This is a genomic window from Salinibacterium sp. NK8237, assembly GCF_015864955.1.
Taxonomy (GTDB): domain Bacteria; phylum Actinomycetota; class Actinomycetes; order Actinomycetales; family Microbacteriaceae; genus Rhodoglobus.
Genome location: NZ_JADYWE010000001.1, coordinates 340289 through 455631 on the forward strand (window position 1 = coordinate 340289; position 115343 = coordinate 455631).

Genomic DNA, 115343 nt, shown 5'->3' on the forward strand with positions numbered 1-115343 from the left:
GACCAAGAAGAGCCAGGCCTGAGCCAGAGCGAGCCGCAGAGACGAGATCACGGCGGGGACTACGGCCGGCAACTGCACGAGGCTCAGCAACGCCGGACCTGAGTAGCCGTAGCTGCGTCCCAGCTCCACTAGATGAGCATCCACATGCCGAAGGGCCGGGGCAACCGTTGTATAGACCGGAAAGAACGCTCCAATAGCGACGAGAGCGACTTTCGAGTCTTCATTGAGACCGAGGTAGAGGCCGAGTAGCGGCACCCATGCCAAGGACGGCACGGCGCGCAGTGCGCCCAGAGTCGGTGCGAAGAGTTCGGATGCCCGTGCCGAGAGGCCCACAATCGAGGCGAGCGCCAGTCCGACAATCGCCCCAATTCCGAACCCGAGCAGTACGCGCTGCGTGGAGATCGCGATGTGTTGGTACAGCACTCCGCGCTCGTAGAGATCGACTCCCGCGGCCCATACGCTTAGCGGCGTCGGGAGCCGATAGCTCGGCACCAAGCCTGATGTCGCGATCGCTTGCCAGAGAACGATCACGGCGATGGGAATCACTGCGCCGAGGATGGTGGCCCGCACCCAACGGCGTCGCGGCCGTGGTAGCGCCGACGCGACGGGAACCGGGGCACCCGTCGCGTCGTCGACCAGAGGCCTCTCGAGCACCGGCGTTCCGCTACTCAGTGACACGACTCGGGTCCGCAGCGTCTACGTATGTTGTGTCGAAGAGCGACGCAAGAGCGTCGTCGATTTGCGACTGCTCCGCAACAGCACCAGAGTCAACAAAGATCGGACCGATCACGTTGAGCACATCGAGCTGCTTCTGGCCTGGGGCCGGGTCGATGGCGAGATTGGTGCGTTCCAGCAGCACCGAGTTGGCGATGGGGAGATCGATACCGGCGACATCCGCAAAGATAGCGGCGGCGTCATCCGGGCTATCGGCGGCCCACTGACGCGCCTTCTCGTACGCATCAACGACAAGCTGCGCGAGGTCAGGCGATGTCTCGAGAAAGCTCTCCGTAGCGTTGAGGAAGCCATAGCTATTGAAGTCAGGATTGTCGTACACGATTCGCGAACCTGCGTTCACGACCGATGCACTCATGAGTGGATCGAGCCCGGCCCACGCATCAACCGTGCCCGCTTCGAGCGCGGTCTTTCCGTCAGCGTGCTGAAGCTGAGTGATCGTGACCTCCTCAAGTTCGATACCGGCTTCCGCGAGAGTCTGGAGCAGGAAGAAGTAGGGGTCGGTGCCCGCATTGGCCGCGATGTTCTTGCCGCGAAGGTCATCTGCCGACTGAATGTCTGAATCGGCGGCAACGACAATTGCTGACCAGTTGGGCTGCGAGTAGACATCAATCGTCTTGATCGGCGAACCATTGGCACGGGCCAGAAGCGCTGCGGAACCTGCCGTCGATCCCACGTCAAGCGAACCGGAGCGAAGCGCATCGTTAGCCGCAGCGGAGCCGGATGACTGAATCCAGGTGACTTCAACGTCATCACCGAGAGTCTCTTCTAGCCAGCCCTCTTCTTTGATGATGAGGCTGAGCGGGTTGTAGGTCGCGAAGTCGACCGTGAGGTGGTCACTGCTCCAGCCAGCGGTGGTGTCAGGGGCATCGGGTGAGAGCGACGAGCCTTCACCTTCGACGCAGCCCGAGACGCCAAGAGCGAGAACAAGAACACCAGCGGCAACGGAAGCGATACGAGAACGGGGAGACATAGTTTCCTTCAGACAGAGAAATGAGAATGGATGACGGGGAAAGTTCAGTGGTACTAGCGAGCTGAGAGATGGTGAGTGGGAACGCCAAGACCTTCGAGCAGCTCAGCGCGCAGTTCGGCAAGATCTCCACTTCCCCGGTCACGAGGGCGTAGGCCCGGCACGACGACGGTGGAACGGATGCTGGCGTGCGCAGCGCTTTCCGTGGGGTCAATCGCGCCGAGCAGAATCACGCGGTCGGCGAGATATAGGGCCTCATCGACATCGTGAGTGACGATGACGATCGTCGCGGGCTCTGCAGCGTGGAGATCGAGCAGTAGGTCCTGCATCGAGAGGCGGGTAAGAGCGTCGAGTGCGCCAAATGGTTCGTCGAGTAGGAGAACACCAGGGCGACGCGCCAACGCTCTCGCGAGGGACACACGCTGGGCCATGCCACCAGAAATCTCTCGCGGACGAAGATGGGCCGATGACGAGAGCTTCACCAGCTCCAGCAGTTCGGCAACGCGGTCTCGGTCAGCGCTGGTGCGCTTTCCCCGTGGCAGGCCGACTTCGACGTTACGGGTGATCGAACGCCACGGCAGAAGGCGAGGTTCTTGGAACGCGATTGCGGAGCGGGCATCCAGTCCAGTGACGGGAACGCCACCGATACCGATGGAGCCACCGGTCGGACTGTCCAAGCCACCGATGTGCCGCAGCAGCGTCGACTTGCCACAGCCGGAGGGCCCGATCAGCGCAACAATCTCGCCGGCAGCGATCTCGAGTGAGAGCTCGTTCAAAACAGCGCGGTCACCAAAGCGGCGCGACAGCTCACGAATGGAGACAGGCAGCGCATCGGCTGGGGTGCTGGAGCGAAGGGACGAAGAACTCATCCCTGAACGCTAGGACCGCGGGGATGCCGTGGCCAGCGCGGTCGTAACGTAGCGTCACGCACGGGCGTAACGCTACGTCACATAAGGCGAACTATTCGGTGCTGGCCGCGATGCGACCAAGCAAACCATTGATGAATCCGGCGGAGTCTTCGGTCGAGTGCACTTTGGCAGATTCGACGGCTTCAGAGATTGCGACGCCGGTCGGAACCTCATCGTTGTACATGATTTCCCAGAGACCAATGCGGAGCAAAGCGCGATCGACCGCAGGCATGCGGTTCAAAGGCCAGCCCTGCGAATAGGTCTCGATGAGTTCATCGATTTCTTCGCCGTGCTCGGTGATTCCGACCACGATGTCTTGAGCGTACGCCCACGCCGTAGCGCGAGCCGGTTCACTCATCGCGCGGGAAGATTCGGCCGCGAGAGCTGCGTTGATGCTCTCGCCGCGAACATCCGCGCCGTACATGACGTCAAGCGCGCGCTTACGCGCCTTGCTGCGGGCCCCCATTTAGTCGTTCACGCGACCGAGGTAGCTGCCATCACGAGTGTCGACCTTGACGCGGGTGCCCTGTTCAACGAACAGCGGAACCTGAATCTGGTAACCGGTCTCCACGGTGGCGGGCTTGCTGCCACCGGTGGAACGGTCGCCCTGAAGGCCAGGCTCGGTGTACGTGATTTCGAGAACAACGGATGCCGGAAGCTCTACATAGAGCGGCTCGCCGTTGTGCAACGCGATAACGACGTTCTGGTTTTCGAGCATAAAGTTTGCAGCATCGCCAACAGCGGTCTCGCTCAGAGTGATCTGGTCGTAGTCGCTCGTGTTCATGAACACGAAGTTTTCGAGATCCTTGTACAGGTACTGGAACTCGGAACGGTCAACGGTTTCGGTTTCAATCTTGGCGCCAGCGTTGAAGGTGCGGTCTACGGTTTTGCCCGAGCGCACGTTCTTCACCTTGGTGCGAACAAACGCACCGCCCTTGCCGGGCTTAACGTGTTGGAACTCGATAACGGTCCACAAGCCACCGTCCATATTGAGAACGACGCCGTTCCTGATGTCAGCGGTAGAGGCCATGCGTAAATCCGTTTCTGTTAACGAGTAAAAGCGCGATTAAGTCGACAAGCGACAAAAACCAACATTCGAGTCTAACTGAGTCGTCGAGCAACCGCGTCGAGGGCAAGAATATAGGAGTCGAAACCGAATCCAGCGATGACGCCGGTGGCAACGCCCGAGATGACGCTGGTGTGGCGGAATTCTTCCCGCGCGTGCGGGTTAGTGATGTGCACTTCGACCAAGGACAACCCCGCACCCGATACCTGGGCCGCAGCATCCCGAAGAGCGTAGGAGTAGTGCGTGAAGGCCGCCGGGTTCATGATGACGGGGGCGCCAGCATCCACAGCTTCATGCAACCACGAAATCAGTTCGGTCTCGCTGTCGGTCTGACGAAAATCGAGAACAATGGATGCCGCGTTGGGCAACGTCTGCACGTGAGCCTCGAGCTCGGCGCTCAAGTCGACGAGAGTTCCTCCGCCATAGACATCGGGTTCTCTGCTGCCAAGACGGCCGAGATTAGGGCCGTTGAGCACGAATACTGTAGTCACCGCTCCACTCTAGCGAGGGAGCCCCGCTAGACCCCTACTTCTTGATACGCGGAGTACAGCATGGCTTCGTCTGGTCCATTGAGCATCGACGTGTGGCCGACCGAATCGAGCACGACAAATCGGATCATGCCTGCGCGGGCCTTCTTGTCGCGCTGCATCGTGGCGAGCAACGTATTCCAGCGGCCGAGAGGGTAATCAATGGGAAGACTCAGCGACTGCAGGATGCTGCGGTGACGATCAACCACATCTGAGCTCAACGAACCCGCGAGATGCGCGAGCTCGGCAGCAAACACCATTCCGACCGACACTGCGGCACCGTGGCGCCAGCGGTAGCGTTCGGCGTGCTCGATCGCGTGCCCAAGAGTGTGGCCGTAATTCAGCGTCTCGCGCAGACCCTTCTCCATAAAGTCTTCGCCAACAACGCGGGCCTTAAGCCCGATCGACAGTTCAACGACACGACGGAACGACTCCGAATGCGGATCGGTCACCGCATCCACGTCGGCTTCGATCAGGTCGAGGATCTCTGGCTCACCGATAAAACCGCACTTCACGATCTCTGCGAAGCCAGCCAGAACCTCGTTACGAGGGAGGTCATCAAGCACATCGAGGTCAGCCACGACCGCGCTCGGCGCGTAGAACGCACCAACGAGGTTTTTGCCCTCAGCGGTGTTAATCCCCGTCTTGCCACCCACGGCAGCATCAACCATTCCCGCAACGCTCGTCGGGCACTGAATAAGCTTCACGCCGCGCAACCACGTCGCCGCGACAAAGCCCGCGAGGTCTGTTGATGCCCCGCCGCCGAAGCCGATGACGGCATCCGTGCGCGTGAAATCGGTCTGGCCCATGATCTGCCAGCAGAATGCGGCGACTTCGATTCGCTTCGCATCTTCGGCATCCGGAACCTCAGCGAGAAGCACTTCATAGTTTTCCGACAGCGAGTCGCGCAGGGCATTCGCTCGCGCGCCCAGCGTCGCCGGGTGGATGATGAGCACCTTCGCGACGCGCGGGCCGAGCTGTTCCGCAAGTTTCGGCAACAAACCGCGGCCGACGAGAACGTCGTAAGGATTGGTCCCGGCGACCGGGATGATCGTAGTTTCGGTCATTGCTGTTGGGTTCCCAACCAGTCGGCGATTTCGCGCGCGACTTTTTCCATTGGCTTGAGTGAGGTATCGATCGTGAGCGACGACAACTCGTCGTAAATGGGGCGACGAGCTTCGACGAGTTTCTCCCACTCGTCCGCGTTCTTAACCAGGGGCCGCTTGCTGCCAGCGATACGAAGTCGAGCGGCAGCCTTTGACATGGTCAATTGCACAACGCGGTGCGATGCGAGGTCGGCCTGGGTGTCGAGGTTGAGCACTGCTCCCCCGCCCAGAGTGACAACAGCGGGTTCAAGTAGAGCGTTGGCGACTGCTTCGCGCTCTCGCTCCCGAAAATACTCTTCCCCGAATTCGGCGAATAATTCCGGGATGGGACCGTGGGATGCGACGACCACTTTGTCAGTGTCGATCAGTGGAGCATCCAGAATCTTCGCCAGCTTCTTGCCAGCCCGCGTCTTTCCGGCGCCCGGTGCACCGATGATGACTACGAGCGCACCACCGTCATTCAGCACGTGACGCCCGTGTGGTGTTGAGCGGCTCCGGGATCGCGGCAAGGTACGAGTCGAGGTTGCGTTTGGTCTCGCCTAGCGAATCGCCTCCGAACTTCTCAAGCACTGAGTTCGCGAGCGTCAAGGCGACCATGGCTTCGGCAACCACTCCAGCGGCGGGCACGGCACACACGTCGGAGCGTTGGTGGTGCGCGACAGCAGCCTCACCGGTGGCGATATCGACCGTGCGCAATGCCCGGGGCACGGTTGAAATGGGCTTCATCGCGGCGCGCACCCGCAAGACGGTGCCGGTGGTCATGCCCCCCTCGATGCCGCCGGCGCGGTCGCTGAGGCGCGAGATGCCATCGTCATCCTGCACAAGTTCGTCATGAGCGACAGAACCGCGACGACCAGCGGTCTCAAAGCCATCCCCAACTTCGACGCCCTTGATGGCTTGAATTCCCATGAGCGCGGCAGAGAGTTGCGCATCGAGCCGGCGATCCCAATGCGTGTACGAGCCGAGCCCGGGCGGAAGACCATAAGCGAGAACTTCGACTACTCCCCCGAGGGTGTCGCCGTCTTCATGGGCCTGGTCAACTTCGGCAACCATGCGCTCAGACGTCTCACGGTCGAAACAGCGCAGCAGATCAGCATCGAGCGCCGCGACGTCGTCCGGCGACGGAAGCGCGCTGCCCTCAGGAGACCTAACAGTGCCGATAGAAAGCGTGTGGCTCACCAACCGGATGCCGAGCCCACCCAGGAAGGCGCGAGCGATCGCTCCAAGCGCCACCCGAGCTGCAGTCTCGCGGGCGCTAGCGCGCTCAAGCACATTGCGGGACTCGGCGAAGTCGTATTTCTGCATACCGACGAGGTCGGCGTGGCCAGGGCGAGGGCGCGTGAGTGCGGCACCGCGGCCCTTCGGCAGAGTTTCGGGATCGACAGGAACGGGGCTCATCACGTCGACCCAGCGAGGCCACTCGGTGTTACCGATTCGCAGCGCGATGGGGCTACCCATCGTGGCGCCAAAGCGGATCCCACCGCTCAGCGTCAATTCATCCTGCTCGAACTTCATACGCGCGCCGCGGCCGTAACCGAGCGTACGACGCACAAGATCCGCCTGAATCTGCTCAGGAGAAATGGGGACGCCCGACGGCATCCCCTCAAGGATCGCGACCAATTCTGGGCCGTGAGATTCACCGGCCGTTAACCATCGAAGCATGCGTCAATCCTCCCACATGCGCGGGTGACACTTTCGCGCTATCCGCTACGAGTGGATGTGACCATCAGGGGGTTCGATAGCCGTACGCATCGCGTCGATCGCGTCCGCTTCGTGGGGCAGCGGCACGTCTGCGGTGCCTGCCGCAAAGATCCGCACTTGCGCAATCGCCTGATTGATTAAGAGATCGTGGCCAGAAATGACCCTGCCATCCACTTCATACCAGCTCTGTGCGACATCGCTCGGCCACGGATCGTAGGCCACATCGAAAAGCACTGCGCCTCGGCGCACGCTTTCAGCGAAGGTTAGGTCCATTGCGCCGCCGGGAACGGTCGTCATAATCACGTCCGGAGTGGCAGCAGCTGTCATAGCTTCCTTCCACTGACGCAATGTCAGAGTCGCCCCGAGAGACTCGCCAAGCTTTTTCAGTGGCTCCGCCTTCGAAGGGGTGCGCGCAAAAATCTCAATACTCTGAGCGCCCATTCGAATGGATGCCACGAGAAGTGAGGCTGCAGTGGCCCCTGCTCCCAAGATCCACACGGACTCGAGGTTCGAAAGGCCCGCGTCGAGAAAGCTGCGCATTGCGCCCTCGACATCCGTGTTGTAGCCCCAAAGGTGCCCCTCGCTGACTACGACGGTGTTCGCTCCGCCGACGAGCTCCACAAGCGGGTCAGCCCAATCAAGCAGTGGCACGACGTCACGTTTGAGCGGCATCGTGAGCGAGAGTCCCCGCCAACGACGGTCAAGTGCACCCAGAAATGCGGGAAGCGACTCCCCTGTTAATTCAACGGCGTCATACTCCCAGTCAAAACCGAGAGTCTCGTAAGCTGCACGATGGATCGTAGGGCTCAACGAATGAGCAATCGGCGAACCGAGTACCGCGAGCTTGGAACGATCGGATGTTTCAGCCGGCATCTTAGGACTCTCTAGCAATAGCTTGCATTCTCATCACTTGCGGCACACCAGTCGCGCAACTGTTGCGCCGCCGCTTCGTGGTCGTCGACATTGGTCGTGAATACTGTTTCGCCCGTCGCCAGGTTGATCGGCACGAAGAATAGCCAGTCACCGTCTGCAGGGTTAATCGCAGCGTCAATCGCCAGTTCACCTGGCAAACCGATAGGGCCGACCGGTAGTCCGGGGTTCGCATAGGTGTTGTACGGGTTGCTCGCATCCGCACGTTCGGCATCCGTCGTCCATACCGTGTGCAGATTGCCTGTGCCGTACGCGACAGTGGCATCAGATTGCAGCAGCATGTCCTGATCGAGCCGGTTATAGAACACACGCGAAATCTTGTAGAAGTCGTCGGTGTTCGGACCTGCTTCTCGTTGCACGAGTGCTGCCATAGTCAGAATGCGGTATCGGTCCTCTTCCGCGACGCCAGCGGCATCCAATTTCTCGTACATCGTGTTGACCATCAGGTCGAGCAGGGCGTAGGGATCCTGGCCGCCGTCGAGCTCATAGGTCGCGGGGAATAGATACCCCTCGAGACTCACGGCTTCCGCGGGAAGCCCGAAGTGTTCGAGGTCCTCGGATGCCGCTTGCAGATCTGCTAACGCAATACCGGTCGTCTCAGAAATGATCTCCAGCGCGTTGGGCAGCGTCGTGCCCTCGGTGATGAGAAGCCTGTCCGTCACAATGTTTTCGGAATCGAGGAGCGCGTCGAGAGCAGATTGCGCACTCATCTCTTTTTGGAGCGAGTAGTTTCCGGGAAAGAATGCCGGGTCGGTTTCTTGCGCCAAGAGCAGATCATAGAAAGCATCAAAGCTCATGGTGACTCCGGCGACGTTCAGGCTTCGCGCGATGTCAGAGCCGATATCACCCGAGTTGACCGTGACGATAACCTCTTCGCCATTGCCGGTGCCTTCAAAGTCATTGGCGATTTCCCAGCCAAGAACTTCGCGAATCTGGTCTTCGTAATTGACCCAAGCGTACGCCACGGCTCCAGCGCCGAGGAGCGCAATAATGAGCAACGGCAAGCCGACGATGAGACCCCAGCGACGCTTCTTACGATGTGGCTCGTCACTCGCGGCATCGCCGAGCTGACCCGCCGCAGCGCCAGTTGCGCCACCATTCTCGCCGCCCGAATCTGCCGTTCCTGCCGTAAGTTCTTCGAACGTTGCAAAAGCGTCAGCTTCACGTGCTGCTTGAGTCACTGCGGGAATATGCGGATCGTTACCAGGTCGGGCAGCTGCAGCCTCTTGGGCCGCGCGTGCCTCTCGGCGCGTCATCGGCTTACCGCTGGCGACGGGTGGAGGTGCTCCTGCAGCAGCACTCGCGGCGTCAGTCTCGTCGGGATGGGCAACAGGCTCCGTCGCGTCAGTTGAGCGATCGGTCCCGTGTGCAGCCGCGTCCCGGGCTGACTTGGGCGCACTGTCGACGGGTTGCTCGCCGAAAATGTCTTCCCAGTTCGGTTCGTCAGCCATAATTTAGGGTCCTTGCGTCGGGTCCACGAGCTCTCCGGGCGGACGGGCCGCCGAGCGCTCGAAGTCGAGGGCATGTTGCAAAATTATAACGGCGGCAACCTGATCGACCACCGACCGTGAGTTCTTTGTCGTGCGACCGGATGCACGCAAAGCAGACTGCGCCGACATCGTCGTCATTCTTTCGTCCACTAACCGGACAGGCAGCGAAGATCGATCAGCAAGTTGTTGAGCAAACTCTCGCGCATCCCCCGTAGAGGCGGTATCTCGCCCCGACAGCGCAATGGGAAGCCCAACAACGAACTCAACCGCCTCATACTCCTCTGCAAGCGCGAGAATTCGCTTCACGCTCTTTTTGGCTCGTTGAACCGTCTCAACCGGAGTGGCCAGCATCCCGTGCGGGTCGCTACGCGCGACGCCGACACGGACCTTGCCGACGTCGACACCAATTCGGGTTCCCGCACGCATCCGTTACGCCGAGAGTCTCGACACAATGAGTGCGAGAGCGTCCGGTATGGCGGCGGTGTTCGCACCGCCACCTTGCGCGATATCTGGCTTTCCGCCACCGCCACCGCCGAGCACACCGGCGGCAGCCTTGGCAAGCTCGCCCGCCTTGAAACCGTGCGCCCGAGAGGCGTCATTGGTTGCGATGATCACGGCAGGCTTCTCGCCAATGGTTGCCGCGAGAGCAACGACTGCCGCTTCGGCGCCCAAACGTTCGCGCACCGACTGAACGAGACCGCGGAGGTCATCGGTGGAAGCCAACTCCCCAACGTTCTCGACGACCGCCGTGACGGATCCCACAACTTGAGCCGTTTCGACAAGAGCAGGAACGCGCTGTGAAAGCTGACCGGCCTCGAGCTGGGCAATCTTGCGCTCAGCAGCCTTCAGGTTTGCCAGCAACTCAGAGATGCGGTCAGGAAGCTGTTCGCGTGGCGTTTTCAGATTGGTGGTCAGCTCCGACACGATTGCCCGCTCGGTCGCAAAGTTACGGAAAGCGTTGAGACCAACGAGGGATTCAATTCGACGGTTAGCCGAACCAACAGACGACTCCCCCACAAGCGAGATCACACCGATTTCGGATGAGCGTGCCACGTGGGTTCCTGCACAGAGCTCGAGCGACCATGGGCCGCCAATCTCCACAACCCGCACGGTGTCGCCGTACTTCTCACCGAAAAGCGCCATCGCACCGAGATCCTTGGCATCATCCAGCGCCATGATGCGCGTCGACACTTCGAGATTGTCGCGCACAGCAGTGTTTGCGACCTCTTCGATCTCGGTCTTTGTCTCAGCAGAAAGAGCTTGCGACCACGAGAAGTCGAGGCGCATATAGCCAGCTTTATTGTACGAACCAGACTGATGCGCATCGTTGCCCAAAATCTGGCGGAGAGCCGCGTGGATCACGTGGGTCGCCGAGTGAGCCTGAGTCGCCCCGCGACGCCACTCAGCGTCGACGAGCGCGGTAGCCGGATCTCCGACGCCGACCTCGCCGGAAGTGACGGTGACCTTGTGACTAATCAGGCCTTTGACCGGGCGCTGTACGTCAAGGACGTCAAGGCTGAAACTCGCGCCGACAATGGTGCCAGCATCCGCTTCTTGGCCACCGGACTCGGCGTAGAGCGAAGTCTCCGCGAGAATAACTTCGGCAGTTTGCCCTGTCGTGGCTCGGTTCACCGAGACGCCGTCAACGATGATGCCAATGACACTGGACTCAGTTTCGAGGTTGTCGTAGCCAGTGAACGTTGTTTCACCGTGAGCACGGAATGCACCGTAGACGGAGAGATCTGCGAGGAACTGTTTCTTCGATCCGGCATCAGCTTTTGCACGGTCGCGCTGCTGTTTCATGAGCGTATCGAAAGCATCGCGATTGACGCTCAACCCCGCTTCAGCAGCCATCTCCAGAGTGAGGTCGATGGGGAATCCGAAGGTGTCATGCAACAAGAATGCTGTGTCGCTCGGCAGCTCAGTCGCGCCTGACTTCTTCGTGTTCTCTACTGCAGTGTCGAGAATTGTGGTGCCGCTCGCGAGGGTGCGCATGAAGACGTCTTCTTCGGCGAGCACGATGCGCGAGATACGGTCGTAGTCTTTTTCCACTTCAGGGTAGGCAGCCTTCATCGCATCGCGGGATGCCGGGAACAGCTCTGCGAACGTGGTTCCTTCGACGCCCAAGAGTCGCATTGCGCGCACGGTACGACGGAGCAAACGACGCAGCACATAGCCGCGGCCTTCGTTGCCGGGGGTCACGCCATCCGAGATCAGCATGAGGCTCGAACGCACGTGGTCAGCGACTACACGCAGTCGAACATCGGCCTCGTGGTCGGCACCGTAAGTGCGACCGGCTAGCTCCGCTGCCTTGTCGAGCACAGGACGAACCTGGTCGATTTCATACATGTTTTCGACGCCCTGCTTGAGGAACGCGACGCGCTCGAGCCCCATGCCGGTGTCGATGTTCTGCTTCGGAAGCTCACCAAGGATCGAGAAGTCTTTGCCCTTACCCTCGCCCCGCAAGTACTGCATGAAGACGAGGTTCCAGATTTCGACGTAACGGTCATCGTCTGTGGCGGGGCCACCATCTGCACCATAAGCGGGGCCGCGGTCGAAGAAAATCTCTGAGCACGGTCCAGCCGGCCCCGGCTGCCCCGTCGACCAGTAGTTGCTGTCCATGCCGAGTCGCTGGATGCGCTCATCCGGCAGCCCTGCGGTCTCTTTCCAGAACGCAACAGCGTCGTCGTCATCTTCGTACACGGTGACCCAGAGGTCGTCAGGTCGGAAACCGAGTCCGCCCTCATCCTCTGGCAGCGTCAGGAATTCCCATGCAAATTGAATGGCTTCTTTTTTGAAGTAGTCGCCAAACGAGAAGTTTCCATTCATCTGGAAGAACGTGCCGTGACGGGGAGTCTTGCCGACCTCTTCGATGTCGAGGGTACGGATGCACTTCTGCACGCTTGTGGCGCGGTCATACGGAGCCGGAACCAGACCGGTCAGATACGGAACGAACGGAACCATGCCGGCGACAGTGAAGAGCAGCGTCGGGTCATCGCTGACAAGCGAGGCGGAAGGAACGATCGTGTGGCCACGCTCACCAAAATAGGTCAGCCAACGTTTCTGGATTTCTGCGGTTTGCATGGGGATCCCCGGGAACTCAATGATGCGGCCCGAGGGCCCTGATGGTCTTACTTAGAACGCTGAGAGAAGTCAGCTACTGCTTCTTCGACATCCGCTACGGCGTCACGAAGCTCTGCTTCACGTTCGCGATAGCCATCGACAACAGCACTAGTGAACTCACGAGCTTTGCTGTCAACGTCGGAAAAGAACTGCTTTCCCTCTGGCGTTTTTGCGACTTGGTGTGCTGCCACGAACCCAACGGCAATTCCAACGACGAAAAGGACTGCGCCTTTCATGATTTCTCCTTCAGATTGGGGTAACACGAACCGTATTAGCTTAGGCGGTTTCGATGCCTCAGCGACGGCGCTTAGGGCGAAGGCTCAGCACAGCGGCCCGAACTCCGGCGCTGAAACCTGCGATCTTAATCAACGGACCGCCAACGGTCGCCGCGCCAAGGGCGACGAGGGCAGAAATGTTGCCCGTCGTCTCTTCCACATTGCGAGTGATGGCATCCACGCGCGCGATTTGCCGGTTAGTTTCCGAAATCGTTGTTGTGGCCTCGGTCAACATCGGATCGAGATTATCGCTCACCCCACGGATGGCGGTGCTGGTTTCGTCAAAGACCTTCCCCAGCTTGAGAAGAGGGACAGCAAGCAATGCCACCAGCACTGCGAACACTCCGGCCGCAATGAGCCCTGCGATATCTCCACCAGTCATGGTTACTCCCGTCAATCTGAAGAAAAGGTACAAGTACACGGTATTCGACAATTGTGCCGAACTCCGCCGTAAACCAAGAAAGGGCCGGAGCAAAAGCTCCGGCCCTTTCTTTCACTAGTTAGCGTGCTGCGTAGTACTCAACAACGAGCTGAACTTCACAGGTCACGGGAACTTCGGCGCGCTTGGGGCGACGTACGAGACGTGCCTGCAGCTTGTCGATTTCAACTTCGAGGTAACCAGGAGTCTTAGGAAGAACATCCACGTGTCCGCCAGCTGCGGCGACCTGGAAGATCTCCATGCCTTCGCTGCGAGCCTTGACGTGCATGAGCTGTCCCGGCTTGACGCGGAACGAGGGACGGTCGACGAGCTGGCCGTCAACCAAGATGTGGCGGTGAACGATCATCTGACGAGCCTGTGCGGTCGTGCGAGCAATTGCCGAACGAACGAGCAGAGCGTCGAGACGCATTTCGAGCTGCTCAACCAAGTTCTCACCGGTCAGGCCAGCGGTCTTGCGGGCTTCCTCGAACTGAATCTTCAGCTGAGCTTCACGGATGCCGTACTGGGCACGCAGACGCTGCTTCTCGCGAAGACGAACAGCATAGTCACTGTCCTGCTTGCGCTTGGTGCGGCCGTGCTCACCGGGAGCATAGGGGCGCTTTTCGAGGTACTTGGCAGCCTTCGGCGTGAGGGCAATGCCCAACGCGCGCGACAGGCGAGTCTTGCTACGGGTACGTGACTTAGTAGACACAGGATCCTTTTCGATTGATTCAAGTAAGAACAATCTGGCGATCACTCGCACGCGAACGCGCGTACACAACACACCAGACGAAGTAGAGGGATGACCCTAGGGAACCCGGTCGGCTACAGACCTGTGTTCCGCGATATTCGATTTCATTGCAGCCGCGCGCCGAAACCGTATCGTTGGGACGTGTAACTCTATCACGTCAGTCCCCCGTGAACCACGACTCGCCACACCGAGCCAGAGCGCGAGTTGAGGCAGCTATTCGCCGCGAATAATCTCTCGCAGTTTCGCGAGTCGGGCAGACACCTCGCGCTCGTTGCCGTTGTTCGTTGGAGTGTAATACTCGGTGCCTTTCAAAACATCGGGCAGGTACTCCTGCTTCACCACTCCAAACTCTGAGTCGTGAGAATAGCGATAGCCCTTTCCATGGCCCAACCGCTTGGCACCCGGGTAGTGGGCATCGCGCAGTGGCTTAGGCACCCGGCCAATCTTGCCTGCACGCACATCGGCGATTGCAGCATCCAAAGCGGTATAGGCAGCATTCGATTTGGGAGCCGTCGCCAGATAGACAACAGCTTCTGCCAGCGGGATGCGACCTTCGGGCATTCCGATGAGCTGCACCGCATCAGCGGCCGCTACGGCAATCACGAGCGCTTGAGGGTCGGCGACGCCCACATCTTCTGCGGCGCTAATAATCACGCGCCGCGCAATGAAGCGGGGATCCTCCCCCGCTTCGATCATGCGCGCCAAGTAATGGAGTGCGGCATCGACATCGGAACCACGCACAGACTTAATGAAGGCGCTGATCACGTCGTAATGCTCATCACCGTTTCTGTCGTAGCGCAATAGGGCTCGATCAACAGCATTCGCTACGTGTTCTGCCGTCACGACCGCGGGACTTGCTGCGTCTTCATCATTCGACGCAGAAACTGCGGAAGCTTCAAGCGCGGTGAGCACCCGCCGAGCATCTCCCGACGACAAGCGGATGAGTAGTGCGCGCGCTTCAGGCTCGAGCACAACCGCATCCCGAAGCCCTCGGGGATCAGAAACGGCGCGATCAACCAAATCCCCCAGATCGTCGTCGTCGAGTTGATTGAGAGTCAGCAATAGGGACCGCGACAACAGCGGTGAGATCACGGAGAATGACGGGTTCTCTGTTGTCGCCGCGATCAGAATGACCCAGCCGTTTTCTACCCCAGGGAGCAACGCGTCCTGCTGCGCCTTAGTGAAACGGTGAATCTCATCAAGGAAGAGAACAGTAGATACACCATAGAGATCGCGAGCAGTGAGCGCCTCCTCCATGGTTTGACGCACATCTTTTACACCGGCGGTGACCGCAGAAAGCTCCACAAACTTGCGCTGAGAACCCCGCGCAATCGCCTTCGCGATAGTGGTCTTTCCCGTGCCGGGAGGCCCCCACAAAATAATGGATGCTGAACCATGACTGCCGTCAGCATCGTTCGCGAGGCTCATCAGCGGCGATCCGCGCTGCAGCAAATGCTTCTGACCGACGATCTCGTCGAGAGTCAGCGGCCGCATGCGCACCGCGAGGGGTGTTGCTCCGCTGTGCAGAGTTGCGGAAGCATTCATAACTCAATCGTAATCGCCAGCACTGACCGTCTGCACAGCGCACCTATCATTACGTGCCAGCGTCGTGGCGTTTGGTTGAGATTCCCGCGAGACCGTAAGGTTCATTGTGGCGTTCCTACGACAGCGGCGACGTCCGCGATTCTTCAAGGAGTAATGGTGGCATCCAGCAAGAGGCATTCACGCGAGCAACGAGACGCGCGGGAACGACTGCGCCTGTACACCGCGCGTGCATCCGTGCACGAGCAAACTGTCGCTCGCCGGAAGCGTGACAACGTTCTTGCAGTGGGTGTCGGACTCGTCATCATCGCGTTGGTGTCCACCGCTCAAGTCTTTTATTTCTCGGCCGGCCCGGGAACTCCCGAGCCAGCACCGTCGTTTACCGAAGAGCCTGAAGCCACCGATTCTGGCAACGTCGGGGATGTTCCCGATCCGGCTCTCGCCGAAGCTCGCACGTGGACTGGCGAACTCACCCTCAACGATGTCGCGCTCGGTATCGAGCTCGATGGTGCGGCTGCGCCGCAAGCCGTGGCGTCGCTCGTGGACTCCGCGGCATCCGACTATTACGTAGGCACTACCTGTCACCGTTTGGTCGTCACTGACAGCGCGGGACTGATCCAGTGCGGTTCGCTCGACGGCACCGGCGCGAGTGACCCCGACTATTCCTATGGCCCCATTGAGAACTCAGGCGTCGGCGGTTTCTACCCCGCCGGCTCGATCGCCATGGCACGAACCGGCGACGACGCTTTCTCAAACGGCCGTCAGTTCTTCATCGTCTTTGACGATGCGATCATTCCTGATGACACGGTCGGCGGCTACAGCATCGTCGGTCAAGTCACCTCTGGACTCGAGGATCTCCAGTCGGAGATCGTCGCAGGCGGCATCGTTGACGATGCCCAAGATGGAGCCCCGGTGACTGCCACAAGCATCACCGGCTTCACGATCCAGTAACAGCGTCAGCGACCGTGAGCGCGGTTGTTCTAAGCTTGGGTAACCCGGCAGCGACTTCCGGCATAAGCAGCAAGGTGAAGTAATTGGCTACAGAGAACCAGAACGAGTGGGGCCGCGTCGACGAGACAGGCACCGTTTTCGTCCGTGAGGCAGAAGGCGAACGCGCCGTCGGCCAATACCCCGACGGAACTCCCGAAGAGGCTTTGGCCTACTTCAGCCGCAAATATCAGGAGCTTGCCGGGCAGGTTACGTTGCTTGAGCAACGCGTCAAGAACGGCGCTCCCGCCTCTGACGTTGCCAAGGCCGTCGCCACGCTCGATGAGTCAATTGCCACCGCAAACGCCGTGGGTGACCTCGCAGCGCTGCTCACACGCGTGCAGGCGCTTGGCGGCTCCGTGACTAAGCTCACTGAACAGCAAAGCGAAGAAGCGAAAGCCGCACTCACGGAGGCAATTGCTGCCCGTAGTGCGCTCGTTGTTGAGGCCGAGACGCTCGCTGCTGCCGATCCGGCCAAAGCACAGTGGAAGCAAGTCACCGCGCAAATGGACGATATTTTTACACGCTGGAAGGCTCATCAAGCTGACGGTCCTCGTTTACCCAAGAACGAAGCGAATGAGTTGTGGAAGCGATTCCGCGCTGCACGAAGCACGATCGACACCCATCGTCGCGCGTTTTTTGCCGAGTTAGATTCCGTTCACAAGAAGGCTCGCGCTGACAAGCAAGCTCTCGTCGACGAAGCAGAGTCTCTCGCCGCACAGGGCGCCGACGGCATCCATACGTACCGCCGACTTCTCGACAGCTGGAAGGCCGCCGGTCGCGCAGGAAAGAAGTTTGACGACGCCTTGTGGGCTAAGTTCAAGCAGGCAGGCGACGTTCTCTACGCCGCCAAGTCAGAGGTTGACGCTCAAGACAACGTGGAGTTCACCGCAAACTGGGAGCTGAAGAAAACGCTGCTCGAGGAAGCTGAGCCGCTGCTGAAGGCGACAGATCGCGTGCAAGCAAAGAAGACTCTGCTCTCGATCCAAAAGCGCTGGGACGAGATTGGCAAGGTGCCCCGCGACAAGATCAAGACTGCCGAAGAGCGTCTCCGCAAGGTTGAGGCCGCTGTTCGCAAGCTCGACGAGGATCACTGGCACAAGAACAACCCCGAGCGTCAGGAACGGTCAGAGGGCTTCTTGGGTCAACTCAACGAAGCGATCGCCAAGCTTGAGGCAGAACTCGCCGAAGCCCAAGCGACCGGCAATGCGAAGAAGATTGCGGCAGCACAAGACGCACTCGATGCTCGCAAGGCATGGTTGGGCGCCCTCAAGTAGCGTGTTCTCCACAGGCAACTAGTTCTCCACTAAAGCGCAACTGCAGCCATCGTGCGGCCACCAACGGCCGCACGATAGAGGCATGACACCACGACTCCCCCCAGTACTCAGTGCAATCGACTTACCGTTGGTGGAACTTCAATGTGCTGCTCTCGACGGCGAATTATTCGCTCTCGACCAGTGCTTCTGTTCCATAGATGAATTCGACACCATTCATTTACGTGCCCGCGCACTCGGCGTGATCTTGGACGCTCGAATTATTGCGGAACGGATGACTGCAGCCTGGGTGTGGGGCGCCGCTCTCAATCCCCCTAGCCGTCATCAATTGTGCGTCGCTATCGGCGCCCGCACCCGACCTCACGCAAGTTTGAATGCGCTTCTTCGCGAAGTCGTGATCGGTGATGACGACATCGACACCGTGTCGGGCGTGAGCGTGACATCGCGGCTGCGCACTGTTCTCGACCTGGCTCGATTTAGTGAGCCATTCGGCGTCAGAGAGCAGTCGGCCGTCAGAGTCTTGATGGACGAAGGCGCTCTCGACTATGAGCACTGCGTCAGTGCGCTTACTTCACGCCGCAATCTGCCGCAGAAGCGGGTTGCCCTCGAACGCTTAGCCGCGCTTCAGACCCCCGTTCCACTCGCGTGTGTCAGCTAGCCGCTATTGACTCGGTACACGTCGTAGACGGCATCTACGCGACGCACAGCATTGAGCACACGATCAAGATGAGTGGTGTCGCCCATTTCGAAAACAAACTTGCTGATCGCAAGACGCGCGGTCGACGTATTCACTGTCGCTGAGAGAATGTTTACATGGGTCTCACTGAGCACCTTGGTGATGTCAGAGAGTAGCCCGGCACGGTCAAGCGCCTCAACCTGAATTTGAACGAGGAACAAGCTCTTGGATGTCGGAGCCCACTCCACTTCGATCATGCGCTCAGGCTCATCTAGGAGTGACTGCACGTTTTTACAATCGGCACGATGGACCGAGACGCCGGCACCGCGGGTGACAAAACCTACCACCTCATCGCCCGGAACAGGCGTGCAACAACGCGCTAGCTTAACGAGAATGTCGGGGGCGCCACGAACCAGAATTCCAGAATCTGAATGCTTATACGGGCGCAGTTTGCCTGCGGCCGGGAAAGTGAGTTCTCCGTCATCTTCTTCGGTGCCAGCGCTAAGCGAGCCGACGAGCTTCTCGATAACTGACTGTGTGGAGATGTGGCCTTCGCCGACCGCCGCGTAGAGAGCAGAAACATCTTCGTAGCGCATGTTCGCAGCAAGTTCTGCAAACGACTCTTGACTCATGAGCTTCTGAAGAGGCATGTTCTGTTTGCGCATCGCGCGAGCGATGGCATCTTTGCCTTGCTCAATAGCTTCGTCGCGACGTTCCTTCGTGAACCACGCACGAATCTTATTGCGAGCACGCGTGCTCTTTACAAATCCCAGCCAATCCTGGCTCGGCGCAGCATCCGGACTCTTTGACGTGAATACTTCAACCGAGTCTCCGCTGTTGAGCTCGGTTTCTAGCGGCACCAATCTGCCGTTGACCTTAGCGCCCATGGTGCGGTGGCCAATTTCGGTGTGCACCGCGTAGGCAAAGTCAACAGGTGTAGCACCAGCGGGAAGGCCGATTACCTTGCCCTGAGGCGTGAAGACGTATACCTCCTTGGCACCAATTTCGAAACGAAGCGATTCAAGGAACTCGCTTGGATCGGATGTTTCCGCCTGCCAGTCTGTGATGTGCGCTAACCACGCCATATCGTTGTCCGCGGGTCCAGACTCGATAGCCTTGCCGGCAGCGCGGTCTTTGTACTTCCAATGAGCAGCAACACCAAACTCTGCTCGATGATGCATCTCACTGGTGCGAATTTGAATCTCGACCGCCCGGCCGTCCGGGCCAATCACTGTCGTATGAAGCGACTGGTACAGATTGAACTTTGGCGTCGCTATGTAATCCTTGAAGCGACCAGGAATCGGGTTCCATCGAGCGTGAATTGATCCGAGCACCGCATAGCAATCGCGCACCGAGTTTACGAGCACTCGGATACCGACCAGGTCATAGATCTCGTCGAATTCGCGACCGCGCAGAATCATCTTCTGGTAGATCGAGTAATACTGCTTGGGCCTACCAGCAACTGTGCCCTTGATGCGCGATGTTCTGAGGTCGTCTTTTACAGCCGCGATGACCTGCTTGACGAACTCGTCCCGCTGCGGTGTTCGCTTCGAAACTAGGCTTTCGATCTCGACATAAATTTTCGGATGCAACACAGCGAACGAGAGATCTTCGAGCTCTGTCTTCATCGCCTGAATACCAAGCCGGTGCGCGAGTGGCGCATAAATCTCGAGAGTCTCTTGCGCCTTGCGCGAGGCAGACTCTCGAGGCACAAACCCCCATGTGCGTGCGTTATGGAGGCGGTCTGCGAGCTTAATCACGAGAACGCGGATGTCTTTCGACATCGCGACGATCATCTTACGAACCGTCTCAGCTTGTGCGCTATCGCCGTACTTAACTTTGTCTAGCTTGGTGACTCCGTCGACGAGCATGGCGATTTCATCGCCAAACTCGAGACGAAGTTCGTCAAGCGAATAAGAAGTGTCTTCTACTGTGTCGTGAAGAAGGGCGGCAGCAATAGTCTTCTCGCCAATGCCGAGCTCAGCAAGGATCTGGGCAACGGCGATCGGGTGAGTGATGTAAGGCTCACCGCTCTTACGCTTCTGGCCGTCGTGCGCCCTAAATGCAGCGGCGTAGGCCCGCTCGATGAGAGCAAGATTGGCCTTCGGGTGACTTGCCTTGACCGTTCGCAGAAGTTTCTCGACTGAACCCGCTGGTTGTGCACGGGAGAAGAGTCGAGGAAGGAGCGCGCGAAACGACGCTGATGACTGCTGCGAATCACTCATCCCGCTACCTCCTAGATCGATTCTAGGACGCGTTCGACACCGCGAAGTTCACGAGCGCAACGAACCACTGCTGTTCCTTGCGAACGAATAACCACACGTTCGTGCACGGTAGCTACTTGCTGCCCTTGTCTGCAGCACGCGCAGCAGTGAGGCGCTTGGTGCGGCTGAGGATGGCTGGCTCGTTCTGACGGAACTGCGCATACAACGGAGCGGCGATGAAAATCGTCGAGTAAGTGCCGACGATAATGCCGATGAACAGCGCGAGGGCGATGTCACGCAGCGTTCCTGCACCCAGCACATACGCGCCGATGAACAAGATGGCACCGACAGGCAGAGCAGCCACTACACCCGTGTTGATGGAACGCACAAGAGTCTGATTTACCGCGAGATTCACCGATTCAGCGAACGTACGTCGAGACTCAGAGCCGTCTTCTGAAGTGTTCTCTCGGATCTTGTCGAACACCACGACGGTGTCATAGAGAGAGAAGCCGAGGATTGTAAGGAACCCGATCACTGCCGAGGGGGTTATTTCGAATCCAAAGACTCCATACACACCAGCGGTAATGACGATGTCATGGAGAAGCGCGATCATTGCTGCTATCGACATCTTCCAGGTACGGAAGTACATCGCCATCATGATCGCAGCGAGAGCGATGAATACGATCAGTGCGCGAAGGGCGGAGCTCGTAATATCTGCGCCCCAGGAAGGTCCAACGAACGACGCGGCAACCGTATCGTTCTCGACGTTGAAGGCACCCGCAAGTGCATCACGCACCGCGTTCGACTCATCAGTCTCTAACTGCTCCGTCTGGATGCGAAGCGAGCTCGTGCCAATGACCGTGACCTTGGGGTCAGCGTCCGCGACTACATCGATGACCGTGTCTGTCGCCAACGTCTGCGCTTCAGCGTTGGTATCTGGGTCTGAAAGTTGCTCGACCGAGTCGATCTGGAACTGCGATCCGCCGGTGAATTCGATGCCGAAGACATAGCCGCCACGCAGCGCCGGCACCACGATGGATACCGCGAGCAAAACTGCGGCGAGTGTGTACCAGACCTTGCGGCGGCCGATGAAGTTGATCGATACATCACCGGTGTAGAGATCGTTGCCGAACTTGGAGAAGCTAGCCATCAGGAGTCCTTTCCATCTGAGCTGGCATCAGGGGCAGTGCCCGCCAGGTCAGCAGCTTTTCGTTCAGCAATGGTCTGTCGACGCGCAGCTTCGCGGCTGGCGCCCGTTTTGTTCTTAGACACAGCCGGAGTGCGGAATTGTGCTCGGCCGCGATAGATCGCGCCGAGTGCGTTGGGGTCGAGCCCGCTAAAGCGGTGACCACTAGAGAAGAACCGGGTTGTCGCGAGTAGTTGAAGAACGGGGTGAGTAAACAACACCACAACAAGTACGTCGATGACCGTCGTGATTCCCAAAGTCAAGGCGAATCCTCGAACGTTGCCTACAGCAAGCACAAAGAGAACGACCGCGGAAAGAAGGTTGACAGCCTTGGCCGCAAAGATCGTGCGAAGCGCACGCTTCCAGCCAGCCTCTACCGCTCCGGTCAGCGAACGACCATCGCGAAGCTCATCTCGGATTCGCTCGAAGTAAACGATGAAGGAGTCCGCGGTGAAACCGATAGCCACGATAAGACCAGCAACGCCTGCGAGCGAGAGGCGGTAGCCGTGACGCCACGATAGGTAGGCGATGACCAAGTACGTGAGTACTCCAGCAACGATGAGCGACGCTACCGTTACCAGACCAAGAAGTCGGTATTGGAAGAGCGAGTAGATGACAACGAGAAGGAGACCGATGAGTCCGGCGATCAAACCCGAGTTCAATTGGTTGCTGCCCAACGTCGCAGAGATGTTTTCACTACTCTGAACTTCGAAACCAATCGGCAATGCACCGAACTTCAGCTGGTCAGCGAGAATCTCTGCGGTTTCTTGGGTGAAGGTTCCCGAAATCTGTGGATTTCCGCCGGTGATGATGCCCTGAGTAGTCGGGGCTGAAATTACCTGACCGTCGAGGACGATTCCGAAGCGGTTGCGCGGGTCGGTCTCATCGAAGGAAAAGAGGCGTGTGGTCATTTCTGCCATGCCCGCAGTGCCTTCATCATCGAACGTAAGGAATACACCCCATTGACCGGTGCTGACTCCCGACGAACTCGTGATGAGCCCGCTGGTGGCATCAGTGATCGTGCTTCCTTCAACCTCTACCGGGCCAAGAATGTATTTGTAAAGCCCGTCTGAGTCGCACGTGATGAGAGGTTCCGCTGCGGGGGCGACACTGAAATTATCCAGGGAAGCGCAATCGAAGTTCGTGAACTCGTCGAAAAGTGCGTCGGTAACCCAGTTGAGGTCACTGCCGTCAGTCGGCACTGCTGTTGGCGTTGTCGCGAGCGTGGGTTCCGGAGTCGCAGTAGCAGTCTCACCATCGGTCGCAGCCGTATCGGTGGGCTCAGGCGTCTCCGTTGCCGTCGCGGTCGGCGCTACATCTGTATACAGCAAAGGACGAAACTCGAGCTTCGCGGAGGACTGAATACGGTTGAGCGTCTCTTCGTCGGGAACGCCCGGGATCGAGACCACGATGTTGGCGGCACCTTGAGTAGTAACCTCGGCCTCGGCTACACCACTAGCGTCTACTCGATCGCGAATGATCGACACAGCCTGGGTAAGTTGCTCCGAGGTGACGGTCTGGCCACTCTCGAGTTGAGGAGCTAGAACGATTTGCGTTCCACCCTCAAGGTCAAGCGCTAGTTTCGGGGCCCACGACGCCGAGCCGAACATGGAGCCAGCACCGATCAAAACGGTGAGCGCCACCGTGAGTGCTGTGAGCCAGACGATGGCTCGCCACGCGTTTTTCACAGGGGTTGTTCTTGCCACCTATTTGACTCAGCTTTCTTGACAGAGCAGTGCAGGATCGCACGCCGTTGGACAGTCATCCCCGGGGAGGACGACTCTCAACACTAATGGGTTACGCGTACTCGTTTTACTATTTGGACGACTTGTCGTCCTTGGAGTCGGAAAGCTCGCCAAATTCTGGATCAGTCTCGGAGACAGCAGCTTCGCCAGCGGCTTCGCGCTCTGCCGCTTCACGATTCGCAATTTCCATCGCTTCTTCGACCGAGCGAGGAGCGCCATCTTCAACGGCGTCTTCAGCGACGACCTTCGCGAGAGTCTGGCTGTGAACCTTAACGATGACGCCCTTGCTGATTTCGATCTCAGCTTCGTTCTTGACGGTATCCATCGTGATGAGGGTTCCGAAAAGGCCAAAGTTGGTCATAACCTCAACGCCAGGAACCATCTGCTCGCGCAGTTCTTCCATCTGCGCTTTGCGCTTACGGCTGTTGCGGAACATGAAGAAGATGAGCACGCCGAGAATGGCGAGCATCGCAATAGAAAGAGGATCCATGAGGTACCTTTCGGTGGTCTGTGGGCCTGGCGCTCAAGCTGATGCGCGTGTTAAGCCAGTAAAACTATAGTTCATCACTGAACAGCGACGAATTCCTGTCAGCCATTCCAAAATGTTCCCATGCCGCGCGCGTTGCCACTCGGCCCCGCGGGGTGCGAGACAGCAACCCGATCCGCACGAGGAACGGTTCGACAACGGACTCTACTGTCTCGGCTTCTTCACCAACCGAAACGGCAAGGGTACTGAGCCCGACTGGTCCCCCGTCGAACCGACTAAGCACCGTGTGCATCACGGCGCGGTCAAGGCGATCGAGGCCACGCTCGTCGACGTCGTACAGCTCAAGAGCCGCACGCACCGCATCCGTGCTGGCGGGAATGCCATTGACGAGCGCATAGTCGCGCACCCGACGAAGCAAGCGATTGGCGATACGAGGAGTGCCCCGACAGCGGCCGGCAATCTCCGCGATCGCTTCTTTATCGATATCGAGTTCCAACATCGTCGCGGCTCGAGCCAACACTCGCTCAAGTTCCCCTTCATCGTAGAACTCAAGATGCGCCGTAAACCCGAATCGGTCGCGCAGAGGATTCGGGAGAAGACCAGAACGAGTAGTCGCGCCGACCAAGGTGAACGGCGCGATATCGAGCGGGATGGATGTCGCTCCTGCTCCCTTGCCCACCATGATGTCAATGCGGAAATCTTCCATCGCAAGGTAAAGCATCTCTTCTGCAGAGCGAGCCATGCGATGAATCTCGTCAATAAAGAGCACTTCGCCGGGAAGCAGCGACGACAACACCGCCGCTAGATCGCCAGCATGCTGAATAGCGGGGCCGCTCGACATACGCAGCGGGCGGTCGCTCTCATGGGCGACGATCATCGCCAACGTGGTCTTGCCGAGACCAGGAGGGCCTGCAAGAAGAATGTGGTCTGCGGTGCGATTCTGCATCGCCGCCGCGCGCAAGAGCAACTGAAGTTGCCCGCGAACCTTCGTCTGCCCGACAAACTCGTCAAGAGACTTGGGGCGCAACGCACCCTCGAAAGCAAGCTCAGCATCCGACTCGACGCCTGAAGTGACGACGTCGTCGTTATCCAGCATTAGAGACCAGCCTTACCTGTCTGCGAACCAACGAGCAGCAGTGCCCGACGAAGAATCGCCTGCACATCGCTCTGCTCCGACTCGTCGGCATCCTGAACGGCACCTTCCGCTGCGGGTTGCGCAAGTTTCTCTGCCCAGCCCAAACCTTGGAGCGCCAATGACACTTGTTCGGACACAGAGGTGGAACGCGGCGCGGCAGCAGCGGGTCGGCGTGCGGACACGATGAGCTTGCCTGCCAAGTTCAACACGATGAGCTTGGCGGTCTTGGGCCCGATACCCGACACTTTGCGGAATGCGGAGTCGTTTTCTTCAGCAACCGCGCGCGCCACATCGTCGGGGGCCAACGCCGCCAGCACGCCCATCGCGCTCTTGGGCCCCACACCGGTGACACCACGCAACAAGTTGAATACCTCGAGCTCGTCAGTCGTGCGAAAACCATAGAGGGCTAAATCGTCTTCTCGCACGATTAACGCTGTGTTGAGTTGGGCTTCAGCGCCCACCCGCACGGACAAGGCGTGTTCGGGAGTTACGCTCACGCTCAGGCCGACTCCCCCGACCTCAACAACTAGCGAAGTTCCGACCGCGGCGAGAACGGTGCCACGAAGGGAAGAAATCATAGGTTCAGCCTACGAGCACCCGCTGACTTCTCTGCTGACCGCCACGCCTCCTGAGCGGGGGTGAGCCCGGTTGAGCGTGCAGACTGCTGCCCTGCGCTTCCTGCGGGGCGGCCAGAAGCAACAGGGGCTGGCGTGAAACCAGGCCCGCTCTTCCACGCACCGCAGATCGCAAGCGCACAAGCATCAGCAGCATCCGCTGGTTTCGGCGCTTCGGCAAGGCCGAGCACTCGCGCCACCATGCTGCCCACTTGCTTCTTCTCTGCGCCGCCGTAGCCCGTAATTGCAAGCTTCACTTCAGTGGGCGTATGAAGTGTCACCGGAATGCCGTGACGTGCAGCGACATACATCGCGACGCCACTGGCCTGGGCCGTGCCCATCACCGTGCTCACATTGTTTTGGGCGAAGACTCGCTCAAGCGCGAGCTGCTGTGGAGCGAACTCGGCAATGATGGCGTCAATACCGTCACCAATCTCGCGCAACCGCTCTTCCAATGCCATTGCTGGCGGAGTGCGGACTACACCGACGTACACCAAAGTCGCACGACGATTGGGCGCAACATCGACCACACCGATACCGCACCGCGTGAGCCCGGGATCGATCCCGATCACACGCAGCGTCATCGACTAGTCCTCGTCAAGCTCGGCTTGAACCTCAGGCGTGATGTCAAAGTTGGAGTAGATGTTCTGAACGTCGTCGGACTCTTCAAGCGCATCGATCAGCTTGAAAACCTTGCGGGCAGTATCGGCGTCGACTTCGACCTTGACGTTCGGAACGAACTCGGCTTCCGAGGCGTCATAGTCGATACCAGCCTCTTGAAGCGCATTACGCGACTCAACCAGGTGGGCTGTATCGGTGATGACCTCGAAGCCTTCGCCGTGGTTCATGACTTCTTCAGCACCAGCGTCGAGCACTGCCATGAGTATGTCGTCTTCGGTGACGCCCTCAGTCTTGGTGATCGAGATGACGCCCTTGCGTTCAAAGTTGTACGCAACGCTGCCGGGATCGGCCAACGAGCCACCGTTGCGACTCATGATCGTGCGAACATCGGCTGCCGCGCGGTTCTTGTTGTCGGTAAGACATTCAACCAGGAGAGCAACACCGTTGGGACCGTAGCCCTCGTACATGATGTTGAGGTACTCGATGGCGTCGCCAAGCTGGCCGGAGCCACGCTTGACCGCACGATCGATGTTGTCGTTGGGAACCGACGTCTTTTTCGCCTTTTGAATGGCGTCGACAAGAGTCGGGTTGCCCGCAAGGTCTGCTCCGCCGATCTTGGCGGCGACCTCAATATTCTTGATCAATTTCGCGAATGACTTCGCGCGGCGAGAATCAGTAATCGCCTTCTTGTGCTTGGTAGTTGCCCATTTAGAATGCCCTGACATGACGGCTATTCTATCTGGCCTCGCGACGCCTCGCGTACGCGAATCCCCGCCCTAAGCCCGATCGACTCTCGTGCGCACGCCAAGCTCGCTCAATTGAAGTTGGGCTAGCAGCGCAACGGTCGTGGTATTTCCTGCGCGCCACTCGGCAGCCGGGTTGGGGGACACCTGAGACAAAGCAGTCAAATTCTGCGAGGAGAGCGCCCGAAGGGCAAGCAAATCAGCGCCACCCGGCGTGGCGGGCAGCTTCTTTGCTTCAGCCGCTCGCACCGCGAATCGCACCCGAGGCAGCAGCCACACCAGCACGATCAAGACGATGGGAACCACACCGATAAATACTCCAACTAGCGTCGCCGCAGCCAGAACGGTTTCCTGCTGGCTCTGGCCTGCGGCTTCCAGCGCAGCCCCGGCATCACTCGCCCCGTCAAAAGGGGTACGGATGCCCGCCCCGATCAAGGGGACAGCACCGAGGGTGTCCCCCAGTTCCACCATCGTCGAACGAAAACCGGCGCCGGCATCCTGCATCTGAACACCGAGCTGCTGGAACGCTGCGATGAGCTGGTACACCCACATCGCAATCGCAATCCACACAGCTATGAAAGCGAGCGAGAGCACGTCGATCGTGATCTGGCGCGCTCTGCGGGCGGGGTGATCTGCATACAGTTGCATTCCCCCATGATGCAGGAACTATCCCTTGGCACGCACCCGAGAAACAAAGTATTCGTGAAAACGCGTATCGCCCGTGATCTCGGGATGAAAGGACGTTCCGAGAAGGTTTCCCTGCTCAACAGCCACAATCCTGCCGTCGTCAAGCGTGGCGATTGCTCGGGCGCTCGCGCCGACGGATTCGACAACAGGAGCCCGGATGAAGATCGCGTGCACGGGCACGTCGCCCAACTCTGGAACGCGGATGTCTGTCTCGAAGGAGTCGGTCTGTGACCCGAACGCATTCCGGCGCACCACAACATCCAGTCCGCCGAAGGATTGTTGTCCCTCAATCGAGTCGAGCACGGTGTCAGCGAGCATGATCAAGCCAGCGCACGTGCCGTAGACAGGAAGCCCCCCGGCAATCGCTTCTCGAATCGGCTCGAAAAGCCCATAGAGGCGACTGAGTTTGTCGATCACACTCGACTCTCCGCCGGGAATGATGAGCCCAGCGATGTGCTCGAGCTGTTGAGGGGTTTTCACCGCAATGGCGGCTTCTCCCAACTGCTCGAGCACATTCAGGTGTTCACGAAAATCACCCTGGAGCGCAAGCACTCCGATCGGGCGCTGACCGACCGACTGGCTACCAGCCACGCTCAGAGAGACGGTGAGGCGCAGCAAGATCAGACACGTTGATGCCAACCATGGCCTCACCGAGTCCACGCGAAGCTGCGGCGATCACGCTCGGGTCATCGAAGAAGGTTGTCGCCTTCACGATGGCTGCTGCGCGCTGCGCCGGGTTGCCCGACTTGAAGATTCCGGAACCGACGAAAACTCCATCAGCACCAAGCTGCATCATGAGCGCAGCGTCGGCAGGAGTCGCAACTCCGCCAGCAGTGAAGAGAACGACGGGAAGCTTTCCGGTCTCCGCAATTTCGCGCACGAGCTCATAGGGAGCCTGAAGTTCTTTTGCCGCAACATACAGTTCGTCGGCAGACTTCGAACGCAATGCGTTAATCTGACCCTTGATGGTGCGGATGTGCTTGGTCGCCTCAGAAACGTCACCGGTGCCCGCTTCGCCCTTCGAACGAATCATCGCAGCACCCTCGGTGATGCGACGAAGCGCCTCCCCCAAGTTGGTTGCGCCACACACGAAGGGAACGTCAAAGTTCCACTTATCGATGTGGTTGACGTAGTCGGCGGGGCTCAGCACTTCGGACTCGTCGATGTAGTCGACTTTGAGCGCCTGAAGAACCTGCGCTTCAACGAAGTGGCCGATTCGGGCCTTGGCCATAACGGGAATCGACACCGCGTCGATTATGCCGTCGATAAGGTCGGGGTCGCTCATGCGAGCTACTCCACCCTGCGAACGAATATCAGCGGGCACACGCTCAAGGGCCATGACAGCAACTGCGCCGGCATCCTCCGCAATCTTTGCCTGCTCAGCGTTGACGACATCCATGATGACGCCGCCCTTGAGCATTTCTGCCAATCCACGCTTGACGCGGCTCGTACCCGATTCGTTCGATGAAGTGTTCTCGCTCATAGCTTCAACGCTAAGACCGAAGGCCTCGAAAGAATGCAGCCAATTTGAACTCAGTGGTTCGTCGGCCAGGCCTTCGCTAGTTCTTCGCGGACCTCGCCGAGTAAGCGAGGAATGGCCTTGGTGCCGGCCACGATCGGGAAGAAATTCGAATCCGTTGCCCAGCGAGGAACAACATGCTGATGAAGGTGATTGGCAATGCCAGCGCCCGCTAGCGCGCCCTGATTCATTCCTATGTTGAAACCATGCGCTTTCGATGTCTCGCGGAGCACTCGCATCGCCGTTTGAGTAAGCGACGCGATCTCTGCAGTCTCCTCGTCCGTCGCCTCGTCATAGAGCGGCACATGACGATAAGGGCACACCAAGAGGTGGCCGCTGTTATACGGGAAGAGATTCAACAGAACGAACGCGTGCTTGCCGCGCGCGACGATGAGAGCTTTCTCGTCATCCAAAGTCGGCGCAACACAGAAAGGACAGTCATCCTTGTCAGGCTGCGACTGGTCCGTGATGTAGGCGATACGGTGCGGTGTCCAGAGTCGCTGAAAGGCATCCGGGACCGCGGCGAAGTCAGCACTCCACTCCCCCGCAGGCAACTCCGAGCCGTCGTAGTCGCGCACGAACTAAACCTGCGCTCGAGTAGCGATCGCCTCGGTGATGCGTGTCACAGCATCCGCAATCGGGATGCCGTTCTCCTGAGATCCATCGCGGAAACGGAAGCTCACCGAACCGGCAGCTTGATCCTGTTCTCCAGCAATGAGCTGGAACGGGATCTTCGACTTCGTGTGAGTTCGGATCTTCTTCTGCATCCGCTCACTCGAGTCGTCTAGCTCGGCGCGAACGCCAAGCGCCTTGAGCTGATCGATAACGCCGCCCAAGTACTCTTCATACGCTTCAGCAACCGGGATGCCAACAACCTGAACCGGCGACAGCCAGACGGGAAACGCACCGGCATAGTGCTCGGTGAGCACCCCAAAGAACCGCTCGATTGAACCGAACAGCGCACGGTGAATCATCACGGGACGCTGGCGTGAACCGTCTGCGGCCGTGTATTCGAGCTCGAAACGCTCCGGAAGGTTGAAGTCGAGCTGCACCGTGGACATCTGCCACGTGCGACCAATAGCGTCTCGCGCCTGAACGGAGATCTTGGGGCCGTAGAACGCCGCCCCACCCGGGTCAGGAACGAGTTCAAGACCTGTTTCTGCAGCGACTTCAGCGAGAGTCTCGGTTGCTTCTTCCCATACGTCGTCGTCGCCAACATACTTCTCAGGGTTCTTCGTCGAGAGCTCAAGATAGAAGTCCGTGAGACCGTAATCACGCAAAAGTGAGAGCACGAAGTTGAGGGTGTTAGTCAACTCCTGCTTCATCCCCTCTTTCGTGGTGAAGAGGTGCGCATCGTCTTGAGTCAAGCCGCGAACACGCGTGAGGCCGTGAATAACACCAGACTTTTCATTGCGGTACACGGTGCCGAACTCAAAGAGGCGCATCGGCAGGTCGCGGTACGAGCGACCGCTCGACTTGTAGATCAGGATGTGCATCGGGCAGTTCATGGGCTTGAGGTAGTAGTCGGCACCCTGGCGAGTAATTTCGCCCTCTTCGTTGCGCCCCTCATCGAGGTGCATCGGTGGGAACATGCCGTCCTTGTACCAACCCAAGTGACCGGACGTCTCAAACAGCGCCGCCTTGGTGATGTGGGGCGTGTTGACGAACGAGTAGCCCTCCTGCAAGTGACGCCGGCGCGAGTAGTCCTCCATCTCGTGACGGATTATTCCGCCCTTGGGGTGGAATACGGCAAGTCCAGAACCGATTTCGTCCGGGAAAGAGAACAGGTCTAGCTCAGCACCAAGCTTGCGGTGATCGCGCTTGAGCGCTTCCTCTTGACGAGCCTGGTACTCACGAAGCTCGTCTTTGGTCGGCCATGCCGTGCCATAGACGCGTTGAAGCTGCTTGTTCTTTTCTGAACCGCGCCAATAGGCGGCGGCGGTGCGCGTCAGTGACCACCCGTTTCCGATCATTCGCGTGTTCGGAAGGTGTGGGCCGCGGCAGAGATCTTTCCAATAAACTTCGCCGGTCTTGCCATCGACGTTGTCGTAAATGGTCAGCTCGGCGCCTCCGACCTCCACAGATTCGTTATCGGCATCAGCGTCGCCTTCGGCAACCGCGCCCTTGAGGCCGATGAGCTCGAGCTTGTATGGCTCGTTGGCCAACTCTTCACGGGCCTCAGCCTCGGTAACAACGCGACGCTGAAAGCGCTGACCCTGGCGGATGATGCGATCCATCGCCTTGGTGATTGCTTTAAGATCTTCGGGCGTAAATGGCTCTTCGACATCAAAATCGTAGTAGAAACCGTCAGTCACCGGCGGGCCGATACCCAGCTTCGCCGCAGGATTGATCGTCTGAACAGCCTGCGCTGCGACGTGTGCCGCTGAATGGCGAAGGATATTGAGCCCGTCAGGCGAGTCAATAGTGACTGCCTCAACCTCATCCGTGTCTATCACCGTCGAGGCGAGATCTTTCAGCTCACCGTTGACGCGCATGGCGACGACGTTGCGGTCGGTAAATAGGTCGAATCCAGTCTTACTCACACAACAACTTTAGCGGCGTTAAGCCATCCTCGGTGCCGCAGCCGGAGCGCGGGTCACAAAATCTGAGAAGCCCACGCAGCAAGCGCTGTACTTGTCAGAGCCGCCGCCCAGGCAATTACGAACTGGAGCACTGACACAAGGTCGATAAGAGTTGTCGTCTTGCGACTTCGTGCTGTCGGGATAAGTGCAATCGCCATGAGCGTCATGGTGATGAATGTGTTTCCGGTTGATCCTTCGGGAAGCAGGCCGAGCGCGAAGCCAAGGATGATCGCAACGAACACGAGAGACGAGATGATGATTGCTCCCGGACGGCGCACAATGATTGCGATCAGCCAAGCACTGACGACGGGAGCGATGACCCACATACCTTCAAACGTGGTCAAGAAGGTAAGCGCGACGACGAGCCGATCACCGAACTCCGCGAACGCTGTTCGCATTGCACTCGAAAAGGGGCTCCCGAGAAAGACGGCGTTCAGCACGATGAGAGACAACAGCGCTGCGGCCGCCGGGTACAGGATGACGAGAGCGTTTGCGCGCCTCACGCCTTTTTCTTGAGAGCGTCGGTGAGTCAAAAATGGCGCGGAAACAGCGGCTGCGGTGACATATACCAGAGCCGTAATATCCGTGAGCACTGCGACCATAAAGTAGAGCCCGACGCGGAAGCCCGACTCAGTATTTCCCCACGCTACGAAGCGCACTATGTGCGAGAGCCCGAGCCCGAACAAGAGCAAACCCAAGAACGCCGCGAAGTTTTGGGTGGCGTTATAGAAGAACAACGGATTCAAGGCAAGCGCCGACATCAGAATGATTATCGTCGACCGTGGAAAGCGTCGCTGCACCATAATCTCGATAATCTTCTGCAGAAAGATTCCAGCGCTAATCGCGCCAAGCAGCGACAGAGTGAGCGAACCACCGGGCGCAAATGCAGCCAAAAGCGTGCTGATGGGCGGAAAAATTTCGCCTAACCAGATCGCATCAGCTCTATCCCACGGTATTTCAGCGGCACGCTCGACCAGCCTGATATTAGGAGAGGTAGTGACGCCAAGCAGGTGAACAACGATCGCAAACACGACGAATGGCAGTGCGAACAGTGCACGAAGCAGCCACCGTCGCGGGCGCCGTCGCGGCCACTGATCAAGTCGAGTGCGAGGGGGCCTCGTCGCTATACGAAGTGGTCGCGTGGCTGGAGCGTGATCAGTCATGATTTGTTTGGTTCGTCAAGCCATGCTCCGTCTTCTCCCAGTAGTGCGGTTTCGTAATGAGTTGCCACAACGCTTTGTACGACGCGACGGAGTGCAGAATCCAGTACAACGGGTTCAGCAACGCCCACGGAACTAGAGCAAAGGTGCCCCGCTTATACGGTCCCATCATCGAGAGGTACACCATGATGGAACTGCCGATAATGAAGTTGAGAAAACAAATCCACAACAACCAGTACGGGAAAAATTGCCCCACGAATTCTGGTGGTAGCGCTAAAGATAGGACCGTAAGAACGTAGAACGGCAACACGCCCAGGAAAGTCGCCGGGGTTCCCGCTATCAGGAGCACGAAGCTGCTGAACCGCCAGAATCCAATTTCTCGCATGAGCGCCGCTGGCCTTCGTGCATGCACGAGCGTCGTCTGCATGTAGCCCTTGATCCAGCGGCTGCGCTGACGAACAAAGTTAGGAATCGAAGTGTTGGCTTCTTCCATCGTCGCGGAGTTCACTACGCCAACCCGATATCCCAAAGCACTCGCGCGGATGCCCAAGTCGGCATCCTCCGTCACGTTATAGGGGTCCCAACCCCCCAGGCCTTTGAGCGCCTCAGTTCTAAAGTGATTCGAGGTGCCGCCCAACGGAATGGGCAAGTCAAGCGAATCCAGCCCCGCAAGCATGTAGTCGAACCAGTAGCCGTATTCGAGCGAAAACATCCGAGTAAGGACATTTTCGCGGGAGTTGAAGTAGTTGAGCGCAGCTTGCACGCACACAGTCTTCTCCCCGCCGCGTTGGAACGAAATATAGGACTTCTTGAGTTGGTCAGGCTCTGGCGTATCTTCGGCATCGTAGATCACCAAATAGTCACCGGTTGCAAAAAACAGGCCGACATTGCATGCGCGTGGTTTGGTTTGAGGATGGCCCGCCGGAATCGTGATCACATGAAAATGATCTGGTGGAGAGCTCGCATCAAAAGCATCTCGAGTTTCATGGTCGGACTCTTCGATCAAAACGAATACTTCTAGGCGGTTGGTCGGCCAATCGATACTGCCAAGGTTTTTGACGAGTTGCGCGACGATGTTTGCTTCTTTGAACACAGGAACGAGAACTGTGTAGCGAGGCAGCAGGCCGTCATCGAGTTCAGCGACCTCGCGGTCAGAAACGCGTTCGACAAGGTCGAATCGAGCACCGCGAAGCGAAATAAAGAATTTGAAAGCGGTGCCAGCTAAAAACACCAAGCTGGTCAACGTGATGAGAGCGATAACCGTTTCGACAGGCCACAGAATGAGACAAATTATCGCCACAATGGCGAGCAACAAAAGTCCCACTTTTTGACCGCGAGAGGCAACTGTTCTCGCGGAAAGCACCGGATTTCGGTTCCAAAGATCATTCGCCGCTTGATCGGCGATCTCTGGCCCAAACACATCCAGAATAGTATGCCAAATTTGTGCGGAGGTCGCAGCCACAAAAACCACGTCGCACCCGAGCGCAGTTCTGATTCGATCGCTGCGATCCTCATCGGGGACCCGCGCAGTAGCGACAACTGCACGACCATCGGGCAACTGTTTGAGGGGCATCCAATTTTCGGCAATGTACAGCTGTCCACCCCATTGCCGAGCAAAGTCGCTGTCAACTTCATCCATAGAAGCCCGCTCGAGTTTCCACACGCGCGAGATTACATCGACCAACGTTTCACTGTCCAAGTGACCGCGACTGGCGAGCGTTTGGTCGATGTGAGCACCGGAGCGCGCTTTGACCTCGCGCGCCTCTTGAATCTGGCTTCGAGTCGCCAGCCCTTCGTCGAGCAGGAGCTGCACAAATGCTTCACTCTGCCGCGATGGTCCCCCATTTTTCCCCATGAGCCCATCGTGGCGCATTCTGTTGAAGCATGAGGGTGCCACGCTGACACGATAAGGTGTGGAGTGCCGTTAAAAGCAGAAGCCCCGGCGAACCGGGGCTTCATCTGTGAGCGATACTGGGATCGAACCAGCGACCTCTTCCGTGTCAGGGAAGCGCGCTACCGCTGCGCCAATCGCTCATGCTATTTAGTTACGTAAAACAATCATTACGAGGTGGAGACGGGATTTGAACCCGCGTATACGGCTTTGCAGGCCGCTGCCTCGCCTCTCGGCCACTCCACCGCACATGGAAAGTGCCAGCGAGGCTGACACTTCCCACTTGAGCGGATGACGAGATTCGAACTCGCGACCCTAACCTTGGCAAGGTTATGCGCTACCACTGCGCCACATCCGCATTTACAAGCTATTCGGTTACCCGTTTTCGCGTGCTAGATGACTGTATACGAAGAGTGCGCGAACTTCCAATTCGGTTGCGAGCGTGTCGTGAAGATATGCGAAGATTGCTCTGCAGGGCGATTGGCGCAGTTGGTAGCGCGCTTCCTTCACACGGAAGAGGTCATCGGTTCGAGTCCGGTATCGCCCACCGAAATATGTTCCATTGGGGCAGCTCAGAAGCCTGTTTCTCTGGGCTACTTGGCCCCATCGGCCCAGTAGCCTTGGTTCATGGCCATTCATTCGCCGCGACGCGCTTCGAGCATCCGGGAGTTTTTTATTGGTGCAGGTTTTTTATTTCGAGGTTTCCGAATCTGGATTACGGCACCGCGCCTCATGCTGCTCGGCATGGTCCCGGCAGCAATCGTTGGCGTCTTAGCTCTTACGGTTCTCATAACTCTGTTTGCGAACATCCAAGCGGTTGCTTCTTTCGTGACGCCATTTGCCAACGATTGGGGTGAATTGGCGCGAGCCGCGACCCAGTTTGCCGCGGGTGTGGCAGTGGTTCTTGCCAGCATCCTGCTCGTCATGAATACCTATACGACTGTGACGCTGATGGTCGGAGATTCTTTCTATCGCAAGATATCGGGGCACGTGGATGCGATCAATGGTTCTCCCCCGCCTCCAGAACCGCTCGGGTTCTGGAGTGACTTCAGGCGCGGTCTCGGCGAAGGGCTACGCGTGCTTCTCCCTACGGTTGGGTTGGCCATTCTTGTGCTTCTTCTCGGCTTCATTCCGGTGGTGGGCAGCATTGTGGCGGCGACCGCAGGCGCGCTGCTCGGTGGATGGCTCCTCGTGGTCGAGTTGGGCAATATCCCATTTGAGGCGCGCGGGATGCATCTCACTACTCGACGACAGGCTCTTCGCGGTTCACGCGCACGGTCGGTGGGGTTTGGCGCTGCAACGTACCTGGTGTTTCTCGTACCGCTGGGAGCGGTCTTCGCGATGCCTGCCGCACTTGCTGGCGCGACACTCTTGACTCGTTCAGTTCTGGGAGAGGACACGCGGCCTGTGGACGCCTCGGCGGTGCCCAATCCTGCCTAGGAGCCACCAGAAGATTGACGACGCCACAAAGGCATAGCCGGCGGTAGCGACGACACTCAGGAGCTGCTGTTGAAAAATGTAGGTCTGACCGGTGAACAAGAACCCAGAACCGGTTGCAAGCACGCCGAGTGAGACAACTCCGATACTGCCACCCATGAGATGAGCGTTCACGAGAAATCGAAGTTGATTTCCGAGAGGGGACCCTTTTCGAACCGTGAAGGCGCAGGCAACTACGCCGGCGATCACACCAGCAACGGCCGCAGAAACGGGCGTGAAAAGCGGCGCACCGGCAGTGACGGCGATTAGGCCGCTTACGCCACCTCCAGCCAGCGATTTCAATCCCACAGCGCCATGATTGATTAGTTGCACAGCTATCCAGCCGAAAACCCCGAAAACCGCACTAACGGCGCCGTTAACGATGATGAGACTCACGACATCATCCAGAGCGAACTCGGCGCCGACGAGCCATAACAGCCAGGACAAGATAACCCCCACGAGTGCGAAGAGCGCGACTGGCACCGGCACCGTCATTCGTGCGCCTCGAATGAGTGAGTGACGTTCGACGACCAGAACCGCAAGCATGCTGGCCCCAACCGCGACGCTCATCACAAGGGCACCGCCGTGGTCGATGGGATTGAGGCCCAGAGGCGTCGTCGTGCCAAAGGGCTCAAACGTTCGCACCGAGATGGGTACGTACACGCTTACAGCCCAGAGGCAGCTGTAAACGATGCTTCGAACGAGCGAGGCACCTGAGCTACGGGATACGAGTGTGACGAGAAAACAACACACGGCGCCCAAAGTTGCTAGCGAAGGCATCATTACGAGCCGGATACTCAAGCCTGCTGCTGGGACTACCAGCGCCCACGCGAGAATTCCCGGGATCGCGCACGCGAGTGACTCGAGAAACACACGCCGCCAACCGACAGCAGGCAGTGTGCTTGCGTAAAGCACGACTAGCGAGAAAAACAGCACAACGAGTGCAACAACGCCGATCGATGCCGCCGCTAAATCTCCCACCACAGCTAGCCTTCCCAGCCCGACGCGTAACGCTCAAATTCTGCCAGTACTGCCAAGAACTCCGAGTGCTAGGCGAGTACTGCGAAGCGTACTAGGCGTTGTTCGAGGTGAGGGCGATTAGGCGCGAAACTGCTCGGAGATACTTCTTGCTGTATCCGCCGTTGAGCATGTCTTCGGGGAAAACTGCATCCAGCGCAGTTCCCTCGGCGTACACCGGGATCTGGGCGTCGTAGAGACGATCGACGAAGGCCACGAAACGTAACGCATCCGTCTGGTTGGTGAACTCGTGTACCCCCGTCAGCGCAATCGCGTCAATGCCCTCAATCAACTTGACGTAGCGCGAAGGATGCACGCCAGCCAAGTGCTTCAGCACGCCATCGAACGAGTCCAGAGTGACAACGCCGGGTAGCGCAGAAATTGCCGCGGCCGCGTCGTCGACCGCGATGGCATGCGCGCCAGTATCGCGTCGGCGATAGTCGAGGCCGTCAATTCGGATCGTCTCAAACTTGGCAGCCAGAGAGTCGATTTCACGCAAAAAGTCTTGGGCGGCAAACCTGCCCTCGCCCAGTGCATTCGGAGGAGTGTTGGATGTTGCGGCGATTTTGGTTCCCGATGCCACTAGTTCCGAGAGCAGCCGAGAAATGAGACGGGTATCACCTGGATCGTCTAGTTCGAACTCGTCGATGCACACGAGCGACGCACCCTTGAGTAGCTCTACCGCCGGCGCATAGCCGACCGCGCCGACCAGCGCCGTATATTCGATGAAGGTTCCGAAGTATTTGCGACCAGCCATCTGATGCCACAGCGCGGCAAGCAAGTGAGTCTTGCCCACGCCGAATCCACCATCGAGATATACGCCCGGCTTTGCCACCGGCGCCTTCTTTCGCGAAAAAAGTTTCGCCTTCTGTGCACCGGTCAGAAAGTGCCGCATCGCTGCCACGGCAGCCCCCTGTGACGGGTAGTCCCGGTCGGGACGATACGACTCCAAAGTCGCACCGGTGAACTGGCGCGGTGGCACAAGTTCGGAGAGCATCTGCGCTCCGGTCAACGACGGGATACGATCGACTAGACGCTCAGGAGTCGTAGGCGCAGTAGCGCTCATTCTCGGCCTCGGTTATTTTTCGCAGTCTTACGGCAACGCGGTGTAATCAGCGGCGAATGCGTAATTTCTTGGGCAAGGGACCCATCAAGCTTAGTTTGAAGCCCACCCCAGTTTTTCCACCCACAATCGGAGGTAGCTATGACTATCGAATACGACCAAGCCCCCCAATTCGCTGAGTTCTCGCACCCGGAACGATTGGTCACTGCAGACTGGCTTGAAGAACGACTCGGCAAGCCCGGTCTCGTTGTAGTGGAATCTGACGAAGACGTGCTGCTCTATGAAACCGGTCACATTCGCACCGCCGTCAAAATCGACTGGCACACGGACCTCAACGACCCCGTCACTCGCGACTACATCAATGGCGAAGAATTTGCCGAGCTCATGTCGCGCAGTGGCATTGCTCGGGACACCACGGTCGTCATTTATGGCGACAAGACCAACTGGTGGGCAGCCTACGCACTGTGGGTATTCACCCTGTTTGGCCACGAAGATGTACGACTCTTGGATGGCGGCCGCGCCAAGTGGGAAGCGGATGGTCGCGAGTACACGCTCGAGGTCCCCACTCCGACGCCCACCGAGTACCCGATCATTGAGCGCGACGATTCCGTGATTCGTGCATTCCGCGACGACGTGCTCGCCCACTTGGGAAACCCACTGATCGATGTCCGCTCTCCCGAGGAGTACAGCGGAGAACGCACAAGCGCTCCTGCCTACCCTGAGGAAGGCGCTCTGCGTGCCGGTCACATCCCGAGCGCACAGAGCGTGCCGTGGTCAAAGGCCGTTGCAGAAGATGGAACTTTCCGCCCTCTCGATGAACTCAACGCGATCTACCGTGATGGCGCCGGGCTCAAGGATGGCGACCAAGTAGTGGCCTACTGCCGCATCGGTGAACGTTCCAGCCACACTTGGTTCGTGCTGAACTACTTGATGGGCTTCAAAAACGTGCGCAACTACGACGGATCATGGACCGAGTGGGGTTCCTTGGTCGCTGTTCCGATCACGGTGGGCACTGAACCCGGTGACGTCCCATCCCGTTAGACTGAAGTGGTGAGTGAGCAGCAGATCCCTACCCAGTTGGCCGAAATTCGTGACGACTTTCTGGAGCTTGAGTTGAGGGATCGGTTGCAACTTTTGCTTGAGTTCGCTAACGAGCTCCCTGAGCTGCCTGAGAGGTACCGGGACCACCCCGATCTCTTTGAGCGGGTTGAGGAATGCCAGTCCCCCGTCTTCATCTTTATTGAAGTCGAGAACGACATCGTTCATATGTACGCGACGGCGCCACCGGAAGCACCGACTACTCGTGGCTTCGCGTCGATCTTGGCGCAAGGATTGTCCGGGCTCAGCAGCAAAGACGTATTGGAACTCTCCGACGATTACCCCCAATCGCTGGGTCTCGCTAAGGCTGTGAGCCCACTGCGGCTGCGCGGAATGACGGGCATGCTGGCGCGGGCGAAACGACAGATCCGCCTGAAGAGCGTCGTCTAGACCATCTCTATCGATTCTCGAGAGCCGCCGGTGGTTGCTCGACGTTCCGCCATTCGTGAGTTTTAGGCGACGTCGGATTCTTCAGTGACAGCATCCGTGCTCAATTGGAGCGAAAGCCACGTGCGGATCGCTAAGAGCCACCGTTCGCTGTCGTAGTTCCACAGTCTTGTGTGGCCTGCGGTGTCAAATTCTTCGTAAGTGACGATGTCGGGCCGAGCTTCGGCTAGCGCTCGCGAGGGCTCAACCGGAACATACCCGTCGTCTTCGCTGTGCATGAGCAGAATGGGGCGGTCTAGTTCTTCAGCACGATCGACAAAGTTGAGGGTGTCGAAGTCGAGCGGGTTTGCCGTGCCCACGAGGAGTTGAGCTTGGTCGCTCCCCAGCACTGCCACCGCAGCCCGAGGAATCAGCGACGGGATTCGATTCAAATCACCGTGCAGCTTGATCGTTGGCCCCCATGCAATAACCGGAGAGTCAAGTACTAGCCCGATAATCATGTGGCGGTAGCGAGAGCGGATCAGCGTGTGAAGCGCGGTTGCTCCGCCCATCGACCATCCCATGAGAATAATCCGCTCGGCACCAGCAGATCGGGCGTACGCGATCGCCGCTTCAACATCGCGATATTCGGTAGAACCCAATCCATAGCGCCCGTCCAGCGAATCCGGCGCCTCAGTGTCGTTGCGGTACGAAATCGACAGAGAAGTGACTCCGGCATCGTAAAACTCGCCAAGCGCCCGAACCGTTTCGGGGCGCTGCACACCTCGACCGTGAATGTGGATGGCCCACGTCGTGCTCGGAGAAGGTGCGGGAATGAGCCAGGCCGGCGCGAATCCCAGCTCTGTCTGAATCTGCACCTCAGAGAACTCAAGCCCCAGTCCGGCCGGCGTCAGATAAAACCATCCGCTCGTGCGCGCGTTATCTCCGGGATGCGGAACACCGGTTTCAACGTCGATAAGCTCCCGCGCAACCCACTGCGCTCCTTGGGAAACCACGGGCCCAATGCGGGCGAAGCCCGTTTCGTCGGCAAACCACAGGCTGAAGCGCCCTGGTGCTCGGCTCTCTTCCGCTGACGACAACACAATCGTCGACTCCCCCACGGCAAGAATCCGCAGGTTGCTGTCGGCTCGTCCGGGAGGAGTCACCACCCGACGCGCGACCAAGACCGAGAGCACCGCCCCCGCCACGACCCCGAGAGCGGCGATAGCGGCCGCACCGATCGCGACTCCGCCAGCGACTCCGGCAACAATGCGCAAGCGATCCCGTGCCCGCATATCAAAACCTCCGTCTCGTAGCCGCCCTAGCGCGGCGTGCCTCACTAGCGATCGTTCTCGTAAAGCCTAATCTTCAGTCGTGCCCGATTCGCCAGCTGGACCAACACCACCCGCGGCATTTGCTTCAGCGGTTGAGTCGCTTCGTGCTGCGACTTTGCGCCCTGAGCTCGCGATTACCGAGATTTCCGCGCCAACGCAGATCGCTCCCTGGTCTTTTGCTCTTGCTGCGGATGTTACGCCTTCCCGCCATGGTGAAGACTCCGATCTCGGCACCGGCCGGTTCGTACTTCTGTATGACCCCGCGCCTCCCGAGGCGTGGGACGGCGAATTTCGCATCATCTGTTTCGCTCAAGCTCCGTTAGAACCGGAAATCGGTGTCGACCAGTTCCTCAGCGAAGTCACGTGGTCGTGGCTCGTTGATGCGCTCGACAGTCGAAACGCACAGTACGACCAAGTATCGGGAACAGCGACCCGCATTCTGTCCACCGGATTTGGCGAACTCGAGTCCCAACCGGATGGCGCACAAATCGAACTTCGAGCGTCATGGAGCCCCCAAGACCTCGATATTGCCGCACATGTGGAAGGCTGGAGCGAGTTAGTCTGCATGCTTGCCGGACTTCCTCCCACAAATGAAGGAGTCACTATGTTGTCGGCCCGTAGAGCTGGGCGTGAGTAGCGCCACCGACAGTGCAGCCCCTGAGGGCGAGTCGCACGCTACCCAAGCCCCTCATGTTCCCGTTGACGTCATTGACGATCGGGACGAATATCTTGCCGCCGTGGCAGCCATTGCTGCCGGTCACGGCCCCATCGGAATCGATGCTGAACGAGCGAGCGGTTACCGCTACTCTCAGCGCGCGTACCTCATCCAGATTTTCCGCCGCGGTGCTGGTACCTTCCTCTTCGATCCCCCTGCCATTGGTGACTTCAGTGAACTGAACGACGTCATTGCAGAGGAAGAGTGGATTCTGCACGCGGCCACGCAAGACCTCACCTGCTTGCGTGAAGTTGGCCTCCACCCGACGCGCTTGTTCGACACCGAACTGGGTGCACGCATCGCTGGCCTCCCCCGCGTGGGACTCGGCACTGTCGTTGAACATCTGTTGGGCATCCATCTGGCGAAAGAGCATTCGTCAGCGGATTGGTCTACCCGGCCTCTTCCTCAGTCGTGGCTCGTCTATGCCGCCCTCGATGTTGAATTGCTCGTCGATCTCCGCGAAGCGCTCGGCGAAGTTCTGGAAGGCGATGGCAAGGGCGACATTGCTCGTCAAGAGTTCGAGTCAGTTCTTGCTCGTGATTTAAGCCATGTGCGCGCCGAGCCGTGGCGCCGCCTCAGCGGGGTTCATTCAATTCGCGGCGGCAAGAACTTGGCTGTGGCACGCGAGCTGTGGCTTGCCCGGGATGCATACGCTCAAGAAGTCGACACCGCCCCAGGACGGCTCGTGCCCGACGGTGCCCTGTTGGCTGCCGCCAAGCTATTGCCCGAATCAAAGCGCGAATTGTCTAGCCTTCGAGAATTCAGCGGTCGCGCAAGCCGCACGCAGATTGATCGTTGGTGGCAGGCCATTTTGGCCGGGCTGGCATCTACTGACGTTCCCGCGTCGCGAGTAGCCAGCGACACGCTTCCGCCACCGCGGGTGTGGTCGGACAAGAATCCCGCAGCGGATCGTCGCCTCAAGGCTGCTCGCGCCCTCATGGCGGAGTTCTCCGAAGAGATGTCTATCCCGATCGAGAACCTACTGACGCCTGATCACTTGCGGCGTGTGGCGTGGAATCCCCCCGCAGAAATCACGCTCGAAAGCATCTCAGAGGCTCTAACAACGCTCGGTGCTCGCGAGTGGCAACTTGACGTATCTGCACAGTCAATCGCCGAAGCCTTTGTCGAAGCCAACCAAACGCCTGAGGACTCGGACGACACCAAGTCGTAGGAACAATCAAAGGATTCCCCACGCTAATCTCCCCCGCCTAGGATCAGTTCTACATCCAAGGATTTAGTGGAGGCATTGTGGCCAAGGAAACTGAGATTGTATTCGTAGATGGAGTCCGTACTCCGTTTGGACGTGCAGGCGAGAAGGGCATGTTCTGGAACACCAGAGCCGATGACCTCGTCGTCAAGGCGATGATCGGCGTGCTGGAACGGAATCCCCAGATCCCCAAGGATCGCTTCGACGAAGTAGCAATTGCGGCAACAACTCAGACCGGAGATCAAGGCCTCACGATCGGTCGCAGCGCTGCTTTGCTGGCTGGACTGCCCACGTCTGTTCCCGGCTATGCGATCGACCGCATGTGTGCCGGCGCTATGACGGCCGTCACGAATGTGGCTGGCGGAATCGCGTTCGGTGCGTACGACCTCGCCATCGCTGGAGGCGTTGAGCACATGGGCCATCACCCGATGGGTTCGGGTGTCGACCCCAACCCCCGCTTCCTGTCTGAGAAGCTCGTTGATCCCGAAGCCCTCAACATGGGCAACACGGCAGAGAAACTGCACGATCGTTTCCCGCAGCTCACCAAGGAACGCTCCGACGCATTCGCACTGCGCAGCCAGCAGCGAGCCAACGCGGCGTACGAAGCCAACAACATCCAGCCCGACCTCATCTCGGTAGCGACCAAGAGCGAAGCTGGCTGGGGATTGGCGACCCGCGACGAGGGCCTGCGCCCCGAAACAACTCTTGAGGGCCTCGCAGCACTCAAGACGCCCTTCCGTTCACACGGACGCATCACCGCCGGCAACGCGTCCGGCCTGAACGACGGTGCAACCGCCAGCATCATCGCCAGCGGGGATGCCGCACGCGAGTTCGGCTTGAAGCCCAAGATGCGCATGGTGAGTTTCGCCTACGCCGGCGTGGAACCAGAGATCATGGGAATCGGCCCGATCCCTTCAACAGAGAAGGCGCTCCGCAAGGCTGGCTTAACGATCAACGACATCGGCCTTTTCGAACTCAACGAAGCTTTCGCGGTTCAGGTGTTGTCGCTGCTCGATCACTTCGGAATTGACGACGAAGATCCTCGTGTCAACCAGTGGGGCGGCGCTATTGCCATGGGCCACCCCCTCGCGTCGTCAGGTGTTCGCCTGATGATCCAGCTTGCCGCCCAATTCGAGCAGCACCCTGAAGTGCAGTTCGGCCTCACCGCGATGTGCGTTGGTCTCGGCCAGGGCGGATCCGTCATTTGGGAAAACCCGAACTACAAGGGAGCAAAGTAGCCATGACCGAACAGTTTGCACGTCTTTCGGGTCTCGCCAAAGACGAGGTAATTACTCACTCCTTCGTTCGTGATGTGCCGCTCTCCGCTGGCCGTACGCTCGCCCTCATCACTCTCGACAACGGCAAAGACCACACCCGCCCGAATACGCTCGGCCCGGCAACTCTGCTTGAGTTTGCAAAGGTGCTCGACGAGCAAAAGGAACGCGCCGCTGCTGGCGAAATCCACGGTGTCGCCGTCACAGGCAAGCCCTTCATTTTCGCAGCCGGCGCTGATCTCTCGAAGGTCAGCGAGATCCCCGACCGCGAGACCGGCAAGCAGATGGCTCAGTTGGGCCACTGGGCGCTCGGTAAGCTCAGCGAGCTTGGCGTGCCGTCATTCGTGTTTGTCAACGGACTGGCACTGGGTGGTGGCGTTGAGATTCCTCTCAACGCCGACTACCGCACCATCGATAGCTCGGTTCCCGCCTTTGCTCTTCCTGAGGTCTTCCTCGGCCTGATCCCCGGCTGGGGTGGCGCCTGGTTGCTTCCTAACCTGATTGGCATCGAGAACGCGCTCAAGGTTGTTATTGAGAACCCGCTGAAGAATAACCGGATGCTCAAGGGTCCTGAGGCTTTTGAACTTGGGATCGCGGACGCCATGTTTGGCCCCGCGAATTTCCTTGAAGACTCGATTCGCTGGGCCGACGGAGTCATCGCCGGCACCACGAAGGTTAAGCGCAAGAACGAGCCGGGCAAGATCGAACGCACGGTGAAGTGGGATGTCGCTATCGGCATCGCCGACAAGATGCTGGCTAACCGCATCGGCCGCGTTGCTAAGTCTCCCTACGCTGCTCTCGCGCTGCTCAAGGCCGCCAAGAACACCGACAAGAAGACGGGTTTCGAAGCAGAAGATAACGCTCTTGCCGACATGATCTCGGGCGACCAGTTCCAGGCGAGCATCTACGCGTTCAACCTGGTGCAGAAGCGTGCCAAGCGTCCAGCGGGAGCACCTGAGAAGGAGCTCGCTCGCCCCGTCACCAAGGTCGGCGTCATCGGCGCAGGCCTCATGGCTCGCCAGTTTGCGTTGCTGTTTGTCCGTCGTCTGCAGGTTCCGGTGGTCATCACGGACCTCGACCAGACCGCGACGGATGCCGGCGTCGCCGCGATCCACGCAGAGATCGACAAGCTGCATGAGAAGGGTCGTCTCTCATCCGACGACACCAACCGTCTCAAGGCACTCGTCACGGGCACGACCAACAAAGCTGACTTCGCTGACTGCGACTGGGTCATCGAAGCTATCTACGAAGAGCTCGGCGCCAAGCAGGCCGTCTTCGCTGAGGTTGAACAATTCATCTCTGACGAAACAATTCTGGCCACGAATACCTCTTCGCTGTCGGTAGAGCAGATCGGCGTCAAGCTCAAGCATCCTGAACGGGTTGTGGGCTTCCACTTCTTCAACCCGGTGGCCGTAATGCCGCTGATTGAGGTTGTGAAGACGCCGCACACGAACGACGAGACGCTCGCAACTGCCATGGTTACGGCGAAGAACCTGCGCAAGAACGCTGTCATCACCACTGACACCCCTGGTTTCGTCGTGAACCGTATCCTCGCCAAGGTTCTCGGTGAAGCCATGCACGCTGTTGACACCGGAACCCCGTTTGAAGTTGTTGAAGAATCGACTCGTCCCTTCGGCCTGCCGATGACGCCGTTCGAGCTGCTCGAGTTGGTTGGCCTCAAGGTCGGAGCGCACGTGCTCGATACTCATCACGCGGCGTTCCCAGAGCGTTTCTTCGAGAGCAAGAACCTGCACAAGCTCGCCGAGCTCGGGTTCATTTTCGACCGCGACAGCAAGGGCAAGTCGAAGGGCGTCTCTAAGAAGGCCATCGATATCGTCAAGGGCGGAACCTCACCGATGACGGCCGAGGAACTTCAGATTCGGATCGAAGATGGTCTGGCCGATGAGATTCATCGGATGCTCGAAGACGGCGTAGTTGCCGCAGCCGAAGACATCGACCTGTGTCTCATCCTCGGTGCGGGATACCCGTTCCAAATGGGTGGTGTCACGCCGTACCTCGATCGCGCTGGCGCGTCGGAGCGAGCTTTCGGCAGCACGTTCCACAACCCGCCCATCCGCGGAGTTCAATAAGTCCACGCCGCTAGTCGGCACACGCCAAAGGCCCGGTTCAGAGAAACTCTGAGCCGGGCCTTTGGCGTTTAAAAGTTGCGCTCGAGAGCGCTCGCTAGAATCGCGGATGCATTGAGGCTGTGGACTAGCCGCGCTCAGCAGGCAAGCGAAACTCTTCAGAATCCTGCTGAGCGAGCGGGCGCGCGACGGGGATCTTGCTTCCCAATACTTGCGCGACCACATCGCGAGCGATGTGTTGAGGAGTCAAACCGACCTGATTGAGAATGTAGTCGCGGCTGCCGTGGTCGAGGAAACTGTCGGGCAGTCCCAATTCGTTCACAGCGGTATCCACGCCGCTAGCGCGCATGTCTTGTCGGATGCGCGTGCCAATCCCGCCCACGCGCACACCGTCCTCGATCGTGATCACGATGCGGTGATCAGCAGCAAAATCAATGACGCTCTTCGGAACCGGAACGACCCAACGTGGGTCAATCACAGTGGCACCAATGCCTTGAGCTGCCAAGAGCTCGGCAACTTGCAGTCCAGTCTTAGCCATTGATCCGACCGTAACGATGAGAACATCGCGCTGATCGTCTTCCCGCAACACATCGACACCGTCGTCCGTGCGGCGCACGGCGTCGTATTCGGTGCCGACGGTGCCCTTAGCGAAGCGAACGACCGTGGGTGCATCGTCAACCGCTACGGCCTCCCCCAGCTCCTCACGGAGGCGCGCAGCATCGCGGGGCGCAGCAATACGGATGTTGGGCACAACCTGAAGGAGCGCGAGGTCCCACATGCCATGATGGCTAGCGCCGTCTGGGCCAGTCACCCCTGCGCGGTCGAGCACGAAAGTAACCCCTGCGCGATGGAGTGCGACATCCATCAAAACCTGATCAAATGCCCGGTTCATGAAGGTGGCGTAGAGCGCGACTACGGGATGCAAGCCACCGAACGCGAGTCCGGCCGCCGACGTGACCGCGTGCTGCTCGGCTATACCGACGTCGTGAACGCGCTTCGGATACTTCTCTGCGAAACGGTGAAGTCCGGTTGGCCTCAGCATCGCAGCGGTGATACCGACGAGACGAGGATTCTCATCCGCAAGCTTCACGATCTCCTCGGAGAACACTGACGTCCACGATTCCGCGCCGCTGGGTTCAATCGGTTCGCCCGTTGCGGGATCAATCTGCCCCACCGCGTGGAACTGATCGGCGACATCCATGAGGGCGGGCTCATAGCCGCGACCCTTCTCGGTAATAGCGTGCACAATCACGGGTGCACCGTATGACTTCGCCTGTTGCAGAGCCTCGGTGAGGGCACCGATATCGTGACCGTGAACCGGGCCCAAGTACTTAATGTCGAGGTTCGAGTACAGTGCCTCGTTGTTGCTGAAACGGGAGAGGAAACCATGGGTCCCACCACGGATGCCGCGGTACAGCGCGCGACCTGGCCCGCCGAATGCGCCGAAGAAACGCTCGCTTGAGCCGTGGAGCGAACGATAGGAGCGGCGCGTACGCACGCTGTTGAGGAAGTGCGCCATTCCGCCGATAGTTGGCGCGTATGAGCGACCGTTGTCGTTGACGACGATCACCAGATTGCGACTATTGTCGTCGCTGATGTTGTTGAGCGCCTCCCACGTCATTCCGCCCGTGAGAGCACCATCGCCCACAACGGCGACCACATGCCGGTCACTCTGCCCCGTCATCTCGAAGGCGCGAGAAATGCCGTCAGCCCACGAGAGCGAACTCGACGCGTGCGAGCTTTCGACGATGTCGTGTTCTGACTCAGAGCGCTGCGGATACCCCGCGAGGCCCCCTTGCGATCGAAGTTTCGCGAAGTCCTTGCGGCCGGTCAAAATTTTATGAACATAGCTCTGATGTCCTGTATCGAATACCACAGCATCCCGCGGTGAATCGAATACGCGGTGGATGGCGGTCGTGAGCTCAACGACGCCAAGATTCGGGCCCAAATGTCCGCCAGTGCGCGAGACATTCTCGATCAAAAACTCACGAATCTCTTGGGCTAGTTGGGTTAGTTGCGCCGTGGAGAGACCGTCAAGATCCCGGGGACCGTTGATTCCCTCGAGTAAATTCATGCCTTCAGTCTAGGCTTCTTCTTTCCTGTTTTGAACAAATGTGCGTGAGGTTCTGAGCCGACCCACAGCGTCTCTAGGACGCACGAAAGGCGCGCGGCGAGAGCAATGCTCCCTGCCGCGCGCCCTCGGCGCATGCGCCAGTTAGACCAGCGAACGCAATACGTACTGAAGGATGCCACCGTTGCGGTAGTAGTCAGCTTCACCGGGAGTATCGATGCGAAGCTTCGCATCGAACTCGATCGTCGCCTTGCCCTCGGGCGAGTGAGCGGTCGGTTCGGCCACTACATGCAGAGTGCCCGGGATGCGGTCGTCGTTGAGCTCTTCGACGCCCGAGATGCTGATGCTCTCGGTACCGTCAAGTCCCAATGATTCCCAGCTCTGACCTTCAGGGAACTGCAGCGGCAGAACGCCCATTCCGATGAGGTTCGAGCGGTGAATACGCTCGAAGCTCTCGCAAATTACGGCCTTGACACCGAGCAGGCTTGTTCCCTTGGCTGCCCAGTCACGCGACGAACCCGAGCCGTACTCTTTGCCACCAAGAACGACGAGCGGAGTTTCCTCGGCTGCATAGTTCTGAGCTGCGTCGTAGATGAACGACTGCTCAGCATCCGGCGTGGTGAAGTCACGAGTGTAACCACCCTCAACGCCATCGAGAAGCTGGTTGCGAAGACGGATGTTGGCGAAAGTTCCGCGAATCATCACTTCGTGGTTTCCCCGACGCGAACCGTAGGAGTTGAAGTCCTTGCGGTCGATGCCGTGCTCCGCGAGGTAGATACCAGCGGGGCTGTCACCCTTGATCGAACCAGCGGGGCTAATGTGGTCTGTCGTGACCGAGTCACCCAGCTTGGCGAGAACGCGAGCACCCGTGATGGAGCTGACCGGAGTGATCTCCATGGTCATTCCCTCGAAGTACGGGGGCTTGCGCACGTAGGTCGACTTGTCATCCCACTCGAAAGTGGAACCAGTCGGTGTCGGAAGGTTCTGCCAGCGCTCGTCACCGTCAAAGACACCCGCATACTCGTGGGTGAACATTTCACGGTCAATCGACGAATCAATCGTCGCCTGAACCTCGGCGGCGTCTGGCCAGATGTCCTTCAGGAAGACGTCGTTACCTGCCTGGTCTTGGCCAAGTGCGTCGTTGTCGAAGTCGAAGTTCATTGTTCCGGCAAGGGCGTAAGCGATAACCAGGGGCGGGCTCGCGAGGTAGTTCATCTTCACGTCGGGGTTGATACGACCCTCGAAGTTACGGTTACCCGAGAGCACTGCAGTGACGGCGAGATCGTTCTCATTGATCGCGGTGGAGATTTCATCTTCCAAAGGACCAGAGTTGCCGATACAGGTAGTGCAGCCATAGCCGACTGTGTAGAAACCAAGCGCTTCAAGCGACTCGTCGAGGCCCGACTTCTCGTAGTAGTCCGTAACTACTTTGGAACCGGGAGCGAGTGTGGTCTTGACCCACGGCTTCGACTTGAGTCCCTTTGCGGCCGCGTTGCGAGCCAAGAGGCCAGCAGCAAGCATCACTGAAGGGTTAGAAGTGTTCGTGCACGACGTGATTGCAGCAATCGCAACGGAACCGTGGTCGATCGTGAACGACTCTCCGCCGTCGACATTCACCGAGGTCGGCTGCGAGACCGTCAGCGGTGGGTGACTCGCGTGGATTGTCGAGGGCATGTGTGCCCAGTCCTCGTCCTGCGGAGTAGTTCCGCTGGGGTCGGATGCGGGGAAGGATCCCTCAACGGCTGCGTCAACCTTGGTGTGATCCGTTGCCGCATAGTTGTTGAGATCGATTTCGAACTGGCTCTTCGCCTTGGTGAGCTCGATGCGGTCCTGCGGGCGCTTCGGTCCAGCGATCGACGGAACGACGGTACCGAGATCCATTTCGATGTATTCGCTGTAGTTGGGCTCGATGCTCGGGTCGTGCCAGAGCTTCTGAAGCTTTGCGTACGCTTCGACGAGTTCGACCTGCTCTTCGCTGCGGCCGGTGAGGCGCAGGTAGTCAAGGGTCACGTCGTCGATGGGGAACATCGCGGCAGTAGAACCGAACTCGGGGCTCATGTTTCCGATAGTTGCACGGTTGGCGAGCGGCACTGCGCCGACTCCCTCACCGTAGAACTCAACGAACTTGCCGACGACGCCGTGCTGGCGCAACATTTGCGTGATCGTAAGCACAACGTCGGTCGCAGTGACGCCGGCGGGGATCGTGCCGTTGAGCTTGAAACCGACGACCTTAGGGATGAGCATCGAAACGGGCTGGCCGAGCATTGCTGCCTCGGCTTCGATTCCGCCGACGCCCCATCCGAGCACTCCGAGGCCGTTGACCATCGTGGTGTGTGAGTCGGTGCCGACGAGAGTGTCCGGGAATGCCCGAGTCTTGCCGTCAACTTCACGCGTGTAGGTGACCCGCGCAAGGTGCTCAATGTTGACCTGGTGAACGATTCCGGTTCCGGGAGGGACAACCTTGAAGTCGTCGAACGCGCTCTGGCCCCAACGAAGGAACTGGTAGCGCTCGCCATTGCGCTCGTACTCAAGCTCAACGTTGCGCTCAAGCGCATTGTCCGAACCGAAGAGGTCGGCGATGACCGAGTGATCAATCACGAGCTCTGCAGGCGCGAGCGGGTTGATCTTGGTGGGGTCTCCCCCGAGTTCAGCAACGGCCTCACGCATCGTGGCGAGGTCAACGATGCACGGAACGCCAGTGAAGTCCTGCATGACAACGCGTGCCGGTGTGAACTGGATCTCGGTGTCGGGGTCTGCGCTGGGCACCCACGATCCGAGGGACTCGATTTGCGACTTCGTGACGTTCTTTCCGTCTTCTGTACGCAACAGGTTCTCGAGCAGAACCTTGAGGCTAAACGGTAGCTTTTCGTATCCCGCTACCTTGTCGATACGGAACACTTCATAGTCGGACGAACCGACTGTGAGGGTGTCTTTCGACCCAAAACTATTGACTGTCGACACTGTCATCTCCCTTGCTACGGTTCTTCAATCCTTGCGCGGAGCGTGCGCTGCATCCAGCAAGGCAAGCCTAAGGCTGAATCGCAAAAAACGCGCTGCGATCGCGGCCAAAAGTATCTTGACGTCGAGATAAATATACACCATCGTCATCCGGCCGCCTCGACGCCACGGCGATGACGAAGAACTACTTGGACGCCGTGTGGCCGTAAGCGGTGCGCATAAGAAGCCAGGTAACCCACAACACTCCCGCATAAAGCGGAACACCGAGCAAGAGCTTCATCGTTGCTAACGCTTGAGTTGCCTCGGCGAAGTAGAGCGGAAGCTCAATTCCCAGTCGCACGGAAAACAGGCCAGCCCACAGCACGGTGGCAATCAAGGCAACACGGAACTTCGCCTTGTCTTCTCGCCAATCAGCTGCAGTCGGCACCAGCAAAGCCGCGATAAGACCAACCAGCGGGCGGCGCGCAATAACACTCACCACAATCGCAACGAGGAAGACAGCGTTGATCACGAAACCGAGCAGGAAGTTGTCTTCAGCGCGGCCAGTAACAAGCGCAAGGCCCGCAGAGAGAGCGACACCAACGACGCCGACCAGCGCAGAGGACACTGGAGTTCTCGTCGCGAGTCGAACAGCCACGAAGCCCAACGCAACGATTACGGGTGCCACGACAGATGCGACCAGTTCTTGAGTGATCGTGAAGATCACCAAGAACGCGAGCCCGGGCAGAATGGACTCAACCAAGCCGCGCACACCACCCATCGCCGCCAGTAGAGCGCCCGACGTTGGAGCCTCCCCTGGGGCAACATGACCTACGGCCGAACGACGCGCTGCGGCCGCGAGTGCTTCGCGAACTGTCGGATCCGCGGTCACCTGATCATCATCAGATTCGCTCGACGGCCCGTCGACTGAACTCACGCCTGAGATTCCTTCTCGCCCGTTGCCGGCATGTGCAACGGGATGAGGTCGCGAGGGGGCATCGGCGTCGTGCCGCGAATGACGACGATCGAGCGGAATAGATCCTCGATCTTGGTAGCTGCTTCCTGGCTCGTCAGAGCTTCACCGGCGATTACTCCCCGCAGGAACCAGCGCGGACCGTCTACTCCAACGAACCGGGCGATGCGCTTCTCGCCGGGCTTGCCAGCGACAGGAATCTCGGCAAAAACCTCAGGACCAAACGGGCCATCTGAGACCTTCGTTGTGCCGCCCTGCGTGTGAACTTGGTCAATGATCTGCTGACGAATCTCGTGCCAAAGCCCGCTCGACCGCGGGGCCGCAAAGGGTTGGATCTGAAGCGTCGAACCGGCGTAGTCAAGTCCAACCGCAACAACGCGCTTGCTAGCTTCCTCAACTTCTAGTCGCAAGTGCAACTCTTGACGCGGAAGAATCTTCACTCCACCGAGGTCAACGTAGGGGCGAACGGCATTTGCCTCGCTCTCGTCGAGAGGACCATCGGTCGCGCGGTTCTCCGGTGCCGACTTCGGGTGATCCTGCGGCTGATCGGATTCAGTAGTGTCGCTCACGAAGTGGCTCCTTGTTGTGTTGATTCTGCGCGGTATCCCGTCGAACCGAAGCCCGACTCACCACGATGACTTCCAGGAAGGGTAGAAACGGGAATGAATCTAGCCCGAGAAACGGGCATAACGATCATTTGCGCGATCCTATCGCCCGGGGCGATCTCAAAAGTGGATGAACTATCAGTGTTCAACAACGTAACGCGGATTTCGCCTCGGTAGCCAGCATCCACAGTTCCCGGGCTATTGACGACAGTGATGCCGTGGCGGGCTGCAAGACCACTGCGAGGCACCACGAACGCCACGTAGCCGTCGGGCAGAGCGATCGTCACCCCCGTTGCGACGGTGTCTCGTTGGCCGGGCGCGAGGGTGTAACTGCCTGCCGAATACAGGTCAGCCCCAGCGTCACCCGGATGCGCGTATACAGGCGTCTGGCCTGCTGAGATGAGCACCTCTACGTTGTCAATCACGAGTCGAGGCTAGTGCAGATACGCCGTCGGCCCGAAACGCCCGACGCAAAATCAGTGTGTAATGGATGAGTGACTTACTACCGTGAACGCTTGTGGCCCACAGCGTGGCTTTACATCAGCACCGCACTCATCATTCCGGCGAGCATTTTGGTGTTCCTGCCGATCAATATTTTTGTGGGATACATCACCGCAGCAGTGCTCTATATCGGGATCGTGCTGTTCCTGCTGTGGTCTGCACCGACGATCTCGGTAGACGACAAAGAACTTCGTGCAGGAAGCGCTCGACTGCCGATCGCCATTATCGGCGAAGTGACGAGCTACAACGGGGATGAAGCGACTCTCGAACGCGGGCAGCGACTGGATGCGCGTGCCTGGCTGATGATCCGAGGATGGGTCTCGCCAGTTGTCAAACTTGAGGTACTCGATGAGAGCGACCCGACACCGTATTGGTTGTTGTCGAGTCGCACTCCCGAATTGCTTGCTGGAGCGATCGCGCAGTCTAGGCTGCGCACTCCAGGCAAATAGCGCCCAGCTTGGTTGTGTGGTCCACCTGCGAGCGGTGCTTCACGAGGAAGCAGCTCACGCAAGTGAATTCGTCCGCCTGAGGAGGCAGAACGACCACATCGAGGTCCAGGTCAGAAAGGTCTGCGCCGGCGAGCTCAAAGTTCGCCGGGTTGTCTGAATCGTCGACGTCAACCGAGCCCGACATTTTGTCAGGAACACGCTCTTTAAGAGCCTCGATCGACTCAGAGTCGTCGTCGGTCTTACGAGGTGCGTCGTAGTCGGTGGCCATGCCCATCCACTTCTGTTTTACGTTGAATCACCGGAATCGGCGGGCACAGTCTCCATGAAAGCGAAGCGAATTGCAAACCGCCGATTCTGCATCACTGTGCAGCGCCTGTGATAACTGTTCACTGAGGCGTGTTATTCCCAAGAAAACCACCCAATGCGTGCGACCCTAAAGGGAATCGTCAGGGCTGGAGAAGTTCACTATGGAAGACCTTCGGGTAATCGAAGTACAAGACGGTGCGCTGATCGTGTCGAGCACCGATGGAACACGTTTCCGTCTCGCCGTTGACAACGTTTTGCAATCCCGTCTGCGACAGAGTCGCGCCCAAACCGGCAGCGGCCCCAAGCTTGCTCCGCGAGAGATTCAGGCACATATCCGGGCTGGAATGTCAGCTCAGGATGTTGCAAGTCTCACGGGCGCTGACATCGACTACATCGAGCGATTCGAAGGGCCGGTCGTCGCCGAACGCGAGTTTGTTGTGAAGTCTGCGCTCAGCGTCCCGGTGCATGTCGCTGGCGAAACCGACTCGCTGACGTCGTCACGCACGTTCGGATCAGCCATTCGCGAACGCCTTGTTGACCTCAATGCGGCCGACGAACGCTGGGCTAGCTGGAAAGATCCTGAGAATGGTTGGATCGTCAAGCTTTCATTTAGCTCTAACAGCATCGATCACGACGCGCGTTGGAAATACGACCCTAAGCGTCAATCGCTTGCGCCCCTCAACAACGAGGCGAAGACCCTCTCCCAGCAGGGCGAATCCACCGGTGCTCTTATTCCTCGACTTCGAGCGGTGTCGCCAGCAGAAGGGGCTCAGGATGCGGCGCGCTTCGACAGCGGCGCGTTCGACGTAGACGAACTCCATGACGAGCCTTCTCCGATCACGCCAGCTGAGCTTCCCGTGATGCGCGACCGCAGCGCCGATGTCGGCGTCGGCAACCAGACCGCCGATTTGCTCGATGCACTGCGCCGTCGCCGCGGCGAACGTGAACCAGCGAATTTCACGGCAGCCGAAGAAGAATCCGGGTCCACGAGTGATCCTGAGCCCTCAATGCGCTTGCTCAATCCTCCCGCTGCGGAACAGCGCCGCGACGCGCCGGCACCGCCACAAACGACCGCGCCGCAGCCGACTGCAAAGTCACGTCGGCGTCGCGTCGCTATGCCGAGCTGGGACGACATCGTTTTCGGCACGAAGCCCGACGAAGACCCCGCCTAGCGAGCGAAAGCACCAAACTTCAATAACGGAACGCGAAGCTCCTCGTCGGACCACGATCCGTGTTGTCCGACCATCTTCCTGCCAGAGTTATTGCTAACACGGGAGTCGTAATAAGCGACGCCTTTACGTGCGGCAACGACAATGTCGCCAATGCGCGCAGCCACCTCAGGGGCAACCTCTCCGAACCAACCAGCGGCAATAGCGTCCTCTCGACTCGTGACCCACGCACGCTGCCCCTCCGCGTGTTGCCAACGATCGAGCACAGCTGCCCGCTCTGTGAGGGTGAGTGCTGACGAAAGATGAAGCTGGAGGCAGCGCGGCTCTCCCGCGATATGCGCGATTCCCTCAAGCAGCTCTGGCGCGGTGTCGAAAAGGATGTGCGACTCGTGGGGGACGTCGATCATGCCGTGATCGGCAGTGACCAAAAGTCCCTGATCGGCGGCAAGATCCCTCACTGCGCTGGCGAGCGCAGAGTCGAGAGACTCGAGCGCGTGCGTCCACTGCGTCGATTGCCAACCATTGGCATGCCCCGCCATGTCAAGCTCTGGAGCATAGACGTAGGTTAGCGACGGTTCCGTGCTCGAATGACCGACCGCCACGGCTACACGAAGCCGCTCCGCAAGCGAGCCCGCAGCGACGTATCGGGCGCCGCGCAACACCGCCTGAGTGAAACCGGAGTCGCGATAGCGGGCTGCACCTACGGCCACCGCAGTGAAACCGCGTTCGGTAGCGCGTTCGAAGATCGTTGGAACCCGCTGCCAGGTCAACGGATCTATACGAGAATCCCATCCGGATAGCTGATTGAGAACGCGATCATTGAGCGGATCGAGAACGCTGTAGCCCACCAGCCCGTGCTGCCCTGCTCGTGCGCCCGTCGTCAGGCTCGCGATGGCAACTGCCGTCGTAGTGGGAAAACCCGACTGAATAATGGAGTTCTTGGAGAAGGCTCCGGCCAAAGTTCTGGCATGCCCCAATCGCGCCTTAAGGTTGTGGGCCCCGAGTCCGTCAACGAGCAAAACGATGGCGTGACGAACGGGAGGCAAGCTCAGTCGATTCTCCTCGCCCGCAATTGCCTGAAAGGAACTTGACAACACATCGGTTAGGTTCGCTGAGTCTGGGTTGAGCGCCGGTAACATTAGGGCAATCCTATGGCTACTCCCACTAAACCCACCCCAGACTCCCCTGCCGGCGAACGCATTGAAGACATCGATGTCACGACCGAGATGCAGGGCTCATTTTTGGAGTACGCGTACTCCGTCATCTATTCGCGCGCACTCCCCGATGCCCGCGACGGCCTAAAACCCGTTCAACGTCGCATTCTTTACCAGATGAGCGAAATGGGACTGCGGCCCGAAAAGGGTCACGTCAAGTCTTCGCGCGTGGTCGGCGACGTTATGGGAAAGCTTCACCCCCACGGTGATGCCTCCATTTACGACGCCATGGTGCGCCTGACTCAGAGTTTCATCCTGCGGGTGCCGCTCATCGACGGCCACGGCAACTTTGGTTCGCTGGATGACGGCCCGGCAGCACCGCGATACACCGAAGCGCGCCTGCAGGCGTCCGCGATCGCGATGACGGACGATCTCGATGAAGACGTTGTCGACTTCGTGCCGAACTACGACAATTCCACAACCCAGCCCGAGGTCCTTCCTGCGGCCTTCCCGAATCTTTTGGTGAATGGCGCGAGCGGTATCGCTGTCGGCATGGCCACCAACATGGCTCCGCACAACCTCGTCGAGGTCGTGGGGGCAGCGCGGCACCTGCTGGCTCACCCCGACGCAACGCTCGAAGAACTCATGCAGTTCGTGCCCGGCCCCGACCTCCCCACCGGCGGCAGAATCATCGGCCTCAGCGGCGTGAAAGACGCCTACGCTAATGGCCGTGGTGCCTTCAAGACCCGCGCCACTGTGGCGGTGGAGTCGATCACGGCCCGCAAGATGGGTCTCGTGGTCACCGAGTTGCCATACTTGGTCGGCCCCGAACGCGTTATTGAGAAAATCAAAGACGGCGTCAACAACAAGAAGATCGTTGGCATCTCTGACGTTACTGACCTCACCGACCGAAATCACGGGCTGCGTCTCGTTATCGGCATCAAAACCGGCTTCAGCCCGGATGCTGTGCTCGAGCAGCTTTACCGTTTGACTCCGCTCGAAGATAACTTCAGCATTAACGCCGTGACGCTCGTCGACGGTCGCCCTCAGACCCTCGGCCTGAAGGCGCTCCTAGAGGTCTTCTTGAAGCACCGTTTGCAGGTCGTCACGCGTCGCAGCAAGTTCCGTCTTGCTCGTCACCTCGAACGCCTGCACTTGGTTGAAGGCTTGCTCATTGCAATCGTTGACATCGACGAAGTCATACAGGTCATTCGCCAGAGTGACGACAGCGATCAGGCTCGCACGCGCCTGCGCGAAGTCTTTGATCTGAGCGAATTGCAAGCCGAGTACATTCTCGAGCTGCGCCTGCGCCGCCTCACCAAATTCAGCCGCATTGAGCTGGAAGCCGAGGCAGAGAAGCTTCGGGCCGAGATCGCTCGACTTCAGGCCTTGCTCGCCGATGACACTCTCATCCGAGCACTCGTCGGAAACGAACTCGACGCCGTGGCGGAGAAATTTGGAACCCCGCGACGCACGCTGCTGACAGAAGCTCCTGCCTCCATCGCCACAACATCACGTGCAGCTGCGCGCAAGAACCAGCCTGTGCTTGAGATCGCCGACGAGCCGTGCCTGGTGCTGCTCTCGACAACGGGACGAATCATTCGCGTCGGAATCAGCGAGGGCGACACCGTTTTGGCCGGGTCGCGTCGATCGAAGCACGACGCTATCCGTTCGCGCGTGACAACGACAAGCCGCACTGAGATCGGTGCGATCACCAACCGCGGCCGACTCATCCGCTTTACTGCAATAGACCTGCCCAACGTGCCGACGAGTTCTGTTCAGCTCGGTGCCGGCGCCAAGATTAGCGAGTACTTAACACTCGACAAGAAAGAGCGTGTGTTGGCGATTGTGTCGCTTGAGAGTGACCAGCCCATTGCTCTCGCTACCCGCCAAGGAACCGTCAAACGCGTCACACCGGGCGTCTGGCCGTCAAAACCGGACTTCGAGATTATCTCACTCAAGCCGGGAGACGAACTCGTGGGTGCGGCTCACAGCGCCGACGACGCAGAACTAACGTTTGTCACCTCCGACACCCAGCTGCTGCACTTTGCGGCCTCAGCTGTGCGCCCACAGGGGCTCAGCGCGGGCGGCATGGCTGGTGTGCGGGTCAACGCTGGTGCCGAAGTGATCTTCTTCGACGCACTGGATGCGGACTCTGAAAACGTCGCTGTCACGATCTCGGGCTCGAGCGTCACCATCCCGGGCACAGATCCTGGTCGGGTGAAGCTCAGCGAGTTTTCTCAGTTCCCGGCCAAGGGTCGCGGCACAGGTGGAGTTCGCGCCCATTCGCTGCTCAAGGGCGAAGACGTACTCACTCTCGCCTGGGTTGGCGCTGTGCCAGCAACGGCCGTCGGACTGGATGGTGCCGTGCGCCAACTCCCGACCGAACGCACCAAGCGAGACGGCTCGGGTATACCGCTCGACAGCGTCATCGGATCCATCGGCACTACGCCGTAGGATCGCGGCTCTTAGCGGCACCGAACACAGCCGCACAGCCGAGAGGGCTGCCACCCGATTGATTCAGATGGCAGCCCTCACGCTGCTTCATCCGTCCTCGGCGCCTCGGCGTCGACGACGCCCCGCATCCGCTTGGCCGCTAAATGTCGATGCGGTCGCGGTCGAGACCCTGACCCTGAATGATGAACTCCTTGCGCGGCGCAACCTCGTTGCCCATCAGCAGTTCGAACACTGTTCCGGCGCTTTCGGCATCCGAAATATTCACGCGGCGGAGTACACGGTTGTTGCGATCCATTGTGGTGGTTGCCAATTGGTCAGCGTCCATCTCTCCGAGGCCCTTGTAGCGCTGGATCGGATCTTGATAGCGCTTGCCCGACTTCTTGAGCCCGGCAAGCACGCCGTTGAGTTCCTTTTCGGAATAGGTGTAAATAGTCTCGTTGGGCTTCGAGCCAGGGTTCATGACGACGACCCGATGCAACGGTGGCACTGCGGCATATACACGGCCGTCACGAATCATGTCAGGCATGTACCGGAAGAAGAGCGTGAGCAGCAACGTGCGGATATGGGCACCGTCGACGTCAGCATCAGCCATGATGATGACCTTGCCGTACCGTGCTGTCGACAAATCGAAACTACGCCCTGAACCGGCGCCGATGACTTGGATGATCGACGCGCACTCCGCATTTGACAGCATGTCGCTGATGGATGCCTTCTGAACGTTGAGGATCTTGCCTCGAATCGGCAAAAGAGCTTGGTACTCGCTATCGCGGCCGAGCTTTGCCGTACCGAGAGCCGAGTCTCCCTCGACGATGAACAATTCGCTGTTCGCCACGTCGTTGGAGCGGCAATCGACCAGCTTCGCGGGAAGGCTCGAACTTTCGAGTGCGTTCTTGCGACGCTGCGTTTCCTTGTGAGCACGGGCAGAAATCCGCGACTTCATTTCGGCGACGACCTTGTCGAGCACGAGCGCCGCTTGCGACTTGTCATCGCGTTTGGTTGACGTGAAGCGCTCCGAGAGCGCGGTCGCTACGACCTTGGCCACAATCGCACGCACCGCTGGCGTCCCCAAGATCTCCTTGGTCTGACCCTCGAATTGAGGCTCCGGAACGCGAACGGTCAGCACAACCGTGAGGCCCGCAAGCACATCGTCCTTGTCCAGCTTGTCGTTACCCAGCTTCAGTCGGCGCGAGTTCTTCTCTGTCTCAGCGCGCAGGAACTTGAGCAGGCTTTGTTCGAACCCTGCGAGGTGCGTTCCGCCCTTGGGCGTGGCAATAATGTTGACGAAGCTTTTGACCACGGTGTCGTAGCCGGTGCCCCAACGCAGTGCAACATCCACGACACAGTCGCGGGAAACCTCGGTGGAAACCATGTGGCCGTTGTCTTGCAGTACCGGAACGCTCTCAGTGAATCCGCCGGATCCGGTGAGGCGCCAAATGTCGGTGATGGGCGGATCGACGGCCAGGTGCTCGACGAACTCAGAGATACCACCCTCAAAGGCGAACGATTCGTGGCGCGGCTCATCGCCACGCTCGTCCGTCACGTTCAGCGTGAGGTTGGGCACCAAGAACGCGGTCTGACGCAGACGGTCAATAAGCCCGTCGGATTGAAAACTCGCACCCTTGGTGAAGATTTGGCGGTCAGCCCAATACCGAACACGTGTACCGGTGCGCTCCTTGGGCACCTTGCCGATTACGCGCAGTTCACTGCCCGACACGTACGGGCTGAAGGGAGCATCCGGAGTCGGCTCCCCCTTATCGGCGAAAGTTCCTGGCTCGCCGCGATGAAAGGACATCGCGTATGTTTTGCCGTTGCGGTCAACCTCGACGTCGAGACGCTCCGAGAGCGCGTTTACAACTGAAGCTCCTACGCCGTGGAGTCCACCCGACGCGGCATAGGATCCCGAGCCAAACTTTCCACCCGCGTGTAGCTTGGTGAACACCACTTCGACTCCGGTGAGACCCGTCTTGGGCTCGACATCGACGGGGATGCCACGGGCCTTGTCGCGAACCTCGACGCTCTCGTCGGCGTGCAGGATGACACTGATCTCCGAACCGTGCCCGTCAAGCGCCTCATCAACCGAGTTGTCGATGATCTCCCACAGGCAATGCATGAGCCCGCGAGAGTCGGTAGAACCGATGTACATACCCGGACGTTTACGAACGGCTTCAAGCCCTTCGAGTACGGACAGGTGACGGGCTGAGTAGTCAGAGCTCGCCATAGTGATCTCCTAGGGTTTGACGACGGAAGGCCATCTTCTAGAGTACGTTCTCCGCCTGACATTGCTGCTCACCGACACCCGCAGCCCCGCGTACACCGCCAGCAGTCAACCGCGCTACGCGCTGAGCGAAATGCCCGCAATGTAGGAAGAATCTTCAGGCACCCATGCTTGTATAGGCGTACGGAATAACAACCGCAAGCAAGAAGGAGTAGGCCATGTCAAACATTGCAACCGAAGACACCCCAGTCGATGAGATGGACTACACCCTCACGGCGGCTGACCGCTGTGACAGTTGTGGCGCGCAGGCATACATTCGCGCGACCCTCGCCAGTGGCGATCTTCTCTTTTGCGCCCACCACGGCGCCAAATTCAAAGACAAGCTGTTCCCGACAGCGATCAAGTGGCACGACGAGTCCAGCCGTCTGAATGCATAACGTAGCGTTGAGCATCATCGGATAGTTTGCTCGCCGCCGACACGTGTGTCGGTATGACCTTCGTAGGAGAACTGTGAAGCGCATCCGGCACTACGTGTCGCGACTTATCTCGCTCGACGTATCAAACATGCTCGCCGTCGCGCGAGCAATCAGTAAACGCAGTGGTACGCCCGTGATTGCGATCCTGCTCGACATGGTGTGGTGTTCCCTTGTCTACCAAGCGGGCTATCTCGACTATGAAGAGTTCGAGTTCAACGTTCTCAGTCGTGCTGAACGCCGCACATGGATTACGAGCGGCAACGCCAATTCCATCGTTGTGAAGTACAACCAGCGCGAGTACCGCGAACGTTTCTACGATAAACCGACGTTCAACACCACTTTCGACAAATGGCTCGGTCGAGCTTGGCTCGACTTGAGAATCGCTTCCGAAGCCGACTTCGTCGAGTTCGTCGCGCACCATGACCCCATCATGGTGAAGGTTGTCGACAGTATGAGCGGCGCCGGCATCGAAAAGCACGACGGCGACGATCTCGCTGACGCGCATGCCCTGTACCGAGAGCTCATGGACAAGCGCCAGTTCCTGGTCGAAGCGTTTCTCAAGCAGCACCCCGGGATGTCTGCACTCTGCCCCACCAGCGTGAACTCGTTGCGGATGATCACCTTTTTCGATGGCACCGACGTGCACGTGATGGAAGCCGTGCTGCGAATGGGCAATGGCGCCGACGTTGACAACTATGGTCGTGGTGGAATGTACACCGTGCTCGACGAAAAGACCGGAATTGCGAACTACGGCGCCTTCGACAAATACGCCAACACTTTCACGGTGCACCCACAGACCGGCACTCCGATCGTCGGGTTTCAGGTTCCGCTATACGACGAGGCGCTTGCCATGCTCGACACGGTCAGCCGCATCATCCCAGAAATCCCCTATGTCGGATGGGACGTCGCGATTACGCCAAACGGGCCGGCGATCATCGAGGGCAACTACAACACGGGCGTCTTTCAGATGAAGCCAAGCCTCACTGGAATCAAGACAGGCCTGTTGCCCAAGTTCCGCGAAGTCATCGACTTCTAGGGCACTAATCCCCCGGCCAGCTCACCTTGCGGTGGCTGGCTGGTGCCGAAGCGTTGCTAAGCCCGACGGATGACGCCAAGCGGTGTACTTTGGTGATCTTGCCCCAGAGGGTTGTCTTTCAATACTTTCAGCGCGAGCTCGCTGGTGGCCTTGTTTGACGTCGACCCCAGAATGTTGCCGCCGAAGTCGTTAATGTCGACAACGAGAACCTCAATGTCGTGGCCGAGTGCGGTCTTGATATCCTGAGCCACGCCGTCTGGACGGGCCGGGCCGAGCACGACGTGCGAGTTATACGGCGGAATCGTGTTCTTCGTCGGACCATCGATCGCACGAGCCTTGGGCCCGGCAATGCGATAGAAGTCGCCACGGCGCCCCACAAGCTTCGTCACCGCTGCGACAGCAGCAGCGAACAGGATGCGCGGCGTACCGCACTCCCGCAACGCCATCTCCATCGTTTCGGGCATGCCCAAACCGATGCCGTGCGACGTCTTCGTGACGTACTTCGAAAGGAACGTGGCAAGCTTGCGCGGCTCCACCTCAGAGATCGGGTATGCCCGCCCCTGAGTGATTCCTACAATCTTTTCGGTCACAAAGAGAAGATCGCCATCCTGCACGACATCCGCTGCGTACTCCGACACGACCTGAACGATGTCGTCTTCACGAACCACCAACCGAGTCTTGATGGGAAGCCGTTCATAGACGGCTCCATCAACCTCGACGGTGAGACTCTTTCCCGTGTTCGCTTCAGCACCCATTGTTGGCCTATTCGAGGTAGTCGCGTAGTGACTGCGAGCGTGACGGGTGGCGCAATTTAGCCATCGTCTTGGACTCGATCTGACGGATGCGTTCGCGAGTTACCCCGAACGTGTCACCGATCTGGTCGAGAGTTTTCGGCATTCCGTCACCGAGACCGAAGCGCATGCGGATAACTCCGGCTTCGCGCTCCGAGAGGGAATCGAGGAGGCTCTCAAGCTGCTTCTGCAGCATCGTGAAGCCCACAGCATCCGCTGGTACTACTGCTTCAGTGTCTTCGATGAGGTCACCGAATTCGCTGTCACCATCTTCACCAAGCGGCGTGTGAAGCGAAATGGGTTCGCGGCCATACTTCTGAACTTCGACGACCTTTTCAGGCGTCATGTCGAGTTCGCGTGACAGCTCTTCAGGAGTAGGTTCGCGACCGAGGTCCTGAAGCATCTGGCGCTGAACACGAGCGAGCTTGTTAATGACCTCGACCATGTGCACAGGGATACGAATCGTGCGAGCCTGGTCGGCCATTGCGCGGGTGATAGCCTGACGGATCCACCACGTTGCGTAGGTAGAGAACTTGAAGCCCTTGGTGTAGTCGAATTTCTCGACTGCACGGATCAGGCCCAGGTTGCCCTCTTGAATGAGGTCGAGAAATTGCATGCCGCGACCGGTGTAACGCTTTGCAAGCGATACAACAAGGCGGAGGTTAGCGCCGAGCAAGTGGCTCTTGGCGCGCTGACCGTCTTTTGCTACCCACTGGAGCTCGCGACCGAGGGTCGAACGCACTTCGCCGGGGGCCATCTGGGAGAGCTTGTCTTCAGCAAACAGACCGGCTTCGATACGCATGGCGAGCTCAACTTCTTGAGCAGCGTTGAGCAGCGCGACCTTACCGATTTGCTTCAGGTAGTCCTTGACCGGGTCAGCCGTAGCGCCCGTGATGGCCGCTGAGTAGACAGGAACTTCGTCTTCATCGTCGACGAGCGAGAGCACGAGCGCGCCTGTAGGCAATGCTTCGTCTTTGCTCGTTGACTTTTCTTCCTGCTCGTCTTCGGCTTTCGACTCTTCGCCGTCTGCTTCAACAATCTCGGCGGCTGCTGCCGCAGCCGCCTTCTTGGTCCTAGTCGCTGGCTTTTTTGCGGCCGGCTTCTTGGCAGCCGACGCAGCGGCAGTCGACTTCGTCGTCGTAGCCTTCTTAGCCGTTGCCTTGGTAGTTGTGCTCGCGGCGCCTTCAGCGTCGGTCGCTACTTCTTCGACTGCAGCGGCAGCTTTACTGCTCGTGCCAGCCTTGGCAGCTGCTTTAGCAGGAGCCTTCTTTGCTGCGGGTGCGGACTCTGCAGCCTTCGTTCGGGTCGCCATCTGAACACCTTTCTGAGGTTTTCGGGCAGTACTAAGACCCATGTCAAGTCTCTGTCTGTCTCACCGCATGGCAAAACAGATCTAGAAACAAGACCGGGTCTTACTCCTATTATGCCACGCTTTTCTCATGCTTCGCACCATGAGGGCGAACGCGCATCGTCAGCGCGGTAAGCCGCACTTCGGGACGCGAGGCTTCCACACAACCGCGGTTACTACAAAGGAAGATCAGACGTGCCGTCGGCGTCGCCAGCTCTCTTGATAGCGAGGAACTTCTGCAACTCCGCGGCAATTTCGTCTGCCGAGGGCAATTCGCCGGCTTCGTCGGTCAACGGCGACCGCATGGGGTTTTCCTCCATGTAGTTGTCGTGACGCTCTTCCAGCGTTCCTACGAGGCGAGCTAGTTCTTGATTGCTCTCAACTTGCCCATCGATCTTCGCCACGAATTCCCGACCTTCTTCGCGAAGACGGTCAGTGGGGAAGATAAGCCCGGTTGCGGCGCTCACACTCTCGAGTGCGGTGACAGCAGCAGTAGGCCATTCGGTATCAGCGAGGTAATGCGGAATCAGGAGGACGAAACCCGCAACAGGATGCTCGAGCTCCTGCAAACGGTACTCGATCACGTGCATTGCGTTGGCAGGCACCTGGGTGTGTGGCTTCCAGACGGAGAGCGAGTCGATGAGTTCCGATCGATTTCCGCTCACGGTCACTCCGATGCTGCGAGTGTGCGGCACCGGCATCGGGATGGAGCTGAGCCACGTTGTCGACTTGACCTCGAGCTTCGAGATGAGCCTCAAGACTGCCGCCGAGAAGCGTTCCCATTGGAAATCAGGTTCGTACCCCGTGAGAAGCAAGAAAGGTTGCCCCAACTCGTCTTTGGCCAGATAGAGCGCAAGCTTTGCGGGTCGGTAGTCGCTCAAGTGATCCTGATCGAAATAGATCATAGGACGACGTGCTCGGTAATCCAGAAGAGCGTCATTGTCGAAGGATGCGACGACGGTGCGCTCAAGAGTATCGAGGAGGTATTGGCTTACTTGACTGACGGCACCACCAGCATCCGCAAATCCCGTGAGTCCCGCTACAAGAGGGAGACCGCGCGGTACCCCAGCAACATCGGTGGCGATGTCATATAAACCGGCTGGATCTCGCATGCCCCCACTCTAATCGCGCCTGTCGAGGCATCCCCCTGTTTCGGCTCCACAACGTCAAGCTCCTAGCGAACACGACGGCGGATGCTGGTTATCATGAGGACATGACCGTTGCTACGTTGCACTTGTCCACCGCGCCCGCCTCCGAAGTTGAATCCGATGTTCTCGTTATCGGGGTGGTGAAAACCGACACCGGGCCGAAGCTCGTGGACACGTCGTCGCAACTTACATCATTCGAGCAAGCACTGAATCTTATTGGCGCGACAGGTGCTGCTGACGAGCTTCACCGCATTCCCGCGACTGGAATCACTGCTCCAGCAGTTGCGTTCATCGGTCTAGGAGATGCCACCCCGACCGTCGAAACGTTGCGTTATGCCGCCGGTTCCGCCGCTCGCCAACTGCGCGGTGCGCCGCACATCACTCTTTCCCTTGGAGCCAAGTCGAGTGATGAAACGCTCGCGGTTCTCGAAGGCGCAGCTATTGGCGCCTACTCGTACGACGCTTACCGTTCTACCGCTCCCGAAGCCAGCAAGAAGCTCGCTAGTGACATCACCGTTCTCAGCCCAATTGAGGATGCGGCACTCATCGAGCGAGCAAAGGTGATCGCCTACGCCACCCACGTCACGCGTGACATGGTCAATGAGGCGCCAAAGGAGCTCTACCCCGCTACCTTCGCCGACCGCGCGACCGAACTCGCATCGCTCGACAACGTTGAGGTCGAGGTGTACGCGGAGAAGGAACTCGAAGAGGGCGGCTTCGGCGGCATCCTCGGCGTCGGCCAAGGCTCCACTCGCGGTCCTCGCCTCGTCAAGATCAGCTACACGCCCGCTGATGCCGCCAAGCATCTTGCTCTGGTCGGTAAAGGAATCACCTTCGATTCGGGTGGACTGTCGCTCAAGCCGGGTCTCGGCATGATCGGTATGAAGTTCGACATGAGCGGAGCGGCCACCGTAATGGCGGTTGTTGAAGCATGTGCCAAGCTCGGCACGAACGTGCGGTTGACCGCGTGGCTCTGCCTCGCAGAGAACATGCCGTCTGGCAGCGCAATTCGCCCGAATGACGTATTGACGATCCGCGGCGGCAAGACCGTTGAAGTCCTCAATACGGATGCCGAGGGACGACTCGTCATGGCGGACGGCCTAGTCGCTGCCAGCGAAGAGAACCCCGATGCCATAGTGGACATTGCGACCCTTACCGGTGCCGCCGTTGTGGCTCTGGGCAACCGTTACGCGGGCGCAATGGGCGACAGAGACTTCGTCAACCAGGTAGTGGCGGTTGCAGACCGTGTTGGAGAGCCTTTCTGGGCGATGCCGATCAGCCCTGAGCTCCGGCCGCTGCTCGCCTCTGATATCGCAGACATCGCCAACATTAAGCCGGGCAATACTGCCGGGGGCATGCTCATTGCGGCCGCATTCCTGAAAGATTTTGTGGGAAAACGCCCAGAAAGCACTGAAACGATCCCATGGGCTCACATCGATATCGCTGGCCCATCAGACAACCGCGGCGGAGGATGGGGCTACGTCGGCAAGGGAGCCACAGGAATCGGTGTTCGAACACTCATTGAACTGGCCGAGGAATTTTCTCGTCCGTAGTATGGTTTTTTAAACGCGGGATGTTTCCGCACCATCCGGTCGCACTGAGTACACATCGTGCGTTCCGACGAATAATTTCCTTACAGAGGAGCTGCTGGATTGGCTGAGCACAATTTTGACCTTGTCGTTCTTGGTGGAGGAAGCGGTGGCTACGCAGCCGCGTTGCGCGCCGCTGAACTTGGGATGACCGTTGGCCTGATCGAGAAGAACAAGCTCGGCGGCACCTGTCTGCACGTGGGTTGCATTCCCACAAAGGCGCTTCTGCACTCCGCAGAGGTCGCTGACGTGACGCGCGAAGCAGCGAAGTATGGCGTCACCGCCACGCTCGACGGCATCGATATCTCTGCGGTGACTAAGTACCGCCAGGACATCGTCGCGAGCAAATACAAGGGTCTGCAGGGCCTTATCAAGATGCGCGGTATTACCGTCATTGAGGGCGAAGGCAAGCTAGTCGCGCCCAACACTATTCAGGTTGGCGAAGACACCGTAGTCGGCAAGAACGTCATTTTGGCGACTGGTTCATACTCTCGCTCGCTGCCGGGACTCGAAATCGGTGGCCGCGTAATCACCTCCGAACAGGCACTTGAACTCGACTTCGTTCCGAAGAAGGTCGCAGTGCTCGGTGGCGGCGTCATCGGCGTTGAATTCTCGAGCGTCTGGAAGAGCTGGGGAGCCGACGTCACCATTATCGAAGGTCTCCCCCACCTCGTTCCCATGGAAGACGAGTCGGTCAGCAAGCAGTTCGAACGAGCATTCCGCCGTCGTGGCATCAACTTCCACACCGGAGTTCGTTTCAAGAGCGTCGAGCAGAACGACGACGGCGTCGTCGTTACTCTGGAAAACGGCGAAACGGTCGAAGCCGAGCTCCTGCTCGTCGCAGTCGGCCGTGGCCCGTCAACAGCAGGACTCGGCTTCGAAGAAGTCGGCGTCGAGATGGATCGTGGCTTCGTTCTCACCAACGACCGCCTCGCAACCAACGTTCCTGGCGTCTACGCCGTCGGAGACATTGTTCCTGGCCTTCAACTCGCTCACCGTGGGTTCCAGCAAGGAATCTTCGTTGTCGAAGAAATCGCTGGCCTCAAGCCCATCGTGATTGACGACCTCCACATTCCGAAGGTCACCTACAGCGACCCCGAGGTAGCATCCATCGGCCTCACCGAAGCTAAGGCGATCGAAGCTCACGGTGCTGAGAACGTCAAGGCCTACGACTACAACCTGAGTGGAAACGGCAAGAGTGCCATTATCGGCACCGCTGGTTCCATCAAGGTTGTTCGCGTCGTCGACGGTCCGGTCATTGGAGTTCACATGATCGGAGCTCGCGTTGGCGAACTGATCGGTGAAGCTCAACTGATCGTCAACTGGGAAGCACACCCAGAAGACATCACCCCGTTGCTTCACGCACACCCCACCCAAAACGAGGCACTGGGCGAGGCATTCCTCGCTCTGGCCGGCAAGCCGCTGCACGCGGTCTAGGCTCCGCCTAACCACGGAACTAAGCTATTGATGACAAGCATCACAAAGGAGCAGTACTGATGAGCGAATCCGTTAACCTTCCGGCACTCGGAGAGAGTGTCACCGAGGGCACGGTGACCCGCTGGCTGAAGCAAGTCGGCGAGCGTGTAGAGGTTGACGAGCCCCTGCTCGAGGTCTCCACTGACAAGGTCGACACGGAGATTCCCTCTCCCGTCGCCGGAGTCATCGAAGAGATCTTGGTCGCCGAAGACGAAACAGTTGAAGTTGGCACCGCACTGGTGAAAATCGGCGACGGATCAGGTGGCGCAGACGCTGCTCCCGCTGCCGAGGAAGCACCAGCGGAAGCGGCTCCCGCTGCCGCAGAAGCTCCTACTGAGGAGCCTGCTGCGCCGGCTGAAGCCCCCGCGGCTGAATCTGCGCCCGCCGTCGAGGCGCCTGCCGCCGCTGCGACTGAAGCACCTGCTGCGGAAGAAGCTTCTGCTGTCGAGCCGGAAGCTCCGGCCGCTGAAACTCCCGCCGCGCCGGTTGAGGCACCTGCTGCTGAGGCCGCTCCAGTCGCTGAAGCTGCACCTGCAGCCGAAGCTGCTCCCGCGGCTCAGGCTGTGGCCGAAGAGCCCGCGGCGCAAGAGGCTCCTGCGGAGCAAGAGGCTCCTGCGGAGCAAGAGGCTCCTGCTGCGGAAGAAGCCTCTGCTTCCTCCGACAGCGACGACTCGCAAGCCGGATACCTCACTCCCCTCGTGCGCAAGCTCGCGAATGAGCGTGGCGTCGATGTAAGCACACTCATCGGCACCGGAGTTGGCGGACGCATCCGCAAACAAGACGTTCTTGCTGCAAGCGAAGCAACAACCGAAGCTGAGCCTGCTGCTGAAGCCGCTAAGCCTGCAGCACGGGAAGTCTCGCCACTGCGCGGAACCACTGTTCCGATGTCGCGACTGCGCAAGGTTATTGCCGAGCGCGCCGTGCTTTCGATGCAGTCGTCTGCTCAGCTGACGTCCGTCGTTGAAGTCGACGTAACGGCCGTTGCTAATTACCGCAACTCTGTCAAGGACGAGTTCTTGGCTAAGACCGGCACGAAGCTGTCGTTCCTGCCGTTCTTCGCCCTCGCTGCCGCAGAGGCATTGACCGTTCACCCGATCGTCAACGCGACGATCGAAGACAACGCCATTGTTTACCCTGCGCAGGAGAACATGAGCATTGCCGTGGATACCGAGCGCGGATTGCTTACGCCCGTTATCCGAGACGCTGCATCACTTGACCTCGCAGGTCTTGCTGGCGAGATCGCAGATCTTGCTCAGCGCACCCGCGACAACAAGTTGACTCCTGACGAGCTCTCCGGAGGAACATTCACGCTAACCAACACTGGTTCACGTGGCGCGCTCTTCGACACTCCCATTGTGTTCTTGCCGCAGTCGGCAATCTTGGGAACCGGAATCGTCACCAAGAAGCCTGTTGTGATCAGTGACGCCAACGGTGATTCCATCGGCATCCGTTCGATGGTTTACCTCGCGCTCAGCTACGATCACCGCATCGTTGACGGAGCGGATGCTGCTGGATTCCTCGTTGATGTGAAGAACCGCCTCGAAGGCGGAGACTTCGCTGACAAGCTCGGAATCTAAGCACGAAAAGTTCACTCGGGAAGCGTGTAGCTTCTGATTCGCCAACCGGCCTCGCCCTTCACCAGAAGAAGCGAGGCCGGTTTGCTTTCATCTCCCAAGTCGAACTCAAACAACACGCTGTCCCCCAGACGTTGCACCTCGACGGCAACCGCTGCGTCTAACAGCAGACCGGGAGCGAGCTCACCGCCGCCCACCACACTCTCGATGTGCGACGCGTCAGCCGCGAACGCCGGCGAATCGGTGCTACTCACCGCCTCTAGACACTCCACGGACAAGTCCCGCACACACGCATTTCGCGTTGACAGCAACACCGTAAGAGCCGCTACTGGATCCTGAGGCAGGTCACCCTCTGATGGCTCAGATTCGATTTCGAGAGTAAGACTCTCGGCGTCCTCCCCCGTAGCGACCTCTCCTGGTTCCTGCGCGCCGCGCTCCGATACATCCTCGACAGAAGACACCGCAAGAGCAGGAGGTTCGTGCCCGGTGTCCCATGAGGCAATCCCAATTGCGAGGATCACACACAGCACGCCAACTGCACCGACCGCCCAGGTTCGTTTACGCACCGGCCGTCGCCAGCCGCGAAGTATCACTAGGCCTCTAAGAGCATTGTTGCGAAGAGTACCGATAGCCTCGCCGACCCTGACCTGAACCCAGCCGGGAAGCGCTAATACGGAATCTAGCTCTGTCCGCGGCGGCGAAAGAGCGTCGCTCCCACGCGAGGTTGCACTGCGTACAAGCCGCGCGGGTTCGGTTGCCAGACTTTGCCCAGAAGGTCCGAGGCGCACCGGTTCTGGCGCTCCTAACGCGAACAGGCGCCGTTCACACTCCCGGTGCCACTCACTCTGTGCATGATGAGCGTCATTGGCGAGCCAGTCGAGGAGATCCACCGTCGCCGCCCGAGAGTCGTGGTCTAGCGGGACCGCGGCAAGAACGCCGCTGGCGATAACTGCAAACTGTTTTCGATCCTCTGAAAACAAAGATGATTGGCTCATTTCGGCGGGCGTAGGTACGCTCCCATGCCATCGTGCCGCACCAAAGTCAGCGAAGAATGGCCGACCAGCGCTGTCAAAATGCACAGCATCCATAGTCATACTTCCTATTGCAACCCCAGCGCGGTGAGCACGGGTCACTGCCGCGGCGAGGGGCACAAGAATCGTGATTGCCTCTCCCGGACGCAATTCTTCTCGCTCTCGCATGAGGCGCCTCAAAGTGCTCACGGTCTCCCACTGCACGACGAGCACCGGTGCGCCATCGGGGGCTGCCGCCATATCGTCTAGTTGAACGACGTGGGCACCTTGAGCTAGCGACAGACACTCCGCTTCGGTGAGAATCCGTTGGATTGCGGTGCCCGGCGAAAAGAGTTTGACAGCACGCGCGCTGACAACGTGATCCGGTTCATGTGAGCTGAGCGGACATGCCAAAAGAAGCCGTGAGGCTGGGTCATCTGAAAGCGTACGTACGGTGCGGTAGCCAGCAATGGAGTCATCATTCACAGCTTCATCGTTGCCGGTAACCTGCGCCTGATTGCCCCGACTGCAGACGCATGTGGAGAGACCACCGTGTGGGAATTCATAGAGGACGAGACCTTAAAAGCTGGTGTGGGTGACCGCCAAGAAAAAACTCTTTGGTTCGCGGAATTCACAGACGCGCTGAAGGCCGTATCCTAGATGCATGGCACGCAGAGAAAAGACTCCGAAGGCTCAAAAAGAACCCGGTCGCATCAAACAGATGTATCAGGTCTTCCAAATGACGAGGCGCTATGACAACCTCGCAATTTGGTTCTTCCTCTTAGCATTCCTATTGCCCATTCTCATCGGGCTAGCCCTCGCTTTCCTGCTTTCCGCAGACAACGTTTTCGGCTTCGTTCTCTATATCGTCGCCGGAGTTATGGCCGGGCTTCTCGCCTTTCTCATTGTGTTGGGGCGCCGCGCCGAGCGTGCCGCCTACTCGCAGATTGCCGGTCAGCCCGGTGCTGTCGGAGCAGTGCTCAAAAGCTCGCTCCGTCGCGGCTGGACCGCGAGCGAAATGCCCGTCGCAATTAGCCCTAAGACGCAGGATGCTGTCTACCGCGCAATCGGCAAGGGCGGAATCGCTCTCATCGGTGAGGGTCCTCGCAGCCGCACGCAAAAGATGCTGGAAGACGAACGTCGCAAGATGAACCGCTTTCTGCCCAACGTTCCCGTGCACTTCATTTATGTCGGCCCCGACGCCGACTCCGTCGCGTTGCACAAACTCGCGCCGACGCTTGGTCGCCTGAAGAACGTTCTTCGTAAGCCCGAGATCCTCGCAATCTCCAACCGCCTGACGTCGCTCGACAAGAACGGGCTCCCGATCCCCAAGGGAGTTGACCCGATGAAGGCGCGCGCACAACGCTCGCAGCGCGCCTAAGCATCCGCAACAATCGTTGGAACTTCCGGAGCCGATGAGCCACTTGGCTCGTCGGCTCCGTTGCGGTTAACCCGTGCGTTAGCGCCGAACGAGCAGTGTTCCTGCGATGCGATCGTGCATACCTCGCTGATCGACGTCCCAAATAACAGCGGGGATGACGAGCGCCATCAAGAGAGTGCGGACGATGGGCCGCCAGATGCCGAGGTATCCCCCCGCGACAGGAACGACCCTCATCCCGGTGAGGAGATGGCCGATGCTGCCATTAGTGGTGATGAGAACAACTATCTGTGAAACCACGAATACACCGAGAGTGGCGAAAGCGTCGTAGTTGAAGAACACGATCGAAACGACAACGGCAAATCCCCAGTCAATCGCGAGGGCAACAAGCCTGCGCCCAAATCGCCCAATAGAGCGTGGGCCTTCTGCCGGGAGTCCTATCCGCTTACCTGGCCAGTCTTCGGGAGTTACTTGTTGCTGATTCACTGGTTCAGCCTAACTAATCACAGCGCTGTAACATGCCGGAAACAATTCGGAGATGATTGTGAAATCCATCTTCTGTACCCTAAGAGATGGTTGTAACGACAGCCGATCATCAAATGAACCCCTTGGAGTTCCACTCAATGTCTCATCCGAAGTTTTCCAATTCGTCTGAGGTTCTTGATTTTATCAAGGACACAGACGTGAAGTTCGTCGACATCCGGTTTACCGATCTTCCCGGTATCCAGCAGCACTTCAACATCCCCGCCGCCTCAGTTGACGAAGACTTCTTCGCCGTAGGCCAGCTCTTCGATGGTTCATCGATCCGCGGTTTCCAGTCGATCCACGAGTCCGACCTCCAGTTGATTCCTGACGTCAGCACCGCCTATGTCGATCCCTTCCGCGTCGAGCGCACACTCGTCATCATCTTCGACATCTACAACCCCCGCAACGGTGAGATCTACGCTCGCGACCCGCGCCAGGTTGCCAAGAAGGCCGAAAAGTACCTCACGTCGACCGGCATCGCCGACACCGCGTTCTTCGCCTCCGAAGCAGAGTTCTACATCTTCGACGACGTTCGCTACGAAGTCTCAGCCAACAAGAGCTTCTACGAAGTTGACTCCAGCGAAGGTGCGTGGAACAGCGGACGCACGGAAGCCGGCGGAAACCTCGCCAACAAGACGCCCTTCAAGGGCGGGTACTTCCCCGTCTCCCCCGTTGACCAGCACGCTGACATCCGTGACGACATCGTCATGAAGCTCATCGATGTTGGACTCGACGTTGAGCGCAGCCACCACGAGGTCGGCACCGCAGGCCAGGGCGAGATCAACTACAAGTTCGACACTCTCGTTCACGCCGGCGATGACATCCTCAAGTTCAAGTACATCGTCAAGAACACCGCCAACGAGTGGGGCAAGACGGCAACGTTCATGCCGAAGCCGCTCTTCGGTGACAACGGTTCGGGAATGCACACGCACCAGTCGCTGTGGAACGACGGAACCCCGTTGTTCTACGACGAAAAGGGCTACGGCGGACTCAGCGACACTGCTCGCTGGTACATCGGTGGACTGCTCAAGCACGCACCTGCTGTGCTCGCATTCACCAACCCGACGGTCAACTCGTACCGCCGCTTGATCCCCGGATTCGAAGCTCCCGTGAACCTCGTGTACTCGGCTGGAAACCGTTCGGCTTCCATTCGTATCCCGATCACCGGAACGAACCCCAAGGCAAAGCGCATCGAGTTCCGCGCACCAGACGCATCGGGCAACCCTTACCTCGCGTTTGCTGCTCAGCTCATGGCTGGCCTCGACGGCATCAAGAACAAGACTGAGCCGCACGAGCCCGTTGACAAGGACCTGTACGAGTTGCCTCCCGAGGAAGCACGCCTGATTCCTCAGGTTCCCGCCTCGCTCGAGGAAGCACTTGTTGCTCTCGAAGCTGACCACGAGTTCCTCATGGAAGGCAACGTCTTCACCAAGGACCTCATCGAGACCTGGATCGACTACAAGCGTACGAACGAACTGCTTCCGTTCGCACAGCGCCCGCACCCGTACGAGTACGAACTGTACTTCGGCGTCTAAGCGCTAACACAGCATAAAGTCAGGGCCGCATCCTTTCGGATACGGCCCTGACTTTGTTAACTGAACTGGATCAGTAAGTCGCGACGAGTTGCGGAGTGCGACGCGTCAGGTCAAGTCCAGTGCCGTCGATTACTGGTGCACGCGATGATGATGCCCCCAGGCCGCTGAACGACCAGCCGGCAGCACGCCAAGTTGCGGCATCCAAGCAGTTGCGCGCGTCGATCATCACACGACTACCAACGATTTTGCCCAACGCGATGGGGTCGCTGGCCTTGAACTCATCCCACTCCGTCAGCACCAGTAGTGCGTCCGACCCGGACGCAGCTTCTTCCACGGAGTCGACGTACGTGAGCGTCGGAAACATCCGCTGTGCCGTCTCAGATGCTTCAGGGTCGTACACGACGACTTGTGCGCCCCGGAGATGGAGCGCGGCTGCCACGTTCAGCGCCGGCGAATCCCGGACATCATCGGTGAGCGGCTTGAACGCTGCGCCAAGAATGCCAATCCTACGATTGAGGACAGAGCCGCCGCACGCATCGATCGCAAGACCGATTACTTGCAAGCGCTGTGACATATTAATCTCATCGACTTGCTGGAGGAGTGCGGCCGTCTTCGTGGCGCCGAGCTCACTCGAGCGGTGAATGAGCGCTCGGATGTCTTTGGGAAGGCATCCGCCTCCGAAGCCGAGACCCGCATTGAGAAACTGGCGTCCGATCCGTACATCGTGGCCAAGCGCGTCAGCGAGTACCGCCACATCTGCGCCCGAAGCATCGCATACCTCCGCAATCGCGTTGATGAACGAAATCTTCGTAGCGAGGAAGGCATTCGCGCTTACTTTGACGAGTTCTGCTGTAGGCAGATCGCACACGATTACCGGGGTTCCCGTTTCGATAGGAATGGCGTAGACCGCACGTAACGCGGCTTCAGAGCGAGCAGATACGCCGCCGAGTACGATGCGGTCGGGCCGCAGAGTATCCTCGACTGCCTTGCCTTCCCTCAGAAACTCGGGGTTCCACACCAACTCGACATCCACTTCGGCTGGCGCTGAATCGGCGATTATCGAGCGCAGTCGAGCTCCCGTACCTACTGGCACAGTGGATTTGCCTACGATCAGACCGTCGTGGGTCAAATAACGGGCCACTTGGCGCGTGGCTTCTTCTACGTAGTCGAGGTTTGCTGCGTTGCTTCCACGCTGTTGGGGCGTACCGACACAAATGAAGTGGATGTCGGAGTTCGCGGTGGCCTCGGCAAGGTCAGTCGTGAAACGCAACCGACCACTCGCCACGTGTGTCCGAATGAGGTCAGGCAGTCCAGGCTCAAAGAACGGAACCTTTCCTTCACTGAGCTGTTTCACCTTGGCGGGATCAGTGTCGACACCAATGACATCGAAACCCATCTCTGCCATGGCCGCTGCGTGGGTGGCACCGAGATAGCCGGTGCCGACGACGCTCAGTCGGGGACGCTCAGCGTCTCCGAACTGACCGATGTTGTTCTGTGCTGCAAATTCTTCTGTGCTGTTCATGTCGTGCTCCTTATTCATCGGTTCAGCGTGCGGTTAGGTCGAAATCACTGTCAGGTCGGGCCAAGCCCTCGATGAAAGCGGCTAGCGAGTCGGCGCGGGAATCGATGCGCCAGTCATTGGTCGCGCGCTCTCCTTCTACGTAGGTTGTGACGGCGAGGTTGAACCAGGAAATCCCGATGATGTCGTCGTTCTCCGGTTTGGCGAGTGATTCGAACAGTGAGGACACCCACTCAGCTTTGTGACCGCCTGTCTCTGACGCTCCGATCTCCGTAAGGAAGATTGGCTTGTTTGTGATGCGGCGCAACTCGGCGAGGCTCGAATCGAAGGTGTAGCTGAAGGTGAAGTCATTCTCCGCAATGTACGGCGGGCGGAGGTAACCAGACAGCCCCACCCAGTCCACATAATCGTCGCCGGGGTAGAGCCCGTCCAGGAAGTCCGATGACTGATGTGTCGCGGGAAGGTTGTTAATGATGTTGGGTGCCCAGATCCAGACCACGAGATCGTTCGCTCCCTCCTCAGCGAAGATGTCATGAACGTGCTGCCACATTGTGACGAAATCACCAACACGGTTGGAGTTGATTGAGTTTCCCTGTCCGTCGGTTTCTGCCCAGGGATACCAGACACCATTCATCTCATGGTCGAGACGAATGCCCAATGGCAATCCTGTATCGACAATGTCCTTTGCGTATTGGTGCAAGTAGTCGTCGAAGGTGCCGGGGACTCCAGCCTCCGGGTCTCCGATGATCGCCGGCAGAGTGTAATCAGGTTCGTCAATTTGGTCGTTGGCGGAGCCAATCGGTCGCGATTCCCACGTGAGGATCGGGAGCGTCTCTTTCTCCCACGAGCGTGTGACTGCATTCGCGCGGAAGTCCTCATCCCAGCCACCAAAGTAGCCGACAACGTTCGGGTTACTGCCCAGCTTGGTCGACGCGGAGTCATAGGTTGCCCAGTTGAACGGCGCCTGCTCCGTATAGAGCCCTAGGTATGTAGACGCAGGATTAATGATCTCTGCCTTCGATGGAGCAGTGATAACTGTTCCGCCAGACGCAGGCGTAGAAGGGCTGGACGGCGTGCTCGACACCGGGGGGGTTGATGCCACCGAGTCCTTGGCGCCACCGGCCTGAAGCGCCTTCAGGGTGCCTTCGATCGACCACAACTCTTGTTGAAGAGCCGCCGACTTCGCGTTCGTTTCTTTCAGGTTGTCCTTTGCGACCTCGATCGAAGATTCAAGCACGTCAATCTCAGAGAGCAGATCGCTCTTTTCAGATTCCCAGGCGGCTCGCTCTTCGGCCAGAGTGTCTGTTTTCAGGACAGTTTTGGCAGCGGTAGTCAACGCTTGGTTCACGGTGCTGCTCGGAGAAATCCAGACGAAGGCGCTTGTCGCGCCAAGTGTGAGCACGAGGGCTGCAGTCCCGATACTTGTCCAGCGCGTTCTGGCACTGCTAACGGCCCACCAGGCTGCGGCGCCGCTTCGAACTTGGGAACTACGAGAAGAAAACAATGGAAACCGCCTCTACTGCAAAGATGGAAAAACCGATGACATAGGGCCATGCAGCCTTGGGATTTAGCCGACGGCGCTGGGGTGCTTTGGCCGCGACTCGCGTTGCCCGCCGCGGAGGTGCTTCGAGCACAGCGACGGAACCCAAACCGTTACTCGGCTCGAAGTCCAGCTCGGCTATCGCTTCGCTATCGTCATCGAGTTGCCCTACGAGAAGATCGTTGGAGTTGCCGCCGGCATACGCACCTGCTCGGGTGCCCCAACCGCTGGCGTGACCCATCCTGAAGAATCCGATAAGCCGAATAGGCATGAGGAATGCTGTCGACACGATGATGAACGCCGGGAGTCGGAAGAAGTCCATCGGCTTCTCGGAGAGATGCCGAATCTGGCGGATTGCCATGCTCAATACAGACGACACAACCATGAGCGCAAGCACTAAGAGCACGCCACTTTGCACGCCATACTCCGAAAGAAAGCCCTCGTAGAAGTTGTACCCCTGTCCGCTAAATGCACGATAGATCCATCCCGCGATCACTCCGGCCAAGAGGAAGGGAAGGATGATGTCCATGAGGAAGAACACAGCCAGCACTGGGGCATGACCAAGCATCCACGGCAACATACGGAGCGTGTTGTACTGGCTCCCCCGAGCCCAGCGCAGCTGCTGCTTGTACAGCTTCTTGATCTCAAGCGGGGCATCGGTGTACACCAACGAGGTGTGTTGGTAGACCGTACGGTGACCCTCTTGGAGCGCAAGATTGGTGAGAGTGCGATCGTCGCTCACCTCGAGGAACACGCCCATGAAGCGTTCATTCATAAACCGGTCCATAACGCGCGTCATGATCGACCGACGGAACGCGATGGTTCGACCTGGCAAGCAACCGACCTGTCCGAGCACGCTTTGAGCGGGCATTGAGTATAGAGCCCGCGAGTTTTCCAGCCAGTCAGCCCAGCGGGTAATCCAGCTTCGCTCTGGTTCGAGGATGCGCTGTCGGGTCGTAACGCCGCCAACCTTAGTGTCGGCGAACGGCCGCACCAGCTCGGAGAGCGTGTTGTCGGTCCACACGGTGTCGGAATCGACAAGCACGGTGATGTCGCCCGTCGACAGCTCGGTACCGATCATCACGGCGTTGCGCTTGCCGGGGATCGGCGTATGAATCCAACGAACCAGCGGAGCGAACTCATCGCTGATGCGTTCCAGCGTAGGGTTGGGTGCTCCGTTGATGACCACGATGATCTCGGATGGTTGCTGTTCAACCATGCGAGCGAGCACATCCCGAAAGAGGTCCTCTGGCTCATCGAGCACTGGCACCACCACACTCGTCGTTCCAGTGAATGTGCCCGTGTACGGGCGGTAGCGTGACGACAGCACGACTTTGAGTATCCAGAGCGCCCAAATAAGCGATGAGTAGATTGCGAACATATAGATCTCGGGGTGGCCCTCGATCATGTGGCGAAGTTGCAGAATGAATATGAACACGGATGCCCCCGACATTGTGATTGTGAAAGGTGATCATCCGCCACGCTGAGGATGTCCCTCAGCGGTGAGTTGCTTGATTATTGCCCGATGGATTTACCCACCGCAATACGGGCATTTCTCCGTATTACGACTCAGGTGGTCTAGATCCGCTCGGCATCTAGAACGTGGTGTCGGCACTTCGGCTGTCGTATTTTGCGCCAGTTTTTGTACCCCGCTTCGGGGGTGCAGACCTCACAGGTTGCGGCTCAAGCGGCATCAACAATGAGTTCAGGTGAATTCAGAAAAGTGCACGTCCGAGGTTGTTTATGAGACGTATTGACGCCCCATTTAAGGGTAGAACTAATCGTCTGCCTCTAGGGCTCGATCGATCGACTTCGGACCAGAGACACCCTCGCTGCCCCACAACGGGGTACACGACTTTTCGGCGCCCGGGGGACGCCTATTGGCACCATAAGCGGTTACAGGTTTAACCTGGCTGTAACATTCGGAGCCTCGGTGCGGCAGTTCACAGCATGGGCACGGAGGGTCCAACTGCGCCTCAGGCTTTTACGACCTCGGCACATTGGCGACGCCATAGAAGCGGCGTTCAAAGACGCGTCGTGCGCGACGCGTGGCGCGCAAATAGTCCTCTTCGAGCTTGCTCGCTGAACCCGGCGGATACTCGAGCATACGAGCAACGCCTTCGAGTTGAAGTCGATCCGTAGGTAAAACATCCGAGGTCTTCGAGGTCCACAGGGTGATGGCCGAACGGGCGCGGGAGGCGAGAACCCATGCCTCCCGAAGGCGAGCGGCGTCTGAGGCCGTGACGAGCTTCTCGGCGACGGCGGCTTCCAAAGCATCGAGAGTTGAGGTCGTGCGTAGTCCCTCGACTCTGGACCCATGTTGGAGTTGCAAGAGCTGCACAAACCATTCGACGTCGCTGAGCGAACCGCGGCCTAGCTTGAGATGGCGGGACGGATCCGCGGCCTGAGGAAGACGTTCAGACTCCACGCGAGCTTTGATTCTCTTGACCTCGCGCACATCCTGGGGTGAAATCACCGAGGGGTAGCGCACGCGGTTCGCGAGTGCTTCGAAATCAGCCAGCAGCGCCGTGTCGCCGGCAACACCGCGGGCGCGCAAGAGCGCCTGAGCTTCCCACGTGAGCGACCAGCGGGCGTAATAGGCCGCATACGATTCGAGGGAGCGCACGATGGCCCCGTTCTTGCCTTCTGGACGGAGGTCGAGATCGAGATCGAGCGGAAGCTTCACGTCTTCGGTGATGCGAGTGAGGCCCTTAGCGAGCGCGTCCGCTCGTTTGGCAGCATCTTCGCTAGTAGCGTCCGTTGCCCGGTAGACGTACATGACATCAGTGTCGGAACCGAAACCCGCTTCGGCTCCCCCGTAACGCCCCATAGCAATAATCCCGAACTCAATCCCGTCAGGTTCTGGACGGAGAATCGCCAACGCGCCCTCGAGCATCATCGTGGTGACATCGCTGAGCCCGCGGCCTAGCTCTTGAATCGTGGTCATTCCGACGATCGAACCGATGGCCAAGCGTAAGATTTCACGACGACGCGCGGTGCGCAATGCCTTACCCGCGGCATCCTCGTGCCCCTTGTGCCTAGCGACGATGGCACGGGCTTCATCTTGCAACACTGCAAGGGAGCGAGGCTTGAGCTCTTTGTCATGTTCCAGCCACGCGGCAGCTTCAGGAATCCGCTCGAAAAGTCCGCCAACATATTTGGATGCCGAGAGCACATGAGTAAGTCGCTCTGCGGCCCCGGACGAATCACGAAGCATCCGCAAGAACCAGTACGCCTCACCGAGAGCTTCGCTGAGCCGGCGGAACGCTAGAAGCCCATAGTCAGGATCCGCGCCATCGGAGAACCACTGCAGCATCACGGGCAGCAGAGCCTTTTGGATCGTTGCCCGGCGTGAGACTCCCCCAGTGAGAGCCGCAATGTGCGCTAGTGCTCCCTTGGGATCGAGGAAGCCGATGGCGGCCAGGCGAGCCACTGCTTGCTCGCTAGAGAGCGCGAGCCCTTCTTCGGGCAGTGCGGCCACTGCTGAGAGCAACGGGCGGTAGAAGAGGCGCTCATGCAGCCTGCGGACCGCAATCTTGGTGCGCTGCCACTGCTCGGTGAGATCTTTCGCACTCGTCGCGATACCCGTGGCCCGCGCTAGCACCCGCAAATCATCGGGGTCGCGCGGCATGAGATGCGTTCGACGCAATCGCGAGAGCTGGATGCGGTGTTCCAGCAACCGGAGAAAGCGATAGTCGCGCGCAAACTCGCCGGCCTCGGTTCGCCCGATGTAGCCGTGCTCGGCGAGAGCGATGAGCGCCCGGAGGCTGGAGGTTTGACGCACACCTTCGTCACTCTGTCCGTGAACAAGCTGCAGCAGTTGCACGGTGAATTCGATATCGCGAAGGCCACCAGGGCCCAGCTTAAGCTGCACGTCGCGTTCCTGCGGAGGAATGTTTTCGGTGACACGCTCGCGCATCCTCTGCACTGACGCCACAAAGTTTTCGCGCGAAGCACTCGACCACACCAGCGGTGCAACGCCCTCAATGTAGCGGCCACCCAGTTCGCGGTCACCCGCGAGCGGTCGCGCCTTCAGGAGAGCTTGAAACTCCCAGCTCTCTGCCCAGCGATCGTAATAGGCCAGATGCGACTCGAGCGTGCGAACAAGCGCACCGTCCTTGCCTTCGGGGCGAAGGTTCGTATCGACTTCCCACAGCGCTGGTTCAACCGTGAGGTCTTGAATGCCGCGGATCGTCTGCACCGCCAGAGGCGTAGCGATCGTGACGGCACGGTCGGCGCTGATGCCGTCGGGCTCCGTCACGAAGATGACGTCGACATCCGACACATAGTTCAGTTCGCGCGCGCCCGCCTTGCCCATGCCGATGATGGCAATTCGGGTCGCGGCGATATCGGCTTCCGGAAAATTCACCGAGCGGCGAGCGACGGAGAGCGATGCTTCAAGAGCGGCACCGGCCAAATCGGCCAACGCCATGGCGACGCGATCGACCGCTGCAAGGGGGTCTTCTTGCGCGAGGTCCCACGCCGTGAGTTGTGCGAGCTCTCGGCGGTAGCGCACCCGCAACGCAACCCAGGCGTCTTCGCCCTCGAGATCGTTGGTTACTTCGGTGAGAAGCTCAACGTATTCCTCTGGAGAGTATGGCTCAGAAATGGGCGAACACATCGCATCGAGTTCTTGCGGATGCCGCACAAAGAAGTCGCCCAACCCCGAGGACGCGCCAAGCACCCGCACCAGTCGCACGGCGGCCTCGTCATTGGCCAACACCGGGGTGAGCTGCTGCGGGGACCCCTCAGAGAGCTCCACGACAAGGCGCAGGGCTTGATCGGGGTCTGCGGCGCGCGAGAACAACGCTGCGGGCACTTCGGGGCGCTCGAGCGAGACAAGACGCTCGCGGGCCTCGCTGAGTTCCATGAAACCCAGTTTGGCGAGCTCGGTCAGAGTGTATGGCGACGTCGACATGGTGACAGAGGGTCTAGAGGATCTCTAGGCTGCTCTCCAGTTCGTAGGGGGTGACCTGTGCGCGGTAGGCCTTCCACTCGCGACGCTTGTTGAGTAGAACGAAGTTGAAGACCTGCTCTCCCAGCGTTTCGGCAACAAGCTCAGAGTTTTCCATGATGCTCAGCGCGTGGTTGAGGTTCGACGGAAGCTGCTCGTAGCCGAGCGCGCGGCGTTCGTGCTCGGACAGGTCACCGACGGCATCTTCAGCTTCGAGAGGAAGCTCGTAGCCTTCCTCGATGCCCTTGAGCCCTGCGGCGAGCAAGAGCGAGTAAGCGAGATACGGGTTCGCGGCAGAGTCAAGAGCTCGGTACTCGATGCGCGCGCTCTGACCCTTGCCGGGCTTGTAGAGCGGAACGCGCACCAGCGCGGAACGGTTGTTGTGGCCCCACGTGACGAAGCTCGGGGCTTCGTCACCGCCCCAGAGGCGCTTGTAGGAGTTCACGAACTGGTTCGTAACTGCCGTAATCTCAGGCGCGTGCTTGAGAACGCCAGCCATGAACTGGCGGCCGACCTTAGACAGCTGGTAGTGACCGCTCGCGTCGTAAAACGCATTCTGGTCGCCTTCGAATAGCGACATATGGGTGTGCATTCCCGAACCAGGCTGGCCAGACATCGGCTTCGGCATGAACGTCGCGTAGACACCCTGCTCGATGGCGACTTCTTTGATCACGGTGCGGAACGTCATGATGTTGTCCGCCGTGGTGAGGGCGTCGGCGTAACGAAGGTCAATCTCGTTCTGGCCAGGTCCGGACTCGTGGTGGCTGAACTCCACCGAAATACCGAGGTCTTCGAGCATCCGCACCGAACGGCGACGGAAGTCGTGCGCCGTGCCGCCAGGAACGTTGTCAAAGAAGCCAGCAGAATCTACCGGCTGCGGGCTGCCATTCTTGAGCTTGCTCGACTTGAGAAGGTAGAACTCGATCTCAGGGTGAGTGTAGAACGTGAAGCCGCGTTCGGCCGCCTTCTCGAGGGTGCGCTTGAGCACATTGCGCGGGTCGGATGCTGCTGGCTGGCCATCTGGCGTAGTGATATCGCAGAACATGCGGGCAGTGGGATCGATCTCTCCACGCCACGGCAGAATCTGAAAAGTGGTGGGATCTGGATGCGCGAGCATGTCTGCTTCGTACGCACGAGTGAATCCCTCAATGGCGGAACCGTCGAAGCCAAGGCCCTCAGCGAATGCACCTTCGATCTCCGCAGGAGCAACGGCAACGCTCTTGAGCGTTCCCACAACATCCGTGAACCAGAGTCGAACAAATTTGATGCCACGTTCTTCAATTGTGCGAAGAACGAAATCGCGCTGCTTGTCCATTGACATTAATGTTCCTCGATCCGTGCTTTGCCGCGAGAGTGCGACATCGATTCTGCCGCTCTAAGGGTACTTGTTCCTTAGGGTCTCTGCAGCGCACTCGCCGCGACCTCTAGCCAATCGCCTGTTGCCGCCATATCGCTAGACTTGCCGCTATGACTGACTCCGCCGCCGCAGAGGCCCAAGCCAAGCTCAAACGAGTTCGAACTCGCCATTTTCAGACGGCGAAAGAAAACGGAATTAAGATCGTCGGTCTCACGAGCTATGACCAGCTGACGGCCGGAATCTTCGACGAATCCGGCATCGACTTCTTGCTCGTTGGCGATTCCGCTGGCAACAATGTCTACGGCTACGACACGACGCTGCCGGTGACAATCGATGATCTCATCCCTCTCACGCGCGCGGTCGCCGGCGCTGTCACGCGCGCTTTCGTTGTGGCGGATATGCCCTTCGGTTCTTACGAAGCTGGCGCAGACGAGGCACTGCACACCGCTTTCCGTTTTATGAAAGAGACAGGCGCTCACGCGGTCAAGCTCGAGGGCGGAGTGCGCAGCGCCGAACAGATTCGACGCATCGTGGATGCCGGCATCCCGCTGATGGCTCACATCGGGTTCACGCCGCAGAGTGAGCACGGTCTCGGCGGCCACGTCATTCAGGGCCGCGGCGAAGGGTTCGAGCAACTGCTCGCCGACGCTCTCGCCGTTCAAGAGGCCGGCGCCTTTGCTGTCGTGCTCGAGATGGTGCCAGCGGATGCCGCCGCCAAGATCACCGAAGCGCTGTCGATTCCGACAATCGGCGTTGGCGCAGGCCCCCACGTCGATGGACAACTTCTTGTCTGGACCGATTGGGCTGGCCTCACCAAGGGACGCATCCCTAAGTTTGTGAAGCAATACGCCGATTTGCGCGCGACCCTCGCGGGTGCCGTCAACGACTACCGGGCCGACGTGGCCGCAGGCACCTACCCGACAGAGGAACACTCCTACTAGGAGATCTCTCGGCGGGCAGCTGCTCGCTACGGCACTAGAGGTTTAGTCTTCAGAGTCTTCGCTTGCCCACTTGCGTGCGCGCTCGGCGATGATTTGTGGGGCGTGTTCGGCTTGAGCCCGTGTGTCGAACGGTCCATCACGATCGACGGCTAACGACTGCGGTCCTTCTTCGACTTCGCCTGTCTTGTGGTTGTACCACCATTGCTCCATGCGGTTCGTCCCTTCGTCGAGAGCAAGGCTACGCCGTTAGACTGCTGAAATGCCTCGGAATCACACTGGTCACCTCGTTCCGGGAGTAATCCCACCTCAACTTGCCGTTCCCTCGGCTATTCCTCGCCCCGAATATGTGGGCAAGAAGGCGCCACGCACCTTCACCGGTTCGGATGTCTATACCGCCGAAGAGGTCGACCGCATCCGCGCGGCAGGAAAGATTGCCGCTGGCGCTGTCGAAGCGGTTGGTGCTGCGGTCGCTCCGGGCGTGACCACTGCGCAACTCGATCAGATCGCGCACGAATACATGGTCTCCCGAGGTGCTTACCCCTCGACTCTCGGCTACCGGGGCTTCCCGAAGTCGTGTTGCACGAGCATCAACGAAGTGATTTGCCACGGCATTCCTGATGACACCGTGCTCGAAGAGGGCGACATCATCAATATCGATATCACCGCGTACAAAGACGAAATGCATGGCGACCTCAACAAGACTTTCCTTGTCGGAAACGTTTCTGACGACGCACGCAATCTCGTCGAACGCACGCAAGAGGCGCTCAACCGGGGAATCAAGGCCGTCGCCCCTGGCCGCCAAGTCAACGTTATTGGGCGCGCCATTGAGTCCTACGCGAAGCGCTTCGGCTATGGCGTGGTTCGCGACTTCACGGGCCACGGCGTTGGCCGCGCCTTCCACACCGGCCTGATCATCCCCCACTACGACTCTGCGCCACAGTTCGACGATGTTATCGAGGTAGGCATGGTCTTCACGATCGAACCCATGCTCACGCTCGGTTCCCACGATTGGGATTTGTGGGCTGACGACTGGACCGTCACTACCCGCGACAAGAGCCTGACCGCTCAGTTCGAACACACCATGGTTGTCACCGAACGTGGCACCGAAATTTTGACCCTCCCGTAATACCCTGACGCTCCCTAACCACGCGAAAGAGGACAGCATGACTCAGGCTCTAGGAATCGACATCGGTGGCACCGGCATCAAGGGCGCCATCGTCGACACGGACACCGGCAAGCTCGTCAGCGAGCGGATGAAAATAGCGACGCCCAAATCGGGCAAGCCTGACGCGATCGTCAAGGTCGTTATCGAACTCATCGACAAGCTCGGCGGGATTCCAGAGTCAATGCCAGTCGGCGTCTGTTTTCCCGCGATCGTGCGCAACGGCATGACAATGTCTGCCGCGAACATCTCAAAAGAGTGGATCGGCCTTGAGGCGGAGGCGCTCTTCGAGAAGGCTCTCGGCCGCGACATCCATTTCGTCAATGATGCGGATGCCGCTGGCGTCGCCGAAGTGCGCTACGGCGCGGCAAAAGGGGTGCCCGGTCTGATCCTGCTCACTACCCTCGGCACTGGAATCGGCAGCGCGCTCATCTACAACGGAACCCTCGTGCCGAACTCTGAGCTTGGTCATCTCACCATCGGGCGGCGGGATGCGGAGAAGGGTGCTTCATTCTCGGCAAAGGAACGGCAGCGCCTCAGCTGGAAAGCCTGGGCAAAGCGCCTCCAGCGTTACTACACACACCTTGAGTTGCTCTTCTCCCCCGACCTCTTCCTTGTCGGAGGCGGCGTATCGAAAAGCCACGAGAAATTTCTGCCGCTCCTGAAGCTGAAGACGCCGATCGTGCCCGCCAAGTTGCGCAACAACGCCGGAATCCTTGGCGCCGCAGCACTCGCTGTCAAGGAATAACGATGAGCTTTCACACCAACGAACCACACTCCGGTGATATCGCAGGACGCCTGAACTGGCTCCGTGCCGGGGTTCTTGGTGCGAACGATGGCATCGTTTCGGTCGCCGCCATCGTGGTCGGCGTTGCTGGAGCGACATCCGCCATCGCTCCGCTAATTACGGCAGGAGTTGCTGGTCTCGTCGGTGGTGCCATCTCTATGGCGTTGGGCGAATATGTTTCCGTCAGCAGCCAGAGCGATAGCCAACGCGCGCTGATTGAGAAAGAGCGTCGCGAACTCGCCGAGATGCCAGAAGAGGAGCTCGCTGAGCTTGCGGCTATCTACCACGCCAAAGGAATCAGCGCAGAAACAGCTCAACGCGTAGCCGAGGAACTCACCGAACACGACGTTCTCGCTGCCCATCTTGAAGCAGAACTCGGCATTACCGAGCACGCGGTTGTGAGCCCTTGGCAAGCGGCCGGGGCATCCGCCCTTGCGTTCACGATCGGTGGCGTGTTGCCCCTCGCCGCAATCTTGCTCGCGCCAGAACCCATCCGCGTCGTCGCGACCTTCATCGCCGTCTTGACAGCCCTGGTTATCACCGGAGCCCTGTCGGCACGTGTTGGCGGCAACAGCTGGGTGCGACCTACGCTGCGCATTGTGATCGGCGGAGCGCTCGCACTCGCCACAACATTCCTTATCGGTACCCTATTGGGCACCTCGGGAGTCGTCTAAGAGACTGTGAGCCGCAGCAGTAGCGGCGAGTCAACCCAAGCGTGAGTTCAGGCTAGAACTGAGGAATGGGCCGGCTAGTACGCCGGGTTCTGTTCACATGAAACCGAAATTTCATGCTGGACGGTCATCTATCTACGATGTACGTTGCCGCACACCTCTAGCGATCTACCCGAAGACTCGGCGAGCAGCCTTAGCGTCTTCTGTCTGATCTTGCTCCGGACGAGGTTTACCTAGCCGACCGAGTCACCCCGGCCGCTGGTGGTCTCTTACACCACCGTTTCACCCTTACCCCAAGCCAAAGCCTGTGGCGGTCTGCTTTCTGTTGCACTGTTCTCGCGGGTTGCCCCGGGTGGGTGTTACCCACCATCCTGCTCTACGGAGCCCGGACGTTCCTCGGTACCCATAACGGATAACGCGACCGTCTTGCCGACCCATTCGACATCAAGCTTAGCCTTCAGAAAGTGCCTAGAGTCCCGACTCGTTGGTGCGCACGAGAATGCCCTCGCTGCTGGCACACATGATTACGGCATCGGGGGCTGCAGCGCGGATCTCTTGCATTTCGTTTTCGAGAAGCTTTACACCGGAGGCCAGTGAGACTCCGCCACGCAGCATGGAAGCACCGACACCGTAGCGCTCACGCTGACGTTCGTACAGTGCGAGAAGATCTTCGGGAATTGTAGTCTGAAGCGCGGCGCGCCCGGTGCGCGTCGACGCGAGCTCCGTCTGGATCACCGTGAGGGCTTCATCGCGGCTGGCTTCGAGTTCTGCTGCCTGGGTACGAAGGTTGTCACCCTGTTCAGCGAGATTATCGACGACCTTTTGCTGAGCTTCGAGCTTCTCCATGACAGCAAGCTCGATATCTTCGAGATTGCTCAGCCGGGTACGCAGCGAGGTGAGTTCCAGCTCAAGCGCAGCGACATCCTTTGCAGAAGTGCTGGCGTCCAAACGCGCAGTGTCGCGGGCGATGCGAGCCTCCACAACCGTGACGTCAGACTCGATACGGCTCATTTCAAGCTCGATGTCTTCTTTGATACCACGCTCTTCAAGCATCGTCAGTTGAAGCTTGTCGCGGTGCTGCTTCAACTCGGCAAGCTTCTCGTGCTCAGGAAGCTTCTTTGCGCGGTGCTCCAACTGAGAAATTTTGGTGTCAAAAGCTTGCAGGTCGAGAAGTAACGCTTGGTCAGCGGGGCTCGCGGTCAATGCCATAGTCATGTTTCTTTCTGTATACCGGTGCGCTTACTGCACAACCGCAAAATCCCAAGGATCGGTGCGCAATTCGCTCACCGTAATCGTTACGCCTGGCAACAATGCCCGCAACTCTTCGGCCGCGGCATCAAGCCACAACCACTCACTAGCCCAGTGCGAGACATCGATCAAAGCGGGCCCATTCCCGAGTCGAGCATTCTCACGAGCCTCAGAGGCCGGATGATGCCGAAGGTCGCTCGTGATGTAGACATCCGACGCCAGCACGGCAGGGTCGTTCAAGTATGCGTCACCCGCTCCCCCGCACAACGCCACCGACTGAACCAGTTGATCAAAATCGCCCGCAACGCGAACTCCGGTAGCCGTGGGCGGAAGAATTTCTGCGACAAGGCGCGCGAGACGACCGAGCGTCATCGGCTCCGGCAGCTGCCCCGTGCGGCCAATGCCCCGATCCGGAGTCTGACCAGCAACGATGGGAGCGATCGCGGACAAGCCCAGCCTGGAGGCGAAGCGACCCGACGTTCCGGTTTCTACGACATCCGCATTGGTGTGAGCGGCCAATAGAGCGCACTCAGCGCGCACAAGCTTGGTGAGCACGGCGCCTTTATAGCGATCACTCGCAATAGATGTGACGCCGCGCAATAGCAGCGGATGATGAGTGATGAGCATGTCTGCGTCGTCGACGATTGCCTCGTCCACAGTCTCAAGCACAGCATCGACTGCGAGAGAAATCTTCGACACCGGGGCGTCGAGGTCTCCTGCGACTAACCCCACTGCATCCCATGACTCAGCACCGGATGCGGGCCAAAGCCGTTCGGCTGCAGCAAGGACGTCAGCGACAGTAATAGACACGCGTTCAGTCTAGGCGGGACGCGGTGCGCGCTCAGGCTGCTCGGCTTCTTGACGACGAATCGCCGGAATACCAGCCACCAAGGGCGTCACAATTCCAAGGCCAAGAGCGACGAGCACACCGAGGTCGGTTGCGGCGAGGTCAGAGCTCAGATCGATCCCGAGTGCTGTGAAGCCGTAACCCTGCCACGAAAGCCAGCTGATCGTCGCACTCGTGAGAGCGAAGCCGATCACTGAAATCACGACATAAGCACCGAGGTTCACCCAACGAACATCCGCATAGACGCCACCGCGAGCAAGGAGCCCAGCGCTGTCAAGTTTGCGGGTGCGGATCATGGTCTCCGAGGCGAAGATGCCAGCCCACGCTGCAGTAGGCACAGCGAGCGTGGTTGCGACATCCCGGAACAGCTCGTTGATTCCGCCGTCAACACCGAACGCGAAGAGAATGCCGAGAGCACCGAGTACGACCGCAACAATCACGATCGACCACTGGCGCGGCACCCGCACCCCAATCGCCTGGAGGGCAAATCCGCCCGAATACAAACTCAGAGTGATACCGGAAAGCAGACTCAGCGCGGCGGCGAGCAGCAACGGAATCGGGTACCAGCTCGGCAGCAAGAGGAGCAAGGTGTCGAGAGGCGAAGCGAGGAACCCGCGAGCAATTGCCGGGTCGGATGCGGCGAGAAGTGCACCGTAAGCAATAAGCACAAAGGCGGGAAGCGCTGCCCCGAATGCCGCAGACAGCATCGATGCCGGCCCGCTCGACGCTGGGCGCTGGTAGCGAGCAATGTCTGCTCCGCTGTAAGCCCAGACCAAACCGAGGAAGCTAAACACGAGCACGGCACCTGTCACAGTCAACAGCCACGAGCCATCAGGAACGGTCAGCGCCTGCGCGATATCGATGTACTGCGCGGTGAATCCGATAAGACCCACAATCAGCACTCCCGAAATGATGCTCAGAATCAGCTGGATGCGCGCAAACAGCGGGTAACCGGCGAACGCGATAACCAAAGCAATGAGAAAGGAGAGCGCCAACGCGATAAGTAGCAGCTGTCGATCACCAAGGCCACCGTTGAGGTCAGCCCCGATCAACACGATAGTGACCGAAGAGGCCAATACCCACAGGAGCACAGCTCCCCAGAACAGTCGTGCAACTACGGCGACCACTGACGGCGCAATGTTGCCCAGTACGCCAAAAGTTGAGCGCGAAACAACCATGGTCGGCTGACCGCTGCGCTTACCTGCAAGAGTCGTGAGACCCAACGGGATGAAGGAGAGCGCCACGCCGGCAAGGATCGCGACGATCGACTGGCGGAGGCTCATTCCCACCGCAAATACCGCGGCACCGAGACCAAGGCTCACAATCGACGAGTTAGTCGCAAACCACAGCCAGAAGAGACGCGCGGCGTGCCCAATACGGCGATCAACAGGAGTCGGCTCGAGCCCGCTCTCCTCAAGGCTGAAAACGTGCTGCGCTGTGGGAGCCACTTCATCGAGACCGAGCGGCTGCTGAGCAACCACGGACGTTGAATGAGCAACCGGCTGCGGCATGGAATCAACGGGAGTTGCAACGGCTGCGGAGTGCGCATCGGGTGCCAGAGGTGCTGCGAGAGGCGCTGCGAGAGGCGCCGGAGCGCCCGTTGGTGCTGGTTGAGAGGCAAGCGAGCCCCCAGCAGCACCGAGAACCGCGGCACCTGCAACCCCTGCGGCGAACGGAATCACATCGTCATCCGCAGTTGCAACGGCGCTATCGGAAGAGGTTTCGCCCACATTCGAGTCGAGCGCGCCAGTGGAAAGCACTGTCGGGAAAGTCAAGCGGTCGCTGTCGTCGACAGCTTCATCGGACTCTGATTCCTCGACTCCGGCATCAAACGCAGCCTGGGCGATCGACATCGATCCCGTCTGCACATCAGAAAGTGGGTCGCCCTGCAACGGCGGTGCCGCGTTTGCGAGGAGCGCCCGCAGAGGATCAGACTCAGCTTCATCGGCATCGGGCTCGACGTCAACATCATCGAGGTCATCATTCTTAAGCAGATCCTCAAAGCTGATGGGCTCCGGGGCAACATACTTGGGGGTCTCGGTCGAGGCGAAGCTGAACGCCACGGCGTCCTCCGCTACGGCAGAGTCGGCTGGAGAAACATCAGAAGCGGATTCGACGATTGGCTCGGATTCGACCACCGGCTCGGCGGTTGCAGCAGAAGCCTCTGCGGCGTCCTGTTCAGCGGCTACTGGCGTGGCCTCTGGCACGATTGCGGGATCATTCGCGGTGTCAGCCTGAAGATTGAATGCGAAAGGTACGTCATCCGCCTCAGCAGCGGGGTCTGCTGCGGAATCGGAAGCCATGGAATCTTCCGGGACGTCATCGGCCGCGCCCTCGGCGGGTGGGGGCGCGAACCCGAAGTCGCCAAACGAGACATGTTCGTCGAGATTCGCACGGGGAACACTCGGCGCGACATCCGGCTCAACAAGTGCTGGTGGAGCGAATTCAACCTCGTCGTAGTCACCATCCTCGTCGGCAGGGAATTCTGGGGCTGACTGCACATCAGACGCACTTGGTGCTGCTTGGGCAGCCGTTGCTTCGGAGAAAGTGGCGGCGTCTGCGCTCTCGGCCGCTGGGGCTTCGGCAACTTCGGGCAGATCGCTCAAGCTCAAGAAGCCGGAGGCGGCGTCAAACGGGGAAGGCGCGGCTTCGGTAGTGCCATCAACTGGCACCTCAACACTTTCACGTTCGGCCTGCACTTCGGGTTCGGCCTGCACTTCGGGTTCAGCCTGGACCTCAGGTTCAGCTGGGACCGCAGATGCTGACTGGCCTTCGGCGTCAGAGGTAGACGCTGCCGCGAACGATGCGGCAACCGGCGCAGCAGCAGACTGTTCCTCGGCGGTGTCGCCGAGGACAGGAAGCGTTATTGATCCCGTCGGATCCGCGTGAGCAGCAAAGGGGATCTCGTCGTCAAAGTCAGCCGGAGGCGACCACGACTCGCTTGGCGGCGGTACTTCCCAGGCAGGCAATTGCGCGGCAGCCGCTACCGGTGCTGAAGTGGGGGCTGAGTCTTGCGTCGCAGCAGCTGCTGGCGTTTCATCGCGATCAACGACATCTGAGAACTCAGACCGAACTTGCTCGATGACCTGATCGGCGACGGGGCCGCCTCGTGACCGGAACGTGGTTTCCCACTCGCGGTATTCACGGGCTTCTTCTTCGCGCAAACGCAATTGTGCTTCAAGAACCTCGATAACGCTGAGCGTTCCCGTTGATTGATTTTCGGGGCTGTCTGCCCAGTTGAGAATGTCTTCGTCAGCCATTGAACGGCGAGTTGGGGGTGTCGGAATGTCATCATCCGCCGTCGTTTCGGCAACAGCGGGCTGCTGTTCCGGAGCAGCGTGTTCTTCTGAAACTACCGATTCATCGTTAGCGGGAGCGGCTGGCGTCGTCGGCGCTGAGGGAATGTCGTCTACCACAGGAGTCGGTTCCGCGATCGGCCGAAAGGATGCTTCCGGGGCAAAGCTCGAAACGACTGGGGCGGTCGGCGCGGGACTTGCCTCAACTGTTTCTACGAATTCCGCTGTTTCTACGAACTCTGCTGTCTCTACGAACTCTGGTGTTGCTGCTGGATCGAAGGCAACTTCAGTCTCAGGAACAACGTCGTGAGCGAAACCTACGTCTGGTGTGTCCAGCGGCTCGGGCGCGTCAGCATTCTCTGAGACATCCGGCGCGGGGGGAACAGTTTCAGCCTCGGACACCGGCGTTGCTTCTGGTACCGCTGGGGCTTCTTCGGACACGGCGGCGGGGGCGACAAAGTCGAAAGCGGCGTCTGCGGGTGTGGCTAGATCGGCAGCTTCTTCGAACGAAGCCGTAGCATCCGACTCAGGAACCACTGTGTCGAAAGCTTCTCCTGCGTTAACAGGCCCTGGAGTTGGCAACTCGTCTAGCGGTGCAATGTATGACTGACGGTGAGTGAAGGGAGTTTCGGCGTCAGCGCTGTCGACCGATTCAGGGGTGTCGGCCGATTCAGCGGTGTCACTGATCACGGGTTCGACAGAAAGAGGGTGAGCGGACGCTTCGATAACCGATTCTGCCGCTAACCCGCTGAAGAACTCCTCGACTGGCTCTTCGGCCGCCGCCTGAGACGCTGTTGCGTCGGACGCTTCCGGCGAGACTGGAGCTACCGGCTCAAAATTGAACGGTGAAACGAGTTCACTCGTCGTTGCGAATTCTTCCGACAGCTCTGCTGCGGCAACGCTCTCGCTCTCGATCGCCGATTCGGGCGTTGGCGGTGCAAGATACTCGCTCGTTGTTGGCTCAGCAGAAGTGGTGGGCTCAACAGAAGTGGTGGGCTCAACAGAAGTGGTGGGCTCAGCCAGAGTCTCAGGAGTAGCAGCGGCCTCGCGGAAGGCAGCGTCAAGGTCAAAAGCCCCAACGCTCTCTGACTGTGGTGCACTTGCGGCTTCGGGTTCCTCTGCAGCTGCAGCTTCCGTGGTGTCAGCGTCTGCACCGTCAGCGTCAGCGTCGTCAGCGTCGTCAGCGTCGTCAGCGTCGTCAGCGTCGTCGCCGGTAGATACGACGGCGTCTGGAACAGACTCTTCGGTATCTGAATCGCTCGCTACGGGAGCGAACACGTCATCGATCGAAAGGAAACCGTCGCTGTCAAGGCTCGGCGTCTCTACGACAGCCGGCGCATCCTGACCATCAAGGTTCCACATGGGCGCACCGTCGATGACGTCCTCGACAGGGAGTGGGGGTTCTGCCGCGACCTGTGGCTCTGCGGGCGCAGGTTCAGGACTGGAACCCTGAACATTCGGCTCCATGGGCCCGAGCTTCCAAATGTGGTTGGCGGGAGCAGCGGATTCGTCAGAAATCGGATCCGCGCTGTCGCCGGCGACGGGCGACACTTCTGCCCAAGGGGCGTCAGCGGACGACGAGCCGTCAGCGGGCGTGTCGGTAGCCGGTGATGCAGGTTCTTGCATTGCGAAGAGGGAGTCGAAGCTAAATTCTTCGGAGTCGTCTGTCGTATCGGGCGTGTCGAGGTCAAATGCACCGAGATCGGAATCGAAGTCGTGCACCGCTGACGCGATGGGTTCAGAAGCGACGGGGACAGGGTCGATTGAGGCCGATTCGAACGGCGCAGGCGCCACGGTCTCGGGCTCAGTCGTCTCGGGCTTGACGTGAACGGGCTCGACCGACGCGGGTTCGCTGGAGGCTGCTGCCTCACCGGCCGCGAGAGCTGCAGCCAAAGAGTCGCTCTCAGCGTCTACTGCCGCAGCCTCGGCTTCCATCTCTTCGGGCGTGCGCCGACGCGAAATGCGCGAAGCAAAGAAATCAGGTGTCGTGTAGTCGGCTGGAATTTGGTACGGATCATCGTCGTCTTCGGGAGACGCTGCCGCCGGCGAGGCCGGTTGCCCAGAATCGCTATCGCTCGGCGCATCGAGTTGTGGGACTGCTTGCGTCGGATCAGGAGCGGGGGCCATAGCCCACGGCGGCATCCCCTCGTCGAGTGCGTCTGCGACGTCGGAGCGCTGGAACTCTTCGTTGAGATCAATAGGCGCAAAAGTCGACGCGCCAACGGGCGGCGCGGGCGGTACTACCGAGTCTGCGGGCGGTACGGCCGGCACGAAAGTGTCTGCATTGAGCGCAGCATCAAGATTAAAGATGCCGTCTGTGGATGCTTCGCTCAGGTCGACAAGACCGTCAGCGGTCGTGTCGGGTGCCGAATCTGAACCGGAAGAATTACCGGTCGCAGGATTCGGAAAAGGTAGTTCGAACTCATGCTCTGAAGACGTTTTGTCGTTCGCATCGTTCGCATCGTTCGCGTCGTCAACGTCGTCGTGGAATGCCATGCATAAATCCTAAGGCGATACCAATGTTTTGCGGGTATGCCGAGCCGTACTCAGAACAGATACTGCAACAAATATGAGGGATATGCCGATTCAGAAGACTGCGGTTTACGCTTCTCCCCCAGTGTGGCCGCGCCGATGAACGCAATCGGCCCGACTCTGATGGCTGCAGTTGTCGACATGGTGCGAGCGTATGGCCACGGAACCAAGCGTCAGTGCAGGCCGCGAAAGAGGGAGAGAATCGCGGAAGCGCTTCGCGAAACGTCTTCTGCTGAAGTAGCCCAGTTGGTGACCGATACGCGCATCGCGGCGTGGCCGTTCCACGTTGTTCCGCTCACCCAGCAGGTTCCTTCTCTTTGGACTCCTGCCACCACCGCCCGCGTGATGTCATCATCGTTGGCGAAACGCACCAGCACCTGGTTCAGAACAACATCGTTCAGTATCCGCACTCCGGCATCCTGCCCCAACAACTCAGCCATCTCCCGAGCTCGTACGCAGCCACGATTGACGAGCTCGGCAATACCGTCGCGCCCAAGTGTGCGCAGAGCCGCATAAATCGGAATCGCTCTCGCCCGTCGCGAAAGTTCAGGAACCCAATCGATCGCATCCCGCTCAACTCCGTGAGTTTGGATGAGGTATTCAGCCGACGACGTCATCGAGGCACGATGATCCGCCGAGTGCCTCACAATCGCGAGCCCGCTGTCATAGGGAACGTTCAACCACTTATGCGCATCCGTCGACCAAGAATCTGCGAGATCAATTCCATCCGCGAGCGGGGCGAGCTCTGCGCTCGCTCGTGCCCACAAACCGAATGCTCCATCGACGTGCAGCCACGCACCGGCATCCCGAGCAATCTGTGCAATTTCTCTCACCGGGTCGAAGCACCCGCTATTGACATTGCCGACTTGGGCACAAATGATCGTCGGCCCGTCGAGCGTCGCCACAAGATCGCGCAGACGATCCGCACGCATCCGTCCTTGACCATCAGATTCAACGACATTTAGTGAGCGAGTGCCGTACCCGAGATAACGAAATGCAACATCAATAGTGACGTGAGCCCCTGCCCCCACCACCAGATTCACGTGCGGCGCCCCCGCAACGCCGTCGAGTTCGACATTCCACCCGACGCGCCTCAACACGTTGTGTCGCGCCGCTGCAAGACACGTGAAGTTCGCCATTTGGCCGCCGGTAACAAAACCGACAGAGGATTTACGCGGGAGATCGAGCAGTTCCAGCATCCATTCGGCAGCAATTTCTTCTATCGCTGACGAGAACGGTGAGATCACATGGATGCCGGCATTCTGATCCCAGGTCGACACGAGCCAGTCTGCGGCGAGGGCGACCGGTTGCGTGCCACCGATCACGAAGCCGAAGTACCGCGGTGAGCTACATGCCGTCATGCCGACATCAGCCTGACTCGCCAGCAGATCGATGACGGCCGAGGGGTCCTCTCCCGTCTCCGCAAGCGGTGTGTGCAAGTTCGCCATCATCTCGTCGCGACCGTGCTGACTTCCGACATGTCTGGTGGCTAGTCCGTGGAGATACCTGGTGGCGTGATTGCGTGCCGTTTCCAGCACAGGATCCAGTGACTCATTCGACATGATGTCCCACCTCGCAAGGCGACGTCGACCCGAGTGTATCGACGTCAATCGTGCACGGAGCATACCGCTGAAAACGACCGGAAAACGAAGAAAACCCCCGTCAGCGACGGGGGTTTTCTGTTGCGGTGGGCCCTACCGGGATCGAACCGATGACATCCACGGTGTAAACGTGGCGCTCTACCAGCTGAGCTAAAGGCCCGCAGCGACGCAGTACGAAGCAGCGCTCGATAATGTTACACGGCTTTTGACGGCCCGTTACACACACCCACAAAATCTATGAATCAGAGTCGGAAGTGAGCGCCACGATTGCTCGCTCGTAGTCAGAAAACGCTCGCGTTTCCCCCAGCGGTGACTCGATAATGCTCTGCACAACACCATCGTGATCGATGAGGAAACTGGCGCGACGAGCAAATCCCTTGTCTTCCAGAAATACCCCGAACTGCTTCGCGACCGCGCCATGAGGCCAAAAATCCGACAGCAGCGAAAGGCGGAAGCCTGTGTCATCCGACCACGCCCGGAGCGTTGCCACAGAGTCAACCGACACCACCACGACTTCGACGCCCGCGCTTGCCGCGATGTCGTGCCAGTCGTTGAGCTGGGCGACCTCGACGGCACAGACCGGCGAAAACGCGAGAGGGATAAAAACTACGAGCACCGCGCGCCGCGACAGCAACTCCTGCAAACTAACCGTCTGCCCGTGCTGATTGCGCAACTCGAAATCGGGCGCGACAGCCCCTCGCGTGATCGTCATACCAAACCTTCCCCCAGAAAACCGTCGAAATTCCCCACAATTACGGGAGAAAATGGCCCGGTTCGAATCTTGCCGCATTCGACAACTAGAATCGATGGGCGTAGTCGATCCCATCACATCCGCAACCCGGTAGTGCCTCGACTCGCACGACTCTGTTCTCTACACGAAAGAGGTCAACGGTGACGGTAAACGACCAGGACCCATACTCGGTAACCAACACCGATAAGGACCCGGAGGAGACCGCCGAGTGGAATGAATCACTCGACTCCCTCGTTGCAGCACAAGGCCACGAGCGTGGTCGCGAGATCATGCTTAGTCTTCTCAAGCGTTCTAAAGACTTGCACCTTGGTGTGCCGATGGTTCCGACAACGGATTACATCAACACCATCGCCAAAGAAGATGAGCCCGACTTCCCGGGTGACGAAAAACTCGAGCGCCGCTACCGTGCATGGATTCGCTGGAATGCCGCGATCACCGTGCACCGCGCACAACGACCCGGTGTCGGCGTTGGCGGGCACATCTCGACGTACGCGTCGTCTGCTGCCCTCTACGAAGTAGGACACAACCACTTCTTCCGTGGTGCAGACCACGAATCTGGTGGAGACCAAATCTTCTACCAGGGTCACGCCTCCCCCGGTATGTATGCTCGCGCCTTCCTCGAAGGTCGCATGAGCGAAGACCAGCTGAAGGGCTTCCGCCAAGAGAAGTCACAGGCACCCAATGGCATCTCGAGCTACCCGCACCCGCGCCTCATGCCGGAGTTCTGGCAGTTCCCCACCGTCTCGATGGGTCTTGGCCCGATCAACGCGATCTATCAAGCCCAGAACAACAAGTACATCAGCAACCGCGGCATCAAGGATGTGTCAGACAAGCAGGTCTGGGCCTTCCTCGGTGACGGCGAGATGGACGAGGTCGAAAGCCGTGGCGCCCTGCAGTGGGCAGCCAACGAGAAACTCGACAACCTCAACTTCGTCATCAACTGCAACCTCCAGCGCCTCGACGGCCCGGTTCGCGGTAACGGCAAGATCATTCAGGAGCTCGAAAGCTTCTTCCGCGGTGCCGGTTGGAACGTCATCAAGGTTGTCTGGGGCCGCGAGTGGGATGACCTGCTCGCCAACGACACTGAGGGCGCGCTGCGCGATCTCATGAACCGCACCCCCGACGGCGACTACCAGACCTACAAGGCAGAGTCTGGCGCTTACGTTCGCGAGAACTTCTTCGGCCGCGACCCTCGCACGCTCAAGATGGTTGAACACCTCTCGGACGACGACGTGTGGAACCTCAAGCGCGGTGGCCACGACTACCGCAAGGTCTACGCCGCGTTTAAGGCAGCCAGTGAGCACAAGGGGCAGCCGACCGTCATCCTCGCGAAGACGGTCAAGGGCTACGGTCTCGGCCCGAGCTTCGAAGGCCGCAATGCGACCCACCAGATGAAGAAGCTCACGCTCGACAACCTCAAAAAGTTCCGCGACGAAATGCACATCCCGATTACGGATGCCGCGCTCGAAGCAGATCCGTACCAGCCCCCGTTCTACCACCCCGGTGAAGACGATGAGGCCATTCAGTACATGCAAGAGCGCCGGCGCGAACTTGGCGGCTACGTGCCTGAGCGTCGCACCAAGTACACGCAGCTCGAGCTTCCCGAAGCAAAGACCTATGACGTCGTCAAGAAGGGCTCCGGCAAACAGGAGATCGCCACTACCATGGCGTTCGCCCGTCTGCTCAAAGACCTCCTGCGCGACAAGTCCATCGGTAACCGAATCGTTCCGATCATTCCGGATGAGGCACGCACGTTCGGAATGGACGCGTACTTCCCCACGGCGAAGATCTACAACCCCGCCGGGCAGCACTACACCTCGGTGGACCGCGAGCAATTGCTGGCCTACAAAGAGAGCCCGCAAGGTCAGATCGTGCACGTCGGCATCAATGAGGCAGGAGCATTTGCTGCCTTCACCGCCGTCGGCACTTCGTACGCCACCAACGGCGAGCCGCTCATTCCTGTCTACGTCTTTTACTCGATGTTCGGGTTCCAGCGCACAGGCGATGCCATGTGGGCTGCTGGCGACCAGATGGCCCGCGGTTTCATCATGGGCGCCACTGCCGGTCGCACGACGCTGACGGGTGAAGGTCTCCAGCACGCTGATGGACACTCGATCCTGTTGGCATCCACCAACCCCGCAGTGGTTAGCTATGACGCTGCCTACGGCTACGAGCTCGGCCACATCGTGCGAGCTGGTATCGAGCGGATGTACGGCGGCAAGCACGAAGACCCCAACGTCATGTACTACCTCACCTTGTACAACGAGCCTCTTGTTCAGCCCGCTGAGCCCGAGAACTTCGATGTCGAGGGTGCGCTGAAGGGTATTTATCACCTGTCGTCGCCGACGATCACTGGTCCAAAGGCCCAGCTGATGGCATCCGGAGTCGCAGTGCCGTGGGCGCTAGAAGCGCAGCAGATCCTGTCCTCGGACTGGGGCGTTGCTGCCGACGTCTGGTCAGTCACATCCTGGACTGAGCTTCGCCGTGATGGACTCGCTGCTGAAGAGCACAACTTCCTTCACCCCAACGAAGAACCTCACGTGCCCTACGTCACGACAAAGCTCGCGGATTCCAAGGGCCCGTTTGTTGCGGTTACTGACTTCATGCACGCGGTTCCCGATCAGATCCGGGCCTTTGTTCCCGGTGAGTTCGCGACTTTGGGTGCTGACGACTTCGGTTTCTCCGACACGCGTGCTGCTGCACGTCGCTTCTTCAAGATCGACAGCCACTCGATGGTCGTTCGTACTTTGGAGATGCTCGTGAAGCGCGGCGAGATGGATCCTGCTGTTCCGGCTCAAGCAATTGAGAAGTACAGCATCCACGACGTCAACGAAGGCACCACCGGTTCTGCCGGCGGCGAAAGCTAGGTCGCAACCATTCCCCCGGTACAAAAAACTAAGGCGCAAACACTCGCCTGGTTGCGTGTCATTACGGGCGAACTCTCTACAGCTACGCTCAAACGACTTGAGGACACGCTGCCCTGGTATAGCAAAATGCCACCAGGGCGGCGTTCCGCTGTCGGTTTAGTCGCTCAAGCTGGAATCACGAGCTTCATTAGCTGGTTTGAAGACCCCACGACGACACCGTGGATCGCGGCGGACGTTTTCGGGGCTGCTCCACGAGAGCTCTTGCGTTCGGTATCGCTTCAGCAAACACTTCAGTTGATTCGGATTGCCGTTGAAGTCGTTGAGTCACGCGTTAAAGCTGACGATGACGTGTTGCGTGAAGCGATCCTGTTGTATTCGCGTGAAATCGCCTTTGCCTCGGCGGATGTGTATGCGCGCGCCGCGGAAGCCCGCGGACTGTGGGATGCCCGCCTTGAAGCACTTGTCGTCGACTCCATCCTCAGTGGCGAGTATGACAACGAACTTCCGAGCCGCATCGCGGCCCTCGGCTGGAATGGTCACGGCGAGGTGTGCGTTCTTGTCGGCACGTCCCCACGGCAGCTCGATGTCGATCAGTTGCGACGCACTGCTCGTCATCTGGACGCTGATGTTCTTATCGGCGTGCAGGGCAGCCGTCTCGTGCTCGTCATCGGCCGAGCTGCTCCTCGCTCGGAAAAGCCCGAAGATGCTGAGCCTCTCCCCTTCATTACGATCGCCGAGCAGCTTGAGCCAGGATTTGGCAGCGGCCACTTGGTGCTCGGCCCCGAGGTTCCGAGTCTTGTTGATGCTTCTAAGAGCGCAAAGGCTGCTCTCGCCGGCTTCGCAGTGGCTCGTTCGTGGCGCAACGCTCCTCGACCGACCCTTGCCAATGATCTGCTCCCTGAGCGCGCGTTTGCCGGTGATCCGCTGGCACGCTCGACGCTCATCAACAAGATCTACAAGCCGCTTCAGGCACACTCGACAGATCTGCTCACGACGTTGTGGTGCTATCTCGACAATGGTCGCTCTCTAGAGGCGACAGCTCGCGAACTTTTCGTGCATCCCAACACTGTGCGTTACCGCTTGAAGCGGGTCAGTGAGGTCATCGGCTGGGATGCCACCGGCGCACGCGAGGCGCTGATTCTGCAGGCAGCACTCATTGTGGGTTCGATTTCGGATCCCGAGCCGGGTCGTTCCCGCTAGCGCGCTAGTGTTTGGCGACTTCACACAATGATCCCTCCAAGCTTTGGTGGGTTCACCCAAGCGGTTCGGACGAAAGATTGGCAGACTAGCTAAGTGATTGTTGTAGTAGCGCCCGGACAGGGCTCCCAGACCCCCGGTTTCCTTGAGCCATGGCTCGAAGACGCCTCGCTGCGCGATCAGCTAGGCGAGATCTCAGAAGCCGCAGGCATCGACCTCATCGCCCACGGAACAACGTCGGACGCCGACACCATCCGTGACACCGCAGTGGCTCAACCGCTGATCGTCGCCGCGGGATTGCTCACTCTGAGCGCGCTCACGGCTGGCGATCGCCGCAAACACATCGGTGCTGTCGCTGGACACTCGGTCGGCGAGATCACTGCTGCTGCGGCATCCGGAATCCTCTCCGAAAGTGACGCGATGCGCTTCGTCGTCGAGCGCGGATCGGCAATGGCTTCAGCTGCTGCGCTGGAATCGACCGGAATGTCCGCCGTCATCGGCGGAGACGAAGAGGCACTACTTGAGCGTCTCGCCGAGCTCGGGCTCCAGCCAGCGAACTTCAACGGTGGCGGACAAATTGTTGTTGCCGGCGCCCTTGACGCTCTCGCGAAGCTATCCGAAGAGCCCCTCAAGGGCACCCGAGTCATTCCGCTTCAGGTCGCGGGAGCGTTCCACACTCGCTACATGCAACCGGCCGTAGCGCACCTCGAAACATTTGCTGCAACGCTCACGGCACACGACCCCACCGTGCCGATCTACACCAACCGTGACGGTTCGCTTATCGAGAGCGGCACTCATTTCGTTGATCTCCTCGTCGGTCAGGTGTCGTCGCCGGTTCGCTGGGATCTCACGATGAATTCGCTCGCGGATGCCGGAGTCACCGGAATTATTGAACTTGCGCCCGCAGGCGCTCTTGTTGGCCTAGCCAAGCGCGGACTCCGGGGCATCCCGGCCGTCGCCGTGAAGACACCAGACGATCTATCCGCAGCATTTGACCTGATGGAGGCCAACGCATGACCGCACCCACCCTCACCCAGTCCGCCGGGTCACAGTTCACCAAGATTTACAGCTACGGCGCCGCCCGCGGTGACCTGCTTGTTGACAACAATCAGCTCGTTGAAGCAATTGACTCGAGCGATGAGTGGATTCAGCAGCGCACCGGCATGATCACCCGCCGCCGCGCGTCAGCGGGCATCCTCGCTGTCGATCTCGCCACAGATGCCGCTCGTGAAGCGATCGAGAAGTCTGGCGTTGACCCGTCGAAGATCGACCTTGTCATTATCGCGACGATCAGCAACGTTCTGCAGACGCCGTCGATGTCTGCAGTTGTGGCCGACCGCGTGGGAGCCAATCCTGCCGCAGCGTACGACGTGAACGCTGCCTGCGCTGGCTTCAGCTACGCGGTCACGCAGGCCGATGCCCTGATCCGTGCGGGCGCAGCCAAATATGCCCTCGTTATCGGCGCCGAAAAGCTCTCTGACCTTGTCGACCCCACCGACCGCAGCATCTCGTTCCTTCTGGCTGATGGTGCCGGCGCTGTTGTCATTGGCCCGAGCGACACCCCCGGCATCTCGGCTCCAGTGTGGGGTTCGGATGGCTCGAAGGCTGACGCGATCAAAATGAATGCAACCCTCGTCGACTTCCGCGAGGGCGACGCAGCGTGGCCGACCCTCCGCCAAGAAGGCCAGACCGTCTTCCGTTGGGCAGTCTGGGACATGGCAAAGGTAGCCAAGGAAGCTTTGGATGTCGCGGGAATCACCGCAGACGACCTCGCCGCGTTCATCCCTCACCAGGCAAACATGCGCATCATCGACGAGTTCGCGAAGCAACTAAAGCTGCCCGAGTCTGTAGTGATCGCGCGCGATGTTGCCGATATGGGCAACTCGTCGGCAGCATCCATCCCGCTCGCGACTCACCGTCTTCTCAGCGAGCACCCTGAACTGAGCGGCGGACTCGCCCTACAGATCGGCTTCGGCGCGGGTCTCGTATTCGGCGCGCAAGTAATCGTTCTGCCTTAGTACCCCAGAGAAACGCCGCTGCTGGCCTACACTGGCTAACGGTCAAATTACATCCCAAGGAGAAAAACATGGCACTGTCCACTGAAGAAGTTATGGCCGGATTGGCTGAGCTCATCAACGACGAGACCGGCATTGCGACCGACACTGTTGAGATGGGCAAGTCGTTCACCGATGACCTCGACATCGACTCCATCTCGATGATGACAATCGTTGTTAACGCAGAAGAAAAGTTCGACGTAAAGATCCCCGACGAAGAGGTAAAGAACCTCAAGACCGTCGGTGACGCTGTGAGCTTCATCACCAACGCTCAGGCGTAACACCCGCTCGACGTGGAGGGCCAACCGCACTCACTGCGGTTGGCCTCCGCGCAGCACCCCAGGAGTCTGCCGTCGGCGGGCTTTCTGAGCCATGCACTCAAAAGGAACGTGAAATGACCAAAAAGATCGTTGTCACCGGTATCGGTGCCACTACGCCCATCGGCGGAACCGCGACCGAGTCGTGGAACGCCCTTCTCGCTGGCGAATCCGGAGCCCGCTCTCTCGAGCAGGACTGGGTTGAAAAGTATTCTCTCCCCGTAACGTTTGCGGCGCAGGCGAAAGTGCGCCCCGAAGAAGTTCTGGAGCGCGTCGAGTACAAACGACTCGATCCCTCTAGCCAGTTCGCTCTCATCTCGGCGCGCGAAGCGTGGGCCGATGCGGGCTCCCCTGACGTCGATCCTGAGCGTATTGGTGTCGACTATTCCACCGGAATCGGCGGACTCTGGACCCTGCTCGATGCCTGGGACACCCTGCGTGAAAAGGGCCCGCGTCGCGTTCTGCCCATGACAATTCCGATGCTCATGCCCAACGCTGCTGCGGCCGCCATCAGCATGGCTATCCCCTCGCGTGCCTACGCGCGCACTGACGTTTCCGCCTGTGCTTCCAGCACCGAGGCCCTCGCTAACGCCTACGCGCACCTGCAGGCCGGACTCGCGGATGTCGTCATCGCCGGTGGAACTGAAGCTGTCGTGCATCCTCTGCCGATCGCCGCCTTCGCGTCGATGCAAGCGCTCTCGAAGCGCAATGACGACCCGGCTACCGCCTCACGCCCCTATGACGTCTCCCGCGATGGTTTCGTTCTCGGCGAAGGAGCGGCGACGCTCGTTCTCGAGACTGAGGAACACGCTCTCGCCCGCGGCGCACGCATTTACGCTGAGCTCGCCGGTGGCGCTGTAACCAGCGACTCGTTCCACATCACCGCTCCCGACCCCGAGGGAACCGCCGCAGCGCGCGCAGTGCGCGACGCCCTCGACGCCGCCGGAGCAACGCCAGAAGACGTTACCCACATCAACGCTCACGCCACGAGCACGCCCGTCGGCGACATTGCCGAGTACAAGGCGCTCCTGCGCATCTTCGGCGATCACCTGCCCAACATTCCCGTCTCGGCCACGAAGGGCGCCACAGGCCACCTTCTGGGCGGCACAGGGGCACTCGAGGCGATCTTCACGGTTCTCGCGCTCCACCACCGCACAGCGCCCCCGACGATCAACCTCACCAACCAGGACCCGGCGATCCCGCTGGATGTCGTCACGTCACCTCGCGACCTCGGCGCCGGCCCGCAGTTGGCTATTAGTAACTCGTTCGGCTTCGGCGGACACAACGCTGTCGCCGCATTCCGCTCGGTCTAGCCACGGAGCCAGCTCGGCCGCTCTAGCGAATTGAGCCTTAGCGAAGAATCGCCCGCCCGATCATTGATCGGGCGGGCGATTTCTCGTTGAGCGTCGTCAGTGCGTGCACACGCTCCGTGAGGTGCGAGCGTTAGTTGACAGCACCGTCTCCCGCAAGAACGCCACCGTCGATGATGAATTCAGACCCGGTCGAGTAACTCGAGTCTTCGCTCGCAAGGAAAAGGACCATCTTCGTCACTTCTTCCGGCTCTCCGAGGCGAGGAATCGGGGTGCTCGAGCCGTCAATCTCTAGGCCGTCGGTCATCGGAGTCCGGATGTTACCCGGGTGAACCGAGTTGACCCGCACACCCTGGTGGCCGAGTTCCATCGCGACTGATTTCGTCAAACCGCGAAGGCCAAACTTGGAGGCCGTGTAGCCATGGAGTGCGGCGAAGCCCTGCATCCCGGCAGTCGAGGAGATATTGACGATCGAGGAGGTCTCGTTCTTGACCAATTCTGGTGCCGCCGATTTGATGCCGAGGAAGGCGCCGGTGAGGTTAATCCCGATGATTAGCGACCAGTCCTTAGCCGTGTAGGTATCAAGCGTGCCGAAGTTTGCGATACCAGCGTTGTTGATCAGAACGTTCAGGCCGCCAAAGGTGTCAACCGCCAGCTTCACTGCTGCAAGCCACTCATCTTCGTTCGTGACATCGAGGTGGGCGTAGACGGCGCTCTCGCCGAGTTCGTCCGCAAGAGTCTGGCCCTCAGCATCCAAGACGTCAGTGATGACGACCTTTCCGCCCTCGGCCACGATGGCGCGGCTGTGCGACTCGCCCATTCCGCGGGCACCGCCACTGATGAGAACTACTTTTCCGTCAAAACGAGACATGATGTTCCTTCCAAATCCTGAAATAGTTTCAGCCGGAAGAACAAGGTCCGAGGACCCGGGAACGGTCCTTTGTGGCAACCGTGCCCGAATACTTCCGGCCACAACTCAACGCTACGCCGTGAGTCTGCTGGATGCGACCTGAACGGCACGCTCGCAGCGAACAAACAGTCACACCCCTATGCAGACCGCAGCGACTAAAGGATTGAACGACATCCGTCATGCAGCGCGCATTCACCATCGAACATCGAGTCGACGGAATCGAGCACGACATCAACACAGTCGTGCCATTCGATGAGCGGAATCCGTGTGTCGGCCACTGCCTCAGAGGTAGCCGCACGTTCGGAAATCATCATCAACCGACCTTGTGGAGCCACACAACTGCAGAATCTTGACTGGCGTGACGGAACGACTCAAGTTCGTCGTCCCAGGCTTGGCCGAGAGCAAGGCGAAGTTCACGGTGCAACTCGAAAGCATCGGAACCCGCAGCTTCCATCGCGTAGCGCAAACGGTCTTCCGGAATCACCATGTTGCCGACGCTGTCGGTCTGCGCGAAGAAAATGCCGAGGTCGGGCGTGTGCATCCAGCGACCGCCATCCGAACCCGGGCTCGGGTCTTCGGTGACTTCGAAACGGAGGTGTTCCCATCCACGCAGGGACGACGCAAGTGTGGCACCGGAGCCCTGCGGACCCTCCCAATAGAACTCAGCACGCTGAGAACCCTTGAGCACGGGTTGATCATCCCAGTCAAAGTTCACGGCACGTTCAAGAGCGCGACCAGCAGCCCACTCAATATGTGGGCAGAGCGCGCGAGGAGCAGAGTGCACATAGAGCACTCCGCGAGCGTTTTGTGCAGTCACGATATCTCCGTTCCGTTGGATGCGACTTCCCCATCGACCCACGAACGGTGCCTGTGACGGCACGAAGCTGTTAAATTGTGCGGCGAACCGCTTGGGGACATTATCCCCGAAGAATCCGCCAAAACACAAGCATGTAGTGAGATTTACGCTATTTGGGCGCGAACGTAGCCGCGCGAGAGCAACTGCTGCCGCGGATTACGCGCGGTTGAGGGCCTCGGGAAGCGTCATCCGCCACTCTTCTGGCGCATCCGCAGCAGGCGCCGCCGGCAGGTTACCCTTGCCGTCAGGCTCGGGAATCGCCGAGATGAGCGCTCGCGTGTACGGGTGCACTGGGTCATTCCAAATGAGATCTGAAACGCCAGATTCAACGATCTTGCCGCGATACATCACCACGGTGCGGTCGGCGATGAGGCGCACAATCGCGAGGTCGTGAGAGATGAAGAGCAACCCGGCGCCGGCATCGAGCGCGAGCTTGCGCATCATGTCAGCGACGGATGCCTGACTCGAGGCATCCAGAGCAGAAATCGGTTCGTCAGCCACCAACAGATCGGGGCGCGCAGCCAGGGCCCGCGCGATAGCGACACGTTGACGTTGGCCGCCGGAAAGTTCGTGGGCGTAGCGTGACACCATCTCGGTGGGGAGCCCCACACGTTCGAGCCACTCTTCGGGCTGCGAGCCTTCATCGCCACGTTCAACGGCGGCGCGGATGCCTTCTGATATCTGCTGGCCCACGCGAATCCGCGGGTTCAGGGATGAGTTGGGATCTTGGAAGACCATCTGGATCGACGTGAACTGTGCGCGACGACGGCGAACACCCAGCAGCGGAACTTCAGAACCGCGATAGGTCACCGCGCCAGCACGAGGCCGTTCCATTCCCACAACGGCGCGGGCCAAGCTCGACTTGCCACAACCGCTCTCCCCCACGAGTGCCAGCACTTCGCCGGGAGCAATCGTGAGCGAAACCTCGTCGACCGCGCGCACGACAGTCGCACCGTGGTACTCGATAACGAGGTCTGAAACCTCAAGCAATTCACTCATTCGCTTGCCTCCTCGAAGCCAGCAGCGCCAGGAAGTGACGCAAGCAGCTCGCGTGTGTACGCGTGCTGGGGGTTCACGAAGATTTCGCTTCGCACATTCGACTCCACAATCTCGCCATGACGCATCACCGCAATGTCATCGGCGATCGCGCTCATCACACCGAGGTCGTGGGTTACGAGCAGCACTGCGAGTTGGCGCTCATCGGCCAAGTCGCGCAAAAGGTGAAGGATGCCCGCCTGAACGGTCACGTCGAGAGCCGTCGTCGGCTCATCCGCGAGCAACACGATCGGGTCGCACGCCAAGGCGATCGCAATAGCGATGCGCTGTCGCTGGCCGCCCGAAAACTGGTGCGGGTAGCGAGCAAGAGCCTCGGCCGGATTCGGGACTCGAACCCGATCGAGCAGCTCAATAGCGTGCGCCCGGGCCTGCTTGCTGGACATCTTCAGGTGGCGCTTCACGTGATCGGTGAGCTGCGTGCCCACCGTCAACTGCGGGTGCAGACTCGACGAAGGGTCCTGGAAGATCATCGCGATGCGGCGACCACGAATCTCGTTCAGCTGCCGATGAGTCATGCCCACCAACTCGGTGTCGCCCAAACGAATGGATCCCCCGACAACGGCGTTGCTCGGCAACAAGCCCAACATCGCGAGCGACGTGACCGTCTTGCCGGAGCCCGATTCCCCCGCGAGACCCTGGATGCGTCCGGGGGTAAGCGCGAGGCTGATGCCTTTAACGATGGACTTCAGGTTCTTACGCGAGCCGATGCCGATCGTGAGGCCGTCGACCGTGAGCACCGGCGTGGTGCTTGCGGCTGCGGCATCCGCAGTCTGAGGTGTTGTGATGTCGCTCATGACCGTGCCCCCGCTCGCGATACCTGGGAAGTGGGATCGAAGATGTCTCGCAGTGAGTCACCCACGAAGTTGAACGCCATAACGACGGTGAGGATGGCCAGACCGGGGAACAACCCGATCCACCAGCTGTCGAAGTTCTGGATGGCCGCGGAAATCATTGAGCCCCACTCGGCCGTTGGTGGCTGAGCGCCGAGTCCCAAGAACGAGAGGCCGGAGAGCAACAGGATTGCCGTTCCCACATCGAGGCTCGCGAGCACCAGAATCGGGCCAACCACGTTGGGCGCGATATCGACGCGCAACGTCTTGAAGGGCGAGAAGCCCATAAGGCGGCCGGCCATGACGTAGTTCTGCGTTCGTAGCCCCAACACGATGCTTCGCGTCATTCGGGCATATTGCGGCCACGAGACCACAAACGCGGCGATGACGGCGTTGAAAAGCGACGGGCCGAGGGCGGCTGCAACGACCATCGCGAGGATGACCGTGGGGAACGCCATCACGAGGTCCGTCAGGCGCATGAGCAACTCATCGACCCACTTGCCGAAGTAGCCGGCAATGGCACCAATGAGAGTTCCCACGACGAGCGACATCAGCACGAGCATTAGCGCCAGCGGGATCGTGACGCTGGCACCGGTCATCAGGCGCGAGAAAATGTCGCGGCCGAGAGCATCCGTGCCCATCAGGGTGTCGATGCCGGGGGCCTGCAGTCGCGGCAAGTCTTGCGACAGCGGATCGAAAGGAACCCACAGCCGCGCAGTGAAGGCAATGCCCACCCAGGTAATGGCGATAACAGCGCCAATGACGCCGAGCGGAGTGATCCACGCGGCGGGAATCTTTAGCCAACGCTTTCTCATGCGAGCCTCACCCTCGGGTCGAGTACACCGTAAAGAAGGTCGACGGCGAAGTTGATAGACAGGTAGACAACGCCAACGACGAGACCGACGCCCATGACGCCGGGAAGGTCGAGGCTGGTTGCCGAGTTGTAGGCGTAGCTACCCAGGCCGGGCCACGCGAACACTGCCTCAACGAGCACAGTGCCCGACAGGAGCGTTCCGAATGCCAGACCCACGATCGTGAGGATGGGAAGCGAAGCTCCGCGAAGCACGTAACCGAAGAGCAGGCGGGGACCGCTGAGGCCCTTGGCGCGGCCGGCGCGCACATAGTCGGCATCCAGCACCTCGAGCACAGAGGTGCGAACGAAGCGCGTCAGGAGCCCAATCGTGAAGAGCGACAACACGAAGACGGGAAGCATAAGATGCGCCAACGCGTCAGTGAATGTCACCCACTGGCCGGCGAGAAGAGAATCGACCGTGTAAAAACCAGTCACGGTGGGCGGCGGCGCGAGGGCCGGCGAGAGTCGCCCCGAACCCGGCGCAATACGCAGCTGGAGGAAGAAAAAGTTGAAGCTGACCAGTGCCATCCAGAATGTGGGGATGCTGAGGCCGATCAGCGAAAAGACGCGAACGAGTTGGTCACTGATCTTGCCGCGGCGGTAGGCCGCAAGCGAACCAAGCGCAACGCCGACGCCGAGGCTCACGATGATGGCGAGGAGTGCGATCTCGACCGTGGCGGGGACAGCCTGAGCGAGATCATCGGCCACAGGCTGGGTCGTGCGCAAGGAAGTACCCATGTCGCCATGGAACAGCCCACTGATGTAGTTGGCATACTGCACTGGGAGAGGCTGATCGAGGCCGCGCTCCTTGATGTACGCCTCAACCGTGGCGGGGTTGCTCGCCGCCCCTTCACCGAGCGCTGCCGCAATGGGGTCACCCGGCACCAGGTTCGCGAGAGCGAAGGTGACGACGGTGACTCCGAAGAGGAGCAGGACTGAGGTTCCGAGGCGACGAAGCAGGTACCCGACCAGAGGTGATCTGGCCGAGTACCTGCGGGTCGCGCGGGGTGTGTTTCCCACGCTAGAGATACCTTCTACTTAGCTTGCAGTTCAGCGATGTCCATCGTCCATGTGGAGTTATACGCGACTCCATCAATGTACGAGGCGGTCGCAATGTTCGAGCCAGGAACGATCAACGGAACAAACGGTCCGCTCTGCTGGAGGGCCTCAGCAAAGTTGCTGAAAGCAGTCTCACGCTCGTCGAAGTTCGTAGCGTTCTCTGCTGCTGCAGCGAGGTTTACTACGTCAGTGTCCTGCTCGGCGGTCCAACCGGCGCGCAGTCCAACCTTCTGTCCAGCCGAGAACGGCAGGAAGTTGGCGGAGTCAGCGTAGTCCGGGCCCCAGAACCAGATGCTGAAGGCTTCAGTTCCGTTGACGTAGCTGTCGATCTGAGTGGTGAACGGCGCCGGAGCGAGCTCGATGGTGATGCCGGCATCGGCGAGCTGCGACTGAACGCGCTCGGCGAGAGGAGTGAAGTTCACGCCACCAACCGGGTAGTCGTTCGGGTATTCGAGCGTGATGCTCTCTCCGTCGTAGCCGGATGCCTCAAGCGAAGCCGCTGCAACGTCGAGGTCCTGCTCCACACCGTTCTCGAGCGCGCCGAGGAACGACGGCGGGATAACACCGGTTGCCTGCTCAGAGCCGGCACCAGCAAGTTCGAGCAGTGCCGGGTAGTCGAGTGCGTAACGAACCGCATTCGCGAAGTCGGCGTTAGCGGTAACGCCACCTACCTCTTCGCTCTGGTTGATCAAAAGGAAGATCGTCTGAGCCGACGGTGTCGAGAAGATGTTGATGCCATCGCTCAGGCTCGCGACCTGGTCACCGCTGAGGTCAACGGCTACCTGCGAGTCATCGCCCTCAAGGTTGATCTTCTGGGTTGCGGCCTCAGAAACGTTGCGGATAACAACGCGAGTGAAGTCGATGTCTTCCTCACCGTTGTAGTTCTCGTTCTCGGTGAGCACTACCTGGGACTCGAAGTTGATCGAGTCGAGGATGTACGGGCCGGAACCAGCGGACGTCTCGTTCAAGAATGCTTCAGCAGCATCCGAGTCATCGGTCGTTCCGCCGTTTTCGATCACGAGGGCCGAGTTGAGGATGGCGAGCGACGGGTTCGTCATGAGGGCCGGGAGCTTGAGCGACGGGGTTTCCGTGCTGAGCTCAACGGTCATGTCGTCGATCTTGGTGACGGTGATGCCGTTCATCAAGAAGTTCGCCTTGCTCTCGGTCATTCCGGCAACGCGGTTGAGTGAGAAGACAACGTCATCAGCGGTAATCGCTGAGCCGTCGGAGAAAACGCGGCCGTCTTCGAGGGTGAACGTGAAGACCGTTGCATCGTCGTTGGACTCGTAGGATGCAAGGCCGTCAACGGGCGTCGACTCGTCGGAGCCGGCGAAGTCAAGGAGGGTCTCGTAGAGAGCCTTCGACACCATGTAACCGGTCGGAACGTAGTTGCGTCCCGGGTCGCTGGTCTCGAGCGTGAAAGCGGTGTCGATAACGATGCTGTCGCTTGCTTCGGGTGCTGCTGCAGCGCAACCGGCGAGTGCCAGCGATGCAGTCAGTCCGAATGCGGCCGCTACGTAGCGGAACTTAGTGCGCAAAGGGAAACTCCTTGTGGTTATAGAACAGCCTCTGGACGGCTGTGCTTGAGATTGGCACAATTACCGCTAGTCTGTCCAATCAAAGGCCCCATCATTCAGACCATGGCTCAAACATGAGGGAGATTTCACTCAATATGTCCAGCAAAGCCCCCACCGGCTCGTCCAGCACTGGACAATCGCAGCCCGTATTGGACGAGATCAACCTGAAGATATTGAGCGAGCTCCGCTATAACGGACGAATATCAATGTCGGCTCTTGCAGAGAAGGTAAATGTCTCGCGTGCCAATGTGTATACGCGCGTCGAACAACTCATGTCCGATGGCGTGATTACAGGATTCAGCGCCCAAGTCGATCCGGCAAAAACCGGGCTAGGAATTTGCGCGCTCGTGTTTCTCTCTGTGCATCCGCAGACCTGGGCGAGCTTCCGCGACCGCATCACCGACATGACCGAGATCGAGTCCTGCCGCATCACCACCGGAGAGCATGACGCCATGCTGCTGATCCGTGGACACGAAGTTGGGGCCATCCACGATTTCATCGTTGGAGTGCTTTCCGTGCTGCCCGAAGTGAAGTCACTTGAGACGGTGCTGGTGCTCGATGAAGTCTTTCAGCGCCCATACCTGCTGCCGACGGATCTTCCGGAACGGCCGCAAGAACCCGCGCAGTTGGGACTTACCCGATTCACCCGCGCCGACCCAAACCGCGCCGGGCTCAACAACTAGTCCCTAGACGGACTGCACGCAGACGCTCTTGCCTGGAACGCCGTCGAGAACAAACTCTTCAACAAGCTCTAGCCGGCCGTCAGCACGCGACCCCAGCGTTGTACTGCTGTCACCGAGGAGCGTGGCATCGCTAGCGATGACGTGGTGCACAAAGAACTCGTCGAGCACACCGTCGCGGTAGCGCCCCACGCAATGGCCCGACGTGACGGTGTCGCCGTAGTAGAACCCCCATAGCACTCCCGAGTTCTCGGAGAACTCGAAACGGGTCGGCTCCGCCGCAACGGTGCTTGCGGTCGATTCTTCGAGGATGAAGGTCGTGCCATCGAGCTGCGGTTGTGTGCGCAGAGAAGGGTCGAGTTCCGGCCACGCTGCGCAGCGATCCGCTTCGATGCAAATGCTGATGTGGGATGCGCCATCCTTCTCGAAAGTTTCGTAGAGTTCGAGCTTTCCGTCGGCGTTCCACTGAATGGTGCTCTCAGCGTGGCCGAGTACGACCTCACCGCCAGACACAAGACTATGGGCGAAACTGATCGAGACAACATTTCCTGTTCGGCGCCCTACAAATCGACCGACCGAAACGGTGTCGCCGTAGTACTCGCCCCACACCATGAGACCTTCTTGGTGATAGCGGAATCGCGTCGGCGTCTGCGTCGAAACTGCGCTGCCCGACGACGAGACCAGGATGAATTCGCGATCGTTGATCGACTCGGGAACGGGGTGCGCCTCTGCTGGGGCCGCTGATGAATCACTCACGCCCATGAGTATGGGCCGTGAGTCGGTCTGTACGAAATCCGTCGCGAAGAGTCCAGTTCATCTCGGTGCCATACCAATCTAGGAGACATTCTGCCGGAAGTTGCCGGAATCTTGCGGTGATTAGTCCATGCGACAAAAACAGCCACAGCGCGGTGCTGCGGAGATCACTGCTGCGAGAAGAAGTCGACACACCGAAGAACGGTGGCCGCGCATCCACCTCGTCGTTATCGTCAGTTAGTACATACTCAGTATCGACTTACCCGGAAGGTCTGGCATGTCAATCCGTCACAGCCTGCTATCCATTTTGGCGCAGGGCCCCTGCTATGGCTATCAGTTGCGATCGGAATTCGATCGGCGCACCGGGTCAACGTGGCCACTCAACGTTGGTCAGGTCTACAACACGCT

General features: G+C 59.3%; 100 protein-coding genes, 5 tRNA genes and 1 other RNA gene (2 of these 106 running past the window's edge). 33 read left to right on the forward strand and 73 right to left on the reverse strand.

Going from position 1 to position 115343, the window contains the following annotated elements; genetic code table 11:
- The 17 genes from I6E56_RS01695 to I6E56_RS01775 all read right to left on the reverse strand — a co-directional run.
- Positions 1 to 654: the 5' portion of an ABC transporter permease gene (locus I6E56_RS01695; RefSeq protein ID WP_307842720.1), read on the reverse strand. The gene continues 177 nt to the left of window position 1, outside the view; the window shows 654 of its 831 coding nt (coding positions 1–654); its start codon is at positions 652 to 654; its stop codon lies beyond the left edge, outside the window.
- A gap of 10 nt (positions 655 to 664) precedes the next feature.
- Positions 665 to 1705, reverse strand: a complete 1041-nt coding sequence (locus tag I6E56_RS01700; RefSeq protein WP_197135597.1) for an aliphatic sulfonate ABC transporter substrate-binding protein — start codon at positions 1703 to 1705, stop codon at positions 665 to 667.
- Between the two features lie 53 nt (positions 1706 to 1758).
- The gene (locus I6E56_RS01705; protein ID WP_197135599.1) at positions 1759 to 2571 is read right to left on the reverse strand and encodes an ABC transporter ATP-binding protein; all 813 of its coding nucleotides are present in this window, start codon (positions 2569 to 2571) and stop codon (positions 1759 to 1761) included.
- 91 nt (positions 2572 to 2662) lie between these two features.
- The gene (gene nusB / locus I6E56_RS01710; protein ID WP_197105698.1) at positions 2663 to 3076 is read right to left on the reverse strand and encodes a transcription antitermination factor NusB; all 414 of its coding nucleotides are present in this window, start codon (positions 3074 to 3076) and stop codon (positions 2663 to 2665) included.
- Positions 3077 to 3640: an elongation factor P gene (gene efp, locus I6E56_RS01715; protein WP_197105699.1), complete on the reverse strand. Its 564-nt coding sequence runs from the start codon at positions 3638 to 3640 to the stop codon at positions 3077 to 3079.
- A gap of 71 nt (positions 3641 to 3711) precedes the next feature.
- Complete coding sequence (locus tag I6E56_RS01720; protein ID WP_197135601.1) at positions 3712 to 4167, reverse strand: type II 3-dehydroquinate dehydratase; 456 nt, start codon at positions 4165 to 4167, stop codon at positions 3712 to 3714.
- Between the two features lie 26 nt (positions 4168 to 4193).
- Positions 4194 to 5270, reverse strand: coding sequence for a 3-dehydroquinate synthase (aroB, locus tag I6E56_RS01725; protein WP_197124590.1), 1077 nt, complete (start codon positions 5268 to 5270; stop codon positions 4194 to 4196).
- Positions 5267 to 5776, reverse strand: coding sequence for a shikimate kinase (locus tag I6E56_RS01730; protein ID WP_197135603.1), 510 nt, complete (start codon positions 5774 to 5776; stop codon positions 5267 to 5269). The genes aroB and I6E56_RS01730 overlap by 4 nt, the downstream gene beginning before the upstream one ends.
- A complete protein-coding gene (aroC, locus tag I6E56_RS01735; protein WP_197135604.1) occupies positions 5766 to 6971 on the reverse strand; it encodes a chorismate synthase in 1206 nt (401 codons plus the stop codon). The genes I6E56_RS01730 and aroC overlap by 11 nt, the downstream gene beginning before the upstream one ends.
- A gap of 45 nt (positions 6972 to 7016) precedes the next feature.
- Positions 7017 to 7883 carry a shikimate dehydrogenase gene (locus I6E56_RS01740; RefSeq protein WP_231606209.1) on the reverse strand — a complete coding sequence of 289 codons (867 nt, stop codon included), beginning with the start codon at positions 7881 to 7883 and terminating at the stop codon, positions 7017 to 7019.
- Positions 7884 to 7894: 11 nt separating this feature from the next.
- Positions 7895 to 9391 carry an endolytic transglycosylase MltG gene (gene mltG, locus I6E56_RS01745; protein ID WP_197135606.1) on the reverse strand — a complete coding sequence of 499 codons (1497 nt, stop codon included), beginning with the start codon at positions 9389 to 9391 and terminating at the stop codon, positions 7895 to 7897.
- Between the two features lie 3 nt (positions 9392 to 9394).
- A complete protein-coding gene (gene ruvX / locus I6E56_RS01750) occupies positions 9395 to 9856 on the reverse strand; it encodes a Holliday junction resolvase RuvX (RefSeq protein ID WP_197135607.1) in 462 nt (153 codons plus the stop codon).
- A 3-nt stretch (positions 9857 to 9859) separates the two neighbouring features.
- Complete coding sequence (gene alaS / locus I6E56_RS01755; protein WP_197135608.1) at positions 9860 to 12514, reverse strand: alanine--tRNA ligase; 2655 nt, start codon at positions 12512 to 12514, stop codon at positions 9860 to 9862.
- Between the two features lie 47 nt (positions 12515 to 12561).
- On the reverse strand, positions 12562 to 12789 hold the full coding sequence (locus I6E56_RS01760; RefSeq protein ID WP_197105707.1) for a hypothetical protein: 228 nt from the start codon (positions 12787 to 12789) through the stop codon (positions 12562 to 12564).
- 58 nt (positions 12790 to 12847) lie between these two features.
- Entirely contained in the window at positions 12848 to 13210 is a 363-nt protein-coding gene (locus I6E56_RS01765; RefSeq protein ID WP_197105708.1) for a DUF948 domain-containing protein, read from the reverse strand.
- Between the two features lie 118 nt (positions 13211 to 13328).
- Entirely contained in the window at positions 13329 to 13958 is a 630-nt protein-coding gene (gene rpsD / locus I6E56_RS01770) for a 30S ribosomal protein S4 (RefSeq protein WP_010202678.1), read from the reverse strand.
- 252 nt (positions 13959 to 14210) lie between these two features.
- Positions 14211 to 15542, reverse strand: a complete 1332-nt coding sequence (locus tag I6E56_RS01775) for a replication-associated recombination protein A (RefSeq protein ID WP_197135609.1) — start codon at positions 15540 to 15542, stop codon at positions 14211 to 14213.
- 153 nt (positions 15543 to 15695) lie between these two features.
- On the opposite strand from I6E56_RS01775, the gene I6E56_RS01780 reads away from it, so the two are divergent.
- The 3 genes from I6E56_RS01780 (at position 15696) to I6E56_RS01790 (ending at position 18458) form a co-directional block, all read left to right on the forward strand.
- On the forward strand, positions 15696 to 16490 hold the full coding sequence (locus tag I6E56_RS01780; RefSeq protein WP_197135611.1) for a peptidylprolyl isomerase: 795 nt from the start codon (positions 15696 to 15698) through the stop codon (positions 16488 to 16490).
- A gap of 83 nt (positions 16491 to 16573) precedes the next feature.
- The gene (locus tag I6E56_RS01785; protein ID WP_197135613.1) at positions 16574 to 17803 is read left to right on the forward strand and encodes a DUF349 domain-containing protein; all 1230 of its coding nucleotides are present in this window, start codon (positions 16574 to 16576) and stop codon (positions 17801 to 17803) included.
- Between the two features lie 82 nt (positions 17804 to 17885).
- The gene (locus tag I6E56_RS01790) at positions 17886 to 18458 is read left to right on the forward strand and encodes a hypothetical protein (RefSeq protein ID WP_197135615.1); all 573 of its coding nucleotides are present in this window, start codon (positions 17886 to 17888) and stop codon (positions 18456 to 18458) included.
- On the opposite strand, the gene I6E56_RS01795 is transcribed toward I6E56_RS01790, so the two are convergent.
- The 18 genes from I6E56_RS01795 to I6E56_RS01880 form a co-directional block, all read right to left on the reverse strand.
- Positions 18455 to 20701: a bifunctional (p)ppGpp synthetase/guanosine-3',5'-bis(diphosphate) 3'-pyrophosphohydrolase gene (locus I6E56_RS01795; protein WP_197135617.1), complete on the reverse strand. Its 2247-nt coding sequence runs from the start codon at positions 20699 to 20701 to the stop codon at positions 18455 to 18457. The genes I6E56_RS01790 and I6E56_RS01795 overlap by 4 nt on opposite strands.
- 112 nt (positions 20702 to 20813) lie before the next feature.
- The gene (gene secF, locus I6E56_RS01800) at positions 20814 to 21830 is read right to left on the reverse strand and encodes a protein translocase subunit SecF (protein ID WP_197135619.1); all 1017 of its coding nucleotides are present in this window, start codon (positions 21828 to 21830) and stop codon (positions 20814 to 20816) included.
- Positions 21830 to 23572, reverse strand: coding sequence for a protein translocase subunit SecD (gene secD, locus I6E56_RS01805; protein WP_197135621.1), 1743 nt, complete (start codon positions 23570 to 23572; stop codon positions 21830 to 21832). Before secD ends, secF begins: the two co-directional genes overlap by 1 nt.
- Positions 23573 to 23681: 109 nt before the next feature.
- Entirely contained in the window at positions 23682 to 24101 is a 420-nt protein-coding gene (gene yajC, locus I6E56_RS01810) for a preprotein translocase subunit YajC (RefSeq protein WP_197135623.1), read from the reverse strand.
- A 64-nt stretch (positions 24102 to 24165) separates the two neighbouring features.
- Entirely contained in the window at positions 24166 to 25194 is a 1029-nt protein-coding gene (gene ruvB, locus I6E56_RS01815) for a Holliday junction branch migration DNA helicase RuvB (protein ID WP_197135625.1), read from the reverse strand.
- On the reverse strand, positions 25194 to 25811 hold the full coding sequence (gene ruvA, locus I6E56_RS01820; RefSeq protein WP_197135627.1) for a Holliday junction branch migration protein RuvA: 618 nt from the start codon (positions 25809 to 25811) through the stop codon (positions 25194 to 25196). Before ruvA ends, ruvB begins: the two co-directional genes overlap by 1 nt.
- Positions 25808 to 26425, reverse strand: a complete 618-nt coding sequence (ruvC, locus tag I6E56_RS01825) for a crossover junction endodeoxyribonuclease RuvC (RefSeq protein WP_197137994.1) — start codon at positions 26423 to 26425, stop codon at positions 25808 to 25810. Before ruvC ends, ruvA begins: the two co-directional genes overlap by 4 nt.
- A gap of 9 nt (positions 26426 to 26434) precedes the next feature.
- Positions 26435 to 27193: a YebC/PmpR family DNA-binding transcriptional regulator gene (locus tag I6E56_RS01830; protein WP_197109899.1), complete on the reverse strand. Its 759-nt coding sequence runs from the start codon at positions 27191 to 27193 to the stop codon at positions 26435 to 26437.
- 51 nt (positions 27194 to 27244) lie between these two features.
- The gene (locus tag I6E56_RS01835; RefSeq protein WP_197135629.1) at positions 27245 to 27859 is read right to left on the reverse strand and encodes a hypothetical protein; all 615 of its coding nucleotides are present in this window, start codon (positions 27857 to 27859) and stop codon (positions 27245 to 27247) included.
- Positions 27860 to 27877: 18 nt separating this feature from the next.
- Positions 27878 to 28489, reverse strand: a complete 612-nt coding sequence (gene pdxT / locus I6E56_RS01840; RefSeq protein WP_197135631.1) for a pyridoxal 5'-phosphate synthase glutaminase subunit PdxT — start codon at positions 28487 to 28489, stop codon at positions 27878 to 27880.
- Positions 28479 to 29381, reverse strand: coding sequence for a pyridoxal 5'-phosphate synthase lyase subunit PdxS (gene pdxS / locus I6E56_RS01845; RefSeq protein WP_197135633.1), 903 nt, complete (start codon positions 29379 to 29381; stop codon positions 28479 to 28481). The genes pdxT and pdxS overlap by 11 nt, the downstream gene beginning before the upstream one ends.
- 50 nt (positions 29382 to 29431) lie before the next feature.
- On the reverse strand, positions 29432 to 29995 hold the full coding sequence (locus I6E56_RS01850; protein ID WP_197135635.1) for an HIT domain-containing protein: 564 nt from the start codon (positions 29993 to 29995) through the stop codon (positions 29432 to 29434).
- A gap of 3 nt (positions 29996 to 29998) precedes the next feature.
- Positions 29999 to 31912 (reverse strand): threonine--tRNA ligase, encoded by a 1914-nt coding sequence (gene thrS, locus I6E56_RS01855; RefSeq protein ID WP_231606358.1) that lies wholly within the window; start codon positions 31910 to 31912, stop codon positions 29999 to 30001.
- 101 nt (positions 31913 to 32013) lie between these two features.
- Entirely contained in the window at positions 32014 to 33162 is a 1149-nt protein-coding gene (locus I6E56_RS01860; protein WP_197135638.1) for a hypothetical protein, read from the reverse strand.
- Positions 33155 to 35014, reverse strand: coding sequence for a glycosyltransferase (locus tag I6E56_RS01865; protein WP_231606210.1), 1860 nt, complete (start codon positions 35012 to 35014; stop codon positions 33155 to 33157). The genes I6E56_RS01860 and I6E56_RS01865 overlap by 8 nt, the downstream gene beginning before the upstream one ends.
- Positions 35015 to 35121: 107 nt before the next feature.
- Positions 35122 to 35193, reverse strand: a tRNA-Val gene (locus I6E56_RS01870).
- Between the two features lie 32 nt (positions 35194 to 35225).
- Positions 35226 to 35296: transfer RNA gene (locus I6E56_RS01875), tRNA-Cys, on the reverse strand.
- A 40-nt stretch (positions 35297 to 35336) separates the two neighbouring features.
- Positions 35337 to 35408: transfer RNA gene (locus I6E56_RS01880), tRNA-Gly, on the reverse strand.
- A 116-nt stretch (positions 35409 to 35524) separates the two neighbouring features.
- Between I6E56_RS01880 and I6E56_RS01885 the strand changes: the two genes are divergently transcribed.
- Together I6E56_RS01885 and I6E56_RS01890 are read left to right on the forward strand one after the other, a co-directional pair.
- A tRNA-Val gene (locus I6E56_RS01885) sits at positions 35525 to 35597 on the forward strand.
- 80 nt (positions 35598 to 35677) lie between these two features.
- The gene (locus tag I6E56_RS01890; RefSeq protein ID WP_197135640.1) at positions 35678 to 36490 is read left to right on the forward strand and encodes an EI24 domain-containing protein; all 813 of its coding nucleotides are present in this window, start codon (positions 35678 to 35680) and stop codon (positions 36488 to 36490) included.
- Here the strand turns inward: I6E56_RS01890 and I6E56_RS01895 are convergent.
- Positions 36431 to 37189 carry an ammonium transporter gene (locus I6E56_RS01895; RefSeq protein ID WP_307842722.1) on the reverse strand — a complete coding sequence of 253 codons (759 nt, stop codon included), beginning with the start codon at positions 37187 to 37189 and terminating at the stop codon, positions 36431 to 36433. The two genes, I6E56_RS01890 and I6E56_RS01895, sit on opposite strands and share 60 nt — an antisense overlap.
- Before the next feature lie 409 nt (positions 37190 to 37598).
- Positions 37599 to 38609 (reverse strand): cell division protein ZapE, encoded by a 1011-nt coding sequence (gene zapE / locus I6E56_RS01900; RefSeq protein ID WP_197135642.1) that lies wholly within the window; start codon positions 38607 to 38609, stop codon positions 37599 to 37601.
- A 138-nt stretch (positions 38610 to 38747) separates the two neighbouring features.
- Here zapE and I6E56_RS01905 point away from each other — a divergent pair, with 138 nt between their 5' ends.
- Positions 38748 to 39647, forward strand: coding sequence for a sulfurtransferase (locus I6E56_RS01905; RefSeq protein ID WP_197135643.1), 900 nt, complete (start codon positions 38748 to 38750; stop codon positions 39645 to 39647).
- A gap of 6 nt (positions 39648 to 39653) precedes the next feature.
- Positions 39654 to 40094: a SufE family protein gene (locus I6E56_RS01910; protein ID WP_374061234.1), complete on the forward strand. Its 441-nt coding sequence runs from the start codon at positions 39654 to 39656 to the stop codon at positions 40092 to 40094.
- Between the two features lie 62 nt (positions 40095 to 40156).
- Here I6E56_RS01910 and I6E56_RS01915 read toward each other — a convergent pair whose 3' ends face one another.
- A complete protein-coding gene (locus I6E56_RS01915; RefSeq protein WP_197135645.1) occupies positions 40157 to 41365 on the reverse strand; it encodes a S9 family peptidase in 1209 nt (402 codons plus the stop codon).
- 79 nt (positions 41366 to 41444) lie between these two features.
- Here I6E56_RS01915 and I6E56_RS01920 point away from each other — a divergent pair, with 79 nt between their 5' ends.
- From I6E56_RS01920 to I6E56_RS01935, 4 genes are all read left to right on the forward strand, one after another.
- Positions 41445 to 42041, forward strand: coding sequence for a DUF3000 domain-containing protein (locus I6E56_RS01920; protein WP_197135646.1), 597 nt, complete (start codon positions 41445 to 41447; stop codon positions 42039 to 42041).
- A complete protein-coding gene (locus I6E56_RS01925; RefSeq protein ID WP_307842723.1) occupies positions 42034 to 43290 on the forward strand; it encodes an HRDC domain-containing protein in 1257 nt (418 codons plus the stop codon). Before I6E56_RS01920 ends, I6E56_RS01925 begins: the two co-directional genes overlap by 8 nt.
- A 77-nt stretch (positions 43291 to 43367) precedes the next feature.
- Positions 43368 to 44564, forward strand: a complete 1197-nt coding sequence (locus I6E56_RS01930; RefSeq protein ID WP_197135651.1) for a thiolase family protein — start codon at positions 43368 to 43370, stop codon at positions 44562 to 44564.
- Between the two features lie 2 nt (positions 44565 to 44566).
- Complete coding sequence (locus I6E56_RS01935; protein ID WP_197135652.1) at positions 44567 to 46690, forward strand: 3-hydroxyacyl-CoA dehydrogenase NAD-binding domain-containing protein; 2124 nt, start codon at positions 44567 to 44569, stop codon at positions 46688 to 46690.
- A gap of 124 nt (positions 46691 to 46814) precedes the next feature.
- Here the strand turns inward: I6E56_RS01935 and dxs are convergent, their stop codons facing one another.
- The 5 genes from dxs to dut form a co-directional block, all read right to left on the reverse strand.
- Entirely contained in the window at positions 46815 to 48761 is a 1947-nt protein-coding gene (gene dxs / locus I6E56_RS01940) for a 1-deoxy-D-xylulose-5-phosphate synthase (RefSeq protein WP_197135653.1), read from the reverse strand.
- Between the two features lie 141 nt (positions 48762 to 48902).
- A complete protein-coding gene (acnA, locus tag I6E56_RS01945) occupies positions 48903 to 51719 on the reverse strand; it encodes an aconitate hydratase AcnA (RefSeq protein WP_307842823.1) in 2817 nt (938 codons plus the stop codon).
- A 181-nt stretch (positions 51720 to 51900) separates the two neighbouring features.
- The gene (locus I6E56_RS01950; RefSeq protein ID WP_197135655.1) at positions 51901 to 52632 is read right to left on the reverse strand and encodes a DUF3159 domain-containing protein; all 732 of its coding nucleotides are present in this window, start codon (positions 52630 to 52632) and stop codon (positions 51901 to 51903) included.
- Positions 52629 to 53237 carry a DUF3710 domain-containing protein gene (locus I6E56_RS01955; RefSeq protein ID WP_197135656.1) on the reverse strand — a complete coding sequence of 203 codons (609 nt, stop codon included), beginning with the start codon at positions 53235 to 53237 and terminating at the stop codon, positions 52629 to 52631. Before I6E56_RS01955 ends, I6E56_RS01950 begins: the two co-directional genes overlap by 4 nt.
- A complete protein-coding gene (dut, locus tag I6E56_RS01960) occupies positions 53234 to 53698 on the reverse strand; it encodes a dUTP diphosphatase (RefSeq protein ID WP_197135657.1) in 465 nt (154 codons plus the stop codon). The genes I6E56_RS01955 and dut overlap by 4 nt, the downstream gene beginning before the upstream one ends.
- Positions 53699 to 53767: 69 nt before the next feature.
- Between dut and I6E56_RS01965 the strand changes: the two genes are divergently transcribed.
- A complete protein-coding gene (locus I6E56_RS01965; RefSeq protein ID WP_197135659.1) occupies positions 53768 to 54223 on the forward strand; it encodes a DUF3093 domain-containing protein in 456 nt (151 codons plus the stop codon).
- Here the strand turns inward: I6E56_RS01965 and I6E56_RS01970 are convergent.
- On the reverse strand, positions 54198 to 54491 hold the full coding sequence (locus I6E56_RS01970; RefSeq protein ID WP_100389298.1) for a DUF4193 domain-containing protein: 294 nt from the start codon (positions 54489 to 54491) through the stop codon (positions 54198 to 54200). The two genes, I6E56_RS01965 and I6E56_RS01970, sit on opposite strands and share 26 nt — an antisense overlap.
- A 199-nt stretch (positions 54492 to 54690) precedes the next feature.
- On the opposite strand from I6E56_RS01970, the gene sepH reads away from it, so the two are divergent.
- Positions 54691 to 55701, forward strand: coding sequence for a septation protein SepH (gene sepH, locus I6E56_RS01975; RefSeq protein WP_197135661.1), 1011 nt, complete (start codon positions 54691 to 54693; stop codon positions 55699 to 55701).
- On the opposite strand, the gene I6E56_RS01980 is transcribed toward sepH, so the two are convergent.
- Positions 55698 to 56837: an alkaline phosphatase family protein gene (locus I6E56_RS01980; protein WP_197135662.1), complete on the reverse strand. Its 1140-nt coding sequence runs from the start codon at positions 56835 to 56837 to the stop codon at positions 55698 to 55700. The two genes, sepH and I6E56_RS01980, sit on opposite strands and share 4 nt — an antisense overlap.
- A gap of 12 nt (positions 56838 to 56849) precedes the next feature.
- Between I6E56_RS01980 and I6E56_RS01985 the strand changes: the two genes are divergently transcribed.
- Positions 56850 to 59309 (forward strand): DNA topoisomerase (ATP-hydrolyzing) subunit A, encoded by a 2460-nt coding sequence (locus tag I6E56_RS01985; protein WP_197135664.1) that lies wholly within the window; start codon positions 56850 to 56852, stop codon positions 59307 to 59309.
- Between the two features lie 139 nt (positions 59310 to 59448).
- Here the strand turns inward: I6E56_RS01985 and I6E56_RS01990 are convergent, their stop codons facing one another.
- A complete protein-coding gene (locus I6E56_RS01990; protein ID WP_197135666.1) occupies positions 59449 to 61527 on the reverse strand; it encodes a type IIA DNA topoisomerase subunit B in 2079 nt (692 codons plus the stop codon).
- Between the two features lie 215 nt (positions 61528 to 61742).
- On the opposite strand from I6E56_RS01990, the gene I6E56_RS01995 reads away from it, so the two are divergent.
- Entirely contained in the window at positions 61743 to 61961 is a 219-nt protein-coding gene (locus I6E56_RS01995) for a hypothetical protein (RefSeq protein ID WP_197105747.1), read from the forward strand.
- A 73-nt stretch (positions 61962 to 62034) separates the two neighbouring features.
- Entirely contained in the window at positions 62035 to 63036 is a 1002-nt protein-coding gene (locus tag I6E56_RS02000) for a sugar-transfer associated ATP-grasp domain-containing protein (RefSeq protein ID WP_197135668.1), read from the forward strand.
- 56 nt (positions 63037 to 63092) lie between these two features.
- Here the strand turns inward: I6E56_RS02000 and I6E56_RS02005 are convergent, their stop codons facing one another.
- The 3 genes from I6E56_RS02005 to I6E56_RS02015 form a co-directional block, all read right to left on the reverse strand.
- Complete coding sequence (locus I6E56_RS02005) at positions 63093 to 63791, reverse strand: coenzyme F420-0:L-glutamate ligase (RefSeq protein ID WP_197135669.1); 699 nt, start codon at positions 63789 to 63791, stop codon at positions 63093 to 63095.
- Between the two features lie 7 nt (positions 63792 to 63798).
- Positions 63799 to 65139, reverse strand: coding sequence for an RNA polymerase sigma factor (locus I6E56_RS02010; RefSeq protein WP_197135670.1), 1341 nt, complete (start codon positions 65137 to 65139; stop codon positions 63799 to 63801).
- 212 nt (positions 65140 to 65351) lie between these two features.
- Positions 65352 to 66287: a proteasome assembly chaperone family protein gene (locus tag I6E56_RS02015; RefSeq protein ID WP_197135671.1), complete on the reverse strand. Its 936-nt coding sequence runs from the start codon at positions 66285 to 66287 to the stop codon at positions 65352 to 65354.
- Positions 66288 to 66388: 101 nt separating this feature from the next.
- Between I6E56_RS02015 and I6E56_RS02020 the strand changes: the two genes are divergently transcribed.
- The 3 genes from I6E56_RS02020 (at position 66389) to sucB (ending at position 70965) form a co-directional block, all read left to right on the forward strand.
- Complete coding sequence (locus I6E56_RS02020; protein ID WP_197135672.1) at positions 66389 to 67876, forward strand: leucyl aminopeptidase; 1488 nt, start codon at positions 66389 to 66391, stop codon at positions 67874 to 67876.
- 99 nt (positions 67877 to 67975) lie between these two features.
- On the forward strand, positions 67976 to 69349 hold the full coding sequence (gene lpdA / locus I6E56_RS02025) for a dihydrolipoyl dehydrogenase (protein ID WP_197135673.1): 1374 nt from the start codon (positions 67976 to 67978) through the stop codon (positions 69347 to 69349).
- Positions 69350 to 69408: 59 nt separating this feature from the next.
- A complete protein-coding gene (sucB, locus tag I6E56_RS02030) occupies positions 69409 to 70965 on the forward strand; it encodes a 2-oxoglutarate dehydrogenase, E2 component, dihydrolipoamide succinyltransferase (RefSeq protein WP_197135674.1) in 1557 nt (518 codons plus the stop codon).
- Between the two features lie 11 nt (positions 70966 to 70976).
- Here sucB and I6E56_RS02035 read toward each other — a convergent pair whose 3' ends face one another.
- On the reverse strand, positions 70977 to 71528 hold the full coding sequence (locus I6E56_RS02035) for a hypothetical protein (protein ID WP_197135676.1): 552 nt from the start codon (positions 71526 to 71528) through the stop codon (positions 70977 to 70979).
- A 1108-nt stretch (positions 71529 to 72636) separates the two neighbouring features.
- On the opposite strand from I6E56_RS02035, the gene I6E56_RS02040 reads away from it, so the two are divergent.
- Positions 72637 to 73353 carry a DUF4191 domain-containing protein gene (locus tag I6E56_RS02040; RefSeq protein WP_197135677.1) on the forward strand — a complete coding sequence of 239 codons (717 nt, stop codon included), beginning with the start codon at positions 72637 to 72639 and terminating at the stop codon, positions 73351 to 73353.
- A 78-nt stretch (positions 73354 to 73431) separates the two neighbouring features.
- Here I6E56_RS02040 and I6E56_RS02045 read toward each other — a convergent pair whose 3' ends face one another.
- Positions 73432 to 73836: an RDD family protein gene (locus I6E56_RS02045; protein WP_197135679.1), complete on the reverse strand. Its 405-nt coding sequence runs from the start codon at positions 73834 to 73836 to the stop codon at positions 73432 to 73434.
- Positions 73837 to 73973: 137 nt separating this feature from the next.
- On the opposite strand from I6E56_RS02045, the gene glnA reads away from it, so the two are divergent.
- Positions 73974 to 75410, forward strand: coding sequence for a type I glutamate--ammonia ligase (gene glnA / locus I6E56_RS02050; protein WP_197135681.1), 1437 nt, complete (start codon positions 73974 to 73976; stop codon positions 75408 to 75410).
- A gap of 70 nt (positions 75411 to 75480) precedes the next feature.
- Here the strand turns inward: glnA and I6E56_RS02055 are convergent, their stop codons facing one another.
- The 5 genes from I6E56_RS02055 to I6E56_RS02075 form a co-directional block, all read right to left on the reverse strand.
- Positions 75481 to 76932, reverse strand: coding sequence for a UDP-glucose/GDP-mannose dehydrogenase family protein (locus tag I6E56_RS02055; RefSeq protein WP_197135682.1), 1452 nt, complete (start codon positions 76930 to 76932; stop codon positions 75481 to 75483).
- A gap of 22 nt (positions 76933 to 76954) precedes the next feature.
- Entirely contained in the window at positions 76955 to 78331 is a 1377-nt protein-coding gene (locus I6E56_RS02060) for a glycosyl hydrolase (protein WP_307842727.1), read from the reverse strand.
- Positions 78332 to 78416: 85 nt separating this feature from the next.
- On the reverse strand, positions 78417 to 79907 hold the full coding sequence (locus I6E56_RS02065; protein WP_197135684.1) for a glycosyltransferase family 2 protein: 1491 nt from the start codon (positions 79905 to 79907) through the stop codon (positions 78417 to 78419).
- A 546-nt stretch (positions 79908 to 80453) separates the two neighbouring features.
- Entirely contained in the window at positions 80454 to 83387 is a 2934-nt protein-coding gene (locus I6E56_RS02070) for a bifunctional [glutamine synthetase] adenylyltransferase/[glutamine synthetase]-adenylyl-L-tyrosine phosphorylase (protein WP_197135685.1), read from the reverse strand.
- A 13-nt stretch (positions 83388 to 83400) separates the two neighbouring features.
- Positions 83401 to 84738: a glutamine synthetase family protein gene (locus I6E56_RS02075; protein WP_197125243.1), complete on the reverse strand. Its 1338-nt coding sequence runs from the start codon at positions 84736 to 84738 to the stop codon at positions 83401 to 83403.
- A gap of 152 nt (positions 84739 to 84890) precedes the next feature.
- On the opposite strand from I6E56_RS02075, the gene panB reads away from it, so the two are divergent.
- Positions 84891 to 85721 carry a 3-methyl-2-oxobutanoate hydroxymethyltransferase gene (panB, locus tag I6E56_RS02080; protein WP_197135686.1) on the forward strand — a complete coding sequence of 277 codons (831 nt, stop codon included), beginning with the start codon at positions 84891 to 84893 and terminating at the stop codon, positions 85719 to 85721.
- A gap of 42 nt (positions 85722 to 85763) precedes the next feature.
- On the opposite strand, the gene I6E56_RS02085 is transcribed toward panB, so the two are convergent.
- The gene (locus I6E56_RS02085) at positions 85764 to 85931 is read right to left on the reverse strand and encodes a methionine aminopeptidase (protein WP_197105765.1); all 168 of its coding nucleotides are present in this window, start codon (positions 85929 to 85931) and stop codon (positions 85764 to 85766) included.
- Between the two features lie 49 nt (positions 85932 to 85980).
- Between I6E56_RS02085 and map the strand changes: the two genes are divergently transcribed.
- From map to I6E56_RS02100, 3 genes are read left to right on the forward strand one after another with little or no spacing between them, the layout of a single operon-like run.
- The gene (gene map / locus I6E56_RS02090; protein WP_197135687.1) at positions 85981 to 86847 is read left to right on the forward strand and encodes a type I methionyl aminopeptidase; all 867 of its coding nucleotides are present in this window, start codon (positions 85981 to 85983) and stop codon (positions 86845 to 86847) included.
- A gap of 37 nt (positions 86848 to 86884) precedes the next feature.
- Positions 86885 to 87631 carry a polyphosphate--glucose phosphotransferase gene (gene ppgK, locus I6E56_RS02095; RefSeq protein ID WP_197135688.1) on the forward strand — a complete coding sequence of 249 codons (747 nt, stop codon included), beginning with the start codon at positions 86885 to 86887 and terminating at the stop codon, positions 87629 to 87631.
- A gap of 2 nt (positions 87632 to 87633) precedes the next feature.
- The gene (locus I6E56_RS02100) at positions 87634 to 88344 is read left to right on the forward strand and encodes a VIT family protein (protein ID WP_197135690.1); all 711 of its coding nucleotides are present in this window, start codon (positions 87634 to 87636) and stop codon (positions 88342 to 88344) included.
- A 62-nt stretch (positions 88345 to 88406) separates the two neighbouring features.
- On the opposite strand, the gene rnpB is transcribed toward I6E56_RS02100, so the two are convergent.
- The 7 genes from rnpB to I6E56_RS02135 form a co-directional block, all read right to left on the reverse strand.
- Positions 88407 to 88778: RNase P RNA component class A (rnpB, locus tag I6E56_RS02105), an RNA gene on the reverse strand.
- 31 nt (positions 88779 to 88809) lie between these two features.
- Positions 88810 to 89550 (reverse strand): zinc ribbon domain-containing protein, encoded by a 741-nt coding sequence (locus I6E56_RS02110; protein ID WP_197135691.1) that lies wholly within the window; start codon positions 89548 to 89550, stop codon positions 88810 to 88812.
- A 30-nt stretch (positions 89551 to 89580) separates the two neighbouring features.
- The gene (locus I6E56_RS02115) at positions 89581 to 90399 is read right to left on the reverse strand and encodes a Nif3-like dinuclear metal center hexameric protein (protein ID WP_197135693.1); all 819 of its coding nucleotides are present in this window, start codon (positions 90397 to 90399) and stop codon (positions 89581 to 89583) included.
- A gap of 9 nt (positions 90400 to 90408) precedes the next feature.
- Positions 90409 to 96228, reverse strand: a complete 5820-nt coding sequence (locus tag I6E56_RS02120; RefSeq protein ID WP_197135695.1) for a cytosine permease — start codon at positions 96226 to 96228, stop codon at positions 90409 to 90411.
- Positions 96229 to 96437: 209 nt separating this feature from the next.
- A complete protein-coding gene (locus tag I6E56_RS02125) occupies positions 96438 to 97826 on the reverse strand; it encodes a pyridoxal-dependent decarboxylase (protein WP_197135697.1) in 1389 nt (462 codons plus the stop codon).
- Between the two features lie 126 nt (positions 97827 to 97952).
- A tRNA-Val gene (locus tag I6E56_RS02130) sits at positions 97953 to 98025 on the reverse strand.
- A 75-nt stretch (positions 98026 to 98100) separates the two neighbouring features.
- The gene (locus tag I6E56_RS02135) at positions 98101 to 98577 is read right to left on the reverse strand and encodes a redoxin domain-containing protein (protein ID WP_197135699.1); all 477 of its coding nucleotides are present in this window, start codon (positions 98575 to 98577) and stop codon (positions 98101 to 98103) included.
- A 179-nt stretch (positions 98578 to 98756) separates the two neighbouring features.
- Between I6E56_RS02135 and aceE the strand changes: the two genes are divergently transcribed.
- From aceE to I6E56_RS02165, 6 genes are all read left to right on the forward strand, one after another.
- Positions 98757 to 101483, forward strand: a complete 2727-nt coding sequence (aceE, locus tag I6E56_RS02140; RefSeq protein WP_197135700.1) for a pyruvate dehydrogenase (acetyl-transferring), homodimeric type — start codon at positions 98757 to 98759, stop codon at positions 101481 to 101483.
- 51 nt (positions 101484 to 101534) lie between these two features.
- A complete protein-coding gene (locus tag I6E56_RS02145; protein ID WP_231606212.1) occupies positions 101535 to 102683 on the forward strand; it encodes a CdaR family transcriptional regulator in 1149 nt (382 codons plus the stop codon).
- Between the two features lie 93 nt (positions 102684 to 102776).
- Positions 102777 to 103697, forward strand: a complete 921-nt coding sequence (locus I6E56_RS02150; RefSeq protein ID WP_197135701.1) for an ACP S-malonyltransferase — start codon at positions 102777 to 102779, stop codon at positions 103695 to 103697.
- Positions 103694 to 104698, forward strand: a complete 1005-nt coding sequence (locus I6E56_RS02155) for a beta-ketoacyl-ACP synthase III (protein ID WP_197135702.1) — start codon at positions 103694 to 103696, stop codon at positions 104696 to 104698. Before I6E56_RS02150 ends, I6E56_RS02155 begins: the two co-directional genes overlap by 4 nt.
- A gap of 68 nt (positions 104699 to 104766) precedes the next feature.
- Positions 104767 to 105015, forward strand: coding sequence for an acyl carrier protein (locus tag I6E56_RS02160; RefSeq protein ID WP_010202791.1), 249 nt, complete (start codon positions 104767 to 104769; stop codon positions 105013 to 105015).
- Between the two features lie 113 nt (positions 105016 to 105128).
- A complete protein-coding gene (locus tag I6E56_RS02165) occupies positions 105129 to 106364 on the forward strand; it encodes a beta-ketoacyl synthase (RefSeq protein WP_197105776.1) in 1236 nt (411 codons plus the stop codon).
- A gap of 130 nt (positions 106365 to 106494) precedes the next feature.
- Here I6E56_RS02165 and I6E56_RS02170 read toward each other — a convergent pair whose 3' ends face one another.
- The 8 genes from I6E56_RS02170 to I6E56_RS02205 form a co-directional block, all read right to left on the reverse strand.
- A complete protein-coding gene (locus I6E56_RS02170) occupies positions 106495 to 107232 on the reverse strand; it encodes an SDR family oxidoreductase (RefSeq protein WP_197135703.1) in 738 nt (245 codons plus the stop codon).
- A gap of 194 nt (positions 107233 to 107426) precedes the next feature.
- Entirely contained in the window at positions 107427 to 107582 is a 156-nt protein-coding gene (locus I6E56_RS02175) for a hypothetical protein (RefSeq protein WP_197135704.1), read from the reverse strand.
- 2 nt (positions 107583 to 107584) lie between these two features.
- A complete protein-coding gene (locus I6E56_RS02180) occupies positions 107585 to 108088 on the reverse strand; it encodes a DUF3145 domain-containing protein (protein WP_197124467.1) in 504 nt (167 codons plus the stop codon).
- A gap of 195 nt (positions 108089 to 108283) precedes the next feature.
- Complete coding sequence (locus tag I6E56_RS02185; protein WP_197135705.1) at positions 108284 to 109126, reverse strand: ABC transporter ATP-binding protein; 843 nt, start codon at positions 109124 to 109126, stop codon at positions 108284 to 108286.
- A complete protein-coding gene (locus tag I6E56_RS02190; protein WP_197135707.1) occupies positions 109123 to 109977 on the reverse strand; it encodes an ABC transporter ATP-binding protein in 855 nt (284 codons plus the stop codon). The genes I6E56_RS02185 and I6E56_RS02190 overlap by 4 nt, the downstream gene beginning before the upstream one ends.
- A complete protein-coding gene (locus tag I6E56_RS02195; protein WP_197135709.1) occupies positions 109974 to 110828 on the reverse strand; it encodes an ABC transporter permease in 855 nt (284 codons plus the stop codon). Before I6E56_RS02195 ends, I6E56_RS02190 begins: the two co-directional genes overlap by 4 nt.
- Positions 110825 to 111886: an ABC transporter permease gene (locus tag I6E56_RS02200; protein WP_197135710.1), complete on the reverse strand. Its 1062-nt coding sequence runs from the start codon at positions 111884 to 111886 to the stop codon at positions 110825 to 110827. The genes I6E56_RS02195 and I6E56_RS02200 overlap by 4 nt, the downstream gene beginning before the upstream one ends.
- A gap of 14 nt (positions 111887 to 111900) precedes the next feature.
- A complete protein-coding gene (locus tag I6E56_RS02205) occupies positions 111901 to 113463 on the reverse strand; it encodes an ABC transporter substrate-binding protein (RefSeq protein WP_197135711.1) in 1563 nt (520 codons plus the stop codon).
- A 188-nt stretch (positions 113464 to 113651) separates the two neighbouring features.
- Here I6E56_RS02205 and I6E56_RS02210 point away from each other — a divergent pair, with 188 nt between their 5' ends.
- The gene (locus I6E56_RS02210; RefSeq protein ID WP_231606213.1) at positions 113652 to 114185 is read left to right on the forward strand and encodes an Lrp/AsnC family transcriptional regulator; all 534 of its coding nucleotides are present in this window, start codon (positions 113652 to 113654) and stop codon (positions 114183 to 114185) included.
- 3 nt (positions 114186 to 114188) lie between these two features.
- Here I6E56_RS02210 and I6E56_RS02215 read toward each other — a convergent pair whose 3' ends face one another.
- Positions 114189 to 114938 carry a hypothetical protein gene (locus tag I6E56_RS02215; RefSeq protein WP_197135712.1) on the reverse strand — a complete coding sequence of 250 codons (750 nt, stop codon included), beginning with the start codon at positions 114936 to 114938 and terminating at the stop codon, positions 114189 to 114191.
- 274 nt (positions 114939 to 115212) lie between these two features.
- Here I6E56_RS02215 and I6E56_RS02220 point away from each other — a divergent pair, with 274 nt between their 5' ends.
- Positions 115213 to 115343 carry the beginning of a PadR family transcriptional regulator gene (locus tag I6E56_RS02220; protein WP_197135713.1) on the forward strand. 508 nt of this gene lie beyond the right edge of the window, so the window shows 131 of its 639 coding nt (coding positions 1–131); its start codon is at positions 115213 to 115215; the stop codon falls past the right edge of the window.

What these genes read in the sequence shown, in the direction of transcription:
- I6E56_RS01905 (WP_197135643.1), top strand. Translation starts at nt 38,748, where the DNA reads ATGACTATCGAATACGACCAAGCCCCCCAATTCGCTGAGTTCTCGCAC.
- I6E56_RS01700 (WP_197135597.1), bottom strand. Translation starts at nt 1,705, where the DNA reads ATGTCTCCCCGTTCTCGTATCGCTTCCGTTGCCGCTGGTGTTCTTGTT.
- mltG (WP_197135606.1), bottom strand. Translation starts at nt 9,391, where the DNA reads ATGGCTGACGAACCGAACTGGGAAGACATTTTCGGCGAGCAACCCGTC.
- glnA (WP_197135681.1), top strand. Translation starts at nt 73,974, where the DNA reads ATGTCTCATCCGAAGTTTTCCAATTCGTCTGAGGTTCTTGATTTTATC.
- ruvB (WP_197135625.1), bottom strand. Translation starts at nt 25,194, where the DNA reads ATGCTGGATAACGACGACGTCGTCACTTCAGGCGTCGAGTCGGATGCT.
- I6E56_RS01990 (WP_197135666.1), bottom strand. Translation starts at nt 61,527, where the DNA reads ATGGCGAGCTCTGACTACTCAGCCCGTCACCTGTCCGTACTCGAAGGG.
- alaS (WP_197135608.1), bottom strand. Translation starts at nt 12,514, where the DNA reads ATGCAAACCGCAGAAATCCAGAAACGTTGGCTGACCTATTTTGGTGAG.
- I6E56_RS01775 (WP_197135609.1), bottom strand. Translation starts at nt 15,542, where the DNA reads ATGAATGCTTCCGCAACTCTGCACAGCGGAGCAACACCCCTCGCGGTG.
- I6E56_RS01860 (WP_197135638.1), bottom strand. Translation starts at nt 33,162, where the DNA reads ATGACTGATCACGCTCCAGCCACGCGACCACTTCGTATAGCGACGAGG.
- I6E56_RS01890 (WP_197135640.1), top strand. Translation starts at nt 35,678, where the DNA reads ATGGCCATTCATTCGCCGCGACGCGCTTCGAGCATCCGGGAGTTTTTT.
- I6E56_RS02040 (WP_197135677.1), top strand. Translation starts at nt 72,637, where the DNA reads ATGGCACGCAGAGAAAAGACTCCGAAGGCTCAAAAAGAACCCGGTCGC.
- aroC (WP_197135604.1), bottom strand. Translation starts at nt 6,971, where the DNA reads ATGCTTCGATGGTTAACGGCCGGTGAATCTCACGGCCCAGAATTGGTC.
- I6E56_RS02005 (WP_197135669.1), bottom strand. Translation starts at nt 63,791, where the DNA reads ATGGGTGCTGAAGCGAACACGGGAAAGAGTCTCACCGTCGAGGTTGAT.
- I6E56_RS01980 (WP_197135662.1), bottom strand. Translation starts at nt 56,837, where the DNA reads ATGTTACCGGCGCTCAACCCAGACTCAGCGAACCTAACCGATGTGTTG.
- I6E56_RS01915 (WP_197135645.1), bottom strand. Translation starts at nt 41,365, where the DNA reads ATGCGGGCACGGGATCGCTTGCGCATTGTTGCCGGAGTCGCTGGCGGA.
- I6E56_RS02110 (WP_197135691.1), bottom strand. Translation starts at nt 89,550, where the DNA reads ATGGCATTGACCGCGAGCCCCGCTGACCAAGCGTTACTTCTCGACCTG.
- aroB (WP_197124590.1), bottom strand. Translation starts at nt 5,270, where the DNA reads ATGACCGAAACTACGATCATCCCGGTCGCCGGGACCAATCCTTACGAC.
- I6E56_RS02190 (WP_197135707.1), bottom strand. Translation starts at nt 109,977, where the DNA reads ATGAGCGACATCACAACACCTCAGACTGCGGATGCCGCAGCCGCAAGC.
- nusB (WP_197105698.1), bottom strand. Translation starts at nt 3,076, where the DNA reads ATGGGGGCCCGCAGCAAGGCGCGTAAGCGCGCGCTTGACGTCATGTAC.
- panB (WP_197135686.1), top strand. Translation starts at nt 84,891, where the DNA reads ATGACTGACTCCGCCGCCGCAGAGGCCCAAGCCAAGCTCAAACGAGTT.
- thrS (WP_231606358.1), bottom strand. Translation starts at nt 31,912, where the DNA reads ATGCGCGTCAACGGTGAGCTGAAAGATCTCGCCTCGACGGTGATAGAC.
- sepH (WP_197135661.1), top strand. Translation starts at nt 54,691, where the DNA reads ATGGAAGACCTTCGGGTAATCGAAGTACAAGACGGTGCGCTGATCGTG.
- I6E56_RS02185 (WP_197135705.1), bottom strand. Translation starts at nt 109,126, where the DNA reads ATGAGTGAATTGCTTGAGGTTTCAGACCTCGTTATCGAGTACCACGGT.
- I6E56_RS02075 (WP_197125243.1), bottom strand. Translation starts at nt 84,738, where the DNA reads ATGGACAAGCAGCGCGATTTCGTTCTTCGCACAATTGAAGAACGTGGC.
- I6E56_RS02020 (WP_197135672.1), top strand. Translation starts at nt 66,389, where the DNA reads ATGACCGTTGCTACGTTGCACTTGTCCACCGCGCCCGCCTCCGAAGTT.
- I6E56_RS01760 (WP_197105707.1), bottom strand. Translation starts at nt 12,789, where the DNA reads ATGAAAGGCGCAGTCCTTTTCGTCGTTGGAATTGCCGTTGGGTTCGTG.
- I6E56_RS02055 (WP_197135682.1), bottom strand. Translation starts at nt 76,932, where the DNA reads ATGAACAGCACAGAAGAATTTGCAGCACAGAACAACATCGGTCAGTTC.
- I6E56_RS02160 (WP_010202791.1), top strand. Translation starts at nt 104,767, where the DNA reads ATGGCACTGTCCACTGAAGAAGTTATGGCCGGATTGGCTGAGCTCATC.
- I6E56_RS02070 (WP_197135685.1), bottom strand. Translation starts at nt 83,387, where the DNA reads ATGTCGACGTCGCCATACACTCTGACCGAGCTCGCCAAACTGGGTTTC.
- pdxS (WP_197135633.1), bottom strand. Translation starts at nt 29,381, where the DNA reads ATGAGCGAGAACACTTCATCGAACGAATCGGGTACGAGCCGCGTCAAG.
- I6E56_RS01705 (WP_197135599.1), bottom strand. Translation starts at nt 2,571, where the DNA reads ATGAGTTCTTCGTCCCTTCGCTCCAGCACCCCAGCCGATGCGCTGCCT.
- ruvX (WP_197135607.1), bottom strand. Translation starts at nt 9,856, where the DNA reads ATGCGTGCGGGAACCCGAATTGGTGTCGACGTCGGCAAGGTCCGTGTC.
- I6E56_RS02135 (WP_197135699.1), bottom strand. Translation starts at nt 98,577, where the DNA reads ATGACGATCACGCGAGGGGCTGTCGCGCCCGATTTCGAGTTGCGCAAT.
- I6E56_RS01995 (WP_197105747.1), top strand. Translation starts at nt 61,743, where the DNA reads ATGTCAAACATTGCAACCGAAGACACCCCAGTCGATGAGATGGACTAC.
- I6E56_RS01865 (WP_231606210.1), bottom strand. Translation starts at nt 35,014, where the DNA reads ATGGGGAAAAATGGGGGACCATCGCGGCAGAGTGAAGCATTTGTGCAG.
- I6E56_RS02010 (WP_197135670.1), bottom strand. Translation starts at nt 65,139, where the DNA reads ATGGCGACCCGAACGAAGGCTGCAGAGTCCGCACCCGCAGCAAAGAAG.
- secF (WP_197135619.1), bottom strand. Translation starts at nt 21,830, where the DNA reads ATGGCTAGCTTCTCCAAGTTCGGCAACGATCTCTACACCGGTGATGTA.
- I6E56_RS02015 (WP_197135671.1), bottom strand. Translation starts at nt 66,287, where the DNA reads ATGCGAGATCCAGCCGGTTTATATGACATCGCCACCGATGTTGCTGGG.
- I6E56_RS02085 (WP_197105765.1), bottom strand. Translation starts at nt 85,931, where the DNA reads ATGGAGCAATGGTGGTACAACCACAAGACAGGCGAAGTCGAAGAAGGA.
- I6E56_RS02165 (WP_197105776.1), top strand. Translation starts at nt 105,129, where the DNA reads ATGACCAAAAAGATCGTTGTCACCGGTATCGGTGCCACTACGCCCATC.
- map (WP_197135687.1), top strand. Translation starts at nt 85,981, where the DNA reads ATGCCTCGGAATCACACTGGTCACCTCGTTCCGGGAGTAATCCCACCT.
- ppgK (WP_197135688.1), top strand. Translation starts at nt 86,885, where the DNA reads ATGACTCAGGCTCTAGGAATCGACATCGGTGGCACCGGCATCAAGGGC.
- I6E56_RS02195 (WP_197135709.1), bottom strand. Translation starts at nt 110,828, where the DNA reads ATGAGAAAGCGTTGGCTAAAGATTCCCGCCGCGTGGATCACTCCGCTC.
- dxs (WP_197135653.1), bottom strand. Translation starts at nt 48,761, where the DNA reads ATGAATTTACTCGAGGGAATCAACGGTCCCCGGGATCTTGACGGTCTC.
- I6E56_RS02125 (WP_197135697.1), bottom strand. Translation starts at nt 97,826, where the DNA reads ATGTCGAATGAGTCACTGGATCCTGTGCTGGAAACGGCACGCAATCAC.
- I6E56_RS02120 (WP_197135695.1), bottom strand. Translation starts at nt 96,228, where the DNA reads ATGGCATTCCACGACGACGTTGACGACGCGAACGATGCGAACGATGCG.
- I6E56_RS02100 (WP_197135690.1), top strand. Translation starts at nt 87,634, where the DNA reads ATGAGCTTTCACACCAACGAACCACACTCCGGTGATATCGCAGGACGC.
- I6E56_RS01985 (WP_197135664.1), top strand. Translation starts at nt 56,850, where the DNA reads ATGGCTACTCCCACTAAACCCACCCCAGACTCCCCTGCCGGCGAACGC.
- I6E56_RS01740 (WP_231606209.1), bottom strand. Translation starts at nt 7,883, where the DNA reads ATGCCGGCTGAAACATCCGATCGTTCCAAGCTCGCGGTACTCGGTTCG.
- efp (WP_197105699.1), bottom strand. Translation starts at nt 3,640, where the DNA reads ATGGCCTCTACCGCTGACATCAGGAACGGCGTCGTTCTCAATATGGAC.
- I6E56_RS01790 (WP_197135615.1), top strand. Translation starts at nt 17,886, where the DNA reads ATGACACCACGACTCCCCCCAGTACTCAGTGCAATCGACTTACCGTTG.
- I6E56_RS01830 (WP_197109899.1), bottom strand. Translation starts at nt 27,193, where the DNA reads ATGTCAGGGCATTCTAAATGGGCAACTACCAAGCACAAGAAGGCGATT.
- I6E56_RS01780 (WP_197135611.1), top strand. Translation starts at nt 15,696, where the DNA reads ATGGTGGCATCCAGCAAGAGGCATTCACGCGAGCAACGAGACGCGCGG.
- I6E56_RS01970 (WP_100389298.1), bottom strand. Translation starts at nt 54,491, where the DNA reads ATGGCCACCGACTACGACGCACCTCGTAAGACCGACGACGACTCTGAG.
- I6E56_RS02170 (WP_197135703.1), bottom strand. Translation starts at nt 107,232, where the DNA reads ATGTCTCGTTTTGACGGAAAAGTAGTTCTCATCAGTGGCGGTGCCCGC.
- yajC (WP_197135623.1), bottom strand. Translation starts at nt 24,101, where the DNA reads ATGGATCCTCTTTCTATTGCGATGCTCGCCATTCTCGGCGTGCTCATC.
- I6E56_RS01765 (WP_197105708.1), bottom strand. Translation starts at nt 13,210, where the DNA reads ATGACTGGTGGAGATATCGCAGGGCTCATTGCGGCCGGAGTGTTCGCA.
- I6E56_RS02155 (WP_197135702.1), top strand. Translation starts at nt 103,694, where the DNA reads ATGACCGCACCCACCCTCACCCAGTCCGCCGGGTCACAGTTCACCAAG.
- zapE (WP_197135642.1), bottom strand. Translation starts at nt 38,609, where the DNA reads ATGAGCGCTACTGCGCCTACGACTCCTGAGCGTCTAGTCGATCGTATC.
- I6E56_RS02175 (WP_197135704.1), bottom strand. Translation starts at nt 107,582, where the DNA reads ATGATTTCCGAACGTGCGGCTACCTCTGAGGCAGTGGCCGACACACGG.
- I6E56_RS01795 (WP_197135617.1), bottom strand. Translation starts at nt 20,701, where the DNA reads ATGAGTGATTCGCAGCAGTCATCAGCGTCGTTTCGCGCGCTCCTTCCT.
- I6E56_RS01935 (WP_197135652.1), top strand. Translation starts at nt 44,567, where the DNA reads ATGACCGAACAGTTTGCACGTCTTTCGGGTCTCGCCAAAGACGAGGTA.
- I6E56_RS01835 (WP_197135629.1), bottom strand. Translation starts at nt 27,859, where the DNA reads ATGCAACTGTATGCAGATCACCCCGCCCGCAGAGCGCGCCAGATCACG.
- ruvA (WP_197135627.1), bottom strand. Translation starts at nt 25,811, where the DNA reads ATGATTTCTTCCCTTCGTGGCACCGTTCTCGCCGCGGTCGGAACTTCG.
- sucB (WP_197135674.1), top strand. Translation starts at nt 69,409, where the DNA reads ATGAGCGAATCCGTTAACCTTCCGGCACTCGGAGAGAGTGTCACCGAG.